The following is a 93,463-nucleotide window of genomic DNA, read 5'->3' as shown; positions in this document are numbered from 1 at the left end:
AACTCATCCGTATTATCTCGTAATCTTTTTCAAAAATCAAATAGGATTCCTATATGTTGTAGCGTCCTGTTAAGACAGCAATGAACCACAGTTCATCAAAAGTCAGGATAATTACTTATGCTTCACATCTTGTCTAATCTGTCAATGCATAAGTTCTAATTTGGATTTTTTATAAAGATTGCGTGAAATTACTAGTTATCGTGATAAAGCATTACAAGAATTGCTTTATAAATCAACCTATGAGTAAATATCAACTCAGGAAGCAAGCATACATTAACCACTATTTATCTAGCTGATAAGTAGCGGTTGAAAAATGAGTTTTTGCTGTTTGATTTAAACCATGCCGTGTAGCATTCTGCGAATCAATATCAAAAGGACACAAATATGACTAGAATTGCCACAAAAATAGCCTTGTCTGTTCTAGGAACAGCAGGAATTAGTTTTTTGTCTTCGACACCAGCAAGAGCCGTCATTTTTGTAGAACCCATTGTGACGACTAAAAATCAAGAGGTACTCGATATCAAAAAACCAAGAACCCTTACAGGGTTTCTACCAGGGGAAGTAATAGAATATGGTGTTCCAGATGTAGCTAATAACTTTGTAAATGCTACCGGATACGATATAAATAGCTTGGTCTTTGATTTAAAAACGCTGTCCTATACTAATCCGAATTCTACTCCACCATTTGATAATGAACCAGTCGAGTGGGGAGATGTTAATGGAGATGGGAAGATTGGTTCCTCTGTTAACTCCGATCTTAAGGATGTTTTTAAAGACATTACTATCAAGGGTAGTACTATCACTTTTAGTGGTGGCGTAATCCCTAATGGAAGCCTATTTTACAATCCATTCGCTAGCCTACCTAATCTAGCGCCAGGTGCTGGAATCATTCCACCAATTCCAGCAGATCAAGAAGATAAAGACGGGCCCATCAGAGTGGCTTCTTATTACACCGCTGTTCCTGAATCAACTAACGTTTTGGGCGTACTAGTTTTTGGCGCTTTAGGTGTAGCTTTAAGATTAAAGCGATCGCTCTGTTAAGAGGACTGGGGGGGCAGGGAGCAGGGGAGCAGGGGAAGCAGGGGAGCAGGGGAAGCAGAGGGGCAGGGGAGCAGAGGGGCAGGGGAAGCAGGGGCAGAAGAACTATTGATTGTTGCCCAATGCCCAATGCCCAATGCCCAATGCCCAATGCCCCTGCCCTCATTCTGTAATTAACTCACGATACACTGTCATAGTTTCCTGATGGACGCGGGCAACACTCAGCCTGTCTAAGTTTTTCTTTGCCCGCTGTTTCCACTCTTGCAGCATCTCGGCATTACTCAGTAATTGCACTAAAACCCCAGCTAAAGCATGACTATCTTTTGCTGGCACTAAAAGACCTGCTCGCCCGTTGTCTAAAGCTTCAGGAATCCCGTCTACCTGAGTGCCGACGATCGCAGTTCCAGTTTCTCTAGCTTCCGAAAGCACCAAAGGGCACGGGTCACGGTGAGAAGCCAGCACAAATATATCACAAGATATTAGATAGCGTTGAGGTTCTGGTTGGAAGCCTTCAAAATGAATGCGTTCTTTTACAGAAGTTGCTTGTGCCTGTGCCTCAAATAGCTGTTTATCAGGGCCATTTCCTACCAAATAAAGATGGGCTTGGGGAAAATCTGAGGCAATTTGTTCAAAGGCAGCAATTAACTCAGCAATTCCCTTGCGTTGATACATCCCAGCGACAGTGGCGATCGCTGGATGCTGTAATGGTAAAGGTTGATAATCTTGTATTTGTCTAGTGCGAGGACTGCCTAAAGTGCCATTACATACCACTCGCAACTTATGTTCTGGAATACCACGCCTAATCATAGAATCACATACAGCCTGACTGACAGCAATTACTCTGTCAGCTAAACCCATCAGCAAGCTAGCACGCTGAAATTCATTGTGGACTGTAGAAACTAAAGCATATTTGCGTCCCTTAAAAATGCGTGCTAATATTACCCCCGTCATCATGTGAGCATGAACAATATCCGGCTGAAATTCAGCTGCGATCGCTCGGTAACGTATAGCTGCTTTAATCGTATTTAGCGGTTTCCTGTTTTGGTCTAAGTGGTAATGTTTGACACCACAAATATCTAGTAAAGCCTCGTATTCTCCACCAGCAGAAACAACCGCGACTTCATAACCAGATTTTGCCTGTAGACAAGCCAGATCCACAGCCACATTCACAATACCGTTACCTATTTCTTGAATGTGGTTCAAAATATGTATGATTCGCATAATCTTTGAGACGTGTATAAAAAATAAAGATAAGTAACTGAATAGAAATCAACATAATTATTGAGGTCTTCAGCGACAACTAAAAAGTAGTCAGTAGTGCGTAAAATTGACCACTTTCTACTGATTAAGAGCGCTTCTAACCAGTTACTTAGCTTAAAGACTTATTCAGTAACGGCTCAATAAATCGGGGTAAAACTCCAAAATTCTGAAGGCTGAATCTGCTATTTAAAGTTGCTATAACCTTATTTTCTATTTCTTAATACTCTGGTATCGAACTCTAGTACACCACAGCAGATTATATAAATTCCATTTCACACAGCAGTCAAAACAGAGAATAAAAAACTGGCAGCAATCCCGTAAGTGATGGCTACCTACTATTTGCCCAATCGGGTATTTCTACACAAGTTAATTATAATTACGGTAAGAGTGATTACACTACCACATTGGCAACTTTGAAGAATTTCACAGCTACCGATCTGGTAATTGGTAGTAACGTCCTCATCTAGTACTGAGAGTTCGACTGGGCGCTCATGGGCAAGTCCACCAGTGGCACAGAATCTAATTCTAAATTTTGAAGACTGGCGCTTTTATTCTGGGCATTTTGCCAAACATCATAGTACAACTCAATCAATACAAGTTTACGAACCTGAGAATTGTTTCCCTGAGAGCGGCGTGATAAAATAGCAGTTAGCAAAAACTTCCAAGACCGAGGAGAAAGTATAGATGGATCTATCATGGAAAGAAAACTCTTGAGATTTTTTTGTTTCAGTGCAACTAAAATCCAATGGAGTCTTAGGTAATTTTTTATATCCTGAAAGACAGGAATCTTTGAGCGATGTTGCTCATTTACCAAAGCGTAAATTTTTTCCTTCATTAAAATATTTGTCGCCAACCGCCGAGACAAAGAAAACTTCTGATTATACGCACCCGGCCAAATAGTGCGGTAAGCAAGACACTGATTGAAGAAAATAGCATCGCCAAACCGAGCAATCCGAATCCAGGAATCGATGTCATCACAGTTAGCATCGAGTGTGGAGTCCCAACCACCACTTTGTAGAAAAGCATCACGTCGACAAGCTACTTGTACAGGTGTGCCAAAGGGTACAAGCTCTAAAAGCATCCCATAGTGAATATCGGCTTGGGGGATATAAAAAGCTAAACCGGGGCCAACTTGGGGGGTGCGAGAGAGTTCAACTTGATTGCCATCCACCTGAGCCGCCACACAAGAGCAGATTACAGCATCGGGACGAAGTGCGATCGCCTTTGCCATCTCTTCTATGCAGTTGGGCGCTAAATAGTCATCATCATCTAAAAACTTAATCCAGTCGCCGCTAGCTTTGGCAACTCCAGCATTTACCGTTGCTGCATGACCAAGGTTTACTTCGTTACGATGGTAAACAACCTTATCCCCTAAGCTTTTGAGATAGGTTTGGGTGTCATCATCAGAACAATCGTCAGCAACAACTACCTCGCACTCGATTGTTTGGTTACGAGCCGAATCAATTGCTCTTTTCAGCAAATTCAAGCGATTATAGGTACTGATGACGATGCTAAATTTCATAAATTTTTCCTTTGTAGTACGGCATTCTGCAATATAGCTTCGATCTTTAAGCTGTTGTATCAGTACAATTATCAATCCTAACAAGTAGACTGAAATAGGATTATCGATTTATCATTGATGATCGTGAGTTTTTTTAAGCAGACAGAAAGACTATGAACGCTCAAGAGATTATCCGCTCCATTGAAGCGGAACAGATAAAATCGAATGTGCCCGACATTTATGTGGGCGACACTGTAAAAGTGGGAGTAAAAATCAAGGAAGGCGAAAAATACCGCGTGCAACCCTATGAGGGAGTTGTGATTGCCAAGCGCAACGGCGGCATCAACGAAACTATTACAGTTCGTAAGGTTTTTCAAGGCGTGGGCGTTGAGCGGGTATTTCTGTTGCATTCTCCCCGGATTGACAGCATTAAGGTGTTACGTCGCGGTAAAGTCCGCCGTGCTAAACTGTATTATCTCCGCGATCGCGTAGGTAAAGCAACCCGAATCAAGCAACGGTTTGACCGCCCTTTGTGATTCGGACTGCAAAAGAAAAGGAATGGGAGAAATCTCAAGCTGCAAGCGGCATCTGCCGCTGACTTGTTTTAAGGGCAAAATTAAGGTATGATATAAATCGCATATTGCGTTAAACTGAAATTTAGTTCAGCGCAATCACTGAATAAAAAACAGCTTGTGCGCTCTTAGTTCAGTTGGTAGAACGCAGGTCTCCAAAACCTGATGTCGGGGGTTCAAGTCCTCCAGGGCGCGCTCAAGAGCAAAAAAACAAAGCCCGAAATAATTACGCAACTGCTAATATAGCAGTTAGCGCTAATAATTTCGGGTAAACTTATTGTAATTGCAGTTGTTTTACTGACAGTAAGTGAAATAGAGTCGAAACTGCAAAACCTAGATGACAATTAAACAGGATCTAGTATAAGAAACGGGAGATAAACGGTCGTGGCCAAAAAAAGTGAAGCAGAATTGCCAGAAACAGCAAATGGGTTTAGCTTTGGCAACTTCATACAGGGAACCAAAGAAGAGCTTGAAAAAGTAGTTTGGCCCAGTCGGAAACAGATAGTGAGCGAATCCGCCGCTGTGTTGTTAATGGTGGCACTTTCCGCATCTTTGATATACTTGGTCGATGGATTGTTTGCTTGGGCAGCAAAACAGGTGTTCTAATGAGTTTTGCAACAGATGAACCACGCAACTCAATGTTGCAGTCAGAAGAAACAGCAGAAGCAGAAGCAGCAGAAGCAGCGTCAAAAGAAGCACGCTGGTATGCAGTACAAGTAGCTTCAGGCTGTGAAAAGCGTGTAAAGACTAACTTAGAGCAACGCATTCAAACTTTTGATGTCGCTGACAAAATTATCCAGGTAGAAATTCCGCAGACGCCAGCGGTGAAAATCCGCAAAGATGGGAGTCGCCAGCATACAGAAGAAAAAGTTTTTCCTGGTTATGTGCTGGTACGAATGATGATGGATGATGATACTTGGCAGGTGGTACGCAACACCTCTCACGTAATTAACTTTGTCGGTTCAGAACAAAAACGTGGTAGCAGCAAGGGTCGCGGTCATGTCAACCCCATACCACTGAGTTCTTCAGAAGTTGAACGTATATTCAAACAAACCAGCGAACAAGAAGCTGTTGTCAAAATTGACATGGCTACTGGTGATAAGATAATGGTGCTTTCTGGTCCATTTAAAGACTTTGAAGGCGAGGTAATTGAAGTCTCTCCAGAACGGAGTAAACTTAAAGCCTTGCTCTCAATTTTCGGCAGGGATACACCAGTAGAATTGGAATTTAATCAGGTAGAGAAACAGAGTTAAATACAAATGGCGAAGAAAGTAGTGGCGGTCATTAAACTGGCCCTGAATGCTGGAAAAGCCAACCCAGCACCGCCAGTTGGTCCCGCCTTGGGTCAACATGGTGTCAACATCATGATGTTTTGTAAAGAGTACAACGCCAAAACAGCAGACCAAGCTGGAATGGTGATACCTGTAGAAATTTCGGTTTTTGAAGACCGGAGTTTTACATTCGTACTCAAAACGCCACCCGCATCAGTACTGATTCGGAAGGCGGCGAAAGTTGAAAAAGGCTCAAATGAACCCAACAAAAAGAAAGTTGGGTCAATAACCAAAGCACAATTGCAAGAAATAGCCCAAACCAAACTCCCCGACCTCAATGCCAACGATATCGACGCGGCAATGAAGATTGTGGCAGGAACGGCTAAAAATATGGGTGTAACAGTTACGGATTAGTCATTGGTCATTGGTCATTAGTCATTAGAAAAAATCAACAAATCACAAATGACAAAGGACAAATGACAAAAGACAAATAACTAAAAATTATCGGGGGAGAGGCGAGGCTTCGGAATTACCCCAGGAGAACAAATGCCAAAAATATCGCGTCGTTTGCAGGGTCTGCAAGCAAAAGTAGAAGAAAAAGATTATCAACCCCTAGAGGCTTTAGCCCTTCTTAAAGACACAGCAACAGCTAAATTTACCGAAGCTGCTGAAGCGCATATCCGGTTGGGAATTGACCCCAAGTATACAGACCAACAGTTGCGGACAACGGTAGCACTGCCTAAAGGTACAGGACAAATCGTCCGCGTGGCGGTGATAGCCAGAGGAGAAAAGGTCAACGAAGCAAGCAACGCTGGTGCTGATATAGTTGGATCGGAAGAACTGATTGACGAAATCCAGAAAGGTAGAATGGATTTTGACAAGCTGATTGCCACGCCCGATGTGATGCCACAGGTGGCAAAGCTGGGTAAGTTGCTTGGGCCGCGTGGTTTGATGCCATCGCCCAAGGGTGGAACCGTAACATTTGATATCGGAAGTGCGATCGCAGAATTCAAAGCAGGTAAATTAGAATTCCGGGCCGATCGAACTGGTATTGTCCATGTTATGTTTGGTAAGACAACCTTCTCGCCTGAAGATTTGTTAGTCAACCTGAAGGCATTGCAGGAGACAATTGACCGTAACCGTCCTTCAGGAGCTAAAGGCCGTTATTGGCGCACATTTTATGTGTCAGCCACAATGGGGCCATCAATTAAAGTTGATATCAGTGCCCTAAGAGATTTGAAACTGAGCCAAGCAAGTTAATTTTTAGTCATTAGTCATTTGTAAAGGCAAAGGACAAATGACAAAGGACAAATGACAAAATTAAATAAGCAAAGCCGGAGACAGCAGGTGCTAACAGCTTAAATATCCTGCCGAGGTTAAAACTCTAATTGTCAGAATTACCACCCATAAAGGTGTGATAACTATGGCATCACGAGTCTTACTACTCAACCCCGGCTAAGTTAGCCGGGGTTTGTTGTTTGGATTCAGGTTGAGAAAAAACACACAACTAGGGCACTTCCCCGATTGTTTTAAGGAGGTGAGATTGGAATGGGTAGAACAGTAGAAGATAAAAAAGAAATAGTTGCTGACCTCAAAGAAACTTTGAGTGAGTCAACTCTGGCACTGGTAATTGACTATCAGGGGCTAACAGTTTCGGAAATCACAGACTTACGGCGGCGGTTACGTCCCAGTGGCACTGTTTGTAAGGTGACGAAAAACACTTTAATGGGCATTGCTATCAAAGACGATGAAAAATGGCAGCCTTTATCGGAATTGCTCAATGGTTCTTCTGCCTTTTTGCTGGTAAAAGATGATTTTTCATCGGCAATTAAGGCATACCAAGAATTCCAAAAAGTCACCAAGAAGACAGAACTTCGCGGTGGTGTACTGGAAGGTCGCCTACTCAAAGAACCTGATGTCAAGGTACTAGGAGACTTGCCATCTAAGGAACAACTCATCGCCCAAATTGCTGGGGCTATCAATTCCTTGGCTACCAAGATTGCTGTGGGTATCAACGAAGTTCCTGGTTCCCTGGCTCGTGCTTTACAGGCTGTGGCCGACCAAGAACAAAGTGGTGGTAGTACTGAAACTGCTGCTGTACAAGATAGCGGCACCGAAAGCACTGCTGAAGGTGATAGTAGCACTGAAACTGCTGCTGAATAGACTTCGTGGTTCATCAGTCAAAAGTCAAAAGTCTATAGTTAAAGACTAATGACCCATGACAAATAAATAATCAAAATTACAGGAGTTATATCAATGTCTGCTACAACCGATAACATTTTAGAACAACTAAAAACCCTTTCTTTGCTGGAAGCTTCTGAATTAGTCAAGCAAATTGAAGAAGCTTTTGGTGTAAGTGCTGCTGCACCTGTTGGCGTAGCGTTTGCAGGCCCTGGTGCTGCTGCTGCTCCTGCTGAAGAAGCTGTTGAGCAAACTGAGTTTGAAGTCATTCTCGAATCAGTCCCAGCTGATAAGAAGATTGCCGTACTGAAGATTGTCCGCGAATTGACCGGTTTGGGTCTGAAAGAAGCTAAAGATTTGGTGGAAGCTGCGCCTAAGGCAGTTAAAGAAGGTATTGCTAAGGATGCTGCCGAAGATGCTAAGAAGCGCATCGAAGAAGCTGGCGGTAAGGTGACTGTTAAGTAGTCACAATTCTATTACCAGTTTTTTAATTAAGGAGCCTAACTTAGGCTCCTTTTTTTATCGTAGAATCTTATGTTGCAGATAAAATAGTATTAAGTATTATAGCGCTAATTTGTTGTTAAAAAAGCAAGGGTTAGATTAAGTTGGGTTGATTTGCTTTCTTACCCATTGACGAAATGCCCTAAGCGTTGGGCTTCTACCTAAAGTTCGGCTTTGTTCGACAAACCGGGGAATTTCTTCAACAGTGGGCAAGTTGGGAAAAATAGAACTAATTTCAGACTCAATGTATTTGCCATCCTGAAGAATATTAATTTGTAGCTTGCCATTTTCATATCGCCACAGTTCAGGAACTCCTAATGCTTCGTAAGCATCCAGTTGAGTTTTGGAAGTAACATCAACTTCAATTGCAAGGTCAGGTGGCGGGTCAACCCTCAAGTCTATTCGCTCTTTACCAATCATTTGAGCATGATTTTGAATGTAGAAAGAGTCATCAGGCTCTACACCAAAAGCCATATCTTCACGTTTGAAAGTGGTTGAGCCAAATGTTTCACAGTCAATTTCTAACTCTTCCAAAAGAATTTTTACCAAATCTCCAATGATGATTTTGGCTTTCTCATGCTTTGGTAATGGCATTCTCATCTCCAGAGTTCCCTGGCTGTAAGCCAATCGAGTGGTTCGATGGTCGCCAAGTTCTTCTAAAATCGCCTCAAATTCTTGCCAGCTAATATCGTGGAGTATTACTCTATGTCCCGGCGGAACACTTAATTGTCGTAATTGAAGTGTTACCATTATTTATCATTACCTGATTTATCTTGAAGAAAAGTTTTAATACAATCAGCTAATTGTTGCTTCTCTTGATAAACAGAACTATAAACCTGAGTTAGAGGTATTATTTCATCTGAGTTTAATACAAAAATAACTCGATAAAGCCAGCCACTTTCTTCTCCTTCTATGCGTTCTAGTTTTACATCTTTAATCTCATTTAATGAATGCTGAATAACTTCCTTTCCTAATTTACCGAACCATTGATATCGGTTTATCGTCATAGTATTAGTTTCTTTATCAAATTTACAATTTGTAACTTTTCCCAATGTTATGATTAATAACGCTAATAAACCGAAGAATATTGTAATTTTAAAACCTGCATAGACTCCATCACTGTCATTCTGTAAAACTGATAAAGTCTTTTCTGAAGGATTTTCTATAAAATATTTTATAGACTCAGCTATTGAGTACAATTTGTCAAGTTTATGGTTTTTTGTATAAGAGCTTAAATTTTTAAAAGGAATATTGCCTAAATCAGTAGATAGGAATAATTGATAAGTTTTAGTGATTTCTCGATGGCTATTTTCATTATCAATAGCTTCAATTTTAACTGAGTTAAGTTCCGAAAAGACTTCTGTTCTCACTTGATTATCGAACAAGCCAATTTCCAGTAATTCGCATTGGAATGTATATTTTTCTTGATTGAAAAACGATGCGTTTTGGAATAAACGGCTACAGTTTAGTTTAGTAATGGGTGCAAGCATCAAAGTAGCTAATAAGAAAAGTAATGTAATTCCAACCATAATTATTCCTATGCTCTGCGATAACTTAGGTTGAATTTTAAATACTAATTTAGATGAAGTATGTTCTGAAAACATAATGGATTTCCGAATAATAAAAGACAAAAAAAATCCACCGTTAAAATAATCAAGAGAAATAACTCATAGCCTAGTTCTTGATAAAAGTTGCTATTTTGCATGACTAACGTTGTAAAAAAGGGGAATGCTTCCCAGTGGATGTAAGTTAAGCAAAAATTATTTACCAAACCATTGACACGATAAGAAAATTTTAGGGCTTTGAGATTCCTGTTTATGGCTGGATCATAATAGGTACTGCGCCTTTTTCAGAACCAATAATTACCAGCTTAGAATTATTAGATTGAGCTAGCTTTTCTGTGGCTTCAATCGCTCGTAATTGCAGCACTTGGTTGCTAAGTCCATTTGAGAGAATTTTTTGGGAATCAGCTATACCTCGCGCTTCAATCAGCTTTCGTTCTGCCTCTTGACGCTCTTTCTCTAAAACAAATTTCATCTGCTGATTTTCTTGCTCTGTCTTCAGTTTATTTTGAATTGCAGCTTGTAGAGAATCAGGCATTTTGATGTTTCGTAAAAGAGCTTCCTCAACGATGAAACCCAAAGCTGGTATCTCTTGGGTGAGTTGCTGGTCAATTTTTTGGGCGATTTCTTGGCGTTTGGTAGAGTAAATAGCATTGGCTGGGTAGTTTGCCGTGATGGCGCGGACAGTAGAGCGGAATCTGGAAATCACCAGTTGTGTTTCATCAGTTCCAATTGTTTTATATACTGTAGCTGCCTTTTGTGGATCGAGCTTGTACTGAAGACTGACATCAAGATTTAGGCTCAAACCTTCTTGGGATGTTGCATCTACATTTTCCTTTATATCCTTAAGGCGAGTAGAAAAATTCAGCACCTTGCTAAAGGGGTTAAGCAAGTGGACACCAGGATTAAGAGTAGTTTCGGAAACCTCACCAAAGAAATTGACGACACCGACATTACCAGGTGGGACAATCACCAAAAGCCTAGAAAAAGAATTTAGTACTGCAATGCTGCCAATCAATATCATAATTGTGCGTATTACTAAACGCGACCTTTCATCAGATATCCTATCTGTATTGAGATAGACGAGAATTGCAATTAGGCTAGTTACAAGAGATACTATAAAGCCCATGAGTTTTTTCTGTGTAGTTAAGACGAATATGCTTAATCACATAATTCCCAAATGCTTTTATGAAATTCATATCATTTCACACAAGTTAGAGGTTTATGAATTCTTTTATAGATTGAAAAAGATTCCCGACTTTTCTCAGAAGTCAGGAATCTTAGCTTTGAAGCGATGCCTATGGCGGGCATACGCTACTTTACAATTAATTCAAAATCAAAAATTATACCAATTCAATTAATGATTGCAACACATCTTTGGGTAAAGACGCGACGCCAGTCGCTACAACGGGGGGAACCCCCGCAACGCGCTGGCTCATGAATCGCGTCTCTACAAATGGTCTATTTATCGCATTCTTTTTTCAAATTGGTATTACTTGCCGTTGCCGTTACTACCATTGCCATTGCTATGAATGACGCGTTCGGCAAGCTTTTCGGGTACTTCTTGGAGATGGTCATATTCCCAGTGGAAGGAACCAACGCCAAGAGTGAGCGATCGCAGCTCTACAATAAAGTTTTGCATCTCTGCTTGTGGCAAGTATGCAGAGACATTATCCCAGCCTTGCCAATCGTTTTTACCCTCATAGCCTAAAATTTGCCCCCGTCTGCCACTCAATAGTTGCAACACTTTGGAAGTAAATTCGCTCGGTGTAGTCACTTCCACCCGCAAAATCGGTTCCAACAGGGTAGGTTCGGCTTGGGGTATCCCCGTTTGCATTGCCAATCGCGCAGCTTGCTTAAAGGCTTGTTCGGAACTATCAACGTTGTGGTATGAACCATTAGTCAAAGTTACCGCCAAATCTACTAGCGGGAAGCCCAAAGGCCCGTGTGTCAAAAATTCTCGCACGCCCATTTCTACGCCGGGGATGTACTGTTTAGGAACTACGCCACCGACAATAGTTTCATTAAAGTTAAAACCTGTACCGCGTGGTAAGGGCTTGATTTCGAGAAAAACATCACCAAACTGTCCGTGACCACCGCTTTGGTGTTTGTAGCGCCCATGAACTGAAGCCACTGTTTTGCGGATGGTTTCCTTGTAAGGCACTTGCGGCAAGTGGGTTGTCATTGGCAAGTTATATTTGCGGCGCAGTCTATCTAGGGCGACTTGTAAATGAATCTCGCCTTGACCCCAAAGAATAACTTCGTGGGTATCGCCGTGTTGTTCCCAAGCAAGTGAGCAGTCTTCTTCTAATAACTTGGTAATAGCACTGCTGAGTTTAACTTCATCGTTGCGCTTTTCTGGTGTAATGGCGAGGGCATACACTGGTTCCAACTCTACAGCTTTGGGTAATTTTATTGCCGACTGCTGTTCTGTGGAGATTGTATCGCCTGTCTTGATTCCTTCTAAACGGCTCAATGCAACAATTTCACCAGCACTAACTTGGTTAACTGACTGCTGTTGTTGTCCCATGAGGCGGTAAATTCCACCAGTGCGAATGCCATTGAGGACGATACCATCAGTTAATTTGCCCCGCCAAACACGCACTAGAGAGAGTTTGCCACCTTGGGGAGTGTAGTAAGTTTTTAATACCTGCGCTAAAGCTGTATCACCTTTTATGTTTTTTAAACGACGTTCTGCTGTGGTTTCTGGTTCGGGGGCTTCCCGTAACAAGGCTTCTAATAGAGGTCTAACACCATAATCTTGTTCTGCTACACCAAAGAAAACGGGCACTACTAAATCTGCCCCTAATTCCATTTTTAAATCTTTGAGGATTTCCTCTTGAGGAGGTTCGATATCTTCTAAAAGTTCTTCGAGTAAATGGTCGTCAAAATTTGCTAAGGCTTCGAGCATTTCTGCCCGTGCTGTATGTTCTTCTTCTTTTAAACTTTCGGGGAAGGGAATGGGATCGGCAGGTGCGCCGGGATGATATTGATATGCCTGTTCGCTCACCATATCAATAAAGCCGGTGAGTTCTTCCCCATTCATGATCGGAAATTGATGTGCTACCAGGGGACGGCTAGATACTGCTTTTAGGGCGTGCAACGTTTCTAGGACATGAATATTTGCCCGATCCATTTTGTTGACGAAGACGAGGTGGGGAATTTCCCAATCGTCCAGGAATTTAAATAAAGGGGCGAGGGTAAGGACTCGTTCGCGGATGGGTTCGCAAACTACAATTGCTGCATCGACTCCGATTAAAGCATTGTACGTTTCTTGGGCAAATTCTATACTTCCCGGACAGTCAAGAAAAGTGAAGCGAATGCCGTTATACTCAGTGCTAGCGGCGCTGACTTCTACACTCATGTGGCGATCGCGCGACTCGGCTGCACTATCTCCTACTGTATTGCTGTCCTTAACACTGCCTTTGCGGGAAATTGCCCCTGTGACAAATAACAAGCTTTCTAGTAAAGTGGTTTTTCCACTTAAATAAGGCCCAACAATTGCAACGTTCCGCGAACCCGATTTTACTTTTTCGTTCATAAAACCCCCCTTGCGGTAAGTTTTTTATAACCGCATGATTCTGTATATATCAAGGGTTAAAGAAGAATCCAGCTATTCTGAATTCAGGATTCATAAATCTTGACAGTAGCAAGTCCGCGAGGGTCTTAAACCGATTTATTTCTTTGCCAGTCGTACAGAATTCCCAGCTGAATTCTGGCTCCTGACTCCTGAATTCTATTTGAACAAAATGGTTCTCTGGAGTCAAAATTTCCCCTTCTTTAATTCGTTATTATCCTCCCTTTAATCGAAAGTTAAAAAAATTGTAGCCTGTCGTAAGATTTAGCTTAAGAAAAGTTAAATATCACAAATTTTTATCCCAAATCAAAAACTTTTGTAAAAAACTTTTTATGAAGTAAATTTAACTGAAAGTGTTGTGAGTCAGAAAATCAATGAGATTATCATTCTTTAAATATCGCATAGCAGGGTTGGTAAGTTTGACTTTGCTGGTTATGAGTATTTCCTTGCCCTCTCTTGCTCTATCTCCTCCTGTCGCCTTCAAGTTGGCACAATCTAATCCTAAAACTGCCGTAGACTGGTTAAACCAAGGCTTACAAGCAATTCAGGCGGGAAAGGTACAAGATGCGATCGCCGCCTTTAAACAAGCAGCTAAATTAGATCCGAAATTAGCACCAGCGCACTATAATTTAGGGTTAGCATTCCGACAAACGGGACAATTACAACCCTCTGCGGATGCATTTTATCGAGCGACGCAAGCCGATCCGAAATTTGCTCCAGCTTTTGCTAATTTAGGCGGAGCGTTGTTAGAAGGGAATAATTTCAAGTTAGCTAACGATTACTTGCAACACGCCTTAAAACTCGATCCCAAACTCGGATTTGCCCACTATAACTTGGGGTTAGTACGAGAACAGCAACGAGATTGTGAGAAAGCGATCGCATCTTTTAAAAAAGCCGTAGAATATAGCAAAAATGCACCAGAACCTCCTTACCATATAGGGATGTGTTATCTCCAACAAGGTAAACTCGACCAAGCTAGAAGTGCATTTTATCAAGCATTAAAAATTAATCCCAAGTATCCAGAAGCTTACTACAATCTCGGCTCGATTTTTTTTCAACAAAGTAAATTACAAGAGGCATTAGAGGCTTTTAGAAAATCAGCTGAAGCTAACTCTAACTATCCCAACGCTTATTATGGTGCTGGGTTAGTTTTTATCCAGTTACAGCAATATGGCGATGCAGTACAAGTATTACAATTTGCTAGAGATTTATACAATGCTCAAAAAAATCCCCAGTGGGCGAAAAATGCCGAGCAATTGTTACAACAAGCACAAAATTTCAATTACCAACCTCGCTGAGGCAGAAAAACTTAATATTGCATAAGATAAAACTATTGGGTTGACTCGCTGGTGTTGTCTGAACTAGTCCCGATTGGAAAAATGTACATGCAAAAGCGCCAGAAAAGCCGATTTTTATTTAGCGATCGCTGGCTCGATCGGCAATCAATTGTTCGCAACATGGAAGCCTTTCAAGACTTAATTGTGATTGTTTTGTGTTTGGGTTTGTTCGCCGTCATGCTAATCCAATTGTGGGGGATAGCAATCGCCCTCATGCAGCCACTAGACTATAAACATGTGACCGCAAAAATACTATTTGTGTTGATTTTAGTCGAGTTATTTCGACTATTAATGGTCTATTTGCAAGAACATAGTATCTCTGTAGGAGTAGCAGTTGAGGTAACAATAGTATCTTTGCTACGAGAGGTAGTCGTTCACGGAGCGCTGGAAATTTCTTGGGTTAATACGCTTGCAATTTGTGGTTTGTTATTTGTTTTGGGTGGACTACTCGTGGTGTGCGCTAAGACACCACACATGGATTGTATGAGCGCTAACACTAAGTTTTGTCCGGTTGTGTATAGGGGAGGTAGAGAACGACAAAACGAGTTGGAATTACAGTATTCACGTCAATGTGATGAGAATCAACCCCTTGGATAAATTGTTATGAAAATGGGGAGTGGGAGAGATGCGATTAATCACGTCTGTACCGGGGAGTGGGTAAAAGTATTTTCCCACTCCCCACTCCTTTGTATGAGGCTGTATCAGGAAATTATTTTTGCAAGTTACTTCCGACGTATTGAAATATACTCTTTTTGGAAGATGAATCGCTCTTTAAGGGTGAATATAACGTTAATTAGAAATTCTAAAAGAGGTTCAAGCAATGGCTACAAATACAGGTAACGGACAATCTCAAACAGCGATTAGCGACTTGGAGTATGATTTTATCACCGTTTTGCACAATAAGGCTGAAGCTGTTAAAGCTTACGATACCTACATCAAAGATGCAGAACAAGTAGGTTCTCAACCTTGTGTAGAGTTGTTCCAAAAATTGCGGCAATCTGATATTGAACACGCACAAGAGATTCGCCAACATCTACAACAAGTGCTGCAACACGGTAAGATGTAACCCAGGTTTTGAGTTCGTAGGCGTAAGCCCGTCGTAGACATCGCTTCTGGTTTAGCTAAAACAAAAAGAGGCGATGTTTAAAACAGGCTATTGAGCGTTACACTTGCTGATTAAATTAGAGGCAAGCACTGCCCAGTATAAGATAAACTAATTCTGGGCTGCTTGCTCTACTTGCGCCACCGTTAAATCGAGAGCCACCGCTACTTGTTCTACACTCAATCCCAATGCCAACAATCGGGGAATAGCTTCTAACTTAGCTTCCTGGCGACCTTCCTGGCGACCTTCTTCTAAGCCGTCTTCCTTGATTGATTGATACATCCGTGTTTTTTTGAATTCGTCGTCTATACCCAACATTTCTGCTAACTCCTCTCGGCTTAACCGGGTAAATTTGTACAACAGAATAGTCTCTATCAATTCTACAATTTGCTTGCTGGTAGATTCATCTGTCAGTTGTTGCCTTGCTTGTAAAATCAATTCTCTACCTTTGTCAAGGGCTGTCTCTTCTCTTTCGATAATTAATTTAACGATCGCAACTTGAAGTGAGTTCTCCCTCGTATCTAATTCATCTAGATAAATGCGTTGCACTTGTGAACTGTCTAGCAGCAGCTGATACGGTAGCCGATCGTTTGGATCTAAACTTCGTTGCGGATAGATAACAACTGCACGCCAAAAATTGACTGATTCGTTTTGACGTAAGTAAAGGAAGATTTCGGCAAAGAAGCGTCTATAAAAATTTGCGTCTAATTGAAACTGAACTTCAACAAAGTAAAGTGGTTGGTTTGTGGTTTCACTTGTGGGGATGAATACCCCATCAATCCTGAAAGCAGTTTCTTTTAGCTCGACTGAAACAAATTGATATGCGTTGATATTGGCAGTCGTGTCGCCAATTATGGCAAAAAATATGCTAGGAAAAGCTTGAAATAAGCTATAAAATATTTTGTCAGTTTGCACCTAAATTTAGTCAAGGGAACATTGAATATTAAAAGTCTACCAAAAATAGTGTAACTGCGTCTGTTTCAACACAAAAAAAGCAGATAGAAATAACCATCTGCTTTAATAAAAGATTCATTGTCTAATTTACATAGATACCAATTGATTCACTGGAGCAATCCCAGCCAAATCTAAAATTGGCGCGATCGCATCTTCACGCTTCACCGCCATCATGTGAACTCCTTGACATAATTGCCGCGCTATCTGCACTTGCTCGGCGGCAATTTTAATCCCTTCCTCAAAAGGGTCTTTGGCTTTTGCCAATCTATCAATAATATGTTGGGGAATATTTACACCCGGAACACATCTATTAATAAACTGGGCATTTTTTGCTGATTTCAACAGAAATATTCCTGCCAAAATTGGTTTTTTATAACCAGCAGCAATGGTATCCATAAACTTTTCTAGCAGATCAAAATCGGTAATCAATTGACTTTGAAAAAACTGCGCTCCGGCTTCGATTTTGCGTTCAAATCGACTTTGTAAACCCGACCAACTTTTACATTGCGGATCTACTGCTGCACCAACAAATAAATCTAAGGCTCCATCAGTCAAGGGTTTTTCATTGCAATCAACGCCTTGATTCATCTTCCGAATCAGTTGCAGCAATCGCACCGCTTCTAAGTCAAACACTGCTTTGGCATCTGGATGATCGCCTGATTTTACTGGATCGCCAGTCAAAGCTAAAATGTTATTTATGCCTAAAGCATGAGCGCCCATCAAATCAGCTTGTAAACCGATACGATTGCGATCGCGGCAAGCAATTTGACAGATCGGCTCTATGCCATTCTGTGATAAAATCACCGATGCCATTAACGAAGACATCCTTAACACGGCGCGGCTACCATCAGTAACATTGACGGCATGAACTCTCCCCTTAAGAGTCGCCGCCATTTGAATCATGTGCGCTGGATCTCCCCCCTTCGGCGGTGCTACCTCGGCAGTAACTAGAAATTTACCTGCTTGTACAGCTCTGCGAAAGTCATTTAAACCTGTGGGGCTGTGGGTGTGATGCATAACATTAAGCTTTTCAATTTCTTAAATGGTATAACAAATCACACCTAAAGGTGAAAACTTATAGAGGAAGAGAATAGCCTAAAGCCGTTTTGACTTGTGATAAAGTTTGATTGGCGATCGCTCTAGCTTTTTCCCCTCCATCCCGCAACACAGATTCCAAATAGCTTTTGTCCGCCGTTATCGAGTGATATTTTTCTTGAATTGGTTTCAGAGACTCAATAATTGTGTCTGTCAACAATGGCTTGAATTGTCCCCAGCCCATATCTTGACACTCAACTGCCACATCTTCCTTTTTCTTTCCTGAAAGCAATGTATAGAGCGTTAACAAATTATTACACTCTGGACGCGCTGGATCGTCAAAAGTCAGCCCCCGAATCGGATCGGTTTTACAACGCTTAATTTTGTATTGAATCTGCTCTGGTGAATCTAGCAAACTGATTCGGCTTAACTCTGAAGGATCGGACTTCGACATTTTGCGTGTACCGTCCGCTAAACTCATCACCCTTGCCCCTTCTTTGCGAATCAAAGGGTCTGGTAACTTCAAAACTGGTTGTTCTGGTTTACCAAATTGGTGATTTAACCGAGCTGCAATATCCCGTGTCAATTCCAAGTGTTGCTTTTGGTCTTCACCCACTGGCACTTTATCGGCTTGGTAAAGCAAAATATCAGATGCCATCAGCACAGGGTAATCCAATAAGCCTGCACTCACATTTTCTCCTTGTTTAACAGCCTTTTCCTTAAACTGGATCATATCTTGCAGCCAGTTTAGAGGCGTAATGCAGTTGAGCAACCAAGTGAGTTCACTGTGGGCCGAAACGTGGGATTGAACAAAAATGGTGGAGTGATTTAAATCAAGACCACAAGCTAGATAAAGAGCAGCAAGAGTGTAGGTATCAGCTGCCAACTGTTTTGGGTCGTGTGGCACTGTAATCGCGTGTAAATCAGCCACAAAAAGGTAATTTTCGTATTCGCTCTGACCTTCTACCCAGTTGCGAATGGCTCCCAAATAGTTACCTAGATGGTAATTGCCGGTTGGTTGAACTCCAGAAAGAACACGTTGCTTGCCCATAAATTTCAACTTAGTTATCTCAAATCCACGCTAGTAAAGTGGCGGTGTGGTGACAATTTGCTTTTCTTCATCTACAAGAGGCTGCATCAACCCAAACTCGCCTACGCAAAACTCATTTAATTTTGACATTTTCCAGGTCAACTGGCCGTTGCAGAATTATAGATTTAGTAATGACAGCAGATTTGATCTGAATTTCAGTAGGACTAATGACAAAGAACAGCCGAACAGCCCTAGCCAATTAGCTTTAATTGTGCTGACCTACTTATACTCTTTTTAGATAATATTTTCAGTTGCTATCGCTTTGCCTCTTAATAGATACTATTCTCAATTGCTTGTTGAGAGTATTATCATGACTATTCGTTTAACCGAGACAGACTTTAATCAATTATGTGACGATGTACAGCTTAATCACTATCAGGGAAAAGTAAAATTTTCTACCTGGTTTGGTCAAGTGAGTAGTCACTGGACTATGCTGCGCGATCGCCTTGAGCTAGTAATTCAAGAAAGCGATTATTCGGAAGCAGTAGTTCTTGAGGGCGAACACGATGATTCGTCTTTTTTGACATCTAAATTTTTTCTGTCTGGTGGAATGAGAACCACTACGCCAAATGTGCCTGGAGTTAGGGACGATTATGAAGAAGTTGCAGGTTATAACTACTTATTTTATTTGCCTGAGATTCGGGAGTTTGAGCATTTTACGGCGAACCAACGCAAGCAGTGTATCAGTATTTATTGGTATCCTGATTTACTTTTTAGTTTTGAGGGTAGCTTCAAGGAATTACCAACTCTGCTCCAGCAGTTGCTCGAAAATCCGACAAAAGAGCGTTTTCATCAGCCATTAGGAGCCATCACGCCGGCGATGCGATTGGTGCTGAAGCAAATATTGCAGTGTCCGTTCCGAGAAACACTTAGACAAATGTATTTAGAAGCAAAAGTTTTGGAACTACTGACGCTTCAAATTGCTCAGTGGAGAGAAAATAATCTTTTATTGGAGCGATCGCTATATTTTCGTCCCGATGAAATTGAACGTTTACATCATGCTAAAGCGATTCTCAATCAAAAGCTCCAGCATCCACCTTCTCTACTAAATCTAGCCAGACAAATCGGACTCAATGACTTTAAGCTGAAACGGGGATTTCGAGAAATTTTTGGCACTACGGTGTGTGGGTATGTGCAATCCTTACGGCTAGAGCAAGCACAACAGTTACTACTCGGCACTAATTTAACGATTGCAGAAATTGCTTCTCAAGTGGGATATGAAAGCATAAGTCATTTTGGCTACCTGTTTAAGCGACAATTTGGCGTAACCCCTAGAGATTATCGTCGCTGCAAAGGCTGATAGCAAAAGGTGAATCCCGATTGCGAGAAAAAAAATCCAGTTTCAGATATATGCGAACGCCTAAATTTCCGTATTCTCCTAAATAGAGTTAGATAATAATAATTCTCAAATAATCGGCTCTGTTTTTAGAAATACGGTTGAGTGTGTGGAGTTATGAAGCTGTCGCAATCTTGGTTCATTTGCTGTTTGATTATTGCTGTCGTTATACAACCAACTCAGGCAAAGGAAGTAACTCAAATTCATGGTGGACAAGAGCTAGACGGCTCTGCAAGAACAGTGAAAGAATGGCTGGCTCAGATAGAACAACAAAACCACGTCACTGTAATAATTGGAGGCTCCTTTCCGTCCTGTTTTCTTTTCGTTGCGCCATTGTTCGATTACTTCTTCACTCACCCAGAAAGCCAGACTCCCTCGCTGCTTGAGCGCCGCATCATATTCCTGCCAGTTACGGACTCTGTAGTTAGTTTTGGCTTTCGTCTTCATAGTCCAACTAAGAAACTAGGAGGGGATTAGTAGAGGTAGGAAGGAATAAGTAAAATTTACCATTTTTCCCTATTCATGCAACAACGCCCCAGGATTAACCTACAAAATTGGTGATGCGACAACATTGACACTGGAGTATGAATACCTCAAAGTCGATCGCACCTTTTATCGTGGTCTTACCCCCGATCCAATCGTTTTCCAAGCTCCGCGCAATCCTTTCTTAGGAGAGCCAGACGATTATTTCTCCAAAGAGACAAACTCTGTATTTCTTAACGTCAATCATCGCTTCAGTAAAAACATCCAGTTCCGCAGTGGCTTTTCCGTTACGGTTAATGATTCTGAAGAATCAGCGTTTCAACCGAGTAACATAGTAGATGGTGGTACCGTATTGCGAAGATTTGGTGCCGGTTCAGCTTATTACCAAAACTACTCTCTACAAAACGATTTAATTAGTAATTTCAAAACTGGTTCCATCCAACATCAAGTTCTTGTGGGGTTGGAGTGGAATAAATATATCCGTGGCTACGATTATTTGCGAAGTTCTGTTTCACTGACTCCCAGTATTGATTTATTTAATCCTGTGTATGGCGCTTCCCAGCCACCAGAGTTTGATGAAGCAGCAGAACGCGATCGTTTCGATCGCAATACCATCGCCGTTTATCTGCAAGATCAAGTAACATTGCTGCCAAATTTGAAGCTATTAGTAGGCGGCAGGTATGACTTTATTCACCGCAAAAATCGCGCGCAACTGCTGGATTCTTTGGGTAGAGATCCAATTGATGATGCCACTGTCGATCGGTTGTATAATGAAGCCTTTTCACCTCGCGTTGGCATTGTTTATCAGCCGATTAAACCGATTTCAATTTACGCCAGCTACAGCCGCTCGTTTAATCCCAGCGACTCGCGGACAGTAGATGGAACTCAACTACCACCGGAGCGCGGCACTCAATATGAAGTAGGAGTCAAAGCCGAACTGATTAAAGATAGGCTATCTGCGACCTTTGCCGCCTATGATATCACCAAAGAAAATGTTGCTACAACCGATCCCACTCCAGGTAACTCTGACTATTACATCCCTATAGGAGAGGTGAAAAGTCGCGGTTTAGAATTTGACCTTTCTGGACAGATTCTACCAGGCTGGAATCTGATTGCATCCTACTTTGTCAACGACGCATTTGTAAGTGTAGGTGACCAATATAATCCTGTAGGTGACACACTTGTAAATGCTCCCGGTGCTGGAGGTAGTCTCTGGACGACTTATGAAATTCAAGACGGTGGTATGAGAGGATTAGGATTTGGTGGAGGATTATTTTATACTGGCGATCGCGAAGCCACACTCCCCAACACGTTCAAAATACCTTCCTATGTACGTGCAGATGCCACGATTTTCTACAAACGCGATAACTGGAGGGTTGGGCTGAACTTTAAGAATCTTTTTGATACTCGCTATTACGATTCTCAAGGCTATTATCTGCTTCCTGGTGCGCCTTTAACAGTCCTGGGAACGTTTTCTGTACAGTTTTGATTCCTGCAATTTTTGAACTGATTAAGTCCTGTTTACTATCACACAGCTTCTACCATGAACTCTAAAAAAATACGCGATTTAGCATTTACTTTGCACCGCTATCTTGGTTTAACAGTAGGACTGGTACTAGTTATCGTTGGCTTGACAGGTAGCTTGTTGGTGTTCGAGCAAGATTTTGACCATTTTGCCATCGCTCAACAATATGGACACATTACGCCCCAAAAAGAGCAGTTATCCGCAGAGTCCGCGATCGATACAATTCAGGCTAGGTATGCTGCACGAACTGACTTGAAGCTTTTTCGGATTTATTTGCCAGATACCTCAGATACTCCCTATATAGGACAATTGGCATCAACTGATGGTCAAAGAACAGAGGTTTTTGTCAACCCTTATACAGGGAAAATTATGGGTCAACGTCTATGGGATCAAACCCTGATTGGGATAATGCTTAATTTGCACTATACCTTGATGGCAGGTCAAACCGGAATTATTATCGTTGGCATTACTGCCTTGCTAATGTGTATTCTTAGTATCACAGGTTTGGTTCTTTGGCCTGGTTGGCGCAGATTGATTGCAGGCTTCAAAATCAAGTTTGATGCTCATCCTAAACGTGCGAACTTTGACATTCACAAAGTGGCTGGCATTATCACTGTGGTTTTTCTATTGTTTACTGGCTTTACTGGCTTTTGCTGGAACTTCTACGATTTGACTGAGCCGATTATTTACGCTGTTACATTCACCTCGAAACTATCCGAACCAGTATCCAAACCAATTCCTGGTCAATCGACTTTAAAACTAACGCAACAACTCAAAATTGCTAATGCTGCTTTGCCAAATGCTGTTATCAAAAGCATTTACTTCCCCGAACGACCAGAAAATGCTTTACAAATTCGTATGAAACTACCCCAGGAAAATATAGAGTATGGGAATAGTAATGTTTATCTCGATCAATACAGTGGTAAGGTTTTGCGTGTTGATAATGGTTTGAAGTTATCATTGGGCGATCGCGTCCTCAACTCCTTCGTTCCTCTCCACTATGGTACCTTTTGGGGGCTTCCATCCCGTATCCTTTATGTATTTGTCGGGGTTGCACCTTTAATTTTATTTATCACTAGCTTTGTGATGTGGCGGTATCGTTATCAAGCTAAAACTAAAAAACGCGATCGCTCAATAGAACTGTCAAATTTACGTCGCAATTAGGGATTTCCTTCCGTTGCTCTGAACCCTAAAGTTCCAGCCTAAAAAATCAAAGCCGTCTGTTGTGGCTGTATTTTCCACCTGGCAAAGGACTGCGGCTACTTGCACAGTTACTCTGGCGACAAGGTTGGCAACGCCAGGAAATTCGGGGTCAATTTTGGCAACAGCTTTGGGCTATCATTCGCACCAAGCCCCAATTCGTAAATATGTATTTGGGTTTATGTGCTGCTGGCGAGCATTTTTGGGAATACCACCTTTTAGCTAGAGAGCGCATTACTGAGCAATTAGGATTTGATCCGTTAGTTACGCCTACCCCTGTTGAAAAACCATTAGTCACAATTTAAGATCGCTAAACAATCAACCGATCGCTAATGTGTTTTTATTGTGTTTTGATCGATAGCGATCGCATTAATTTTGCTCACAAAAACCAAGCTTTGAAATTTGATTTACTTCTGTGCTAAACTCACCTGTCCTCCAATTAACCCTAGAAATCCAGTTCCAAAGTGTTGAATATCCAAAAAGCTTGCTTGCTCCGGTGAGGTTTTGTAAATCCGAAATGTCTTCATAATTCCCAAGGTGGCAGCACTTTCTAGAGGCCCAACAAAACTAATATCCCGGTCAAGGAAATAAGTTTGATTAGCCCAGTGAGCCATCTGATTTGCATTCAAAAAATAGCAGCCTGCATGAGGATTGAGGGCACGACAAAAGGTAATTGGTGCATTCATAATTGTACCCTTGAGTTCTGGTTGCTCCTGCACATTTTGAAAAGGAGCAGTTACTCGCAAAGCCAAATCCCCATCAATGTAAGCTTTATGAACCAAACCGTAAGGGGAGATTTCATAACGATTTGGCTGGAGCAAATTTAAATCACCTGCTTGTTGAGTAAACCAATTTAATTTTATAAAAAACCAGGGATCGTGGATAATTAAGTCATCTTCTAAGAAGCAGTAATAATCATATTGACCGAGACAACTTTGCAGAACAGCTTGGCACTCAAAACCCAAAAATAGAGGTTCTATATTAGTAGAATGATGCTTATATAAATGGGATGGTAAGGGAAGCTGGTTTAAAATATGATTATCTTGGGTTGTACAAATAACAATATCTAGTTCATGCGATTGCGGCTGGTTAGCAGGAAAAGCTATTCGTTGAGCAATGTTAATAATACTTTGAGATTTACCAAATAATTGGTGTAAGGCGGTAAGGCTATTAGTTAACGCCTGCAAGCGGGGTTGCGGGTCTTTGCGTTGGGAAGCATGACGACCCTCACCGCTAGGTTTGAAAAAATGGGCAATGGTAAAAATAATTCGCATTTTACATATCGCTTTTATATTTCTTTGTCATTTGTCATTTGTCATTTGTCATTAACCAATAAATAATAATTAATATAATTCTTACAAAATTAGTTATTTTAACACTTTTATTTGCACCTTTGCTTGAGGCAAAAATATTTATGCAAGAGGCTAATGACCAATGACCAATGACCAATGATTAACGATCAATGACTAATTTTTGCCAAATCCTTTAGAAACTGGGCGCTTTTTTAAACTATCAGAACTTTTACCAGCGAACATCCATTGCAAATGCTGTGGTAACAGTTTTGCCAAATCATAACGCTTGATGATTGTCTCTCGCGCCTTCGCACGAATTGCTTGCATCTCTTGGGGATTATTCAGCGCCTCTTCAACCCTATTAGCAATATTCTGAGGAGAAAAGAAATCTACCAACAGTCCATTCATCCCATCTTGTACGACTTCCAAAACTGGCGCAGTCTTAGACGCTACTAGTAAACATCCTGCTGCCATTACTTCTAACATTGACCAGGATAATACAAAAGGACGGGTTAAATAAACATGAGCAGAAGAAGCTTGCAAAACCTGAAGGTACTCATTGTAAGGTAGCCTATCTGTAAAGTGCAGCCTCGATAAATCCAAAGATGATTTTAATTTTTCTAGCATTAATTGTTTATAAGTCTGACCATCAGGGAGATTTTTACCATAAGCAACTCGATTTTCTCCGACAACTACCACGTGGCATTTAGGTCGTCGCTGCTGAAGTAGCGCTACCGTTTCCATAAACTGTGGAAAACCTCTATAAGGTTCCATTCCTCGTCCTACATAAGTTACCAACTCTTCGACATGAGAAAGATCCAGATTTATTCTTGGTAAAACTAACTTTGCACCTGGTTTGGGAACAAAATAATTGGTATCGACACCATCATGAATTACAGTGAGTTTGCTATGATATTCTTTGGGAAACTGCTGACGCTGCCAATTAGTTGGAGAAAGACCGCGATCGCAGCTATATAAATCCGTTAAAATCGGCGCATTTTTGACCCTGATGCGGCATTCATCATCAACATTCACCGGATCGTTGGGATCGAAATCTGCATCGGAACCGTGAGCGTGATAAAACCACTCGAAATAACACAATAATTCGGCTTTGGGGAAAACATCTTTCATAAATAAAGTTGGCCCCCAACCAGAATGACCATAAACTATATCTGGAAAGAAACCCTCGGATTTTAATTTTTCTGCTACGCGATAGACAGCTTGAGCGGTGAGAACAGCATTTTCCAGGTTGCGAACGTAGTGGTGAGTTTGAGGTGCAGCTTCACGAGAAGGAGTATAAATAGCTTTAAAAACGCCGGGTATTTCCCCTTCCCGACGATTTGTCCCAAAGACAACTTGGCAATTAGGATCTTTACCCAAAACCATCGCTAGGTTGCGAAATTGTGAGGGAAAATTGGGATGTAAAAATAAAACTTTCATTGGAATAATCTTGATTAAATTATTACCAGATAAAATAAATTAAGACAAGCTGCTTAAGATTATAAGATTATTTATCACAACTTTTAGCAAGTAAACTTAGATAAATGCTTCCCCAAAAATGCGAAAATAATCGCAAATTCGTGTTATAATCATGAAATTTATTGGCATTGATTTGGGCTGGAAATCTCAACCAAGTGGATTGTGCTGTTTAGAATGGATAGATGGACAACTGCAACTACTCGATCTAGACCGCAAAGATGCCATTGCAGACATCCTCACCTGGATCGATCGCAGCGTCCAACCAGATGAGCCAGCCATTATTGCCGTAGATGCACCTACCCTTATACCCAACGCTACCGGGAGTCGTCTCCCCGATAAACTCAGCCACAAATACTTTGGCAAATATCATGCGGGATGCTATCCAGCTAATCAAAACTTACCCTTCGCCGATCGCACCATCAACTTTGGCTTAGAATTAGAATCACGCGGCTTTGCCCACGCCCCCACGATAGAACCGCAAAAACTCAGCAGATATCAAATAGAAGTCTTCCCCCACCCAGCAATCGTTAACCTATTCAACTTAGAACGCATCCTCAAATACAAAAAAGGACGACTCAATGAGCGCCGTCTAGAACTAATTAAACTCCAAAATTATCTTCTTGATATTCTCCCCTCCTTCTCTCCTCCTCTGCGCCTGTGCGGTTTGTTTCTTCTTGAAATCCCCACCACAGGTGCAGCTCTCAAAGCAACCGAAGATAAACTAGATAGCTTAATTTGCGCCTATGTTGCTGCATACTGGTGGTATTGGGGAGAAAAACGTAATTTGGTATTAGGCGATCGCACTACTGGATACATTATCATCCCTCAAAGAATTTGAGCAAAGGCTTCGCGTATGCTGCTTTAAAGTCCTTGCTTCTGATTTAGATATTGCGATCGCGTCGCAATATCTTATCCCTAGTAAACTAGACTAATCAACCGGGGTATTGTAGATTTATAGTTAATTGTGTTTGGGAAAAAACGTTCCCTTAATTGCCTGGGTGATTTGCTCTAGGTCATTTTCATCCATCGGCAGTGGCGTCACTCCTTCCTCAGGTTCAAAAGAAATTTCTTGCCATTCACTGACGGGAATCTTTTGTTTCTCCAAGCTCTGTAGCTCATCTAGCGTAGCGAAGACCATCCAAACCGAAAAGTCTTCGATCCGCAGTAACACCTCAGTGTCATTGATTAACTCATAGCTCCATAGTTGCAAAGGATGATAGCAGCCATCTTTCTCAAATTTTCCGCGTTCTCGGATGAGCGCTCTTGCTGCTGACGTTAAAGTGCCTTCAACAACTATACAGCCCACCATTCCTGACCAAGGTTGTACAGACACTTCCTCAAGCGCTAAAAAATCTGGTCTGCTGCCACTTAACTCCTCTCCTCCTGGAAAGTACGTCCGAAACCTGTCAGCCTTTTTCAGGTAGAAGTCGAGGATGCCTTGCTGAATCTGTGGTGTGTTTTGGGTAACTAGAAAACTTGAGCGAGACATAAAAATAGCCTTTGAAACCCCTAAGATGACGTGAGTTCGACGGGTTGAAAAAAAAGCTGAGACTGGAATAATTCTAGCAGTAGTTATTTTTTGGGCGTGACTGCGTAGCATAATAAAAGGCGTTGCTAAACTTGAATCAGCAACGCCTAATCTTGAGTATTTAAGAACTACTCAGCACTCTTACTCTGCCCAAGCAATCAACCTTGGCTCATAAGGATTAGCCAGATTTTTATTTTTGGGCAATACACGCAAAGACAAACCTTGTAAACCAGAAGCGGTATAGATGATGTTACCAGTGTAAATACTCAATTGCTGTCCATCTTCGCCTTGGTAATCCATCACCACTGGCACAGCGTTGACAATCTCACCATTGGCATCGATCGCACCTTGATATAACTCCACCTGCACATCATTATTCGTCAAAGTTGCCAAGTCAACCTTGGCTTTGACAGCAACGGTTTGGTTAACTTCAATGTCTGAAGCTGCCGATACGTCAACATCTTTGATTCTGATGTTGAACCAGTGTTCGCTGAGTTTTTCTTTCCAAGCGGCTAGTTCTTTCGCTGGAGCATAGTTATCAACAGTCAGGGTATGATAGCGATCGCTAGCTGGGAAATAAGCCCTCCCAGCATATTCTCCGACCATCCGCGCTGTATTAAAGAAGGGACAATTCAACCGAATTGCATCTTTCATTTTGGCAACCCACGGACGGGGCAAACCATCAGTATCCCGATGTTCATAAAATAACGGTACAACTTCCTTCTCTAACAATTCGTAGAGAGCATTTGCTTCTACTTCATCTTGGTAGTTAGGATCGTCATAATTTTCTCCATGTCCAATCGCCCAGCCTGTGCGGACGTAATCAGCTTCATCCCACCAGCCATCTAGCACACTTAAATTTGGCAAGCCATTCATTGCCGCTTTCATGCCACTAGTACCAGAGGCTTCCCGTGGACGACGCGGTGTGTTCAACCAAATATCGCAACCCGCAACCATCAACCGGGAGATGTGAATGTCGTAATTCGGAACAAACACTACCTGTTTTTCTAAGTGCTGTTCGCGGATAAAGTGATTGATCTCGCGGATCAGTTCTTTACCGGGGATATCTTTAGGATGTGCCTTCCCAGCAATCACGAATTGCACTTTCCGGTCTTTATTAGCCAGCAGAAGCCGCTTAATCCGATCCAGATCGCGCATCCAGAGGGTGGCGCGTTTGTAGGTGGCAAAGCGACGAGCAAAACCAATGGTGAAAGCGTAAGGATCTAAAACTTCTTGTGCCTGGGAAATTTCAGAGGCAGAAGCGCCGCGATCGGTCAAATGTTTAACCAAATGATCCCGCACATACAAAATCATATCTAAACGGCAGCGTTCGTGATTGCGCCACAATTCCTCATCGGGTATGGCGTCCATCCGATCCCACAATGGGCTATCTGGTGGTGCTGATGACCAATTTGGGCCGAGGTAGCGATCGTACAATTCTTGAGTCGATTTCGCCACACAACTCCGAGCATGGACACCGTTGGTAATTGCAGCGATCGGCACTTCCTCCACTGGCACTTTCTGCCACAAGCCCTGGAACATTTGCCGCGACACCACACCGTGGAGTTGGGCGACACCGTTAGAAAATGTTGCCATTTTCAGCGCCAGCACCGCCATACTGAAAGGCCCGGATAAATCGCCTGTATTCTCGCGCCCCAGTCCTAAAAATTGCTCTTTGGGCAACCCAAATATCTCTGCATAATACCCCAGGTAGTACAACATTTTTTCGGGAGCAAACAAGTCAATCCCTGCTGGTACTGGCGTGTGGGTAGTAAAGATATTACTGGAAGCCACCACCTGTCTAGCTTGGGGATAATTCAGTCCCTCTTCCTGAATCAGCAAGCGGATGCGTTCTAGGGCAGAGAAGGCGGCGTGGCCTTCATTCATGTGGTAAGCGGTGACTTTCAGCCCTAAAGCTTTGAGCATTTGCACACCACCGATCCCCAGCATAATTTCCTGGTGGATACGCATATCGATGTCGCCACCGTATAGCTGATCTGTGATGTCGTGGTCGTAAGTGTTGTTCGGTTCAATGTTGGTGTCCATCAAATACAAGGGAACCGTTCCCACCTGTACGCGCCAAACTCTGGCATACACCTTGCGTCCTGGATAATCTACCGCAATCCGCAGTTCAGAACCATCGGCATTGCGCTCTAGATGCAAGGGCATATTATAGAAATCGTTGAGCAGATAGCGTTCTTGCTGCCAGCCATCAGCATTGAGATATTGGGCAAAGTAGCCTTGCTGATACAGCAAACCTACACCTACAAGCGGTAGCCCCAAGTCACTGGCAGATTTGAGGTGATCCCCTGCCAGAACGCCCAAGCCTCCAGAATAGACGGGCAAACAATCTACAAGTCCAAATTCCGCCGAAAAATAGGCATAGCATTCTTTCGGTTTCTGTTCGCGTTGTTTCTGATACCAAGTGCGCTCTTGCAAATAATCGTCTAACTGACGGTCAGCTCGATCCATTTGCGCTAAAAAGCCTTCATCTTCGACAACTTCCAGAAGCCGCGATTGAGAGATAGTACCTAACATTAACACTGGGTTGTGATGGCTAGACTCCCACAGGTCGGAGTCTAAGCGACGAAATAAATCTTTAGTATCAACGTTCCAATCCCAGTGCAAGTTATATGCCAGCCGCCGTAATGGTTCGAGTCGCGGCGGTAGTGAAGGGGATACGTTAAATGTGCGAATTGGCTGCATAGGTTGGCAAAACTCCAAGTTTAGCTATGGTTATTGTTTACTCTCTTTACCAATGTTGCCAATTCTTTATACTGTAGTTTGTGAAAAAGCGATGACTTTGTTAAGCATTGAGAATTATTTTTAACCTCGTTGCTAAAGTTTACACCAAGGTGTTTCTAATTCTATGCCTTACTCTGAGCCATGTACTTGGTATATTAAAATTTAATCATTGCCTGGTATGTATGACTGAAAAAAATTTAGTTTTGAATAAATAATTTATATTTATTTTAGTATTGCTTCCGGGGATCAATTCGAGAGTCTTGGCTGAGGGTAAAAATTCCCTATAGCTGTGTCCGGTAAGGTGAAATTTTTTAATTATTTTTTAATAAAATTGCGCTCTCAATGAAGGGAGTCCCGATGAAAGGAGTTTCAAAAGCCTTGCATGAAAATCTTCTAAAGACTGGGATTTTTACTCAGCACGGGCTAAATGCCCCGCTGACGCTAACAGCACTCAGCACTCTCAAGCCAGGAAGCAGAAGGGAAACCCCATAAATAATCGGATGAAAGCCCTACCAAGCAGTTAATCAAGAAAAGCGATGCCTAGGGCGGGCTACACCTATGCTAACTACTTGGTATTAAATATTTTACTAAATCAGGAAGATAACTTATAAAGGTGTTATTTTATGCACCTAGTGAAGGCTGATCTTTAGTATTTTTTGTCATTGTCAGAGCTACAGCTGCTGCATAAGCGAGTTCTGCTGCCATTTGATAAGCAAGTTTGATACTTGATGAAGTGTCCTTGGCTTTAGGAGATGGGGAAGCTTTTTTTCGGCGCGACTCAAGTTTTACATCACCTGCTGCAATAGCTCGCTGTAAAATGATCCAGGCATCTAGGTCTTCTGAGTCATAATTACCTTGAAGCTGCGATCGCAGTTGATCTTCGGCTACAACACTCAAAGAGCCGATAGTTAGAGCTTCTTGTACAATTTCTTTAATTAAAGCCATAATTTGAACCAAGTGTGTGAGTTAAAATCGATACCTCAATTTGGGAAGTTAGATGTTTTTTTGCAGATTTATCCTCGAAAATAAGCTACTTTTAGCTTTCTTCTAATAAAATTTATAATGAGTAGTACCAAGCACGCATCACCCGCTTGGCTCACCCGAATGGGTGATTTATAAATTTTTAGATACAAGTAATAGCGAAGAGAAAAATTTTCAGCTACTTTGGCTTTTTAACGAAGAGGGTGTCACAAGTATAGTAAATGTCATTCTGAGTTTAACGCCCAATTATAAAATAGTAACGATAACAATATAGACCAAAATGCCAATAACTACTTACAGCATTTTTAAATCTCCCTCCTTAATGGATGCTATCTAAGTGTATAAAAATATTTTAGAGTAGCATAGGCTTTGCCTGCCGGATAAATCGCCCTAGTAAAAAAGTTAACTTATTTCCAGTATTATCATCAACAATAAATCTGGAAATCAACTTATTTAATAAGAGTGTTCCACTAAAAATAAAATGTGCTATTGTTAAAAACAATTGTTCTTAAAAACCATTCATGTCATTACAAACGTGAATTGGCTAGTCTGTAAATCATCCGTGTGCAACATGATTGGAGCAGCATACTCTAGAAATTCGTTGCAAGAAAGCCGTCATAGCAGTCGGGGAAGCGCTTACTTGTTTGCACCGATGGTTAACTTCAATGTGATGGCTGATGTGGGAGATAATCCACCCTAATTGGATTTTATTTGGGCATCAATACCCAGATAAATCCAACAATAATTACATTGTCATGCTAGGCAGAAATTTTATTTAAACTTTGAATATAGTCTAGTTAAATGTATTTTTTGTTGCAAAATAGTTTGTGAAACTGAATTGTTTCAAAAAACTAAAACCGCTTGAGAGTAAATAGCCTCAAGACAAACAACACTATCCCTATTTGCTTTAGGAGTGCTGTTAGCGGTAGCAAGCTTTTCAAATTTGCCAGAGAACCAAAACAGTAGTCTATCTAAACCAGCAAATTTTCCATCAGACAATTTAGAGTCTAAGTTTTGACACAGCAATGCACTGAAATTGTTTTGTTAATTGATTTTGTGAAACATAAGCCAAAATTTTACGTGCATATAGTACAAAATCTGCTAGCGACTTAATGCAATTGTGCATATTACTTGAGTAATTTTACATATCTAACCTCAAGAATTGCTCGCATAGTCAAAGCCAAACTTTGGTTTTTCAATGTAAAACCATCTAAAAATCTTGGTAAATTTTGGTGATATTGCTACCTTAGCTCATGTATTAATACACATATAGTCTATTGGTATTGGTAGAAGATTAGAATACAGTCAAAACAACTTTAAACACTGTCAACAACAATTGATTAACGAGATATGTAGCCATGCAGAACGAGCAATATTTTTCTAAATTGCAGCGCGTGCAAGAACTTTTAGTAACTACAGTGTTAGGAGATATTCCAACACTTCTTCTCGGGCCAAAGTTGCGTAATTTAGGATATCGTAGTATTTTTGCCCAGATAGACAGCCCAGTATATATTCAAAATGGTGTTGAATTTAACGGTACTTCTTGTATTGAGATCGGCACAGGAGTCTATATTTTCAAGGGTGTGCGGATGGATGCGAGAGGACATAAAAATAATAGAATTCATCTAGGAAATAGAGTCGCGATTGAACGTAACGTTGATATCGGGTCTTTAGAAGATACGTATATACATATTGATGAAGACACCTTCATTGCTCCTAATGTGTGTATTGAGGGGCCAGGAGACATTAAAATTGGTAAACACTGCATGATTGCTGCCCATTCAGGGATATATGCCAATAATCATAATTTTGCCGATCCGATGGAGCTGATTAAATACCAAGGTGTTACTCGCAAGGGAATTGTGATTGAGGATGATTGTTGGCTAGGACATGGAGTAACAGTATTAGATGGCGTTACTATCGGCAAAGGCAGTGTTATTGGTGCAGGAGCAGTTGTTAATAAAGATATTCCTGCTTTTTCCGTTGCTGTCGGCACACCTGCACGAGTAATCAAAAACCGAATTGGCAAAGATATAGCAAAGCTTCAAGTTGAGAAATAGGGCATGGGGTATAAGAGGCAGAGGGGCAGGGGGGCAGGGGAGAAATAATAACTCCTAACTCAGCACTCCTAACTCAGCACTGCTGAAAGGCATGGGGAATAGTAACTATCCCCTGTAAGCTGTTGCCTTTTTTGGGAAACCTTTGCCATCAGTCAACGTCACAAGGGTAAACGCCTCTGAGTTATCTTTCTTAAGGGCATCTACAAGTCAGACAACTGACATCTTGTACATTATCAATAACCGTAGGGTAGACATTCCTAGTCTTGAGTCCCCAGAGTCCTCTAAAAAAGGGACGAGATTTGGGTAATATAAAGTAGCTATCTTTTCTGCATTGCAGATACTGAAAGAAAAGCTTTCTTTGTTTTACCCGTTGGAGATATTTCTATGCTGACTTTAAAAATCGCTGTTTATATTGTTGTTGCCTTCTTCGTAACTATCTTCATCTTTGGATTTTTGTCGAACGATCCAGCTCGTAACCCCGGCCGTCGGGACTTAGAGTAAAAGGGCGATAAATTATCCGCGACTTTGGAAGGCGGAAAATACTAAACGCCACGGAAACTTACTAAGCGAAAATTTAGTAAGTTTCTTTCTCCAAGTAGCTTGCTGTAGGTAGCAGAAGGCGACAGTCGGAAGGCAAAATGTATGTTTATCCTTCCCTTTGTCATTTGGCTGTTTGTTAGCCCGATTTTGCTCACTTATGCTTCATCCAGTTCTGCCACCTAATCCGCCTCCTATCGTTGAATCTTTACAACCTGTAAATCCCGCCTCGTCTGCTAGTCATACAAAGTTTCTTTCAGGTGTAGATACTGGAACACACGAAAAGACAGACAAATCCAAGCAGCCCAAGAATTTGGCTCAGTTGGCAATTTCGGGTAACACTAAGAGCGATCTTTTATTGTCAACTCCGATAAACTCAACTCAAGATCGCTTGGTAGTTGCTGAAACTTATTCTGCACCTCATTCACCAGAAACCTTTCCACCAGAAAGTTCCCCACTCCCCGGTTCTGCAACTAGTGGGCTTTTGGGGCAGCCGCTGGTTGTTGGTTATCCCACGCAAGAGGTTACAACCTCTAATCGCCAAGTTAAAAAAGACACAAAGACAAGCCCGAGCGTCGAACCCCGCCACTCGGAACTTCTGATGTCGGCACTGCGCAAACGGGAGATGCAAAGAGAAGCCGTTGCCTTGCAAAGAAAAGTTGGAGCAAAGGCTTTAGACGAAGACGCAAAGGGTGAAGCTTCTCAAAAACTCGGTCAGCGATGTCTGACGACAAGCTGCTTTGCGTCTACGCTACCTCCAAACTCTAGTGGTGGAGCAAAATCAACCTTTTTGGACTCTTCTAGCTTTAGCTATAAAGTTTCTCCAAGCCCACTTGTCGCCCAATCTCCACGCCCTCTTCAAATCGCCCCAACTGTTACAAACAGCAATAAATTAGTTAAATCCAAGGCGGAAATTTTAGCTGAGAAGTTAACTCAACAAAAACAGCAACGCGATATTACTGCACAACAGTCTCTAAAAAAAGACAATATCTCTGTATCTGCTGCCGATCTTGCACCGAGTTCTCAATCAGTACAAAATCTTATAACATTTAAGTCTCGTAACCCGACAAACAAACTCTCAGCGCCGATCGCTGTAGAATTTAAGTCTCAAGTCCAGCAACAAAGCCAAGTACCAACGCCTACACCACAAGTAAATACCACTCAGCTACAAGCTCAACCATCTGGTACAACTGCGCCAGCTACCACACCGCCAGCCGGGCCAAGAACTGTAGAAGTAACTTCAGATCGGCAAGAGTATGACGAGAAACAGCGAATTATTACAGCTGTAGGTAATGTAGTTGTGCGATTTGATGGGGCAGTGGTGGATGCCGATCGCTTGCAAGTTAATTTGGACAACTTGATCGCTGCGGGTGAAGGCAACGTCACCTTAACCCGGGGCGATCAAATACTGCGCGGACAACGCTTCACCTATAACTTCGTTCAAGATCGTGGGGAACTGGAAAATGGTAGAGGAGAAATTTACGTACCCTCAGCCCAAACAGATTTTGCTTTTTCACCCACAGCTATAAGTGCTGGTGGAGTTTCAAGACTTCCGCCTAGCGATCGCATTCGAGCCAATCAGCCCCTTTCCGGTGTGAGTAGCCCTGGAGGAATTAATGTGACATTTGGTGGTCAGTCAGATGCTAGCAACATCCCGCGATCGAAAACAGGGGGTGTAGTCAATCGGCTCAGGTTTGAAGCTGAACAAATTGATTTTTATCCGCAAGGCTGGCAAGCAAGCAATGTCCGCATCACCAACGATCCTTTTTCACCCCCAGAATTAGAATTACGCGCAGATAAAGTAACTTTGACGCGAGAATCACCTTTGGTAGACCGCATCAGAACGCAGAAACAGCGTTTGGTATTGGATCAAAAAGTCTCCTTACCAATTCCGTTGAATGAGCGTACTATTGACCGCCGAGAGCGGGACGCTTCACCTGCAATAGTCTCCCCCGGCTATGATGGAGAAGATCGGGGTGGTTTGTATATTGAGCGTGGCTTTCCACTAATCGATACAGAGCAAACACGCTGGACGATCACGCCCCAGTTATTATTACAGAGAGGTGTGCAAGAAGGCGTGGGTGACTTAGGCTCACTGTTTGCTGTGAAGACCAAGATAAATTCTGTTTTGAGTCCACGGACGATAATTCAGGGAAATGGGGAATTAACTAGTTTTAACTTGAATGACGTGGAAGATAATTTGCGGGTGAATTTAGGATTGCGCCAGATATTAGGCACTTCTCTTCCCCACACATTGAATGTGCAATATAACTACCGCAATCGTCTCTACAACGGTACTCTGGGTTTTCAAACTGTCCAGAGCAGTTTTGGCGGCATTATTACCTCTCCGGTGATTCCTTTAGGAAAAAGTGGTATCAACCTCAACTACCAGGCAAGTGCCCAGTATATCGATGCCAACACCGATCGCCCAGACTTGCTAGAACCAGTACGGGAAAACAATCGTATTTCGCTTGGTCGTTTACAAGGCAGTGCAACTCTCAGTAGAGGGCTGTTGCTGTGGCAGGGAAAACCATTACCACCCACTGCCAGTGAGGGGTTACGATACACCGCTACTCCTGTAGTTCCTTACTTGCTAGCGATCGCTAGCCTCACAGGCACTACCAGCTATTACACCAATGGTGATAACCAAAGTACTCTAACTAGTACAATTGGCTTACAAGGGCAAATTGGCCATTTTTCCCGACCTTTTTTCGACTATACCGCCTTTAATATCAGTTACTCTCAAGGCTTAAATAGTGGATTATCACCCTTTTTGTTTGACCGCTCCGTTGATAACAAAGTATTGACCGCTGGAATATCACAGCAAATCTACGGCCCTTTTCGCTTAGGCTTTCAAACATCTGTTAACTTGGATACTGGTAAGGAAACTAGCACCGACTACATTTTGGAATATAGCCGTCGCACCTATGGCATCACCTTACGTTACAATCCGGTGTTGGAGTTAGGCGGCATCAGCTTCCGAATTAGTGACTTTAACTGGGGTGGCGGCACCGATCCATTTTCGCAAGTTAAGCCAGTAGTGAACGGCGTACAACAGGATTATTAGTCTAAGGACTAGGGACGACTCGACAGGCGATCGATCTCACAATTAGTTAATGCCGAGCCAGGTATTCTCAAGCTGGCATAGTCGCCGCTTAGTTGAACGCGTGATGGTGGTTGATGTAGGGTTACACAACATCTGTGAACTGCGGCTTGGTATTCTCGCCATTGTCTACGGATTGCAATACTTGCAGCATCGTTACCTAAGTCGGAAAATCTTAGCCCCGCTCGCATCAGCCAAGATTCTACGTCAGTTGTTTCACCAACTATTTCTGGAGTGGGATTAATCTTTTTCATGAGTAATATCTTATACGTGTATTCTCAATTACTCATTTCACTTTAAAAGAAAGTATCAATACTAGCCAATATCATTTTTTATCAAAATCATCAATAAAAATTATTCATACCTGAATAGAATACTCAGGTATGAAAGAATGAATTACGATTACGGCTGGTAAACAGCATTGCTTTAGCTTGTGAATAGGCCGTTTTCTAGCTCGTAATTACTAGAAGCGATAGCCTAATCCGGCTTGGAAGCTGACAGCATCAGCATCACTATTTCTGTAAGCGTCAATACCCCATTTAGTATCGCCGTAGGCAATGACATTTTTGCTAACTTCTGATTCAATCCCAAGGGTGACTACAGGTGAATTCCGATTGCCCAATGGAGTTTTTTGACCTTCGTCAGTTACAAAGGAATAACCACCACCGAAGTAAACGTTAGTATTTTTGGCGATGGGCGCATCATAAGTCACTATGGGCATAATTGCAGCAGCATCACCACCATACAACACAGAACCCCGCAGTGAAACAGGTGCATTCGGTACGGCGTATCGTCCTTGAATATTACCACCAATTTGTGCTTCATCGTTTCCTTGTCCGCCACTGGTTGCACCAACAGCAACACCAGCACCGATGTAATTACCGTTAGTACCGTTAGTAGCTGCTGTTTGAGCAGATGCAATCCCGGCTGAGAGGACAATGGAAGCAACAGCAAAGAAAGAGGCAGCTAATTTTGTCAGTTTCATAAAGTTATTCTCACTAGAGTTAGGTAAAATCAATGTTCTCTAGTACTAGAATCTCTTTTTTTACAAAATGTAACCTCACGCACCTGGTTCACCCAACTGGCTGAATTATTTCTCACCCACCTGGGTGTAACAACTGAAATATTTAGATAACAGTTATTTCTTCAAAAAGCGCTGACGTAGACGAGAGATAAAAATATTTACTTCTGGTATTTTCAGCCAGGAAGCGATCGCCGCAAACACTGCAATCCCCACGAAGCCAGATATACACAATTGCAACACCAGAATCAGTAAACCCGTTTTACCTAACAACTGCTGAGAACCAACCAAAGTCCCATAGCTTGCGACCCCAGCAACTACGCTACCACCAGCCAAACCCAGAATCGGCAAACTCCACTCGCGCCAAGGTAAACCATCGAGTTTGCGATCGAGTAACCATAACAGCATTAACATTGAGCTACAATTTACACCCACTGTTGCTAATACCAAACCGGGAGCGCCAAAAGGTTTAACAAAAAACCAATCTAATAAAATATTAAGCAAGATGTTAAAAATACTGATGCGAAAAGGTGTCTGTCCATCGCCTAAAGCATAGAATACCCGCACCAAAACATCACGCCCCAAATAGACAAACATCCCAATTCCATAAGCTACTAGTAAGGATGAAACTAGCTGTGTGGCTTCTGGCTTGAAAGCACCGCGCTCATATACCACCTGTACAATGGGTACTGATAGCGCCACCATCAGCGCCCCTAGCGGTAACATGGTAAAAGCAGTGAGTAGAAGTCCTTGGCGAATCCGTAATTTTAAATCCTGCCAATTTTCGGGGCCAGATAGTCTGGCAAATATCGGTAATAGAGGCAGTAAAATGATATTAGAAATAATCCCCAAGGGAGTTTGGACTAATAGATTGGCATAGTTAAATCCTGCCGCCGCACCAGGGATAGGACTAGCAAAATAAAGGTCAGTGGCAACATTAATTGGCATCATTCCAGAGGAAACTGTTGCCGGAGTCATGATTTTGATAACTTCTTGAACGCCTGGGGATTTAAAATCAAACCGCAGGCGTAATGTGCCTAATCCTAACCGCCACTGGACAATTAGCTGCACTACCCACTGGAGAATTGCTCCTGCCAAGGTTCCCCAAGCTAAGACCATTCCCCCGATTAAAGCGTACTCCGGTTTAATAATATTCTTGCCCAGTTGCATCGCTAAGATAGCAAGACCGCCAACAACGGTAATACTAGATAATAGGGGACTAATGGAGAGTAACCAATATTGATTGGCTGTATTGAGAGTACCAAAGCCAATGCCAATTAAACCGGCAAATAAAGCCATCGGGGCCATAATGCGGAGTTGTTGAATAGCGATCGCTCTGGTTGTTTCCTCCAAACCATGACCGACTAAATCAACGATCGCATCCGCAAATAGAACTTGAGCCACTGTCACCAGCAACAGCACTCCACCTACCAGCGTTGTCACGGTTTCCACTAAAGGAGCCGCTTCTTCTCGCCGCCGCTTGGCTAAAACGCTGACGAGCGCACTGTGTAATGGCCCATTGACGCCACCGAGTAAGATCAATAGAAAGCCAGGGATAATATAGGCATAACTATAAGCCGTAGCAGCAGCACCAACACCAAATGCGGCAGCGATCGCTTGCTGCCGCACTAAACCGAAGACTTTACTAATTAATGTGGCTGCGGCAACAATGCCAGCAATTCCAGCGAAGGAACGAGAGGGTTTTTGATCTTGTTGTGTCACGAATAATACCCGACAACTCTAGCAGAGTGCATACTTTAAAACATTTAACCTGAAATTCCGCAGTCTGTCAGGTAAATTTTGACAAATTAGTAATTTTAAATGCCTACACCAACGGCAAAGGCAAAGCGATGTCTACGGTAAATGCTCGCCTACGCTCAAAATTAAATTCCTGAATTGCGATAATACAGCGAATTACAAGTTAGTTAGATCGCGATTCCAAAGGGGTCAGACGGATTTTCTGATTTGCCTTGACAACACTAACTTAGTGACAGCCAAGCTTTAAGTTTGTAGTGAATATACTCAAATAAACTTTGCGCTCCTGTGTGTTTCAAATTAAACCCTCAATTGACGACGAATTTCCCAAATTGTGTAGTTAGTCATTTCCTCTGTTGTGTACAAGCCAAAATTATTTTTTAGCCAATTACAAGGATAGATCGAGAAAGGGGAACTATAACAATAACCATCTTCTGGGAAATAGTTGAACTAGTGACTGGGGGTTGGAGACTAGGACTGGATATCGGGCGAGATGTGAATGGGGATTGGAATCCAAACAAATCTTACTCATATTTTATTCCCTAGTACCCAGTACTCAGTCCCAAAGCGCCCATTCGTCCCTACCCCAACAAGTTGCTATCCATCTGAAATTGGTGAATCCTGGACGCGGCCAGTTGAAGACTGTAAAACTTTGCAGTTTGTCATATTTTTGACACTTGTTAACCCCATGAAGTTTGGTGTGAGGAACCCTTGTATAAAAAACAAAATAATCCAGAGCAATGGAACCCAATTCAAATTTCACAGAAAATCAACTTCTTTTATCAAGCGCTCAACTTCAAGAGCAACTAGAGCAACAAAAAGCTCTGGCGAGTGTCATTGTCCGAATTCGGGAATCTCTTGACTTAGAAACAATTTTTCAAACGACTGTTAAACAAGTGCGTCAGTTACTAAATGCCGACCGAGTAGCAGTCTTCCAGTTCGACCGCGAACAAAACTGGCAGGGAGAATTTGTTTCTGAAGATGTTGCAACTGGCTGGAACTCAGCAATGGCAATAAAAGTTTATGACCACTGCTTTGGAGAACAATTTGCTTCTAGTTATCAACAAGGTAGAGTGCAAGCAGTAGCAGATATTTACAATGCGGGACTGAGTGATTGTCATCTGGAAATTTTGAGCAAATTTCAGGTGCAGGCCAACCTCGTTGTCCCTCTATCGCGGAAGCAGGAACTGTGGGGATTGCTTTGCATTCATCAGTGCAGTGAGACTCGTGAATGGAAAGAATCGGAAATTGAGTTTATTCGTCAAATTGCTGACCATCTTATTGTTGCGATTCAACAAGCAAAGCATCTTCATGAAGTCAAATTGCAAGCTGCAAAATTGGCTCAAGCAGTTCAGCGCGACCAAGTAATAGCTAAAATTGTCGATGAAATTCGCTCACCCCTTGATATTGAAATTATCTTTAAAACCACAACTCAAGAAATACGCAAGCTGTTGCAAGCTGACCGAGTTGCCATCTTTAGCTTCAATCCCGATTGGAGTGGTAACTTTGTTGCTGAATCATTTGCTGAAGGTTGGACTCCTTTAGTTGGTCTTCTGCCTGCGATCGCTGATAGTTATTTACAACAGACGCAAGGTGGGCGTTACGTTCACAACCAGACATTTATAGTTAATGATATTTACCAAGCTGGCTTAACAAACTGCCATGTAACTCTCTTGGAACAATTCCAGGCAAAAGCCTTTGCTACTGCCCCAATTCTCCAAGGAGATCAACTTTGGGGAATCATCGCTGCCTATCAAAATGCCTCACCCAGAGAGTGGCAATCTTATGAAGTCGAATCACTGACCAAAATCAGCACACAAATTGGTGTTGCAGTGCGACACCATAAGTTGCTGGCATACGCTCAGTACCAAGCAGAGCAACAAAAAACATTAACTAGCGTGATTACTCGAATTCGAGAGTCTCTAGATTTAAATACAATTTTCCAAACTACTGTCACCGAGGCCCGGCAAATGCTGCAAGCAGACAGAGTGGCAGTTTTTCGTTTTGACCCGCAAAAAGATTGGGAAGGAGAATTTATTTCTGAAGATTTTGTGCCTGAGTGTAACTCGGTAATGGCAGAAAAAGTTTATGACTATTGTTTCGGAGAAAACTTTGCACCTCTTTACGCCCAAGGTCGAGTAAATGCGATCGCTGATATTTATCAAGGAAAGTTCCCCGGTTGCTACGTCCAAATCCTAGAAAAATTTCAAGTACGGGCAAATATGGTCGCACCTCTATTGAAAAAAGGTGAACTTTGGGGATTGCTGTGTATTCACCAATGCACTGCTCCTCGCTACTGGCAACCTTCTGAGATTGAATTTGCTAGTCAAATCGCCGAGCAATTAGGAGTTGCATTAAAACAGGATTCTTATTTAAAGCAAGTTCAAATGCAGGTTGTCCAGTTAGCAGAAGCCACTGAACGCGAAAAAGCAATGGAACGTCAAGAACTACTGGCTGCAACTATTGATAAAATCCGCCAGTCACTCGATATTAAAACTATTTTTAGAACTACTACTCACGCTGTGCGAGAGTTACTCGAAGTTGAGCGAATTGCAATCTACCGTTTCAACCCGGATTGGAGCGGTAAATTTGTCGCAGATTCTTTTAAAGATGGTTGGAAACCAGTTGCACAAACCCAACCAACGATTATAGAAACTTTTGAGGATACAGACGACGATAACGAACTTCCGCGTAACGAAACCTTTGTGCCGATTCGCGAAGGTGAAAAATTATGGGGATTATTAGTTGCTTATCAAAATTCGCAACCACGTTATTGGAAAGAAGAGGAAATTAATTTACTGGCTCAAGTTGGAGTGCAATTAGGAATTGCGATTCAGCAAGCAGAATTACTCGAACAAACTAAACGTCAAACCTTAGAACTTACTCAGACTCTGCAAGAATTAAAACAAACTCAGACCAGGTTAATTCAGGGTGAAAAAATGGCAGGATTAGGACAACTACTTGCTGGAGTTGCCCATGAAATCAACAATCCTATCAGTTTTATTTTTGGCAATCTTATTCATTTAAATGAATATACTCAAGAACTGCTCAAGGTAGTGAATCTTTACCGTCAACACTCTTCAATATTGCCAACTATCCAAGAGCAAATCAACAAGAGTGATTTGGACTTTATCATCGAAGATTTACCGAAAACCCTTGAGTCTATGAAAGTAGGAACAGAGCGGATTTGTGATATTGTGCTATCACTGCGAAACTTCTCTCGTACAGATGAGGCTGAATTAAAGCCAGTAGATATTCATGAAGGGTTGGATAGTACTTTGTTAATTTTAGGGCATCGCCTCAAAAATAATAACGATCGCCCAGCAATTGAGATTGTTAAACAATATGATAGTTTACCTTTGCTCGAATGCTATCCCGCGCAATTAAATCAAGTGTTTATGAATCTTTTGAGTAACAGTGTTGATGCATTAGAGGAAAAATTTAACACTATACAGCAAAGGTATTTGAAATTATTACAGACGTGTCCGAGAATACCCTTGACTATCTGGATTAATACGCAAGTCATTAATAACCAGGTTGTAATCAGAATAGCTGATAATGGTTTGGGGATTCCAGAAGAGGTGCGATCGCATATATTCGATCCCTTTTTTACTACCAAAGCACCAGGTAAAGGTACGGGGTTAGGATTGTCTATTAGCCATCAAATAGTAGCTGAGAAACATCATGGTCAGATGAAATGTTCCTCTAAACCAGGAGAAGGAACAGAGTTTTTAATTGAAATTCCCATTGATAATTAGAAGCTGCTGATTTTTGACAAATTCAGTCAATTTTAAATAGGGGAACCAGGATAAGTAGAGGTTTCCTCCGTTCCCCGAAGGCATCATAACAGACTAATGCAGCACCACCTGAATCAATATAATAATTTATTTTCTTTAGAGTTTAGGATCATTTTTTGGGATGCGATCGCAGAGTTGATGTTGAGAAAGCGGCAGAATTGGTATAAATAGGTACTAATTTGCAGTGAGAAAACTTTTGATTGTCTTAACTATTTCTTGTTGCTCTTGAAACCCAGAATTAAAGAACCCAGAATTATAGGAACCAATCAAAGATACCCTTTCACCAGATTTTAAGATTAAGATAACTCGAGTATCTGTGCTATCTTCACCATAATTAAAACTTTTAACTTTAATATCAACAACTTCATTTAAGGAATACACCAAAATTACTTTTCCCAATATCCCAAACCATTTATAGCGGCTGATACCTAAACTATTTGACTCTTTATCAAAATTAAAGTCTATAAATGAACCTGACGCTATAATTAATAAACCTAATAATAGGCAAAATATGGTTATCCCAATTGCAGCGTAGCCGACTAAAGTATCATCTTGCTTAACTACTAAAGTTTTTTCTAACGGTTGTGCTAAGAAATTTTTAACTTTTAATACTATCAACTCTGCTTCTTCGGAAAAATAATCACTGTAAGTAGTTCGTCTAAACGGAAGGCTTTCTGTTTTAGTTAATAACTGAACTTGATATTGATATATTATTTTTCCATCTCGATCAGTTTTAGTTTGTTTTTCTAAACGACTTCCAATTAATCCAGAAATTTGTTTTTGGCTTTTTTGATGACCAAAAAAATCAAATTCTATCAGTTGACATATAATTTTTGATGATTTTTGCTCAATATTTGAAGTATCTATATTTTGTAAAACATGGTTACAATCAAGTTGTGTAACAGGTATAAACATAAAAATAGCATATAAATAAATTATACCTATTTGTCCAATAAAGAACCCAATAAATCTAAGTAACTTCGGCTGAACAATAAACCTAAGCTTATTTTGTGTTTGCTCATAAATTTGTATATTTTTATCTCTGACCAAATCGCAAATTAAAATCAAATCGATAGCGAATAATACATAGTTTAATAAAGAATTTGTATTTTCCATTTTTTCGCAAAAATGTCTCTATTTTATGCTCAACGTCGGGATTCTTCACTTACAACCCAAACTATCTCGCGTTGACATACCCGTAACCGGATTTACCCCATCGGCTCTTTCACACAGCAGCGACACTTGATAACGGTCAATTAAAGCATCGGTAAAATCAGCACCAGTCACATCAGCATCATAAAAGCGGCTACGGGTCAAAGTGGCTTCAGTAAAGATGGCATTTTTCAGGTTAGCACCATCCATAGTGGCGCGATCGACTAAAGCGCCGCTCAAGTTCGCATCTTCCAAATTTGCCTTTAATAAAACTCCTTTGGTCAGAATTGCGTTGGTTAAATTCGCTCCTTGAAAATTTGTCCCCCGCATTTCTGCTGCGACAAAAGTTACACCTGCCAAATCAGCATGAGAAAAGTCACGATTTTCTAAATTTATGTTGTTGTAATTGATTGTGTTTATCTGAGCAAAAGCTGGTTTGGGATTAAGTATTATCCACCCAAATGCTAGTAGCAAAATTACAATCAAACCCAAAAAGCGCAGTAAAATCTTTTTCATAACTTTATTATTTATCAGTAGTCCGTTGTCATTAGTCCTATCTTACAAAATCTGAGCGAAGGTTTCCTCCGCTCAGATTTTACGCTTTGTGATTTAACCAATGACTAATGATTAATGACTCTTGCCTATTTCCAATCTTTCCCAATGCGGATTGTCAGGTCGGATTCTAAATCACCAATAGCAGACACCTCGATTTGACCCAAGCCTAAGACTTTTTGCAAATCAGCCCCAACTCGTCGGTTGCCTTTTTGGACAATAATCTGAGTTTGACGTTGGGTATCTGGCCAATCAGGCACTTTGTAAATATTATTAAAGCCTTTCTGTTTAAGATAAGCAATAACTTTTTCAGTTAGCTGAGGTTGATTAGAAGCATTTTGAATAGCAATTTTGAGGTTAGGAACCTGACGCATATCTGGCTTTAGACCAGGTACATTTACCCCAACATAATCATTCAACAGGCTCTGTTGTCCAGTCATATTCAGCCAATAGCTATCGGGGTCTTTGCTAAAACGGCTAAAGGTACCAGGCAACACAGTCATTTGGAAATTATCCCGATCTAGGTTAAGTCCGAAATTGACCAACGCCATCATTTCTTCCATCTTCAGGTTGGTATCAAAATATTTTCGCATTAAGCGAGTTAATTGAGGCAACCTGGGTAAGATGGTGGGACTATTTAAGCGTTGCAGCAGGGCAGCTGTTAGTGCTTGCTGACGCTGCACTCTCGGTAAATCTCCCAAACCTGGTTCGCGGAATCGGGCAAACTGTTCTGCTTGTTCGCCATTAAGGGTTTGCCAACCACTGACTAAATTAATCGATAGCCGACTGCTGGAGTCTTTATATTCCATTGATTGGGGAACAAAGACTTCTACTCCGCCTAACTGATCGACTAACTGCCGTAAGCCACTGGTAGAAATACGGATGTAACGATCGATTGGGGCATTATTTAAGGTACGGCTAACTACCCGTGCTGCTAAGACTGGGCCGCCTTTGGCATTGGCATCAGATACCTTAGTTAATCCCTTTTCTCCCTTTTCGGGGATGGCGATCATTGTATCTCTGGGAATGGAAAGCACTCTTACAGATTTTTCACTAGGATTAAGTCGTACCAGCAGCATGGAGTCGCTTTTCCCGGCAAAGCTTTCTGGTGAGCCATCAACGGTACCGCTGACTGGTTCAATCCCCATGATTAAAATATTCATCGGACGTGAAAGCTTGTACTGGGAGAGTTTACCCCATAACTCCCCTGGTAATGGGATTTTTACTTCGTCTTTAGCAGCAGTTCCTAAATCGTCATCTGTTCGATCTAGATTGCTCCATAAAGGAGTCCACAGCGCTAACGTTGACACCAGCAGCCCAGATAAGATGATGCCAATGACAACCGTCATAAACCATAACAGCCATCGAGGCATGGTTAAGCCCAGTCTCTCAGAAAGCTGATTCGGAAACGCGCCCACAGATTCGATGACGCTACGGTTCGGATTCGCTGGCTGCTTTAGTTCGACCTCCTCCTCTGAGTCGGCTACTGGTGCTGGTGTTACTTGATTTTCTGTCCGTTGAATTTGCGACGATCGCACGTCACTTTCAAACTCTACTACTTGCTCAGACGTAACCGGATTTTCCGACCATTCGACTTGTTTTATCACAATTATCTCCCCACTCAACCACTCCCTAAAAGTATGTTAATCCAAGCTACAAATATTGCCAGTGGAAAAGCTCACTGTAAACTTGTAATGTTCTTCGGTAGGCGTGTATGACAACATGAATACTTTATTGTTCCCCGTAATCCTAGCTGGTGGTAAAGGTGAACGTTTTTGGCCCCTAAGCCGTAAAGACCGACCCAAGCAATTTTTAAGTCTTGATGGTAGCTCTAGAAGTCTATTACAAGCAACCGCCGATCGATTGATTGAACTCGGTGGCGGGTGGGATTTCTTGTGGGTGATCACTTCTAGTCAGATAGCTGAAGGCGTAAGACAACAACTACCCGATCTACCAGTTGAAAACTTACTGATTGAGTCGGAAGGCAGAGACACAGCCGCCGCCGTTGCTTGGACAAGTTTAGAAATCAAACAGCGCTATGGTGAAGACGCTGTGATTGGCTTTTTCCCTGCTGACCACTGGATTGCTGACCAAGAGGCGTTTGCACGCACATTAAATGCAGCTACGCAACTGGCAACAAGCACAGCAGCGATCGTTACACTGGGGATCAAGCCTACTTTTCCATCAACCGGTTACGGCTACATTGAACAAGGTGAAAAAATAGGTAGCTTTAATGAGTTGCCAGCTTATCACGTGAACCGCTTTACTGAAAAGCCCGACCGAGAAACGGCAGAGACTTTTTTATCTACGGGACGTTTTAGCTGGAATAGTGGAATGTTCGTTTTTCGGGCAGGGGTTGTTCTCAAGGAACTACATACCCATGCTCCAGAAATTATCGAACCTTTAGAACAACATGGCCCTGATATCTATCCCCAGTTGCCTAAGAAGAGTATAGACTATGCGTTAATGGAAAAGACAACTCTAGCATACGTTTTGCCAGTTGATTTTGGTTGGGATGATTTAGGAGATTGGAATGCGATCGAACGCTTACTGAAGACGGAAGAGACTCCCAATGTGGAACTTGCTACTCACGTAGGTATAGATACGCAAGGGGCGATTATTTACGCCTCAAATCCAGAAGATGTAGTTGTTACTATTGGTTTAGAGGATGTGGTGATTGTGCGCGATCGCAATGTCACCCTCGTTGTCAAAAAAGAACGTACCCAGGAAATCAAGCAGATCCTTAAAATTATCCAAAGCGATTCCCGATTTACCGACCTGCTATAAAAGTTAGAACCCTTGGCAGAGGCGAAAAAGTCTGTTTTCCCATTATAACTTGACAGTCTATTATTTTATCTGACAGTTATGGACATTATTAGCTTTGAGCCTCTGGCCAAGACAATAGCAATCGATTCTATTACTGCCTATCAAAAATACATTTCTCCGTCCAAAGGATTTTCTTGTTCCCATCGCTTATTACACGGCGGGGATTCCTGCTCTAGTTACATCAAACGGATGCTGAACGAACAGAAGCTCCACCAAGCCGTACAATCATCCATCAAAAGATTTCAAGATTGTGCCGCAGCTAGCAAGACTTTAACAAGCACCAAAACTAGAGCCGATTTCCGTTGTATTGTCATCCCCTGCTGTCTACCTCTTTAACTCCTCTGCCTTTTTGCAGTTTTTTACAAAAATGTTCCTCACCCAAACTGTTCCCCGTCAACGAGAAATTCTGGAAGTCTTCCTTCGCAATGGCTGGGACTATATGCGAAGGTTACTTACTGGTGGCAAAGCTGATGAACCCCAGCTTCCAACACCTGCGGTTTTAAAAAATATCCTGGTAGACTTGGGGCCAGTTTACGTCAAACTTGGTCAGTTAATGTCTACCCGCCCTGACTTACTGAGCGCCTCCTATATTGAGGAATTGTCAACTCTACAAGATGAAGTACCACCAGTTCCTTGGTCAGAGATAGAAATAATCCTCCGCAAAGAATTAAAACGTCCATTAGCAGAAACCTTCAGCACAGTTAACCCAATCCCCGTAGCAGCCGGATCGATTGCCCAGACACATCGAGCTACACTAGCAGACGGTCGAGAAGTCGCTCTAAAAGTGCAACGTCCGGGAATTGATATTACTATTGGTCAAGATATTGCTTTAATTCAAGGTATTGCCGATTTAGTGGCGCGGACTGATTTTGGGCAAACCTACGAAATCAAATCCATTGCCGAAGAATTTACCAAAGCCTTAGAAGCTGAATTGGATTTTACACGGGAAGCGGGTTTTACAGACCAACTGCGGCGCAACTTATCTCAGAGTCGCTGGTACGATCCCACACAAATAGTGGTTGCGGAAATTAACTGGGAATTGACCACACCAAAGTTACTGGTAATGGAATGGTTGGATGGGATACCTTTCTTGGCGGCAGATTTGGATAGTGACCCCAATGTTAAAGATCCGGCCGAAAAGCGTAAAGAAATAACTACCTTGTTATTTCGGGTATTTTTCCAGCAACTATATATTGATGGTTTTTTTCACGCCGATCCCCATCCAGGAAACTTGTTTTATCTCAAAGATGGTCGTGTTGCTCTCTTAGATTGTGGCATGGTGGGAAGACTCGATCCCCGGACACAGCAGATATTAACAGAGATGTTGTTAGCGATCGTTGATTTAGATGCTCAAAGGTGCGCTCAGTTAACTTTACAGCTATCAGATTCTGCTCAACCAGTGATTTTGTCGCGGTTAGAAAATGATTACGATCGCATGTTACGTAAGTATCATAACGTCAGCCTCACACAAATAAACTTCAGTCAGATAATTTATGAAGTTTTACAAGTTGCCCGCAACAATAAAATTAGGTTGCCTAGTAATATGGGTTTGTATGCCAAAACCCTAGCAAATTTAGAAGGGGTAGCGCGAACATTCAACCCAGAGCTTAATTTTTTTGATGAAGTTAAACCATTAATTACAGACTTGTTTCGTCGGCAATTATTGGGCGATAATCCAGTGCGATCGCTATTACGGACAGCCTTAGATATTAAAAGTCTGTCTCTCCAATCTCCTCGCCAAATCGAACTATTATTAGACCGAGTTACCTCAGAGACCTTACAGTGGAATCTATCACTGCGGGGTTTAGATGGTGTACGGCGCACTATGGACGATGCCGCTAACCGACTATCTTTTAGTATTTTAGTGGGTTCGCTGATTATGGGTGCGGCAATTATTTCCACCAGAGCGCAAACAACTCAGCTATCTTTTTTAAGCAGCATTCTGTTTGCAGTCGCTAGTTTATTGGGTTTGTGGTTAATTATTAGCACATTGCGATCGGGGCGTTTACGGTAAAATCATTTTGAATTTTAGACTTTGAATTGAAGGAAAAATCTAAAATTCAAAATTTAATGACCGACATTCCTTGATGGTACAAGCCCCTAGATTCATCTATGGAGTTAATCTAAAATCTAAAATTCCCAAGCCCCTAGATTTATCTATGAGGTCAATCCAAAATCCAAAACTTGTACTGAGCGAAATCGAAGTATCTAAAATCCAAAATTGTCTGACTCATACCGTTTGGATTTTTAGCGAAAAAACAGCGATCGCCAAATAGACAACCAACAGGCAAAGCTTCTGGACTGGGTTGGCTACCAGCAACTAGGATAAAATCGATTTGAGGAAGCGATCGCTATTAATGCTAAAGATGCCCCAAAGCGATCGCCAATTACCTCTGATACCAGCTGGTTGTAAGTTAGAAAGTATCAGTTAAAAAACTTGGATCATCGACTTAGTACCCATTCTGACAGCCAAATTGTACTTCATCTTGATGAAAAGTTTAGCATCGAATGTTTGCAATATTTGCGGGGTGAATTCGCATTTATCTTGTGGCATGAAGCGAGGCAGGTTTTATTTAACGTGAGTTCGATGAACCTCCCTCTCCCACGGGGAAAGAGAAGAGCAACGAAAAATTAGGGTTTTGGCTCCCCTCTCCGACACGGAGAGGGGTTGGGGGAGAGGTAAAAAAAGGGCTTGTCGAACTCACGTTATTTACTGCCTGCGATCGCTTCGGTATTAAGCCACTTTTCTATACAACGGTCGGTAACACGCTTTATTTGTCGTCAGAAGTCAAAGCGCTATTTGGCGCAGACGTTTAGCTTGTCAAAAGTATTACTTATTATCTAAATTTTTGACCGTCTGATTAACCGCGAAAAATAGTACTATTTGGTTACTAGAACCTCATCAAATGCAGTATTTACAGATACTTCGCTCCAAGCATCTAATTCTCCTTTCATAAACTCCAATGCACGATCGATAATCTCTACTGCATCTGCTCCCAAGGCTAATCATAGAAATTCTCCATTTATTACAAGCGTTACTAAGCTAAAAGAAATTGAATTGCAGCATAAAAATGCATATCTCTTGTGGAGTGGACATACAAAATCCACCCAGATACACAATTGAAACGCACATTTGCTTACTGGATGTTGCCAGATGTTTCCTGCATCTTCTTGCGGAGACTAAGTGGCCTCATATCAGTCCAGACTTCTTTGATGTAATCCAGACATTCTTGCTTCAAACCTTTTTTTCCAACATCTTTCCAACCAACAGGGTTTTCGCGATCGGACGCCCAAATGGAATACTGTTCTTCATGATTCACTACAACTTTGTAAATTGTTGTATCTTCTTTGTCGTCTTGATACATAATTAACCTCGTGATATTTAATTAAATATGCTTTGTAATTTGGTACTAATTTAGGGTATTAGTATTAATAAAACTTACATATATACTTCATAATTATACTAGTAATAAATCTAAGTCATATTTAATTTTAACAACGACACATTACCCATATTTTTTTGTGGACTATTCTCTCTTTCACGATTTGCTTGCTTCAAGTTGAAGTGAACTTAAAGATTTAAATTCAAAAATTGTTAATGTTAATACAAGTAACATAAATAAAACATCTGCAAAAAGCATTCCATATATATATGCCTCTTACACCTGATATTCTTGAAAAGAGGATGTCTGAAAAGTAAGAAAGCCCACGTAACGGTATCCTGTCAGTAGAAAAAATACGTAAGTATGACAGCGTTACGAGAGCTATGAATCCATCGTACCCAAGTAATCTAACTTGTGAGCAGTGGGAACTGCTATCAGAACTCATTCCTGCGCCAAAAACTGGAGGTTGAAAACGTAGTGTGGATATGGAGGCGATGTCTGACAACAAGCAGCTTCGCGTCTACAATAAACTATTTAATACATAATGATACGGAGAATGAGGCATTCCTTTTCCACGCTTAGATGGCTTTTCAGGGAATACATCATTAAAAAGCTTCCATTCAAGGTCACTTAGTCCTTCAAAACGCCCAGCCATCAATAGATACACCTTATCTTCTACAAGAATAGATTACCATACTGTGGCACATGAAATGGCATATTCCACATGAAAAATCGTACAGACCAGAGTGTGAGTGTATTGGTCGACATCGCCAACGCAGTCACAGTCTGACCGGATTGCCTTTCCTATAAAAAATTGAGTGTAGCAGTGATGTCTACAACGGGCTATTCGGCGTTGCACTCAATGGCAAAAAACCCGGCGTTAAGTACCGAGTTGAATAGTAAAATCTGAAATCGCCCAATTAGCATTGGGATCAGGGTGGCCACATCATGTCAACAAGAGCAGTATATTGTCAATAGAGTTTAAATCAATCTCATTAACTTATTGCTTCTTGCTAAAACTTTAGGCGATCGCTTTGAGTTCTGCAAACTAGACCAAGCGATAAATACTGATTATGAGGTTGATTCTTAATCTTGTCCGTGGTCAAGAGTAATTTAGATGCGTTTGCTCTGGAGCAAACTTGAGACGAATATTCTTACTAGGAGAAGGTTGATACCTTCCATATTATGGGTTGTCTTTCAACTCATAACTCAGCACTTTTAACTCAGCATTCTTCATTATTAATTGATATCTAATTAATATCTATTTTAACTCCTTCAATAATACTAACATCCGATTGTGTTGGATAAATTTTAGTAAGTTGGAAACCTGCTGATTTAAATAAATCTTCAAACTCAGCTTCAGTACGAATACGTCCACCTGGACACATTACTAACATGTTGATATCTATAAACTTACTTCCTGAAAACTCGTTAGCAGGAGGAAGTACGTAGTCTATCACTAAAACCCGTCCTTGCTCCATCATGGCTTGATGACAACGTTGAAGAATAGCCAGCGATCGCTCGTCATCCCAGTCCTGAATAATATGTTTAAGAACATAAGCATCTCCTCCTTGTGGCAGAGCTTCAAAAAAGCTACCTCCTACAAGCTGACAACGACTAATAACGGATGCTATTTCTTGTGAGTCCTTGGCTCTATTAATCACTTCTGCCTGATCGAATAATACTCCTATCATAGTAGGATTAGCTTCGAGTACAGCAGCTAAAAAGCTCCCTTTACCACCACCAACGTCTACTAGCTTATTAATTGACGAAAAATCATAAGCTTCCAGGTGTTCGGTATAGGAATCTTTTGATGAAGTCATAGCCTGGTCGAAGATTTCTCCTCGGCTAGAATTCTGTTCATTGTACTCAAACAAATCCATACCATACAAATCTTCAAAGGCACTTTTACCAGTTTCTAAGCAATACATTAAATTTCCCCAGGATTTATAGTAATGCTCTTCACCTCGGAAAATAGCCATAGCACGAATTGAGTCAGGAATGTTGCTTTGCAAACAATCTGCCAATGGTGTTAGCTCAAAGCATCGAGTTTGTGTCTCCGCAAAAATTCCGATACTGGCGAGCGCCCGCAAAACTCGATATAGAGAATCACTATGTGTATTTGTTGCAGCAGCTAAAATGTCGCAATGTTGAGAGCCATCCTTTAGCAAATCAGCAATACCAAGTTTAGCGACGACATAGATACACCGTGAAACCCAGTAAGCATGTACCCATTCTATGGGACTGATTTGAAAGTCTGTATTATTAGGTTTTGAATCAGATGAAATCATGATTTTGAAGTGAATTAACTAAGTGTTTATTGTCTGTAATATCTGAGTGAATATACTTTTAATTTGAGTATTCAAACGGATTAAATGCATGAGAATCAGTTCAAATTTAATTTTTTAAATTCAAACTTTTTATAATCATTGCATCATAACTACGGTCTGGTGTAAATTTTTTTAGCACAAGTTCAAGCATTAAACCTAGCTGCCCCTTAGACAAGAAATAACGTGTTTTAGGCTTCCTGATTTCTAAAGCCTTTATAATCGCATCTGCAACTTGTTCCGGCGGCATCCCTTCACGATTTGATTGAATTAAATCTTTTACAAAAAGTTTATATGTATCTCCATACATTGCTTTAGCATCAGGTGACATATTGGCAAAATTCTTTCTAAAGCTTTCCTCTACTTTATCGGGAGCCGCAGATGCAATTGAGCCTGGTTCAATTAAGATAACTTCGATTCCCCAAGGATGTAATTCTATTCTCAAAGCATCGGTAAATGCCTCTAACGCAAACTTGGAAGCACACAAAGCAGAGATATATGGCCCAGAAATTACTCCTCCGATAGAGCCAATATTAATAATCCGACCTTTAACTTTTCGGATTAACGGTAAAAATTCCTGCGTCACCGCTATTTGCCCAAAAACATTGACTTCAAATTGCCATCTCAGGTCATCAAGCGAAATAAATTCCAATGGTCCATCAACTAACAGACCAGCATTATTTACTAATCCTACTAATCCTTCATCAGGAATAGATTTTGAAACAATATCTGCCGCCGATTTAATTTCTTCTGATTTTGTAATATCCATGAAAATTGGTGTCAAATTCTCGGAGGAATCACTCTTGAGAGATTCAGCATCTTTTTCTTTACGGACTGATGCAAACACTCGATATCCTTTTTTGTCAAGCATAAGAGCTGCTGCTCTGCCTACACCTGTTGATGCTCCTGTAACTACGATAGCACCTTTATGTTTTGAAGGCATGTTTGTGACCTTTAGAGTGAATAGATATGTATGTGTAAGAACTACAATTTAAAATCAATCAAATTGGAATTATGTTGAGAGTCTAATAAGGATTATCTTTTAGATTATTTATATTCATTTTTTTAAATTCAATAAATGTTAATAGAAGTGCAATAACCATCAGTAAAAAATCCGTAATAACTATTCCATAATATACACCGCTTACACCTAGTAATTTTGATAAAATTACCACTAGTGGAATAAATAAAAGTATATTATTTAAAATAATTATTATAGAAACAATTTTTCCCTTTCCTATAGACTGAAATAGAACTGAACCAAAGGGAACAAAAGATATTGTTGGTATTAATAAACTCAAAACGCGAAAATTGAGTAAATCACTGTTTGTGAAAGTCGAATTTGGCAATAGCCAACTTAAAAATGTTTCTGGTGATAATTGCATTGGCAACCAAAATAATACAGCCAAAGCAGTTACAGAAATACTAAAAGTAAAATAAGCTTTTCTCAGTCTATCATAATTTTTGGCTCCATAATTTATGCCAATCACTGGTTGTAATGCTTGCACAAATCCATTTAAAGGAATAAATGCTAATAAAGTCAATCTTATAGTTGCTCCGTAGAAAGCAATATCACTATTTGTTCCATAATAGGAGATAGATTTAAAAACAACAAAATTTTGAACTAATTCCATAACATTAGCGAGTAGTGCTGACATTCCCACTGATAAAATTACCGGAAGTAAATTTATTGCTAGCGCCAGCTTTCTAGGATTAACTGGGATAGAACTTTTACCAGATAAGAAATATATAAAATTTATTATGCAAAATACTATCATAGCAATAACAGTAGCAAGAGCAATTCCCCGGATACCCCAATGAAAAACTACAACAAATATAGGATTTAAAATAATATTAATAATGACATAAATACCTGCAAAAGTCATAGCTAATCTAACTTTACCTTCTGACTTAATAAGTTGGTTAGAAGCTACTGCTAAAATATAAAATACTGAGCCTAATATATAAGTTTTAAAATATTCAGAACCAGCAAAAGCTACTTGACCACTTCCTCCCATTAATTTAATTAATTCTTCACTAAAACTGTAGCCGATTATAGTAATAAAAAGGGATATAAAAATACCCATTATAATTAAATTGCCAAAAATTTTGGACTGAGTTTTTATATCTCCAGCACCAATAGCTCGGCTCAGGACAGAAGCTGAACCTGTTCCAACTAAGTAAGCAAAACCATCTATGATAGCAGTAAGTGGTAGAGATAAAGATATGCCAGCAATTGCTGTTTCTCCTAGAAACTGCCCAGCAAATAGAGCATCAATAAAAGCATTCATATTAATCAGCAGCATTACTAAAATGCCAGGGGTTGATAACTTGAACATCAATTTTAAGATGTTACCTTGAAGTATCTCATTTTTTATTTTAGATTGGTTTTTTAAAGTCATTTTTAATTTATTTACTTATTAGCGTGATCCAAGCATTACCATCTTCAAGCCGCTAGCAGGAGGATAGTTAACGCCCCTAGCTTTAGGTTTCTCTACTCTTTTATGTGCTAACGCTAATTGATAGCGTGAGAGAATTGTTGCTAATACCAGTTTCATTTCAAAAAGTGCTAATAACTCACCTGGACAGCGACGAGCGCCACCACCAAATGGTAGAAACTCATAGGGAGAATATTCTTTTTCTAGAAAGCGCTCTGGTCTGAATTGCTTTGGTTGTGGATATAAATCTTCTCGTTGATGAGTCAAGTATATACATCCTCTTACTACGGTTCCTGGGTCTAATTTGTAGTTCATGACTTCAATTGGTGATTCTACAAGTCGTGGAAATGTCACAACCTGAGTTGGATAAATTCGTAGGGATTCATTACAAACAGCATTTAAGTAAGGTAATGCGATAATCTTCCCAGGTTCTAGGGATTCACCAAGACTGTCAAGTTCTTCCAATAAGCGATCGCGAATACCAGGTACACTATGAATCCAGTACAAAGACCAACTTATAGCAGTAGCTGACGCATCTTGACCACCAAATAGTAATGATGGAAACAAATCTCGTATATATTCATAGGTCATTGGTTGACCCATTTCATCGCAAGCCAAGACCAGTTCTGATAATACATCGGTACGCAAAGGATCTACTTGTTGGTGGCGCTCTTCAATTTCGATGTGGAGTAGTTTGTCAAATTGCCGTTGTAAGTGAAGCCAGTATCCCCAAGGACTCCAGCGACCCAAATCCCTCTTTAGAAAAGGATAGGACAGAGATATATCTAGCCAGCGAGACCGAGCGTAACTTATTAAATTAGAAAATAGTTGTCGAAATTGTTCGTAACGCTCTCCTTGATGTAACCCAAATAATGATGGCAAAACTACTTCTAAGGTAATCTTTTGCATAGTTGGGTAAGCAAGAAAAGATTTACCTAAAGTCAGTTGATTCATAACTTTTTCTGTGACTCTACAAATATGCTGCCCATATTCTTGTGTCTGAGTTTCGCGCATCGGTGACATCAACAACTTACGGCGATTTCTGTGACGCAACCCATCTAGTGCAAGCAACCCATTCTTGCCGACAATTGATTCTCCACCTTGATTCAACTTACCAGAAGCTGTAATCTCTTTTGCATTAGTAAAAATCTGCTTCATCCCTTCTGGGTTGCTGATTATTACTAAAGGTATTGAATCAGCCATAATAGTGAAAATGTCGCCATAGCGATCGCCCATAGCATCCATGAAGGCAAGGGGATCGGTCTCAAATTGATTGAGTAATCGGGGAGAACTTTTTGGCCCATCAGGTAGGTTCATTGGTATTTTTCTGACAAATGTTAAATAATTAATAGTTCTTAAACTAAACCGACTACGGATGATTGTGATTGTCTTTGATTTTGACGCAGACCACGTATGACCATTTTCACACCGCTAGCTGGATAACAAATTAGACCTCCATATTTAGGACGTTCTGGGCGCTGACTAACTAGCTCTAATTCATAATTTGCCAGAATAGTTGCTAATATAAGCTTCATTTCAAATAAAGCAAAAGTCCCGCCAATACAAACACGAGAACCACCACCAAATGGAAGAAATTCGTAGGGAGAAAATTGTTTTTCTAAAAAGCGCTCTGGCTGAAATTCTTTTGGATTGGGATATAAATCTTCTCGCTGATGTGTAGAATAAATATTAGCAATAAGTATTGTACCGGGATTCAACTCGTAGCCCATCATCTCGACAGTCGATTCTACCAACCTGGGAAATGCAAACAACTGAGTTGGATAAATTCGTAAAGCTTCGTTACAAACAGCATTTAGGTAGGGTAATGTGACAATGTTCATGGGGTCTGGGTTTTCACCAAGACTATCAATTTCTTCCAGCAGGCGCGCTCGTATAGCAGGTAAACGGTGAATCCAGTACAAAGACCAAGCGATTGCAGTTCCGGAAGCGTCTTGAGCTGCAAATATAGGCGATAATAGAAGGTCGCGCACCTCTTGATTACTTAATGGTTCACCTGTTTCATCAGCAGCAAATATCAGATCGGTAAGCATATCAGTGCGTAAATAATCTGCTTGCTGGCGGCGTTCTTGCACTTCAGCATATAGCAATTGAAAAATTTCCTGTCGGAGGTGAAGCATATATCCTTCTGGACTCCACCGACCTAAATCCCGGTTTCCTAAAGGTAGTTTGGTAATAAATTTAAAAAGTTTAGATCGCTCGGATTTGAACATAGAAACAAATAAATGCTTGAGTTTGTTATAGCGTTTACCTTCAGGTAATCCCACCACAACCTCTATACCTATCGACAGCGTAATTTCTTCTATGATTGAGTAAGCGATAAAAGGTTTATCAATCGCTTGTCGAGTCATCATTTTTTGCGTAAGTTCGCAAATACGTCGTCCACAAGCTTGCATTCGCGTTCCATGAAAAGCCTGCATGAGAAGCTTACGTCGATTTTTGTGAATTAAACCATCAAGTTGCAGTATTCCTTGAGTTCCTGTAAACAGGGCAAAATCTTGGTTTAAGGTACCAGATGCGGTAATTTCTCTATTGGTGAAAATTTGCTTGATAGCCAAAGGATTACTAACATAAATTATCGGCGTAGAACCAAGCATTCTAGTCACCATATCCCCATAAAGTTGGGAATTAGCATCCATATAGGTAAAGGGGTTAGCCTCGAATTGCAGAGCTAGCAACCAAGCAGGAGTTTTTGGCCCTGGGGGTAGTTTCATCAGTCTTTTTTACTCCCATTATTTTTATACAGCATTATCAATACAAACTCTCAGATATCTGGCTAATTCCTGAATATAAGGTTCTACGAAAATTGAAAAATGGTCGCCAGGAATTTCAATCATTTGTATACGTTGCTTTGAAAATTTCTCCCAACCTAGAAATGGATCGTCGGTATTCCATTCCGGGTTTTCAAAATCATGAATTATTTCCTGATTGGCTCGGAATAAAGTTAGCTTTTCAGGATAAATCTGCGGGATATAACCTCGCATAGCTTGAACATGAGATTTAAACAGTTTGTAATGATGAAGAAAATCGTTAATCTCCGGTTCGCTAAAAATGAAATTTGCTTTTTGATTAATAAAATTAAGTTGCTGATTTAATGGCAAATCTCGAAGTTCTTCAAAAGGTACTAAAAAGTCTATATTATTATCGGTTTTTATTGATTCAGCGATCCGGAGTAAAAATTTTGCATCGTCATCGTCTGTAGATTCAATGGGTGTTTCTGACAGTATGGCATCGATGATAACTAATAAACTTACTGTTTGACCCTTCTTTTGCAACTGTTGCGCCATTTCAAAAGCAAGTACACCGCCGTAACAATGACCACCTAAAAGATAAGGGCCATTTGGTTGTACTTTATGAATTTCTTGGAGGTAACGAGTTGCAGTTTCTTCTACTGAAATAATTTCTGGTTTGTCTTGTTCTAAGGTATCTTCCAAAGCGTAAAATTGATAATCTTCACCAAGTCTTCTGGATAAGTTAAAGTAGTGACTAATACCTCCACCAGCGCCATGTATACAGAAAAAAGGTATTTTAGAACCGGAAGAGTTAATTGCTACTAGAGGAGAATTAGAACTCTGACGGAATGGCTGACTGACAATATTTGCTAATTTTTCAATTGTTGGGTTTTCAAAAAGAGTAGATAGAGGAAGATTATGCTCAAATATGTCATGAATTTGAGCCATTAAGCGTACAGCTAAAAACGAGTGACCACCCAACTCGAAGAAGTTATCTGTCACCCCAATAGGGTTAGTATTTAGGAGATTTTCCCAAAGTTTTACTAATGATAATTCTGTAAAATTCCGAGGAGCAACAAATGATTGGATAGTAGTTGGTCGAATAACTTCATCAATTGGCAGAGAATGCTTGTCTACTTTGCCATTAGGTGTAAGTGGGAACTTATCCAGCACCACGAAAGCAGACGGTAGCATGTAATTAGGCAACTGATGCTGCAAATAGGCCAACAGTTGCGTAGCTATATCCTGTTGATTTGTGACAACATAGGCAATCAAACGCTGATTTTCTTGAGCATCATCGTTGGCAATTACAATAGATTCTTGCACATCTGGATGTTGTGCGATCGCCGCCGCAATTTCACCCAATTCTACTCGAAAACCTCTAATTTTTACTTGTTCATCCTGACGACCCAAATACTCCAGACTACCATCATGGAGATAACGCACGAAATCGCCTGTTTTATAAAGCTTGGTTCTAGGAACAAAGGGGTTATCAATAAATCGTTCTTGAGTTAATTCTGGACGATGTAAATAACCCTTTGCTAACCCATCACCACCAATATAAAGTTCTGCAATCACTCCTCTAGGTGTTAATTGTAAATCACGATTTAACACATAAGTTTGAGTATTGTCAATAGGACGACCGATGGGGACACTGCTTGCTTGGTCTTCTAATAAACTAGTATCATAGTAAGTAGCGTTGGCGGAAACTTCCGATGAGCCATAAAGGTTAATTAATTTTGCAAATGGGATTAATTCTCGGAAACTTTTAGCTAAGTTAATAGATAGTGTTTCCCCGCTAGTTATCCAAAGTTTGAGCTGCGATAATTTCTTGACCAGATGACTGTAATTGTTAATCAGTAACCGCAGTAGTGAGGGTACAAGTATAATACGGCTTACTTGACGATCGACCAGAGTTTCTATAAATAGTTGCGGGTCTAGTAGAGTTGCATTACTGATAATTACTGTAGGAATTCCTTGAAGTAAAGGAGCAAAAATTTCCCATACAGAATCTACAAAACTAATAGCTGTTTTTTGACAACAAACTTCTCCTGGGGTAAAAGGATAGGTTTTCCATAGCCAATGTAAGCCATTGACTGTACCACGATGAGTGCCAAGAACGCCTTTAGGTATTCCAGTTGAGCCAGAAGTGTAGATAATATAGGCGAGCTTATCAGATGCAGAGATGTTAATGGGATTTTCTGAACTTTCTTGAGCAATTTCATCTTTGTGGATATCTAAACAAACAGTTTTAGCCGAAGATAATGATAGTTTTTCTAATATCTCTTGCTTGGTAATTAACACCGATGCTTGGGAATCAGAGAGCATAAAATTCAGGCGCTCTACTGGATAACTCGGATCGAGGGGAAGGTATGCACCACCAACCTTGAGAATAGCTAAAATTCCTATCACTATGTCTATGGAGCGTTCCAGACATAGAGCAATCAGCGTTTCTTTTGTTATACCCTGTTTTTGTAGATAATGTGCAAGCTGATTCACTCTGTGGTTAAGTTGACAATAACTCAGTTTCTCAGACAGGCTAATTAACGCTAAAGAGTCAGGTGTTAATTCTACTTGTTGCTCAAATAATTGATTCAAAGATGCATTTTGAGGATAATCAACACGAGTTTGATGAACTTTTAATAATAGTTGTTCTTGTTCAGAAGCAGTTAGTAATGACAACTCGCTGATGCGCTGTTCTGGATTAACAACAATATTTTCTAACAATGTCTGGAAATTGTCGGTCAATTGAGTAATTGTTGTTGAATCGAAAATGTCTGTATTGTACTCCAAACATCCTGTTAAACCTTCTTGGGATTCAGATATCGAGAAGAAAATATCTAGTTGAGCTGTACCACTATCAAATTCCAAGTTACGCAAGGTTAATCCAGACACTTCCTGTACAGAGGTTGGACTATTTTGCAAGACAAACATGATTTCATAAAGTGGATTTCGGCTTAAGTCGCGTTCGAGTTGTAATTTTTCTACAAGCATCTCAAAAGGCAAATCTTGATGTGCATAAGCATCGAGAGTCACCTCACGCACTCGATGTAGAAATTCGCGGAAACTGGGATTACCACTAAGGTTATTACGTAACACCAAAGTATTAACAAATAAACCCAGCATCCCTTCTAATTCTGCACGGTTGCGGTTAGCAATTGGAGAACCAATTAAGATATCTTCTTGGTCTGTGTAGCGATATAATAATATGTTAAATGCTGCCAGCAAACTCATAAATAAAGTCGCGTCTTCTCGCTGGCTTAATTGTCTGAGTACATCAGTTAGGGCTTTTGAGAATGTAAAGTACTGCTTGGCACCACTGAAAGTAGTAACCTTCGGTCGCGGACGGTCTGTAGGTAATTGTAGTACAGGTAACTCACCCTTGAGTTGTTGCTGCCAATAATTTAATTGGGTTGCCAGGAATTCACCTTGGATGCGATCGCGTTGCCAAATTGCAAAATCTGCATACTGAATGGGGAGGGCAGGTAAGGGAGAAGGCAGATTTGTCGAAAAAGCAGCATATAGCGTTGACAACTCCCGCAGGAACACATTACAAGACCATCCATCCGTAATAATGTGGTGCATGGTCACAAGCAAAACGTGTTCTTCTCCACTCAAGCGCAGTAAAGTTGCTCTGACTAAAAGCCCTTTAGCTAAATTAAAAGGTTTTTTTGCTGACTCTGCTGCAAATTGCTTAACCTCCGACTCCCAGTTATTATCAGACAAATGTTCAAGATTAATAATAGATAAATCCCAATTTAATTGGGGTGAAATTTTCTGTATGGGTTCTCCATTTATAATCTGAAAATTTGTCCGCCAAACTTCATGACGATTGAGAATTTCATGCAAACACTGTTGCAGTACTGTAATATTCAGTCGTCCTTTGATCTGAAAGGCGATGGAAATATTGTAGAAAGAACTCCCGTGATAAAGCTGGTCAACAAACCACAGTCTTTGTTGGGAGAAAGATAAAGGAATATTTTTAAATACTTGACGTTTGGGGATAATATCAGCTTGAAAATTCCCTTTCTTCCATTTTTCTAAAAGGGCTTTTTTTGTCGATGATAAATTAAGGTTTTGTTTCTCCATTGCTGATAAATTGTTAATAGTTACTAGTTCTTAGTTTTTTAGCTAGGTGGGGAATTTTCGCTGAATAAAAAGTTTCATTCCCAAACTCTTGATTCAGATAGCTATACCGTTATCAAAAGCTTATTAAGTGACAAGTCTTATCAGCTAAAACAATTAGTTTTGACTGATGCATCATTATTGGCTAAAGACATAAGCTGCTTTTCCTATTTTTAGATAAAGATTTAAAATCAAGTATTTGGTGAATCTGATAACAAGAGAACTGCTACTTCTTCTTCAGATAATTCTTCAATTTTTTCCAATAGAAGTTGTTCAACTATTTCTGCTTGTTTGGCTGGTATCATTGCTTCAAATAAAATGTCACGTAGTGGTAAGTCTACAGGGAATTTGGTTCGCAATCGAGAAACTAATTGAGTTGCAATTAGTGAATCGCCTCCTAACTCATAGAAGTTGTCGTAAATACCAATTTCTGCAATTCCAAGTACCTCTTGCCATATTTCAGTAATTTGTTTTTCCAACTCATTTGTCGGAGCAACATAGGAATTACTCAGGCTAGGTCTAGAGTACTGTGAGGATAAATTTAATTGATTAGTTGATGTTGAATTTGCTAGAAAGTCAAGGTTAAATAGATAATTTTTTCTGGCATTAATATCTACTTTAGAAAGAATAATCTGGGTTCCTTCTCTTAAAGACAATACTCGTTTAAATAGTTCTAGAGTTTCTGTTTGGGTAATATCTAATTTTGACCCAGATACTTGAGCAAGTCTTGTTTCTTCTTGGTTAGTATCCAGTTGTAATTTATCCCAATTTATAATATACCACGGAAAAGAATTATTCCTGTTGTGTCGGTTAGTAAAGGTGTCAATGGATTGATTAGCTGCTGAATATAAGCCTAGTCCAAATCCTCCTAAAATAGAAGATAAAGAAGAAAAAATAATACAAAAATCTAATTTGATATTTTGTAAGACTTGTTCTAATACTGTAATCTTACAAAGTTGGGAGTCTAATAATTTCTGTAATTCTATTTTACCAATTTCTGGAATGGAACCAAATATATTTTCGCGTTTTATTCCAGTTGAATAAATGACCCCATTAATTTGTCTAATATTTTCAGATGCAAGGCTTTGAGACATTTGCTCATAATTAGTTGTATCTGCACGCATTACCAAAATTTTTGCACCTAATTTTTCTAATACAAGCAATTGTTGAATTTTACAACTCACTTCATCTTCTTGAGTGTGAGATTCCAGCCATTGCGAGAAATCGTCTTTTTCTGGGAAGCTAGAATCCTCGATAAATATGAGTTTTGCTTGAAAAGTTTTTGCTAAATATTCTGCAAGCACAACTTCAATACTTTCTAAACCGCCAGTAAACAGGTAAACACCTTGTTTTCTCAATGGTGTTTTTTCGTTAACTACTGACTCTAAGCGAACTGGCTCAAACGTTTGTACCCAACGGTAGCGATCGCGATAAGCAACTACCATGTCTGAGGATACAGAGGTCAACTCCTCCAAAAGTTGGTCAATAATATTACTCTCACAATCTTCTTGTCCTTTTTCTGCGTCTCTGCGATTAGTTAAAGCAATATCAATACATCGACAAGTAATATTAGGATACTCTTGAGGGATGACTTTACATAAACCTAATATGGCTGCTTTCTCTGGGTCTAGTTTTTCATTCCCATTCACCTCTTGGATGTTGTTCGATACGACCAAAATTTGCAAGCGATCGCTAATTTTCAGTTTACTAAGGCTCTGCATGAAAAATAGTAAACTGTTGAATTCTAAATAATTTTCTCGTTGACAATTTTCAATATGGCTTACGCTCCAGAAATAAGCAATATATTCTGGATTTTGACCTAATGATATTAATTCTTTTAGTAAGGTATTATAGTCTTCACTTATACAGGGATTAATTCCATAAACACCCTCACTTGATTTACTAAAATACTCTCCTTTTTGAACAATGATAATATTTACAGGTTGCTTTGTTAACCCATCAATTACTTTTTTAGCCATTCCCAAATCATCCACAAAAAACAGCCAATTTTCTTGTGTAGATTTTATTGGATAAAAAGACGACTTATACAGCAAAGAACGCTTCCATGAAGGAGTATAAAACCAGTCAGTAATATCTTGTTTATGATCTAATGTAATTGATTTTGTATTTACTGAAGTGGGTAGGGATTTCGCATCAATCCAGTACCTTTGTCGTTCAAAGGGGTAAGTAGGCAAAGGCAAACGATGACGCTGCTCATGGCTATAAAATCCCGACCAATCTATTTCGACACCAGAAAGCCACAACCGGCCTAATGTTTGCAACAACCAAGCAACATCCGATTGCTGTTCTTTAACATGGCATAACGAAGTCAATACCTGTTGCTTGGCATTTCCATCCAAATGCTGTGTCGTTAATGTACTTAAAGTTCGCCCTGGTCCTACCTCCAGAAAAACACCTTCAAATTGCTGTATGAGTTGGGATATCCCATCTGAAAATCTGACAGTTTCTCGTAAATGTTCGCACCAATAATTCGGATTTGTCGCTTGCTCTTTACTAATCCAACTACCAGTTACATTCGAAATAAACCGGATGCGTGGTGGATTCAGTTTGACTGTTTTTATCGCCTCAGTAAATGCTGGCAATATTGGCTCCATCATCACCGAATGAAATCCATGAGATGTATGCAACAGCCGACATTCAACTTTTTGAGAGGATAATTGCTTTTCCAGGGCTGCAACTGCTTGGTTTGTTCCCGAAACTACACAAGAAGATGGGCTGTTAATCGCTGCGATTTGTAGAGATGTTTGATACAACTTTTGTGCAGACAGCAGCAACTGCACATCTTTTTCTGGCAGCCTAATTGCCAGCATACTCCCAGAAGGCAACTGTTGCATCAACTGTCCTCTTTTTGCCACAATTTTTAAGGCATCTTCGAGAGAAAATACATCTGCAATGGTTGCGGCGACATATTCCCCAATACTATGACCAATCATTGCTTCTGGTCGCACACCCCAAGACATTAATAACTGAGTCAGGGCGTACTCTGTAACGAATAACGCGCTTTGGGTCAAGGCTGTTTGTTGTAGTTGCAAACAAGCTACTTCAGTATCTTCTTCTCTGGGATAAAGTAGGGAACGGATATCAATACCCAGATGGGGTTGCAAAATCACAGCGCAAGTATCTACATATTTTTTAAATGTCGGTTCGACTTCATAAAGTTCCCGACCCATGTTTGCATATTGTGACCCTTGTCCTGAAAACATCAAGATGACTGGCTGTTCTCTATGCTCTTGACATACAGTAAAAATCCGTTCCTGCGCCTGTGTCGCCAAGACACTTACAGCATCTTGAACACTCTCACACACCAAAATTCGACGATGGTTAAAAGCTCTACGACCCACTTTTAGAGTGTGAGCAACATTAGGTAAATTTATATCTGGATATTCTTTTAAATACGTAACCAAATTTTCAGTTGCAGTATCTAAGGCTGTGCTAGTTTTGGCTGATAATAATATCAATTGCCAAGGTCTAGAGTCATCAAAATATTTAATGTCAGGGGCTTCTTCCAGAATCAGATGGGCATTAGTTCCACCAAAACCTAAAGAACTAACTCCTGCTCTGCGGGGAGTATTATTAGCTTTCCACTCGGTAAGTTTAGTATTAACGTAGAAAGGGCTGTTGACAAAATCAATCTCAGGATTGGGAGCTTCAAAATTTATACTAGGAGGTATTTGTTTATATTTTAATGCTAAGACAGTTTTGATCAAACTTGCAACACCAGATGCTGTGTCTAGATGTCCAATATTTGGTTTTACTGAACCTACAGCGCAGAAGCCATTTCTTCGCGTAAAAGCACGAAAAGCCTTAGTGAGCGCAGCAATTTCTACTGGGTCTCCAGCAGATGTTCCAGTTCCATGAGTTTCAATATAGGAAATATCATCAGCATCTATTCCAGCATTTGCCAGAGCCTCTACAATAACTTCAGCTTGGCCATTTACACTAGGTGCTGTATAGCTAACTTTTAAAGAGCCATCATTGTTGATTGCTGAACCTTTAATAACTGCATGAATGTAATCTCTATCTGCTATTGCATCTTTTAATCTTTTTAAAACGACTATTCCCAGTCCACTGCCGAAAATAGTACCCTGTGCTTTAGCATCAAATGCCCGACAATGACCATCAGGAGACAAAATTCCGTCCTCTTCATATAAGTAACCTGACTTTTGTGGAACTATAATCGTAACCCCACCTGCCAAAGCAATATCACACTCTTCATCAAGTAAACTTTTGCAGGCTAAATGTACAGCGACTAATGAAGTAGAACAGTAAGTTTGGATACCTACACTTGGTCCTTTTAAATTTAATTTATACGATATATTGGTGGTCAAAAAATCTTTGTTCAGAGTATAGTTATTGGAAATATTTATTAAATTAACGTTCTCATATATATTGTGAAAAAAGTAACTATTTGTACTTACACCAGCGTAAACCCCAATCAAACCTTCATAGGTTTCTGGATCGTATCCAGCATTTTCAAGAGCTTCCCAGGCACATTCTATGAATAGGCGATGTTGGGGATCCATTACTTCAGCTTCTCTAGGGCTGCAACCAAAGAACTTAGCATCAAAATACTCAATGTCTTCTAATACAGGTGCTGCTTTAACATAATTGGATTCGTTTAAAACTTCCTCTTCAAGATTTAAATCTACTAAGTCATGATTGGAGAAAAATGAAATAGACTCAACACCATTTTGAAGATTATGCCAAAAATCATCAATGTTTTTTGCCCCAGGTAAACGCCCAGACATTCCCACTATTGCTATATCTATATTTGCTGTTTGTTCTTGTTTTATATTGGTATTCATAATTTGTCGCTCTAGATAAATTAACTAAAGTTAAAATATTTTAGTTACTTTGAATTTTCATCTGTCTTCTTTTCTGTCCTCGGCTTAGTCTTTGTTCAAAAGTATTTTCCTGAAATTCTTCAGGAGCAAAAATCTTTGCCATAGAACTGATGTTCGGACATTCATAAAGTTTGGCAACAGAAATATTTACATGAAATACCTTATTTAAGGTTGCAATCAGTTGAATACCTATCAGCGAATCACCACCAAGTTCAAAAAAATTATCATGGATTCCTATCCTTTCAATGCCAAGAATTTGTTGCCAAATTTCAAACAGCTGTTCCTCAATTTTATTTCGAGGAGCAATATAATCATTACTTAATTCAGGTCGAGGATATTTTGAGCTAGATAGATTGGCATTTTCTAAAACTTCTAGGTATTGTATTTGTTTAGAAGAATTATAATGTTTGAATTTATCCAAGAAGTCAGATGTAGATATTACAACTTGAGATATTGTATTTCCCAAAGTACGTAGAAAAACCTCTACACCCTCATTAGGTAATATGCCTTGTTTAAGCTCTTCTATTCGTGATTCTTGGAGGTGTTGCGAAACTCCTGTGTTTACAGCCATGCCAATTTCTTGCCAAGCATCCCAGTTGATACTTGTAGTAAATTTGCCATGTTTTGAGGCATTACTACGGTGAGCAAAGGCATCAAGAAAAGCATTTGCTCCACAATAGTCTACTTGTCCAAAATCCCCTAAAATTGAGGTGCTTGATGATACTAGAATAAAGAAATCTAACTGAATATCTTTGACAAGTAAATCAATAACTACTGTACCTTTGACTTTCGGAGCCAGAATACTTTCTGCTTCTGCTTGAGTTTTTCGCTGAATGACACCGCCTCCAGGAATTCCAGCAGCATGGATGATACCATTTAACTGACCAAATTGCTGTTGAGTTTGAGTAATGACACTTTGCATTTTTTCGATGTTGCTCACATCAGCACTCACCACTAAAACTTCTGCACCTAAGTCTTCGATTTCTTGAACTTTGCGAATTTTATAGCTAGTCCTATCAGTTTCATCGTGAGTAGCAAGCCATTGAGACCATTCGTCTTTTTTAGGTAAACCAGAACGTCCTATCAATACTAGTTTTGCTTGTACAGTTCGAGCCAAGTATTTTGCCAAAACAAGTCCAATATCTCCGAGTCCACCTGTAATTAAATAGACTCCTTTTTCTCTTAGTCGAGGCTTTTCGATTTTAGCTTTATCAAAGCGTACAGGTTCAAAAGTTTGTACCCAACGGTTCAAACCTCGATAAGCAATGAGTTTTTCCGAATCAGGAACTTTCAGTTCCGCCAGCAATTGTTCTACAAGTTTTTCTTCTTGCCAATTTCGTTGTTCTGCAAGTATAACATCAATACTACGACAGTTTATATTTGAATATTCTTGAGATATGACTTTAATTGGCCCAAGTAAAGTAGCTTTTTCCGGAGAAAGTGCTTCATTGCCATTTACTGACTGTAAGTCGTTAGAAATAACTGTAATTTGAAAATCATCACTAGTTTCTAGTTTTCCCAAAGCTTGAGCAAGAAATAGCAGGCTGTAAAATCCTATTGTTTGAGCTTTTTCAACTTTTTCAATTTCTAATTCTTCGTCAATGCTAGGTGTAACATTCCATAAATGAACTATCGTTTTTGGCAAATTATTTTGCTTATAAAGCTCTTGGAGTAAAATATCGTAGTCATAATTATTTTTCGGATTAATAGTATATTGAGATTCACTTAGTATGGTAAAACTCTCACCAACTTTTACAGTAATTACATCCTGGTTTTGTGTTTCTAATTGTTTGACCAATTTACTACCCAAGCCACACTCATCAATAAACACCAAAGTGCAGGACTTCTCAGATGCTAATTCTTCATGTTCTAGTTGTAATGGTGGTAACGAAGGCTTCCAAAAAGGGATATAAAACCAGTCGGCTATATCAGGTTTTTTACCCAGTGATACTGGAGTGTAATGCTCATTTTGTCCTTGCTTGTTAGGTTCAATCCAGTACCTTTGTCGTTCAAAGGGGTAAGTAGGCAAAGGCAAACGATGACGCTGCTCATGGCTATAAAATCCCGACCAATCTATTTCGACACCAGAAAGCCACAACCGGCCTAATGTTTGCAACAACCAAGCAACATCCGATTGCTGTTCTTTAACATGGCATAACGAAGTCAATACCTGTTGCTTGGCATTTCCATCCAAATGCTGTGTCGTTAATGTACTTAAAGTTCGCCCTGGTCCTACCTCCAGAAAAACACCTTCAAATTGCTGTATGAGTTGGGATATCCCATCTGAAAATCTGACAGTTTCTCGTAAATGTTCGCACCAATAATTCGGATTTGTCGCTTGCTCTTTACTAATCCAACTACCAGTTACATTCGAAATAAACCGGATGCGTGGTGGATTCAGTTTGACTGTTTTTATCGCCTCAGTAAATGCTGGCAATATTGGCTCCATCATCACCGAATGAAATCCATGAGATGTATGCAACAGCCGACATTCAACTTTTTGAGAGGATAATTGCTTTTCCAGGGCTGCAACTGCTTGGTTTGTTCCCGAAACTACACAAGAAGATGGGCTGTTAATCGCTGCGATTTGTAGAGATGTTTGATACAACTTTTGTGCAGACAGCAGCAACTGCACATCTTTTTCTGGCAGCCTAATTGCCAGCATACTCCCAGAAGGCAACTGTTGCATCAACTGTCCTCTTTTTGCCACAATTTTTAAGGCATCTTCGAGAGAAAATACATCTGCAATGGTTGCGGCGACATATTCCCCAATACTATGACCAATCATTGCTTCTGGTCGCACACCCCAAGACATTAATAACTGAGTCAGGGCGTACTCTGTAACGAATAACGCGCTTTGGGTCAAGGCTGTTTGTTGTAGTTGCAAACAAGCTACTTCAGTATCTTCTTCTCTGGGATAAAGTAGGGAACGGATATCAATACCCAGATGGGGTTGCAAAATCACAGCGCAAGTATCTACATATTTTTTAAATGTCGGTTCGACTTCATAAAGTTCCCGACCCATGTTTGCATATTGTGACCCTTGTCCTGAAAACATCAAAATTACTGGACAGTGACCTGGCTTGTAGTGGTAACTAAAAATACGTTGTGGGTATTGGCTGTTAAGCGATTTCACTGCATCATTTGGGTCTTGGCAAATCACGATGCGGCGATAGTCAAAAGCTCGACGCCCTACTTGTAGGGTGTGAGCGACATCTGGTAGGGGAATATCGGGGTTTTGCTCTAAATAATCACGCAATTGTGCTGTTGCAGTGTCTAAAGCTGTGCTGGTTTTGGCTGAGAGCAACAACAATTGCCACGGACGGGAGTGTAGAGACGCAAATTGGCGCGTCTCTACTGGAGCTTCTTCTAAAATAACATGGGCATTAGTCCCGCCAATACCAAAAGAACTCACACCCGCTCTGCGGGGTGTTCCGTTGGTTTTCCACTCGGATAATTTGGTATTGACGTAAAAGGGGCTATTGGCAAAGTCTATCTGTGGATTTGGCTCTTGAAAATGCAAACTTGGAGGTATTTGTTTATGTTTTAATGCCAGGACTGTTTTAATTAAGCCTGTTACACCAGCTGCTGTATCCAAATGTCCCACATTGGTTTTTACTGAACCAATAGCACAAAAACCTTTTTTATTTGTGCTGCCACGAAAAGCTTGTGTGAGAGCTTTTATTTCAATCGGGTCTCCTAAGATAGTTCCTGTACCGTGTGTTTCTACATAAGAAATAGTTTCAGGTTCGACTCCAGCTAAAGCTAAAGCTTCTAAAATAACCTTCCTTTGACCATCAACACTAGGGGCTGTATATCCAACCTTTAAAGAGCCATCGTTATTAACAGCTGAACCTTTGATTACTGCATAAATAAAATCACCATCAGCAATAGCATCCTCTAATCTTTTCAAGACTACTACACCTAAACCACTGCCACCATTAGTTCCTTTCGCTTGAGCGTCAAAAGCTCGACAATGACCATCAGGAGAATGAATTCCTCCTTGTTGATAGTGATAACCAGTTTTTTGTGGCACTTCAACGCTAACACCCCCTGCTAAAGCTATATCACTTTCACCATTTAGTAAACTTTGGCAGGCTAGGTGGACAGCAACCAATGATGTGGAACAGGCTGTCTGAACATTGATACTTGGCCCTCTTAAGTTTAATTTATAAGAAATTTGTGTTGGGAGAAAATCCTTATCATTCCCAATAGTAATACTACCTTCTGATTCCATCAAATTCCGATGGGAATATAAGTTTGATAGCAGATAAGAACTGGCAGCAAGACCACCGAAAAGACCTATTTGACCGCTATAAGTTTCCGAATTATAGCCAGCATTTTCTAAAGCTTCCCAAACACTTTCCATAAAAAGACGGTGTTGTGGGTCTGTAAGTTCAGCTTCTCTGGGGGAAAAACCAAAAAATGAAGCATCAAATAAGTCTATATCTTCTAATATACCGCTTGCCTTCACGTAATTGGGTTCGTTAAGTAACGATCCATCTACCCCAGCAGATATTAGTTCTTCATTCGTGAAAAAAGAAATTGACTCTACACCATCCCGCAGGTTGTTCCAAAAGCTAGCAATTTCATTTGCTCCCGGAAAACGACCCGCCATACCAATAATAGCAATTTCGTCCTGAAGATTCTCATTTAAGCTATGAATAAAATTATTGGCTATATCCATAAGTCAAAACCTGATAATAAATATTTGTTTTCTAATAGCAAGTTGTTCAATATGACAGTGAAATTTCAGAAGCAATCTGAATTTGGTCATTTAAAACAGCCTCAATATCTTCTTCAGTAGTTAATGGATTAGCAATTACTGCACGCATAGCAATTACAGGAATTTCTTTGTCCAAACTTATAGTTATTTTCGTTGTTCGTGAGATAAAAGTGCGACCGATATGACGCTGCATTTTTTGTAAACATTCATTACAATTATTGATAATTTGATTATCTGTTTCTGTTAACTGTGTGTTGGCAATCAGCCCTCTAAATTGCTCTGGAATATAGCGATAGATTAATAGATTAGTATCAGGTTCTGCCAACAATTCAAATTCAGGCATCGCTGAAATCCGAGCAGCCATATATTGAGTTTTGCGGATTCCTTCATCAATCAAAAACTCATATCCTTTAAGCCCAATCAGTTTTAGACCAGCGTGTAAAAATAAAGCCATGCCCGGCCGAGAACCTTCTAAAGCACGTTTACCTAAATCAAATGATCCCTTACGCATGGTATAGCTAGCCTGTTTTTCGATTGAAGAAGCTAGATAGGGGTTGCGGAAAAAGACCATACCAATACCCATTGGCAAATACAGTTGTTTATGTCCATCAATAGTGACTGAATCAGCTTTTTCTATACCAGCAAGCTTATACCTATATTGTTCAGAAAAAATTAGTGGGCCACCCCAAGCAGCATCTACGTGAAAATGAGCATTGGCTTCTTGTGCAATCTCCGCAATATCTTTAAGGGAATCAACTCCACCTGAATCTGTCGTGCCAGCAACCCCTATAATTGCAATAATTAGTAAGTTTTGGTTACGACAGTCTATAACAGTTTGACGCAGTGCTTGTAAGTTAACTCGATTATTACAGTCAGCAGGGATTCTCATCAAACTATGAGTACCAATGCCCATCAAATCCGCAGCTTTATCAAAAGAGTAGTGCATCAAGTCAGAGCCAATAATTACTGCTCCTTTGTAGCCATAGAAATCTAGAGCAGCTGCTAAACCTTCTTTTTCTACGCCGAGAAATGCATCTTTTGGCCCTAGTGAAGCATTTCGCGCGCACCAAAGTGCTGAGATATTCGCCACTGTTCCACCAGAAACTAAGATTCCTAGTGTACTGAGGTTGTTTTGAATATGTTGAGTATAGAAACCGTCAGAAAAATTATAAATCTGTCGATGCAACATAGCCAAAGCCTCACGTTCACAGAAGGTGAGGGCTTTAGCTGTCTCTATTTTGACGGCGTTTTGATTCATTGCCGTCATGAGTCTAGCCAAAGGGCGTACAAAACTAGGAAGTGCCGAGGTCATGTGACCAATAAATCGTGGCGAAGATGTATGTATTGAATGAGCAACAAGATTATTGCCTATGTACTTGAGATAGCCCTCAAGGTTAGTGGGCTGAAGTGGAATTTTACTATCAGAAAACTTTTCTAGTAGTGAGTCTAAATCAATGTTGGTATTAGAGTCAATATTGCTTAAAAAATCTTGAGAAATATTCTCAGTTATTTCATCTATTTGTTTTTCAATAGAGTTTACCTGATTGAATGAAGCAAACATTTGCATTACTTGCTCTTCTATCCCATCATGTAATACCTGTTCAGATTCAAAAAGGTAATTCTTGTTTAACATTTCTTTGCTGCTCGATGTCATATTGTATTTGTTGCAATAAGTTTTTATACTTAATTTTTGAAATAAGAAGGTTTTGCCTTCTTTTCTTTAAGTGTTATTAGCACTTTCTAAAATGTTCGATTTTATCGGGCATCAATCTTGTAGCGATCGCCCTTATTTCCTCAATACTTTGTTGAGACTAAATATCTTTTTGCTTTGTTGCTTCTCGATACTGTTTTCTAACTTGTTTTCGCCGCTGTACTGAAGCCGTTCTGCTCTCTGGATGATGAGCAGCTAGTAAAACAGGTGTTTCTTCGCTAGATTCCTGACTAAAATATTTAGCCAAGTGACTTATAGTCGGATATTCAAACATATCAACTAAGGTGAAATCTCGCTGAAATACTTTTTGCAACTTGCTATGAACCTGAATTAATAGCAATGAATGACCACCAAGTTCAAAGAAATTGTCATAAATTCCTACGTCCTCAACATTCAGTATTTGTTGCCATATACTAACAATAGTTTTTTCTATTTCGGTTTGGGGTGGCTGATAAGCTGCTTCTAATTTAGGTCTTGTTGTACCAGGTGCAGGCAATGCTTGGCGATCGACCTTACCATTAGGTGTAAGTGGTAGTGCATTTAGCATCACGAATGCTGACGGCATCATGTAGTTCGGCAGCTTCGCCTCTAAATGCTGCCGTAATTGAGACACAACCTGAGTATTAGACATCTGCTGTAGTGGAGTATTAGTAAAATCACTCCAAGTCTGAAAGCTAGCTGTTTTTCCACTGCAAGGAGGAGCCACCATTATAGGCTTTATTTGTGATGCTACAGTGCGCTTTTTGAATACTACCTGGTATTGACCATCGACACTATTATCTGACCAGCTAATATCGACGATATAAGGTAATTCTTCACTAACAGCCCATAATTCTTCGGGGTCTACGCCAGTTGTTGCTATTGCCTGAAGAGCTTGGCGTACCTCACCAACATTTGTCAAGCCTTTGGACTTTTTGAGTAATTCTACAGCTTTTACATCTGGCAAGACACGAGCATTAGGCACATTAACAATTCCTAAAATATCCGGCTCAGTGTCTATAAGTAATTGGCGGACAGATGCAAGCGTCAACTTTGCTTGCTGCCAATCTAACCATGAAATATCTACTGAAAGATTGTCATGTCCTACATGGATAATCACATCGTAGCGGAATTTAGTCAACTCATTATGAAAGTGCCCGCGTTCCAGATGAATTTCTACATGACTAATCTTGGGCAGATGCTGCTTTAAGGCGATAAAAAAGGCCGGATCAATAACTAACTGTTTCTCTGCAAATATTTGCTTTTGCACAAGTTGCTGTAAATTTTCTACAGAGAGAGAGGCTGGTGCTTTATGTAGTTGAACAGAGGTGTGAAAAGCTTCTAATAAGCTAAAATTGCGAACATCTCCTAGAAATATAAAGCCTCCAGGCTCTACTACATTTACAGCACCCTCCAACACCTTTAATAAGTAGTCAACACTTGGAAAATATTGGGCTACTGAGACTATAAAGACAGCATCGAAAGTATCTGTACTTATACCAGTGAAGTCATCTGCTCCTTTCTGGATAAAGCTCACTTCTGACAAATTTTGCCCTAAGTTGCTTAATTGTTGCTGGAGAATGTTTAGAGCATTTTGCGAAATATCAGTTGCACAGTATTGTGTGCAATAAGGAGCAAAACGTAAAAGCATTAGACCGCTACCACCACAACCAATTTCTAGGATCTGGGTTGGTTGCAAAGCTGAAATCCGCTCAACTGTTTGATCCATCCATTCACGTACTTCTTGATCGGGGAGATGCAAGCCTGTATAGCTACTTTCCCAGCCCTTGATATAAAAACCTGACTGTTGTTCTGAATCTAACTCGTTGTAAAGGCTATCAAAAACTGCCTGCCACTGCGAGGCTTGTTGAGTGTTCAAATCAACTGCTGATGTCTGCTCTTTTACAACATCAAATGTATTAGCAACTACATAAGCCACTAACTGCTCGTAGTCTGACACATCTTTCCTAGAAATCACTGTTGCTTCCATAACAGATGGATGTTCGTTGATGAGTGCTTCTATTTCTCCTAGCTCAATACGGAAGCCCCTAATTTTTACTTGGTTGTCAATACGATTGCTAAATTCAATTTGACCATCGCTGCGGTAGCGTACCCGATCGCCTGTTTTGTAAAGACGAGAACCTGGGCGATCGCTAAAAGGATTTGGTATAAATTTCTCAGATGTTAACTCTGGTTGGTGCAGATAGCCTCTGGCTACGCCAATTCCGCCAATGTGCAACTCGCCCCAAATACCGATGGGAACCGGTTGCAAATCAGAATCTAACACATAGGTTTGCATATTAGCGATCGCTCTGCCAATCGGCACTTCCCCTTCTACAGTTGTCAGGTCGCAAACTGTAGCAACTACTGTGGTTTCTGTCGGCCCGTAGCTATTAATCAAACGTATGCCTGATTCTACTTGCTGTTGCCAAATGTTAATTTTATCTGGTAAAGCTTTTTCGCCACCAATAATAACTAGGCGCAGTGATTCTGGTAGCTTTAATGCTGATGTTGCAAGTTCTGAAGTTATCTGATGCCAAAAAGCAGTAGGTATATCTAAAACCGATATGCAATGCTGTTGGCATTTTTCATTGAAAGCTTTGATCGAAACCAACATTTCATCAGTTCGCAATACCAAAGTCGCACCGTGTAGCAAACAAGGAAAAATTTCTTCACAAGCGGCATCAAAGCTGATGGAGGCAAATTGCAAGATCCTGTCTTGTGCTTGTAGTTGGTATTGTGCGATCGCTGCTTGGACAAAGTTTACCAAAGATTGATGTTGGATAGTAACACCTTTGGGTGTGCCAGTAGAGCCTGATGTATAAATCACATAGACTAGATTTGCAGGGGTGGTTTGATTTACAGGGTTTTGTTTGATTGCTGACGATCCGGCTTGCCAATTAATATCGTCATCGAAACAGATGACTTTTGCTGTATGCGGTGGTATTTGTGCCAGTAGATACTGTTGTGTAAGTAATACTGTAAGTGGAGCATCATTTAGCAGCAGTGCCAATCGCGGCTGTGGATAGGTTGGATCGATCGGTACATAGGCTCCCCCAGCTTTGAGGATGGCTAATAGCCCAATTATCATCTCGATCGATCGCTCTACACAAATTCCAACTAATACCTCTGGCTTCACTCCTAGTTGTTGCAAATAGTGCGCTAGTTGATTCGCTTGGTTGTTCAACTCGCGGTAGGTTAGTTGTTGATTTTCAAAGACGACTGCGATCGCATCAGGTGTACGTTCTACTTGAGCCTCGAACAACTGATGGATGCATTGATCTTGAGAATATTCAACCTGAGTTTGATTCCACTCCACAAGTAACTGATGTCGCTCATCTTCTGTTAAGAGCGATAACTCACCAAGACGTTGCTGTGGATTGGTGGACATACCCTCTAGCAAAGTCTGTAAATGTCCTAGCATCCGGGCGATCGTGTCAGTGTCGAAGCGATCGCTATCATCGCAAGTAATATTGAGCAACAACTCCTCACCTAGATTCACGCTTAGGGTTATCGGATAGTTAGTCTTTTCAAAGCTATGAAATTCCTCTATCTGCAAATTGATATCCCTCTGCCGTAAAGAAGGATCTACAGCATAGTTCTCAAAAACTACTATACTCTCGAATAGAGATACACCTTTAGGAACTTCGCTCCATTCTTGGACTTTCACTAATGGACAATACTCATATTGCCGTGCTTCAACTAGTTTATCTTTGATGTTATGAAGCCAAGGCAAAAGAAATTCTTGGGATGATACTTGTACTCTAATCGGTAACGTGTTGATAAACAACCCTACCATAGACTCGGCTTTAGCTAAAGTATGGGGACGACCAGAAGTTACTGCCCCAAAAACTACGTCTTTTTGACCACTGTAGCAGCTCAATAGCAAAGCCCAAGCTCCCTGTACAAGGGTGTTCAGTGTTAATTGATGTTGCTTTGCTACAGACTGCAATGCTGCTGTTGTTACTATAGAAAGTTTAACTTCTCGCTCGTCATAGCCATCTGTTTGAGTCAGTAATTTTCTAGCTTGTTGATTCACCGATAGCTGTGTCGGAGTGGTAAAACCTTTAAGTATCTGTCGCCAGAAAGTCTCAGCTTCAGATAGATTTTGTTGCTGTAGCCAGACAATGTAATCTCGATACGGGCGGATTGATTCTAAGTATAATTCTTGACCATTGCTAAAAGCTTTGTAACAAGCAAGGACTTCTTTAAAAACTAAGGCAACAGACCACCCATCTAACAATAGATGATGATGACTCCAGGTAAAGTTATAGGAAATATCCGAAAGTTGAACCAGTGTTAGGCGCATCAATGGAGGCTGCTTAAGTTCAAACCCACTGGAGCGATCGCTTTGTAAGAAAAGTTCTAACTTTTGTTGTTGTTCTTCTGGGGAGAGATGCTGCCAATTATACTCCTGCCACGGTAAAGCCACCTGTCGATGCACAATTTGTACTGGTTCTTTTAAGCCTTCCCAAACGAAGCAGGTTCGGAGAATGGAATATCGTTCTACAATATGCTGCCATGCCCGATGAAAGGCTGTAACATTGAGCTTTCCGTGGAGAGTCCAGCTAAATTGTTCAAAATAGATGCCAGATTTAGGAGCTGCAAGACTATGGAACAGAATGCCCTGCTGCATGGGCGAGAGCGGATAAAAATCTTCAATGTTTTTGTTTTGCACACCCATGTTACATATCCCCCATAGCTGCTGTAATGGCATCAAGATCGGTTTGATCCCATTGGCTTTGCTGAAAATCTGCGAAGTCAGAAGGGGTAAAGCCACCTGCATTGGGAGATAGGCAATGAGCAATCAGCGATCGCAGTTCCCCAATAAACCTTTGAGCAAGTACCTCAATCGTGGTTTGTCGATGCAACTTATTACTGTAAGACCAACTCATTTCCAGATGTCCCTGATAAATACCACCGTTAATTTCTAATAAGTGAGTTCGTTTACTTTGCAAACTGCGAGTAGAACCACTCGATTCCTTCGCGAAGCTAAATAAAGATGATTCTGGTAAAACTCGATCGAACTGTCCTAAATAGTTGAAAGCAACTTCAGCCTTTGATGAGGAAAATTTTTCAGCTATTTCCCGATCCTGACAAAGATAGCGGAATAATCCATAGCCAATACCTCGATTCGGAATTGCTCGTAGCTGCTCTTTTATCGACTTCAAGACTTTTCCTTGCTCGTTGGTATTTTCTAGCTTTAGGTGTACTGGGAAAATAGTTGTAAACCAACCGATAGTCCTCGATAAGTCCACATCCTCAAAGATTTCTTCTCGCCCATGCCCTTCCAAGTCAATTAGTAGAGAATTTTCCCCCGTCCACTGGTTAAACGTTAGTATCAGTGCTGTTAACAATACATCATTAATTTGTGTCTGGTAAGCTGCTGGTACTTGTTGCAGCAAACTTTGGGTTTCTTCTACAGACAGCGATACTAATACCATAGAAGTGGTTTCTTCTATATTATTTCCATCAGGAAAATCTCTTGGTATAGACGAAACTGATTGATATTGTGTTCTCAGCCAAAAGTCTAGCTCTGAAAGTAGTGCTGAAGCTTGTGCATATTTTTGTAGATGGCTAGACCATTGTTTGTAAGAAGTTGTTTTGGGTGGCAACTTAATTACTTTGCCTTGACTAATTTGCTGGTAAGCTGTTTGAAAATCTTCAATTAAAATTCGCCAAGAGACACCATCAACAGCTAAGTGGTGAATAATCCAAAGCAAGCGGTTGGGTTGATTGTCGCCCAAGTTGAAAAGCGCAACCTGGAATAACGGCCCTTGTGACAGATTTAAGCTGGCTTGCAGTTTAGTTGCTGCTGCTTTTATTGCTGGTGATTGTCGATCTTTTGGCAGTGCTGAAAAATCGAAGTATGTTAATGGTATGACATCATCAGGAATAACGATAAGTGCTTCAGTACTAAATTCCTGCTGTATAAATCGTAAGCGTAGGATATCATGATGTATTTGTAGAAACTTGATAATTTTCTCTAAAACTACAGGGTCAATATTCTGCTTGCTTTCTAAGAATACAGCTTGATTCCAGTGGTGTGGTTCTGGTTGCTTTTGTGCAAAAAACCAGTGCTGAATGGGTATTAGCTCTAGCGCTCCAGTTAAAACTCCTTGTTCAGCTTGAATTTTCTGAGTTGTACCAATTACTGTCGCTAATTGGGCAATCGTTTGGTACTGAAACATCTGCTTAGGAGTTAGGTGCAGCCCTATTTGGTTGGCTTTGGATATTACTTGAAGGCTAAGAATAGAATCTCCACCTAATCCAAAAAAATTATCGTTTATACTTATATTTTCCAGACCTAATACTTCTGTCCAGATTCCAGCCAACTGCTTTTCAAGAGTTGTCTGTGGTACTACTAGTTCTTTGTCTTCAGGTCTAGCTGTATCAGGTGTACGTAGTGCCTTACGGTTAATTTTACCATTAGGTGTTAGTGGTAGTGCTGATAATATGACAAAAGCTGCTGGCACCATATAGCTTGGCAACTTCGCTTCTAAAAAACTCCTTAGTTCAGGAATTGTCAGTGTTTGCTCTATTTGAGGGACTACATAGGCGACTATTTGTTGAGAATCTACCTGTGAAAAATGAACCGCAACTACAGCTTCTTGGACTGCTGGGTATTCAAGAATAACTGCTTCAATTTCTAATAGTTCAATCCGAAAACCACGGACTTTTACTTGATAGTCAATACGACCAATATATTCGATATCTCCATTGGGCAGATAGCGTGCCTGATCTCCAGTTTTATATAACCGTTCCCCTGGCAAGTTTGCGTAAGGATAGGGAATAAATTTCTCCGCAGTCAGTTCTGCTTTGTTTAGATAACCACGGGCTAAACCTGCACCACCAATATACAACATCCCTGCTACACCTACAGGAACAGGTTGTAAATTTTGATCTAATAAATAAATCTGGGTGTTGTGAATCGGACGACCGATAGGTGTAGTGTTGCTAGTATCCTTGTGTATCCAGGCAAAGGTTGAATAAGTTGTATCTTCTGAAGGACCATATAGGTTAAATACCTTTTGTATATTATCCTGCTGATAAAGTTGTTGTACGAGTTTATTATGAAGTGGTTCACCTGCAACATTCACAATCTGCACTGACGCTGGAATTCCATCAGTTATTAATAATTGTGAAATTACACTTGGGACAGTATTAATTAAGGTTACATCTAAGGCTGCTGACGAAGTTGGTAACAACAGTGCGTTCTCGATTAAAATCACTTTGCCACCACAACACAGAGGAACAAACACCTCGAATACCGAAAGATCGAAGCAAATTGAGGTTGATGCCAAAACTCCTTGCATAGCTTCTATCGCAAAGGTTTTCTTTGCCCAATCCAACATTGCAACTGTGCTTGCGTGTTGAATCATTACACCTTTTGGTCTGCCTGTTGAACCAGAGGTATAGATGACATAAGCTAGGTTGTCAGTTGTGACAACAGATAATAAATTTTCCTGGGTTTGTTGGGCGATTGTCTGCCAATCGTTATCTAAACAAACCACTTTAGCTTTGTGTTGCGGTATCGCCTCAAGAAGCGACTCTTGAGTTAGCAACACTGGGGCTTGAGTATCTTCTAGTATAAATACAATGCGTTCTTGGGGATAGCTGGGGTCTAATGGTATATATGCACCACCTGCTTTCAGGATGGCTAATAGCCCAATTATCATCTCGATCGATCGCTCTACACAAATCCCAACTAACACTTCTGGTTTTACTCCCAATGAACGCAAATAATGTGCTAGTTGATTTGCTTTGGTGTTTAGTTCCCGATAGGTTAGCTGTTCATGTTCAAATACTACTGCTACTGCATCAGGTGTGCGTTCTACTTGAGCCTCGAATAACTGATGAATACATTGATCTTGAGGATAATTAACCTGAGTGTCATTCCACTCCACTAGTAATTGACGTTTTTCTGCTTCTGTTAGCAGTGATAATTCTGAAAGCCGTAGTTTCGGGTTTGCAATAATCTCTTTAAGTAATGTCTGGAAATGTCCAGCCATCCGCTTAACAGTACTTTCCTTAAATAAATCTGTATTAAACTCCAGGTTAGCAAAAATTTTTTCTGGTGTTTCTGTTATCTCTAGAGTCAAATCAAACTTGGCACTACCATTATCAATTGTCAAGGGACTTATAGTCAAACCAGGCAACTCGAAAACTGACATTGGTGTATTCTGAAGCACAAACATTACTTGAAATACTGGCGTGTAGCTCAAGTTTCGTTGTGGTTGCAGTTCTTCTACTAGCTGCTCAAAAGGTAAATCTTGATGGGCATAAGCTTCTAATAGCTTTGTTCGCACGCGAGTTAGTAGATCCTCAAAGGTAGGATTACCTGCCAAATTAGTTCGCAGCGCAATTGTATTGGCAAAAAAACCAATTAATCCTTCTAACTCTGTGCGATCGCGGTTAGCAATGGGCGAACCTACTACAATATCTTCACTACCCGTATAACGCCATAGCAGTATTTGAAAGGCTGCCAGCAGGGTCATAAATAAGGTACTTCCATGCTGCTGGCTCAATTTCTTTAAGGCTACATATAAATCATCAGATAACTCAAATGAATAGCTGGCACCCTGAAAGCTGCTAACGGCAGGTCGTGGGTAGTCAGTGGGTAACTCTAATAATTTTGGTGCGCCTTCTAACTGGTTTTTCCAATAAGATATTTGTGATTGTAGTAGTTCTCCTTGTAGCTGTTGTCGCTGCCAAGCTGCAAAGTCTACATACTGTATTGGCAGTTCTGAAAGCAAAGAAGGCTGCCCTTTCGAGAAGGCTTCGTAAAGTACTGCGACTTCTTGAGTCAGTACTCCCATTGACCATCCGTCAGAGATAATATGGTGCATTGTGAACACTAGAATGTGTTCTGTTTCTTTGAGACGCAGCAAAGTAGCTCGCAGTAATGGAGCTTGGCTCAAATTAAAGGGTTGCTGAATTTCTTGTATAACTAACTTTTTAACTTCAGCTTCTTGCTCAACCTCAGATAATTCCTCCAAATTGATGGTAGGTAAATTCAAGCTTAAAGTAGGAATAATTACCTGAACAGGTTTTTCTTCCATCGTTGCGAAAGTAGTTCGCAAAACTTCGTGGCGTCGCACTATTTCATTCAGGGTTTGCAATAATGCAGCTTGATTCAGAAAACCTGTAAGACGCAAAGCTGCCGATATGTGATTAGCAAAGTTACCAGGTTGTAATTGGTCTATAAACCAAAGTCGTTGTTGACCAAAATACATTGGAAAAGTCTGAAGCTGGCTAACCTTTTCTTGAAGTAGTTTTGCCAACAATTCACGTTTTTTTGCTGTTGAAACATCATTATTTTTATCGTGATTACTGGTCATTGTTCAGTTCCCTTTTCTGCTAACACCTTATTAAGCAGTAACTCTACTTCTTGGTCTGAAAGTTGATCGAGCTTTGCCAACACCTGTTGCTCATTACTTTGCTCGATTCTTGGAATCATGTTGATACTATACCTTTCTCCCAAACTTCGGGTCTGTTCAACTATCAATGCTTGATCGATGATAGTGGGTGCTTCAAAAAAGCTATGCAGAGACAGGTTTATTTGAAACTCTTGACGCAATCGAGAGAGAAGTTGAGTAGCTAATAGAGAATGTCCTCCCAAATCAAAAAAGCTATCATGAATACCTATTTGATTAATTCCCAGTATCTGTTGCCAGATTCGAGCAATAGTTACTTCAATTTCATTATTAGGTGCAACATAATCATTACCTAGATTTGGGCGAGGATGGTTTGCTTGGGAAATATTACCTGAAGCCGAGTTATCTTCCAGAAGCTTTAATCCTTCTTCCAGAAAATTGAGATAACGATTCTCCTTAATTACATCTGAGAAATTTTTTGTTGACACAACAACATGAGGTAAGGCACTTCCCAAAATGCGATCAAAAGCATCAGCACCTTCTTGAGGCATTATTGATTCTTTTAATTCTTCTGCAACTATATCTTCAGCTAAATATTTGAGATTATCTGGTAGAATAATCTCCGTTCCCATACCTACTTCTTGCCAAGTATCCCAGTCGATTGATATTGTTAATCGTCCAGATTTAGAAACTTGATTATTATATGCATATACATCAAGAAATGCATTAGCCGCACAATAATCTACCTGTCCAAATTCACCCAATATAGAACTTTGAGATGAACAAAGTACCAAGAAATCTAGATTAATATTCTGAAAAACTTGCTCTAGTAATATCGTTCCTTTAACTTTTGGTGCGAGTACCTTGCTTGCTATATCCTGGGTTTTAAGTTGGATGACACCGCCACCAGCAATACCAGCTGCGTGGATAACACCATTAATCACACCAAATTTTTCTATTGACTGAGCAATCACGGCCTGCATTTGTTCGGAATTAGTCACATCCGCGCTGATTACCAAAACTTCTGCACCAAGAGCCTCTAATAGTTGGACTTTACAAATTATTCGGCTAACCCTATCTTGTTGATCGTGAGTTGCCAACCATTCTTGCCAATTATCTTTTTCGGGAATACTCTTTCGTCCAACTAGAACTAATCTAGCCTGCACTTTCTTTGCTAGATGTTCTGCTAATACTAAACCAATACCGCCTAGTCCACCAGTAATTAAGTAAACCCCTCCCTCCTTTAACTTAGTTTTATCAGCTATGTTCTGTTCTAAATGCACAGGTTCAAAGGATTGAATCCAGCGATGATAACCACGGTAGGCAACTATGTCATCTGTTTGATCTGCTGTAAATTCTGCGATCAGATTGTCTAAAACATTTTGTCCTAGTGGGGTTTTTAAAGAATTGACTACTATATCAATATTACGGCAATATATGTTTGAATATTCTTTGGTAATTACCTTACATGGCCCTAATATGGTTGCTTTAGAAGGGCATAATTTTTCCTCACCAGTTACATCATATAAATTACTGGTGACGACCATCAGCTTCAGAGAATTGCTAATATCTTGTTTTCCTAAGGCCTGTGCTAAAAAAAGTAGACTCCAGAAACCGAGATGCTGACAATCTTCAAAAAATTGATGTTGTGTTTGTTCGTCTAGCTCTTGAGAGTGTAGAGTATCGTTGGGAGTAACGCCCCAAAAATGGGCAATCCGCTGGGCAGTCCAATTCTGATCTCGTAGTGTTTGAAGCAAAATATCATAATCATCTCTCTGTTGGGGATTAATTGTATATGTACAGTCACTAAGTTTCGCAAAATTATCTGCGACTTTGACGGTAATCACATCCTGACCTTGTTGTTTAAGTATTTCTGCAATTTCTGATCCTACTCCATAGGTATCGACAAAAACTAGCCAACATAACTTTTGTTCTACCAGCTTTTGTTTTTGGAAAATCTCAAGCGGTGTAGATTCTCTCCAACGAGGAATGTAGAACCAGTCAGCAATATCTGGCTTCTTATCTAAGGTTTTTGACGACTTCATTGCCAGAAGTGCATTTCGATTTACCTCCAGCCAGTAACGCTTGCGCTCAAAAGGATAAGTAGGTAAGGGTAGACGATGACGCTTTTCATCTACGTAAAAACCAGACCAATCAATGTGAACTCCTACTGCCCAAAGTCTACCCAAGGTGTTGAGTAAAAATGCTACATCTGATTGTTGCTCTTGAGGATGTCGTATAGAGGTTAAGGCTATCAGTTCATCTGTTTGATGTTGTTTAACCAAACTACTCAGTGTCCGTCCCGGGCCAATCTCCAACAGTATTTGCTCTGGCTGTTTGAGTAACTCTGTTACCCCTTGGCTAAAACGCACTGGCTGCCTTAAATGCCTTGCCCAATAGTTAGGGTCTGTCGCTTCTGCGACGGTAATCCAAGTTCCGCTAACATTGGACACAAAAGGAATTTTCGGGGGATTGAGTTTTATTTTTTGTAACGACCAGGTGAAAGCTTCAATGATGGATTCCATCATTTGAGAATGAAAGGCGTGGGAAGTATGCAAATGTCTACAGCTTACACCCATTTGTTGTAGCTTCTGTTGCAATTGATCTATCGCTTCTGTCGAACCAGACACCACGCAGGAAGAAGGTGCATTGCTTGCAGCCAGAGAGATTTCCTTTTCTAGCAGTTGTTCTATCTCTTGTTCTGGAAGCTGAACCGAGAGCATAGCACCGCTAGGCAACTGCTGCATTAGTTTTCCGCGAGTAGCTACTATTGCCAAGGCATCTTCCAAAGAGAAAACTCCAGCCACAGTGGCAGCTACATACTCTCCTATACCGTGACCAATCATAGTCTCAGGACGCACGCCCCAGGCCATCAATAACTTGGCTAGAGCATATTCAACCACAAATAAAGCTGGTTGAATAATTGCTGTTTGCTGCAACTTTTGTGCTGTTTCTTGAGTTTTTTCTGCAAAGGGGTAGAAAATTGTACGTAGGTCTACTTCTAAGTGAGGTATGAGCAGCTTGCAGCAGTAATTAACTTGCTCTCTAAATACGGGTTCACTCTCGTATAATTCGCGACCCATGTTTACATACTGCGAACCTTGTCCAGAAAACATAAACACAATCGAGCGATTACAAGGTTCTTGGTAATGGGTGAAAGCCATTTGAGGGTCTTGCAGAGCCTTGATTGCATCTCCTTGGTTTTGGCAAACTACCATTCGGCGATGGTTCAAAGTCCAGCGGCCCACTTGCAAAGTATGAGCAACATCAGCGAGATTAAAATCTGGATGCTCTTGGAGATAATTAGCCAGATTTTCTGTAGCAGTTTCCAGTGCTGTATTTGTTTTAGCTGAAAGTAATAATAACTGCCAAGACCGAGAAGGGCTAGAGGGTTTAATTATGGTCGCTTCTTCTAAAATTACATGGGCATTTGTCCCACCAAAACCAAAAGCACTAACTCCAGCACGACGAGGGGCGTCATTGCTTTTCCACTCAGACAATGTGTTGTTAACGTAAAAAGGACTGTTAGCAAAATCTATCTGGGGGTTAGGTTCTTCAAAGTTTAAGCTAGGTGGTATCTGTTTATGCTTGAGCGCTAAAACGGTTTTGATTAGACTTGCAACGCCAGCAGCTTCGTCCAAATGTCCAATATTGGTTTTCAAAGAACCGATCGCACAAAAGCCCTTTTCCTGAGTTTTGCTGCGGAAAGCTTGTGTTAAAGCAGCAATTTCAATGGGGTCGCCTAGAGCGGTTGCAGTCCCGTGAGCCTCTATATAGGTAATTGTTTCGGGTTCCACCTCAGCCATAATCTGAGCCGCTCTAATCACCTTTGCCTGACCATCAACGCTGGGTGCAGTGTAGCTAACTTTGCTTGCTCCATCATTATTAATGGCGGAACCTTTGATGACTGCATGGATGCAATCTCCATCTGCGATCGCCTCCTCTAAACGCTTTAAAACTACAACACCTAAACCCCTTCCTCTCGGACATCCCTTGGCCTTGACATCAAAAGTACGGCAATGTCCATCAGGAGATGAAGTCCCATCTTGTTGATATATATAACCGACTGCTTCTGATATTGAGACTCCAGCCGCCAAAGCAACATCACACTCGCCACTAAGCAAACCTTGGCAGGCTAAATGTAAAGCAACCAATGAACTTGAGCAGGTAGTTTGAACTGCATAACTTGGCCCTTGCAAGTTTAATTTATAAGAAGCAAATGTAACGGAAGCTCCAGAGGTTCCTTTTTCTATTTGTTGTTCACCAAGAGATTCTACAATTTCATAATTTGAATAAATATTACGTAAATAACCGCCAAAACTAGTACCAACATAAACTCCAATCGGCTGATTGTAAGCTTCGGAACTATAACCAGCATTTTCAAGTGCTGTCCATGCATGTTCCAAAAACAAACGCAGTCCGGGGTCCATTATTTCAGCTTCTCTGGGATTTATACCGAAGAATGAAGCATCAAACAAATCTATACCTTCAACTACACCCTCCGCCCTGACATAGTAAGGGTTTGTCAGTTCGGCAGAATCTACACCTAAATCTTTTAGCTCTTGAGTGGTGAAATAATGAATCAACTCTACTCCGTCTCGGATATTTTGCCAAAATCGCTCAATATTTTGAGATTTGGGAAAACAGCCACTCATCCCAATAATAGCTATTTCTAAGCCTGTTTTGTCACTTAAATAATCTACTGAGTTAGGCATTATTTTTATCCTTTTGATTAATCTTATATTCGTTTTTAAATAAGTTGTTGTTTCTTTCGTAAGAGGCTTTGTTTTAATCTAGCTTTACCAGCTTCTAAATTTTCATTGATTTGATTACTTTCAGAAGCAAATACTTCATCACTATTATCTTTTTGAGTTAAATACTGTGATAAAGAATTTATAGTCGGATATTTAAAAAGGTCAGTTATGGTTAAATCCGCTTTCAAAAGTTCTCGCACTTTGCTATAAACCTGAAGTACATTTAGCGAATGACCACCAAGTTCAAAAAAGTTATCTTTAATGCCAACTTTCTCCACCTTCAGTACTTTTTGCCAAATATCAGCAACCGTCCGCTCGATCTCATTTCGCGGAGACACGTAAGCTGTTTCTAGTTCTGGACGAAGATTATCTGGTTTAGGCAGAGCTTTACGGTCTACTTTACCGCTTGGTGCTAGCGGTAGATTTTTCAGTACTACAAAGGCAGAAGGAATCATGTGGTCAGGTAATTTTTCCTTCAAGAAGCTCCGGAGTTCGCTAATACTAGGAACTACTTCGCTCTTCGCAACCACATAGGCAACTAATTGCACGTTATCTGCTTGTCCCTGTTGAACCACAACTACATTTTCACGTACATTCGGGTGCTGACATAAAAATGTCTCAATTTCTCCAAGTTCAACCCGGAAACCACGAATCTTCACTTGATGGTCAATACGTCCAAGGAATTCGATGTTACCATCAGTCAGCCACCTTCCTAAATCTCCAGTCTTATAAATTAAATCTCTGCGATTGCCAGGTAAGCTGTTTATGGTATCTGTAAACGGGTTAGGAACAAAGCTTAGATTGGTTTTTTCTTCGTTTTTCCAATACCCATCACCTACACAGATTCCTGATACACAGATTTCTCCAGGAGCACCAATGGGTAATAGCTGCATTTCTTCATCTAGAATGTAGAGATTTAAGTTTGCTAATGGTTTACCAATTGGCACTGTTCGCTGATTTTCTGGCAAAGGCTTGTTAACGATAAACTGAGTGATATCATCAGAAGCTTCGGTAGGGCCATAAGCATTAGCAATTCTGATATGGGGGTATATCTCAAGCCACTTATTTACCCATTTAACCGATACAGATTCACCCGATAATATCATCCATTTTAAATCTGGTAATACCCGTTCATGCTTTGGTAATTGGGAAGTATATTCAAGTAACCCTCCAAATAATGTTGGTACTAATTCAACAACAGTAATTTTTTCTGATTTAAGTACTGCAAATAATTTTTCGGGAATCGCAACAGTTTCGATATCTATAATTATAGTCTTTCCACCAATTAAAAGTGGTGCCAAAAATTGCCATACAGAAATATCTGTTGAAGAAGGAGCGCTTTGGAGAAAACAAAATTCCGACCTTAACTCCAACTCATCAAATTGAGCATAAATATGATTTATTGCACCATCATGTCTAACAATTGCTCCTTTAGATAATCCTGTAGAGCCTGAAGTATAAAGCATATAAGCTGGGGTGACAGCATCATTCAGATGTTCTATATTGTCATGAGGTAGCTGGTCAAAATCACACTTGCTATATATTTTAAGCTCTGTTTCATTAGTCCATAGTTTAGTTTTATTTAAGACATCGTCTAAACAAATAATAGATGATAATTGTGAATCATCTTCTACCAAGTCTGATAAGAAATTTAATAGCGAATAATCTGTTAGTATAAATTTAACTTGGCTATTACATAGCATATATTTAATTCGATTTGGTGGATAAGTACTGTCAATCGGTATATATGCCCCACCCGCCTTGTAGATAGCAAGGATAGCAACCAAGAAATTGATATCGCGAGCTTTAAAAATGCCTACAAAGTCTCCTTTAGAAACTCCTATTTTCCGCAGTAATCTAGCTATTTGATTAGCTTTTCTATTTATTTCTTGATAGGTTAATTTAGTAGATTCATGAACGACAGCTATCTTGTTTGGAGTTTGAGATACCTGATTTTCAAATAAGTTATTTATTGTCCGATCGACTGGATATTCTTTAGTCTTGTTGTTATATATTTTCAATAGCTGATGTTTATCAAATTCTTTCAATAATAGAATATCAGATATTCTATTATTCAAGTTATTGATAATATTCTCAAGACCATTATTATAATACCTAATCATCAATTTTATATTTTCATCTTTAAACAGATGTTCTTTATACTCAATATTGGCAACAATACCTTCACCATTAACTGAAAAAGAAATTGTTATGTCATTATTAAGTTGATTTAAATCTTTTTTACTATGAATATTTTCTAATAAAACTATTATGTCAAAAAATGGGCAACGATTAGGGTTTGTTGGTAGCTCTAACAACTTAATTAACTCATTAAAATTATAGTTCTGATTGTTGAAAGCACCGATAATTGCATCTTTGACTTCAAAAGTAAAATCTTTGAATGAAAGTTGACGTGTTACCTGAGTCCGCAAGGGAATGACTTTGCTATTTACGCAACCTGTACCACTTTCTTCATATGTAGGTATTCCAATAATAACATCATTATTTCGAGTATATTTTTGTAGCAATATATTCAATGCAGACACTAATATCAAGTAGATTGAAAAATAAGAACCTTTTGCTAGCTTAATGATTGCTTTAGATAAGTCATTTGATAAGTCAAAGCTAAGAGATTTGTTTTTATCACTAGGAAATAAAGGTCTTATATAGTCCAGCATTAAATTTGTTTCTGGTAGTTCTCCTGATAACTTATTTATCCAATAAATTTTTTGAGACAATAAGTCATTTGAGTGTAATTTTGTACTCATATTGTTTTCCTGATAACAAACTACTTTCTGAATTATGAATATTAGTATGCCAATTTAATTTGACATACAGTCATTAAAAGCTTCTTTGATAATTGAACAACCTTTTTCTAAGGTAGACATATCAATTACCAAAGGGGGCAAAATTTTAATTACAGTATCATTTCTACCTGCACATTCAACTATTAATCCTAGCTCAAAACAACGCAATGTTATACTTCTAGCAAAAATATTGCCGCCAAAATTTTTTAAATCAATACCCCAAATCATACCAATTCCACGTATCGCTATCTTTTCACTAATTGGTGCTATTTGTTGAGTAAGAAAATTTTTCAGAAAAAGTTCTTTGGCTTTGACATCCTGTTGGAGATTGCTACTTTCTCTATACTCTAAAGCTGCTGTTGCTCCTATAAATGCCAATTGATTACCCCGAAAAGTACCATTATGCTCACCCGGTTCCCATATATCCAATTCTGGTTTAATCAATAATAGTGACATTGGAAACCCGTACCCACTAATAGATTTAGAAAGTACTACCATATCAGGAACAATATCTGCTCTTTCAAAGGAAAAGAAAGAGCCTGTTCGACCACAGCCGACCTGAATATCATCGCAGATTAATAAAATATCATTCTCGTCACATAACCTTCTTAGTCTTTGCATCCACTCAATGGGAGCTACAACAACCCCACCTTCAGCTTGCACTGTTTCAAAGATTATTGCTGCTGGTTTTTCAATTCCGGAGTTGACATCATTTAAAACAGAATTTATATATTCTATTGTGTCAAAACTTTCCATGAATCCATAAGGGTAAGGCATAAAATTTACATTACTTGATGTACCAATTGCACCTGCTCTAATTCCGATGTTGCCAGTAATCGATAGGCTGCCTAAAGTCATTCCATGATATGCTCCCATGAAGGAGAATATGCCTGTTCTTCGTTTTAATTTTCTTGCTAATTTTAAAGCAGCTTCAACTGCATTTGTTCCTGTTGGCCCACAAAATTGAATGCGATAATTTAGTTGTGTTGAACTTAGTACCACCTCATCAAACTTGGCTAAAAATTTCTCCTTAGCCGAAGTATACATATCCAAACCATGTGTTATTCCATCGGCATCTAAATATGAGATCACCTTTTCTTTGATATAGTCGTGATTATGTCCATAATTTAAAGCACCTGCTCCTGCTAAAAAATCAATATATTCTTCACCTGATTCAGAATAAATTATAGAACCTTTAGCTCTATGAAAGATGGCGGTAAAATTGCGGCAATAGCTTCTGACGTTTGATTCACGCTTTTCAAATATATTCATGACTTTTCTATTTGAATTACAAAATACATTAATTAATCTGGTATTGCTGAATTTGGGGTTTTCCTTCAAAAGACTCGAAGAGTCTATAGGAGCGATCGCTAAAACCCAAAAACCCCTTCGTCTTCTCTAATTACAAATAAATCAATATCAAAATCCTGTAAATGAAATTTGGTGTTTTTTTGTTAACTTTGATTTGTTAAGCTTTATCTAGCCATTTAATTGGTGGAAACAAAATCAAAATCCAATGACATTTCTGTTTCTAACATTGATAATTTAATATGGGGCTTTTGCTCTGTAAGCAACAATAACTCCTGAAGACGTACTTGAGGATTCGTCACCACGCCTTCGAGCAATATTTTTAAATGCTCTAATATATTAATGATTGTTGCACCATCAAAGCGGCGAAAATCATAATTAATTCCAATCGTCAGTTCTGAACCAGGATACCCAACTATAGTTAGAGGATAATTAGTTTTGTAATATTCAGTTTTCTCAGAGATGTTTAGACTCCCCCATTCTTCCAGAAATTTACCTGTTTTTTGGTTCTCGAACACCACTATGCTCTCAAACAAGGTTACATTACCCCGAACTTCGCT

General features: G+C 40.2%; 62 protein-coding genes, 1 tRNA gene, 2 pseudogenes and 1 other annotated feature (1 of these 66 running past the window's edge). Of the genes and pseudogenes, 28 read left to right on the top strand and 37 right to left on the bottom strand.

Annotation, left to right across the window (positions count from 1 at the left end):
* Positions 1-384: 384 nt before the first annotated feature.
* Entirely contained in the window at positions 385-1,041 is a 657-nt protein-coding gene (locus RM049_RS09065) for a hypothetical protein (protein WP_322703948.1), read from the top strand.
* Positions 1,042-1,200: 159 nt separating this feature from the next.
* Here RM049_RS09065 and RM049_RS09060 read toward each other — a convergent pair whose 3' ends face one another.
* A complete protein-coding gene (locus tag RM049_RS09060; protein WP_322703947.1) occupies positions 1,201-2,259 on the bottom strand; it encodes a glycosyltransferase family 4 protein in 1,059 nt (352 codons plus the stop codon).
* Positions 2,260-2,761: 502 nt separating this feature from the next.
* Positions 2,762-3,820 carry a glycosyltransferase family 2 protein gene (locus RM049_RS09055; protein ID WP_322703946.1) on the bottom strand — a complete coding sequence of 353 codons (1,059 nt, stop codon included), beginning with the start codon at positions 3,818-3,820 and terminating at the stop codon, positions 2,762-2,764.
* A gap of 152 nt (positions 3,821-3,972) precedes the next feature.
* On the opposite strand from RM049_RS09055, the gene rplS reads away from it, so the two are divergent.
* The 8 genes from rplS (at position 3,973) to rplL (ending at position 8,288) form a co-directional block, all read left to right on the top strand.
* Positions 3,973-4,335 (top strand): 50S ribosomal protein L19, encoded by a 363-nt coding sequence (gene rplS / locus RM049_RS09050; RefSeq protein ID WP_322671078.1) that lies wholly within the window; start codon positions 3,973-3,975, stop codon positions 4,333-4,335.
* A gap of 158 nt (positions 4,336-4,493) precedes the next feature.
* A tRNA-Trp gene (locus tag RM049_RS09045) sits at positions 4,494-4,566 on the top strand.
* A gap of 189 nt (positions 4,567-4,755) precedes the next feature.
* A complete protein-coding gene (gene secE / locus RM049_RS09040) occupies positions 4,756-4,977 on the top strand; it encodes a preprotein translocase subunit SecE (RefSeq protein ID WP_322671077.1) in 222 nt (73 codons plus the stop codon).
* Positions 4,977-5,624, top strand: coding sequence for a transcription termination/antitermination protein NusG (gene nusG, locus RM049_RS09035; RefSeq protein ID WP_322671076.1), 648 nt, complete (start codon positions 4,977-4,979; stop codon positions 5,622-5,624). The genes secE and nusG overlap by 1 nt, the downstream gene beginning before the upstream one ends.
* A gap of 6 nt (positions 5,625-5,630) precedes the next feature.
* Positions 5,631-6,056, top strand: coding sequence for a 50S ribosomal protein L11 (gene rplK / locus RM049_RS09030; RefSeq protein WP_094348918.1), 426 nt, complete (start codon positions 5,631-5,633; stop codon positions 6,054-6,056).
* A 132-nt stretch (positions 6,057-6,188) separates the two neighbouring features.
* Entirely contained in the window at positions 6,189-6,902 is a 714-nt protein-coding gene (gene rplA, locus RM049_RS09025) for a 50S ribosomal protein L1 (RefSeq protein ID WP_322671075.1), read from the top strand.
* 56 nt (positions 6,903-6,958) lie between these two features.
* Positions 6,959-7,127, top strand: a sequence feature (ribosomal protein L10 leader region).
* 63 nt (positions 7,128-7,190) lie between these two features.
* Positions 7,191-7,805, top strand: coding sequence for a 50S ribosomal protein L10 (gene rplJ / locus RM049_RS09020; protein WP_322686263.1), 615 nt, complete (start codon positions 7,191-7,193; stop codon positions 7,803-7,805).
* A gap of 93 nt (positions 7,806-7,898) precedes the next feature.
* Positions 7,899-8,288: a 50S ribosomal protein L7/L12 gene (rplL, locus tag RM049_RS09015; protein ID WP_322703945.1), complete on the top strand. Its 390-nt coding sequence runs from the start codon at positions 7,899-7,901 to the stop codon at positions 8,286-8,288.
* A 135-nt stretch (positions 8,289-8,423) separates the two neighbouring features.
* Here rplL and RM049_RS09010 read toward each other — a convergent pair whose 3' ends face one another.
* The 4 genes from RM049_RS09010 to RM049_RS08995 form a co-directional block, all read right to left on the bottom strand.
* Positions 8,424-9,074, bottom strand: a complete 651-nt coding sequence (locus RM049_RS09010; RefSeq protein ID WP_322703944.1) for a Uma2 family endonuclease — start codon at positions 9,072-9,074, stop codon at positions 8,424-8,426.
* Complete coding sequence (locus RM049_RS09005; protein WP_322703943.1) at positions 9,074-9,928, bottom strand: transmembrane domain-containing protein; 855 nt, start codon at positions 9,926-9,928, stop codon at positions 9,074-9,076. The genes RM049_RS09010 and RM049_RS09005 overlap by 1 nt, the downstream gene beginning before the upstream one ends.
* A 211-nt stretch (positions 9,929-10,139) precedes the next feature.
* Positions 10,140-11,015, bottom strand: coding sequence for a prohibitin family protein (locus RM049_RS09000; protein ID WP_322703942.1), 876 nt, complete (start codon positions 11,013-11,015; stop codon positions 10,140-10,142).
* 363 nt (positions 11,016-11,378) lie between these two features.
* A complete protein-coding gene (locus RM049_RS08995) occupies positions 11,379-13,427 on the bottom strand; it encodes an elongation factor G (protein WP_322703941.1) in 2,049 nt (682 codons plus the stop codon).
* A 410-nt stretch (positions 13,428-13,837) separates the two neighbouring features.
* Between RM049_RS08995 and RM049_RS08990 the strand changes: the two genes are divergently transcribed.
* The 3 genes from RM049_RS08990 to RM049_RS08980 all read left to right on the top strand — a co-directional run bounded on the left by RM049_RS08990 (position 13,838) and on the right by RM049_RS08980 (position 15,866).
* Entirely contained in the window at positions 13,838-14,761 is a 924-nt protein-coding gene (locus RM049_RS08990; protein ID WP_322703940.1) for a tetratricopeptide repeat protein, read from the top strand.
* Between the two features lie 81 nt (positions 14,762-14,842).
* Positions 14,843-15,397, top strand: coding sequence for a phosphate-starvation-inducible PsiE family protein (locus RM049_RS08985; RefSeq protein ID WP_322686257.1), 555 nt, complete (start codon positions 14,843-14,845; stop codon positions 15,395-15,397).
* Between the two features lie 223 nt (positions 15,398-15,620).
* Entirely contained in the window at positions 15,621-15,866 is a 246-nt protein-coding gene (locus RM049_RS08980) for a hypothetical protein (protein WP_322686256.1), read from the top strand.
* A gap of 147 nt (positions 15,867-16,013) precedes the next feature.
* On the opposite strand, the gene RM049_RS08975 is transcribed toward RM049_RS08980, so the two are convergent.
* The 3 genes from RM049_RS08975 to trpS all read right to left on the bottom strand — a co-directional run bounded on the left by RM049_RS08975 (position 16,014) and on the right by trpS (position 18,942).
* Positions 16,014-16,817: an Rpn family recombination-promoting nuclease/putative transposase gene (locus tag RM049_RS08975; RefSeq protein ID WP_322686255.1), complete on the bottom strand. Its 804-nt coding sequence runs from the start codon at positions 16,815-16,817 to the stop codon at positions 16,014-16,016.
* A 126-nt stretch (positions 16,818-16,943) separates the two neighbouring features.
* Positions 16,944-17,873, bottom strand: coding sequence for a methylenetetrahydrofolate reductase (locus RM049_RS08970; protein ID WP_322686254.1), 930 nt, complete (start codon positions 17,871-17,873; stop codon positions 16,944-16,946).
* A 58-nt stretch (positions 17,874-17,931) separates the two neighbouring features.
* The gene (trpS, locus tag RM049_RS08965) at positions 17,932-18,942 is read right to left on the bottom strand and encodes a tryptophan--tRNA ligase (RefSeq protein ID WP_322671063.1); all 1,011 of its coding nucleotides are present in this window, start codon (positions 18,940-18,942) and stop codon (positions 17,932-17,934) included.
* A gap of 349 nt (positions 18,943-19,291) precedes the next feature.
* Here trpS and RM049_RS08960 point away from each other — a divergent pair, with 349 nt between their 5' ends.
* Positions 19,292-20,281 (top strand): AraC family transcriptional regulator, encoded by a 990-nt coding sequence (locus RM049_RS08960; RefSeq protein WP_322703939.1) that lies wholly within the window; start codon positions 19,292-19,294, stop codon positions 20,279-20,281.
* A gap of 255 nt (positions 20,282-20,536) precedes the next feature.
* Here the strand turns inward: RM049_RS08960 and RM049_RS08955 are convergent, their stop codons facing one another.
* Positions 20,537-20,764 (bottom strand): transposase, encoded by a 228-nt coding sequence (locus tag RM049_RS08955; protein ID WP_322703938.1) that lies wholly within the window; start codon positions 20,762-20,764, stop codon positions 20,537-20,539.
* 61 nt (positions 20,765-20,825) lie between these two features.
* On the opposite strand from RM049_RS08955, the gene RM049_RS08950 reads away from it, so the two are divergent.
* From RM049_RS08950 to RM049_RS08940, 3 genes and pseudogenes are all read left to right on the top strand, one after another.
* Positions 20,826-22,289 (top strand): TonB-dependent siderophore receptor, encoded by a 1,464-nt coding sequence (locus RM049_RS08950; RefSeq protein ID WP_322703951.1) that lies wholly within the window; start codon positions 20,826-20,828, stop codon positions 22,287-22,289.
* A 54-nt stretch (positions 22,290-22,343) separates the two neighbouring features.
* The gene (locus RM049_RS08945) at positions 22,344-23,489 is read left to right on the top strand and encodes a PepSY-associated TM helix domain-containing protein (RefSeq protein ID WP_322703937.1); all 1,146 of its coding nucleotides are present in this window, start codon (positions 22,344-22,346) and stop codon (positions 23,487-23,489) included.
* 65 nt (positions 23,490-23,554) lie between these two features.
* A pseudogene (locus RM049_RS08940) lies at positions 23,555-23,830 on the top strand (DUF4070 domain-containing protein); the annotation flags it as partial.
* 102 nt (positions 23,831-23,932) lie between these two features.
* Here the strand turns inward: RM049_RS08940 and RM049_RS08935 are convergent.
* Both RM049_RS08935 and RM049_RS08930 read right to left on the bottom strand, forming a co-directional pair.
* Positions 23,933-24,799: a calcium-binding protein gene (locus RM049_RS08935; protein ID WP_322703936.1), complete on the bottom strand. Its 867-nt coding sequence runs from the start codon at positions 24,797-24,799 to the stop codon at positions 23,933-23,935.
* Positions 24,800-24,991: 192 nt separating this feature from the next.
* Positions 24,992-26,257, bottom strand: coding sequence for a glycosyltransferase family 4 protein (locus tag RM049_RS08930; protein WP_322671058.1), 1,266 nt, complete (start codon positions 26,255-26,257; stop codon positions 24,992-24,994).
* 151 nt (positions 26,258-26,408) lie between these two features.
* On the opposite strand from RM049_RS08930, the gene RM049_RS08925 reads away from it, so the two are divergent.
* Positions 26,409-27,134, top strand: a complete 726-nt coding sequence (locus tag RM049_RS08925; RefSeq protein WP_322671057.1) for a DUF429 domain-containing protein — start codon at positions 26,409-26,411, stop codon at positions 27,132-27,134.
* 120 nt (positions 27,135-27,254) lie between these two features.
* Here the strand turns inward: RM049_RS08925 and RM049_RS08920 are convergent, their stop codons facing one another.
* The 3 genes from RM049_RS08920 to RM049_RS08910 form a co-directional block, all read right to left on the bottom strand.
* Positions 27,255-27,785: a hypothetical protein gene (locus RM049_RS08920; RefSeq protein ID WP_322671056.1), complete on the bottom strand. Its 531-nt coding sequence runs from the start codon at positions 27,783-27,785 to the stop codon at positions 27,255-27,257.
* Positions 27,786-27,965: 180 nt separating this feature from the next.
* Positions 27,966-30,530: an alpha-glucan family phosphorylase gene (gene glgP / locus RM049_RS08915; protein WP_322703935.1), complete on the bottom strand. Its 2,565-nt coding sequence runs from the start codon at positions 30,528-30,530 to the stop codon at positions 27,966-27,968.
* A gap of 660 nt (positions 30,531-31,190) precedes the next feature.
* Complete coding sequence (locus tag RM049_RS08910; RefSeq protein WP_322671054.1) at positions 31,191-31,514, bottom strand: hypothetical protein; 324 nt, start codon at positions 31,512-31,514, stop codon at positions 31,191-31,193.
* 571 nt (positions 31,515-32,085) lie between these two features.
* Here RM049_RS08910 and RM049_RS08905 point away from each other — a divergent pair.
* The 4 genes from RM049_RS08905 (at position 32,086) to RM049_RS08890 (ending at position 37,214) form a co-directional block, all read left to right on the top strand.
* A complete protein-coding gene (locus tag RM049_RS08905) occupies positions 32,086-32,250 on the top strand; it encodes a hypothetical protein (RefSeq protein ID WP_179063512.1) in 165 nt (54 codons plus the stop codon).
* A 658-nt stretch (positions 32,251-32,908) separates the two neighbouring features.
* Positions 32,909-33,610, top strand: a complete 702-nt coding sequence (locus tag RM049_RS08900) for an acyltransferase (RefSeq protein ID WP_322703934.1) — start codon at positions 32,909-32,911, stop codon at positions 33,608-33,610.
* 384 nt (positions 33,611-33,994) lie between these two features.
* Positions 33,995-34,111: a photosystem II reaction center protein I gene (locus RM049_RS08895; protein ID WP_041566417.1), complete on the top strand. Its 117-nt coding sequence runs from the start codon at positions 33,995-33,997 to the stop codon at positions 34,109-34,111.
* A gap of 196 nt (positions 34,112-34,307) precedes the next feature.
* Positions 34,308-37,214, top strand: coding sequence for a DUF3769 domain-containing protein (locus RM049_RS08890; protein WP_322703933.1), 2,907 nt, complete (start codon positions 34,308-34,310; stop codon positions 37,212-37,214).
* 8 nt (positions 37,215-37,222) lie between these two features.
* Here RM049_RS08890 and RM049_RS08885 read toward each other — a convergent pair whose 3' ends face one another.
* From RM049_RS08885 to murJ, 3 genes are all read right to left on the bottom strand, one after another.
* On the bottom strand, positions 37,223-37,504 hold the full coding sequence (locus RM049_RS08885; RefSeq protein ID WP_322689354.1) for a hypothetical protein: 282 nt from the start codon (positions 37,502-37,504) through the stop codon (positions 37,223-37,225).
* A 209-nt stretch (positions 37,505-37,713) separates the two neighbouring features.
* Positions 37,714-38,235: an outer membrane beta-barrel protein gene (locus tag RM049_RS08880; RefSeq protein ID WP_322703932.1), complete on the bottom strand. Its 522-nt coding sequence runs from the start codon at positions 38,233-38,235 to the stop codon at positions 37,714-37,716.
* A 153-nt stretch (positions 38,236-38,388) separates the two neighbouring features.
* Positions 38,389-39,993 (bottom strand): murein biosynthesis integral membrane protein MurJ, encoded by a 1,605-nt coding sequence (gene murJ / locus RM049_RS08875; RefSeq protein ID WP_322703931.1) that lies wholly within the window; start codon positions 39,991-39,993, stop codon positions 38,389-38,391.
* A gap of 773 nt (positions 39,994-40,766) precedes the next feature.
* Here murJ and RM049_RS08870 point away from each other — a divergent pair.
* Positions 40,767-43,784 carry a GAF domain-containing protein gene (locus tag RM049_RS08870; RefSeq protein WP_322703930.1) on the top strand — a complete coding sequence of 1,006 codons (3,018 nt, stop codon included), beginning with the start codon at positions 40,767-40,769 and terminating at the stop codon, positions 43,782-43,784.
* Between the two features lie 213 nt (positions 43,785-43,997).
* On the opposite strand, the gene RM049_RS08865 is transcribed toward RM049_RS08870, so the two are convergent.
* From RM049_RS08865 to RM049_RS08855, 3 genes are all read right to left on the bottom strand, one after another.
* The gene (locus RM049_RS08865; RefSeq protein ID WP_322703929.1) at positions 43,998-44,939 is read right to left on the bottom strand and encodes a hypothetical protein; all 942 of its coding nucleotides are present in this window, start codon (positions 44,937-44,939) and stop codon (positions 43,998-44,000) included.
* 45 nt (positions 44,940-44,984) lie between these two features.
* On the bottom strand, positions 44,985-45,491 hold the full coding sequence (locus tag RM049_RS08860; protein WP_322703928.1) for a pentapeptide repeat-containing protein: 507 nt from the start codon (positions 45,489-45,491) through the stop codon (positions 44,985-44,987).
* A gap of 125 nt (positions 45,492-45,616) precedes the next feature.
* Entirely contained in the window at positions 45,617-47,134 is a 1,518-nt protein-coding gene (locus RM049_RS08855; RefSeq protein WP_322703927.1) for an LCP family protein, read from the bottom strand.
* A gap of 115 nt (positions 47,135-47,249) precedes the next feature.
* On the opposite strand from RM049_RS08855, the gene RM049_RS08850 reads away from it, so the two are divergent.
* The 5 genes and pseudogenes from RM049_RS08850 to RM049_RS08830 all read left to right on the top strand — a co-directional run.
* Positions 47,250-48,314, top strand: a complete 1,065-nt coding sequence (locus RM049_RS08850; RefSeq protein WP_322671044.1) for a mannose-1-phosphate guanylyltransferase — start codon at positions 47,250-47,252, stop codon at positions 48,312-48,314.
* 78 nt (positions 48,315-48,392) lie between these two features.
* On the top strand, positions 48,393-48,689 hold the full coding sequence (gene yidD / locus RM049_RS08845; RefSeq protein ID WP_322703926.1) for a membrane protein insertion efficiency factor YidD: 297 nt from the start codon (positions 48,393-48,395) through the stop codon (positions 48,687-48,689).
* 31 nt (positions 48,690-48,720) lie between these two features.
* On the top strand, positions 48,721-50,367 hold the full coding sequence (locus tag RM049_RS08840; RefSeq protein WP_322703925.1) for an AarF/ABC1/UbiB kinase family protein: 1,647 nt from the start codon (positions 48,721-48,723) through the stop codon (positions 50,365-50,367).
* A gap of 423 nt (positions 50,368-50,790) precedes the next feature.
* Entirely contained in the window at positions 50,791-50,988 is a 198-nt protein-coding gene (locus tag RM049_RS08835) for a hypothetical protein (protein WP_322703924.1), read from the top strand.
* Between the two features lie 80 nt (positions 50,989-51,068).
* Positions 51,069-51,170 (top strand): annotated as a pseudogene (locus tag RM049_RS08830) (hypothetical protein); the annotation flags it as partial.
* A 320-nt stretch (positions 51,171-51,490) separates the two neighbouring features.
* Here the strand turns inward: RM049_RS08830 and RM049_RS08825 are convergent.
* From RM049_RS08825 to ectB, 15 genes are all read right to left on the bottom strand, one after another.
* Positions 51,491-51,718: an MbtH family protein gene (locus RM049_RS08825; protein WP_322703923.1), complete on the bottom strand. Its 228-nt coding sequence runs from the start codon at positions 51,716-51,718 to the stop codon at positions 51,491-51,493.
* Positions 51,719-52,986: 1,268 nt separating this feature from the next.
* Positions 52,987-54,027 (bottom strand): methyltransferase, encoded by a 1,041-nt coding sequence (locus RM049_RS08815; protein ID WP_322703922.1) that lies wholly within the window; start codon positions 54,025-54,027, stop codon positions 52,987-52,989.
* A gap of 106 nt (positions 54,028-54,133) precedes the next feature.
* The gene (locus RM049_RS08810) at positions 54,134-55,006 is read right to left on the bottom strand and encodes an SDR family oxidoreductase (RefSeq protein WP_322703921.1); all 873 of its coding nucleotides are present in this window, start codon (positions 55,004-55,006) and stop codon (positions 54,134-54,136) included.
* An 82-nt stretch (positions 55,007-55,088) separates the two neighbouring features.
* Positions 55,089-56,465, bottom strand: a complete 1,377-nt coding sequence (locus RM049_RS08805; protein ID WP_322703920.1) for an MATE family efflux transporter — start codon at positions 56,463-56,465, stop codon at positions 55,089-55,091.
* Positions 56,466-56,483: 18 nt separating this feature from the next.
* Complete coding sequence (locus tag RM049_RS08800) at positions 56,484-57,818, bottom strand: cytochrome P450 (protein ID WP_322703919.1); 1,335 nt, start codon at positions 57,816-57,818, stop codon at positions 56,484-56,486.
* Positions 57,819-57,856: 38 nt separating this feature from the next.
* A complete protein-coding gene (locus tag RM049_RS08795) occupies positions 57,857-59,233 on the bottom strand; it encodes a cytochrome P450 (protein WP_322703918.1) in 1,377 nt (458 codons plus the stop codon).
* Between the two features lie 24 nt (positions 59,234-59,257).
* Complete coding sequence (locus tag RM049_RS08790; RefSeq protein WP_322703917.1) at positions 59,258-63,340, bottom strand: amino acid adenylation domain-containing protein; 4,083 nt, start codon at positions 63,338-63,340, stop codon at positions 59,258-59,260.
* Between the two features lie 227 nt (positions 63,341-63,567).
* Positions 63,568-68,202: a polyketide synthase gene (locus RM049_RS08785; protein WP_322703916.1), complete on the bottom strand. Its 4,635-nt coding sequence runs from the start codon at positions 68,200-68,202 to the stop codon at positions 63,568-63,570.
* 40 nt (positions 68,203-68,242) lie between these two features.
* Positions 68,243-72,928, bottom strand: coding sequence for a type I polyketide synthase (locus RM049_RS08780; protein ID WP_322703915.1), 4,686 nt, complete (start codon positions 72,926-72,928; stop codon positions 68,243-68,245).
* A 46-nt stretch (positions 72,929-72,974) separates the two neighbouring features.
* Positions 72,975-74,621 carry a pyridoxal-dependent aspartate 1-decarboxylase PanP gene (gene panP / locus RM049_RS08775; protein ID WP_416212624.1) on the bottom strand — a complete coding sequence of 549 codons (1,647 nt, stop codon included), beginning with the start codon at positions 74,619-74,621 and terminating at the stop codon, positions 72,975-72,977.
* Between the two features lie 157 nt (positions 74,622-74,778).
* Positions 74,779-79,341, bottom strand: coding sequence for a non-ribosomal peptide synthetase (locus tag RM049_RS08770; protein ID WP_322703913.1), 4,563 nt, complete (start codon positions 79,339-79,341; stop codon positions 74,779-74,781).
* Between the two features lies 1 nt (position 79,342).
* Positions 79,343-83,998, bottom strand: coding sequence for a non-ribosomal peptide synthetase (locus RM049_RS08765; protein WP_322703912.1), 4,656 nt, complete (start codon positions 83,996-83,998; stop codon positions 79,343-79,345).
* Positions 83,995-88,749, bottom strand: coding sequence for a type I polyketide synthase (locus RM049_RS08760; RefSeq protein WP_322703911.1), 4,755 nt, complete (start codon positions 88,747-88,749; stop codon positions 83,995-83,997). Before RM049_RS08760 ends, RM049_RS08765 begins: the two co-directional genes overlap by 4 nt.
* Before the next feature lie 35 nt (positions 88,750-88,784).
* Entirely contained in the window at positions 88,785-91,556 is a 2,772-nt protein-coding gene (locus tag RM049_RS08755) for an amino acid adenylation domain-containing protein (RefSeq protein ID WP_322703910.1), read from the bottom strand.
* A gap of 54 nt (positions 91,557-91,610) precedes the next feature.
* Complete coding sequence (ectB, locus tag RM049_RS08750; protein ID WP_322703909.1) at positions 91,611-92,867, bottom strand: diaminobutyrate--2-oxoglutarate transaminase; 1,257 nt, start codon at positions 92,865-92,867, stop codon at positions 91,611-91,613.
* On the opposite strand from ectB, the gene RM049_RS08745 reads away from it, so the two are divergent.
* The gene (locus tag RM049_RS08745) at positions 92,866-92,997 is read left to right on the top strand and encodes a hypothetical protein (protein WP_322703908.1); all 132 of its coding nucleotides are present in this window, start codon (positions 92,866-92,868) and stop codon (positions 92,995-92,997) included. The genes ectB and RM049_RS08745 overlap by 2 nt on opposite strands.
* Positions 92,998-93,082: 85 nt before the next feature.
* Here the strand turns inward: RM049_RS08745 and RM049_RS08740 are convergent, their stop codons facing one another.
* Positions 93,083-93,463, bottom strand: partial view of a condensation domain-containing protein gene (locus tag RM049_RS08740; RefSeq protein WP_322703907.1) — the final stretch only. Its footprint extends 1,020 nt past the window's final position; the window shows 381 of its 1,401 coding nt (coding positions 1,021-1,401); its start codon lies beyond the right edge, outside the window; the stop codon is at positions 93,083-93,085.

It is taken from the genome of Nostoc sp. DedQUE04, from assembly GCF_034530995.1.
Classification (GTDB): Bacteria; Cyanobacteriota; Cyanobacteriia; order Cyanobacteriales; family Nostocaceae; genus Nostoc.
The sequence above is the reverse complement of the archived record's forward strand: the minus strand, read 5'-3'. Positions and strand labels throughout refer to the sequence as shown.

Bases quoted from the DNA above. Each gene is read 5' to 3' on its own strand.
- RM049_RS08825 (WP_322703923.1), bottom strand. From the start codon at position 51,718: ATGTATCAAGACGACAAAGAAGATACAACAATTTACAAAGTTGTAGTG.
- RM049_RS09065 (WP_322703948.1), top strand. From the start codon at position 385: ATGACTAGAATTGCCACAAAAATAGCCTTGTCTGTTCTAGGAACAGCA.
- yidD (WP_322703926.1), top strand. From the start codon at position 48,393: ATGGACATTATTAGCTTTGAGCCTCTGGCCAAGACAATAGCAATCGAT.
- RM049_RS08815 (WP_322703922.1), bottom strand. From the start codon at position 54,027: ATGATTTCATCTGATTCAAAACCTAATAATACAGACTTTCAAATCAGT.
- RM049_RS08930 (WP_322671058.1), bottom strand. From the start codon at position 26,257: ATGAAAGTTTTATTTTTACATCCCAATTTTCCCTCACAATTTCGCAAC.
- rplS (WP_322671078.1), top strand. From the start codon at position 3,973: ATGAACGCTCAAGAGATTATCCGCTCCATTGAAGCGGAACAGATAAAA.
- RM049_RS08800 (WP_322703919.1), bottom strand. From the start codon at position 57,818: ATGAACCTACCTGATGGGCCAAAAAGTTCTCCCCGATTACTCAATCAA.
- rplJ (WP_322686263.1), top strand. From the start codon at position 7,191: ATGGGTAGAACAGTAGAAGATAAAAAAGAAATAGTTGCTGACCTCAAA.
- RM049_RS08870 (WP_322703930.1), top strand. From the start codon at position 40,767: ATGGAACCCAATTCAAATTTCACAGAAAATCAACTTCTTTTATCAAGC.
- glgP (WP_322703935.1), bottom strand. From the start codon at position 30,530: ATGCAGCCAATTCGCACATTTAACGTATCCCCTTCACTACCGCCGCGA.
- RM049_RS08890 (WP_322703933.1), top strand. From the start codon at position 34,308: ATGCTTCATCCAGTTCTGCCACCTAATCCGCCTCCTATCGTTGAATCT.
- RM049_RS08755 (WP_322703910.1), bottom strand. From the start codon at position 91,556: ATGAGTACAAAATTACACTCAAATGACTTATTGTCTCAAAAAATTTAT.
- RM049_RS08995 (WP_322703941.1), bottom strand. From the start codon at position 13,427: ATGAACGAAAAAGTAAAATCGGGTTCGCGGAACGTTGCAATTGTTGGG.
- RM049_RS08860 (WP_322703928.1), bottom strand. From the start codon at position 45,491: ATGAAAAAGATTTTACTGCGCTTTTTGGGTTTGATTGTAATTTTGCTA.
- RM049_RS08840 (WP_322703925.1), top strand. From the start codon at position 48,721: ATGTTCCTCACCCAAACTGTTCCCCGTCAACGAGAAATTCTGGAAGTC.
- RM049_RS08935 (WP_322703936.1), bottom strand. From the start codon at position 24,799: ATGCGAATTATTTTTACCATTGCCCATTTTTTCAAACCTAGCGGTGAG.
- panP (WP_416212624.1), bottom strand. From the start codon at position 74,621: ATGACATCGAGCAGCAAAGAAATGTTAAACAAGAATTACCTTTTTGAA.
- rplK (WP_094348918.1), top strand. From the start codon at position 5,631: ATGGCGAAGAAAGTAGTGGCGGTCATTAAACTGGCCCTGAATGCTGGA.
- RM049_RS08765 (WP_322703912.1), bottom strand. From the start codon at position 83,998: ATGACCAGTAATCACGATAAAAATAATGATGTTTCAACAGCAAAAAAA.
- RM049_RS08785 (WP_322703916.1), bottom strand. From the start codon at position 68,202: ATGAATACCAATATAAAACAAGAACAAACAGCAAATATAGATATAGCA.
- RM049_RS08900 (WP_322703934.1), top strand. From the start codon at position 32,909: ATGCAGAACGAGCAATATTTTTCTAAATTGCAGCGCGTGCAAGAACTT.
- RM049_RS08770 (WP_322703913.1), bottom strand. From the start codon at position 79,341: ATGGGTGTGCAAAACAAAAACATTGAAGATTTTTATCCGCTCTCGCCC.
- RM049_RS08970 (WP_322686254.1), bottom strand. From the start codon at position 17,873: ATGCATCACACCCACAGCCCCACAGGTTTAAATGACTTTCGCAGAGCT.
- RM049_RS08810 (WP_322703921.1), bottom strand. From the start codon at position 55,006: ATGCCTTCAAAACATAAAGGTGCTATCGTAGTTACAGGAGCATCAACA.
- RM049_RS08990 (WP_322703940.1), top strand. From the start codon at position 13,838: ATGAGATTATCATTCTTTAAATATCGCATAGCAGGGTTGGTAAGTTTG.
- RM049_RS08945 (WP_322703937.1), top strand. From the start codon at position 22,344: ATGAACTCTAAAAAAATACGCGATTTAGCATTTACTTTGCACCGCTAT.
- RM049_RS09060 (WP_322703947.1), bottom strand. From the start codon at position 2,259: ATGCGAATCATACATATTTTGAACCACATTCAAGAAATAGGTAACGGT.
- RM049_RS09055 (WP_322703946.1), bottom strand. From the start codon at position 3,820: ATGAAATTTAGCATCGTCATCAGTACCTATAATCGCTTGAATTTGCTG.
- RM049_RS08895 (WP_041566417.1), top strand. From the start codon at position 33,995: ATGCTGACTTTAAAAATCGCTGTTTATATTGTTGTTGCCTTCTTCGTA.
- trpS (WP_322671063.1), bottom strand. From the start codon at position 18,942: ATGGGCAAGCAACGTGTTCTTTCTGGAGTTCAACCAACCGGCAATTAC.
- rplA (WP_322671075.1), top strand. From the start codon at position 6,189: ATGCCAAAAATATCGCGTCGTTTGCAGGGTCTGCAAGCAAAAGTAGAA.
- RM049_RS09010 (WP_322703944.1), bottom strand. From the start codon at position 9,074: ATGGTAACACTTCAATTACGACAATTAAGTGTTCCGCCGGGACATAGA.
- RM049_RS08745 (WP_322703908.1), top strand. From the start codon at position 92,866: ATGACTTTTCTATTTGAATTACAAAATACATTAATTAATCTGGTATTG.
- RM049_RS08955 (WP_322703938.1), bottom strand. From the start codon at position 20,764: ATGAAGACGAAAGCCAAAACTAACTACAGAGTCCGTAACTGGCAGGAA.
- nusG (WP_322671076.1), top strand. From the start codon at position 4,977: ATGAGTTTTGCAACAGATGAACCACGCAACTCAATGTTGCAGTCAGAA.
- RM049_RS08910 (WP_322671054.1), bottom strand. From the start codon at position 31,514: ATGGCTTTAATTAAAGAAATTGTACAAGAAGCTCTAACTATCGGCTCT.
- RM049_RS08865 (WP_322703929.1), bottom strand. From the start codon at position 44,939: ATGGAAAATACAAATTCTTTATTAAACTATGTATTATTCGCTATCGAT.
- RM049_RS08790 (WP_322703917.1), bottom strand. From the start codon at position 63,340: ATGGAGAAACAAAACCTTAATTTATCATCGACAAAAAAAGCCCTTTTA.
- RM049_RS08960 (WP_322703939.1), top strand. From the start codon at position 19,292: ATGACTATTCGTTTAACCGAGACAGACTTTAATCAATTATGTGACGAT.
- RM049_RS09000 (WP_322703942.1), bottom strand. From the start codon at position 11,015: ATGGGCTTTATAGTATCTCTTGTAACTAGCCTAATTGCAATTCTCGTC.
- RM049_RS08805 (WP_322703920.1), bottom strand. From the start codon at position 56,465: ATGACTTTAAAAAACCAATCTAAAATAAAAAATGAGATACTTCAAGGT.
- RM049_RS08880 (WP_322703932.1), bottom strand. From the start codon at position 38,235: ATGAAACTGACAAAATTAGCTGCCTCTTTCTTTGCTGTTGCTTCCATT.
- RM049_RS08780 (WP_322703915.1), bottom strand. From the start codon at position 72,928: ATGGATATAGCCAATAATTTTATTCATAGCTTAAATGAGAATCTTCAG.
- RM049_RS08760 (WP_322703911.1), bottom strand. From the start codon at position 88,749: ATGCCTAACTCAGTAGATTATTTAAGTGACAAAACAGGCTTAGAAATA.
- RM049_RS09005 (WP_322703943.1), bottom strand. From the start codon at position 9,928: ATGTTTTCAGAACATACTTCATCTAAATTAGTATTTAAAATTCAACCT.
- RM049_RS08925 (WP_322671057.1), top strand. From the start codon at position 26,409: ATGAAATTTATTGGCATTGATTTGGGCTGGAAATCTCAACCAAGTGGA.
- RM049_RS08920 (WP_322671056.1), bottom strand. From the start codon at position 27,785: ATGTCTCGCTCAAGTTTTCTAGTTACCCAAAACACACCACAGATTCAG.
- RM049_RS08980 (WP_322686256.1), top strand. From the start codon at position 15,621: ATGGCTACAAATACAGGTAACGGACAATCTCAAACAGCGATTAGCGAC.
- RM049_RS08795 (WP_322703918.1), bottom strand. From the start codon at position 59,233: ATGAAACTACCCCCAGGGCCAAAAACTCCTGCTTGGTTGCTAGCTCTG.
- ectB (WP_322703909.1), bottom strand. From the start codon at position 92,867: ATGAATATATTTGAAAAGCGTGAATCAAACGTCAGAAGCTATTGCCGC.
- RM049_RS08985 (WP_322686257.1), top strand. From the start codon at position 14,843: ATGTACATGCAAAAGCGCCAGAAAAGCCGATTTTTATTTAGCGATCGC.
- RM049_RS08885 (WP_322689354.1), bottom strand. From the start codon at position 37,504: ATGAAAAAGATTAATCCCACTCCAGAAATAGTTGGTGAAACAACTGAC.
- RM049_RS08850 (WP_322671044.1), top strand. From the start codon at position 47,250: ATGAATACTTTATTGTTCCCCGTAATCCTAGCTGGTGGTAAAGGTGAA.
- rplL (WP_322703945.1), top strand. From the start codon at position 7,899: ATGTCTGCTACAACCGATAACATTTTAGAACAACTAAAAACCCTTTCT.